The organism is Stenotrophomonas sp. SrG (genome assembly GCF_050031795.1).
GTDB lineage: Bacteria > Pseudomonadota > Gammaproteobacteria > Xanthomonadales > Xanthomonadaceae > Stenotrophomonas > Stenotrophomonas rhizophila_A.
The window spans coordinates 80,112-191,455 of sequence record NZ_JBNBBE010000004.1 but is presented as its reverse complement, the minus strand read 5'-3'; the positions used below and the strand labels follow the sequence as shown (position 1 = coordinate 191,455).

Annotated in this window: 105 protein-coding genes and 1 riboswitch (1 of these 106 only partly in view); of the genes, 37 read left to right on the top strand and 68 right to left on the bottom strand. The window is 66.4% G+C overall.

Annotated elements, in window-relative coordinates; translation table 11 throughout:
- From ACQG3P_RS05715 to ACQG3P_RS05675, 9 genes are all read right to left on the bottom strand, one after another.
- Positions 1-1,281, bottom strand: partial view of a hypothetical protein gene (locus tag ACQG3P_RS05715; protein ID WP_426804453.1) — the 5' portion only. Its footprint begins 1,044 nt before the window's first position; 1,281 of the gene's 2,325 nt are visible here — the first part of the coding sequence; its start codon is at positions 1,279-1,281; its stop codon lies off the left edge, out of view.
- An 8-nt stretch (positions 1,282-1,289) separates the two neighbouring features.
- Positions 1,290-3,128 carry a class I SAM-dependent methyltransferase gene (locus ACQG3P_RS05710; protein ID WP_426804452.1) on the bottom strand — a complete coding sequence of 613 codons (1,839 nt, stop codon included), beginning with the start codon at positions 3,126-3,128 and terminating at the stop codon, positions 1,290-1,292.
- The gene (locus tag ACQG3P_RS05705) at positions 3,125-4,543 is read right to left on the bottom strand and encodes an ABC transporter ATP-binding protein (protein ID WP_426804451.1); all 1,419 of its coding nucleotides are present in this window, start codon (positions 4,541-4,543) and stop codon (positions 3,125-3,127) included. Before ACQG3P_RS05705 ends, ACQG3P_RS05710 begins: the two co-directional genes overlap by 4 nt.
- Complete coding sequence (locus ACQG3P_RS05700; RefSeq protein ID WP_426804450.1) at positions 4,533-5,291, bottom strand: ABC transporter permease; 759 nt, start codon at positions 5,289-5,291, stop codon at positions 4,533-4,535. The genes ACQG3P_RS05705 and ACQG3P_RS05700 overlap by 11 nt, the downstream gene beginning before the upstream one ends.
- A gap of 20 nt (positions 5,292-5,311) precedes the next feature.
- Positions 5,312-6,505, bottom strand: a complete 1,194-nt coding sequence (locus ACQG3P_RS05695) for a cystathionine gamma-synthase (RefSeq protein ID WP_426804449.1) — start codon at positions 6,503-6,505, stop codon at positions 5,312-5,314.
- Between the two features lie 131 nt (positions 6,506-6,636).
- Positions 6,637-8,007 (bottom strand): pyridoxal-phosphate dependent enzyme, encoded by a 1,371-nt coding sequence (locus ACQG3P_RS05690; protein WP_068849030.1) that lies wholly within the window; start codon positions 8,005-8,007, stop codon positions 6,637-6,639.
- 210 nt (positions 8,008-8,217) lie between these two features.
- Entirely contained in the window at positions 8,218-8,442 is a 225-nt protein-coding gene (locus ACQG3P_RS05685; RefSeq protein WP_068849028.1) for a YdcH family protein, read from the bottom strand.
- Positions 8,443-8,978: 536 nt separating this feature from the next.
- Positions 8,979-9,875 (bottom strand): hypothetical protein, encoded by an 897-nt coding sequence (locus ACQG3P_RS05680; protein ID WP_307107491.1) that lies wholly within the window; start codon positions 9,873-9,875, stop codon positions 8,979-8,981.
- On the bottom strand, positions 9,872-10,273 hold the full coding sequence (locus ACQG3P_RS05675) for a DUF4398 domain-containing protein (protein ID WP_093532893.1): 402 nt from the start codon (positions 10,271-10,273) through the stop codon (positions 9,872-9,874). The genes ACQG3P_RS05680 and ACQG3P_RS05675 overlap by 4 nt, the downstream gene beginning before the upstream one ends.
- A 98-nt stretch (positions 10,274-10,371) precedes the next feature.
- Between ACQG3P_RS05675 and ACQG3P_RS05670 the strand changes: the two genes are divergently transcribed.
- On the top strand, positions 10,372-11,502 hold the full coding sequence (locus ACQG3P_RS05670; RefSeq protein ID WP_068849022.1) for a PilT/PilU family type 4a pilus ATPase: 1,131 nt from the start codon (positions 10,372-10,374) through the stop codon (positions 11,500-11,502).
- Positions 11,503-11,536: 34 nt separating this feature from the next.
- Here ACQG3P_RS05670 and maiA read toward each other — a convergent pair whose 3' ends face one another.
- Positions 11,537-12,205, bottom strand: coding sequence for a maleylacetoacetate isomerase (gene maiA, locus ACQG3P_RS05665; RefSeq protein ID WP_426804504.1), 669 nt, complete (start codon positions 12,203-12,205; stop codon positions 11,537-11,539).
- The gene (locus tag ACQG3P_RS05660; protein WP_426804448.1) at positions 12,202-13,191 is read right to left on the bottom strand and encodes a fumarylacetoacetate hydrolase family protein; all 990 of its coding nucleotides are present in this window, start codon (positions 13,189-13,191) and stop codon (positions 12,202-12,204) included. Before ACQG3P_RS05660 ends, maiA begins: the two co-directional genes overlap by 4 nt.
- 491 nt (positions 13,192-13,682) lie before the next feature.
- Between ACQG3P_RS05660 and ACQG3P_RS05655 the strand changes: the two genes are divergently transcribed.
- Positions 13,683-15,098: a DEAD/DEAH box helicase gene (locus ACQG3P_RS05655; RefSeq protein ID WP_426804447.1), complete on the top strand. Its 1,416-nt coding sequence runs from the start codon at positions 13,683-13,685 to the stop codon at positions 15,096-15,098.
- Between the two features lie 54 nt (positions 15,099-15,152).
- Here the strand turns inward: ACQG3P_RS05655 and ACQG3P_RS05650 are convergent, their stop codons facing one another.
- Positions 15,153-17,717, bottom strand: coding sequence for a M14 family zinc carboxypeptidase (locus ACQG3P_RS05650; protein ID WP_426804503.1), 2,565 nt, complete (start codon positions 17,715-17,717; stop codon positions 15,153-15,155).
- Positions 17,718-17,747: 30 nt separating this feature from the next.
- Positions 17,748-20,414 carry a TonB-dependent receptor gene (locus tag ACQG3P_RS05645; protein WP_426804446.1) on the bottom strand — a complete coding sequence of 889 codons (2,667 nt, stop codon included), beginning with the start codon at positions 20,412-20,414 and terminating at the stop codon, positions 17,748-17,750.
- Between the two features lie 152 nt (positions 20,415-20,566).
- Here ACQG3P_RS05645 and queD point away from each other — a divergent pair, with 152 nt between their 5' ends.
- The gene (gene queD / locus ACQG3P_RS05640; protein ID WP_068849013.1) at positions 20,567-20,920 is read left to right on the top strand and encodes a 6-carboxytetrahydropterin synthase QueD; all 354 of its coding nucleotides are present in this window, start codon (positions 20,567-20,569) and stop codon (positions 20,918-20,920) included.
- A gap of 478 nt (positions 20,921-21,398) precedes the next feature.
- Here queD and ACQG3P_RS05635 read toward each other — a convergent pair whose 3' ends face one another.
- From ACQG3P_RS05635 to ACQG3P_RS05625, 3 genes are all read right to left on the bottom strand, one after another.
- Positions 21,399-22,526 (bottom strand): alpha/beta fold hydrolase, encoded by a 1,128-nt coding sequence (locus ACQG3P_RS05635; RefSeq protein ID WP_426804445.1) that lies wholly within the window; start codon positions 22,524-22,526, stop codon positions 21,399-21,401.
- A gap of 93 nt (positions 22,527-22,619) precedes the next feature.
- Complete coding sequence (locus ACQG3P_RS05630) at positions 22,620-24,092, bottom strand: sensor histidine kinase (RefSeq protein WP_426804444.1); 1,473 nt, start codon at positions 24,090-24,092, stop codon at positions 22,620-22,622.
- Positions 24,089-24,811, bottom strand: coding sequence for a response regulator transcription factor (locus ACQG3P_RS05625; protein ID WP_093532899.1), 723 nt, complete (start codon positions 24,809-24,811; stop codon positions 24,089-24,091). The genes ACQG3P_RS05630 and ACQG3P_RS05625 overlap by 4 nt, the downstream gene beginning before the upstream one ends.
- 146 nt (positions 24,812-24,957) lie before the next feature.
- Between ACQG3P_RS05625 and msrB (ACQG3P_RS05620) the strand changes: the two genes are divergently transcribed.
- From msrB (ACQG3P_RS05620) to ACQG3P_RS05605, 4 genes are all read left to right on the top strand, one after another.
- Entirely contained in the window at positions 24,958-25,497 is a 540-nt protein-coding gene (gene msrB / locus ACQG3P_RS05620) for a peptide-methionine (R)-S-oxide reductase MsrB (protein WP_426804443.1), read from the top strand.
- Between the two features lie 53 nt (positions 25,498-25,550).
- Positions 25,551-27,329 carry a cytochrome c biogenesis protein DipZ gene (locus tag ACQG3P_RS05615; RefSeq protein ID WP_217537912.1) on the top strand — a complete coding sequence of 593 codons (1,779 nt, stop codon included), beginning with the start codon at positions 25,551-25,553 and terminating at the stop codon, positions 27,327-27,329.
- Between the two features lie 14 nt (positions 27,330-27,343).
- A complete protein-coding gene (msrA, locus tag ACQG3P_RS05610; RefSeq protein ID WP_095364671.1) occupies positions 27,344-28,081 on the top strand; it encodes a peptide-methionine (S)-S-oxide reductase MsrA in 738 nt (245 codons plus the stop codon).
- Positions 28,082-28,197: 116 nt separating this feature from the next.
- Positions 28,198-29,628, top strand: coding sequence for a PLP-dependent aminotransferase family protein (locus tag ACQG3P_RS05605; protein WP_426804442.1), 1,431 nt, complete (start codon positions 28,198-28,200; stop codon positions 29,626-29,628).
- Between the two features lie 3 nt (positions 29,629-29,631).
- On the opposite strand, the gene bioD is transcribed toward ACQG3P_RS05605, so the two are convergent.
- Complete coding sequence (gene bioD / locus ACQG3P_RS05600) at positions 29,632-30,315, bottom strand: dethiobiotin synthase (RefSeq protein ID WP_095364667.1); 684 nt, start codon at positions 30,313-30,315, stop codon at positions 29,632-29,634.
- Positions 30,316-30,402: 87 nt separating this feature from the next.
- Between bioD and ACQG3P_RS05595 the strand changes: the two genes are divergently transcribed.
- Both ACQG3P_RS05595 and ACQG3P_RS05590 read left to right on the top strand, forming a co-directional pair.
- The gene (locus ACQG3P_RS05595) at positions 30,403-30,885 is read left to right on the top strand and encodes a GAF domain-containing protein (protein WP_068848998.1); all 483 of its coding nucleotides are present in this window, start codon (positions 30,403-30,405) and stop codon (positions 30,883-30,885) included.
- Positions 30,882-31,247 carry a TfoX/Sxy family protein gene (locus ACQG3P_RS05590; RefSeq protein ID WP_426804441.1) on the top strand — a complete coding sequence of 122 codons (366 nt, stop codon included), beginning with the start codon at positions 30,882-30,884 and terminating at the stop codon, positions 31,245-31,247. The genes ACQG3P_RS05595 and ACQG3P_RS05590 overlap by 4 nt, the downstream gene beginning before the upstream one ends.
- Here the strand turns inward: ACQG3P_RS05590 and ACQG3P_RS05585 are convergent.
- Positions 31,244-31,828, bottom strand: a complete 585-nt coding sequence (locus ACQG3P_RS05585; RefSeq protein ID WP_426804440.1) for a histidine phosphatase family protein — start codon at positions 31,826-31,828, stop codon at positions 31,244-31,246. The genes ACQG3P_RS05590 and ACQG3P_RS05585 overlap by 4 nt on opposite strands.
- Positions 31,829-31,922: 94 nt before the next feature.
- A riboswitch (cobalamin riboswitch) is annotated at positions 31,923-32,146 on the top strand.
- Positions 32,147-32,267: 121 nt separating this feature from the next.
- Here ACQG3P_RS05585 and btuB point away from each other — a divergent pair.
- The gene (btuB, locus tag ACQG3P_RS05580; RefSeq protein WP_426804439.1) at positions 32,268-34,109 is read left to right on the top strand and encodes a TonB-dependent vitamin B12 receptor; all 1,842 of its coding nucleotides are present in this window, start codon (positions 32,268-32,270) and stop codon (positions 34,107-34,109) included.
- A gap of 224 nt (positions 34,110-34,333) precedes the next feature.
- Here the strand turns inward: btuB and gph are convergent, their stop codons facing one another.
- Positions 34,334-34,984, bottom strand: coding sequence for a phosphoglycolate phosphatase (gene gph / locus ACQG3P_RS05575; protein WP_426804438.1), 651 nt, complete (start codon positions 34,982-34,984; stop codon positions 34,334-34,336).
- Between the two features lie 83 nt (positions 34,985-35,067).
- Positions 35,068-35,970: a LysR family transcriptional regulator gene (locus ACQG3P_RS05570; protein ID WP_068848988.1), complete on the bottom strand. Its 903-nt coding sequence runs from the start codon at positions 35,968-35,970 to the stop codon at positions 35,068-35,070.
- A 97-nt stretch (positions 35,971-36,067) separates the two neighbouring features.
- Between ACQG3P_RS05570 and ACQG3P_RS05565 the strand changes: the two genes are divergently transcribed.
- Positions 36,068-36,706 (top strand): NAD(P)-dependent oxidoreductase, encoded by a 639-nt coding sequence (locus ACQG3P_RS05565; RefSeq protein ID WP_426804437.1) that lies wholly within the window; start codon positions 36,068-36,070, stop codon positions 36,704-36,706.
- Positions 36,707-37,200: 494 nt separating this feature from the next.
- Here ACQG3P_RS05565 and dinB read toward each other — a convergent pair whose 3' ends face one another.
- Positions 37,201-38,268 carry a DNA polymerase IV gene (gene dinB, locus ACQG3P_RS05560; RefSeq protein ID WP_093535584.1) on the bottom strand — a complete coding sequence of 356 codons (1,068 nt, stop codon included), beginning with the start codon at positions 38,266-38,268 and terminating at the stop codon, positions 37,201-37,203.
- Between the two features lie 219 nt (positions 38,269-38,487).
- Here dinB and fabA point away from each other — a divergent pair, with 219 nt between their 5' ends.
- Together fabA and fabB are read left to right on the top strand one after the other, a co-directional pair.
- Positions 38,488-39,003 (top strand): 3-hydroxyacyl-[acyl-carrier-protein] dehydratase FabA, encoded by a 516-nt coding sequence (gene fabA, locus ACQG3P_RS05555; RefSeq protein ID WP_093535600.1) that lies wholly within the window; start codon positions 38,488-38,490, stop codon positions 39,001-39,003.
- On the top strand, positions 39,003-40,211 hold the full coding sequence (fabB, locus tag ACQG3P_RS05550; protein ID WP_068848982.1) for a beta-ketoacyl-ACP synthase I: 1,209 nt from the start codon (positions 39,003-39,005) through the stop codon (positions 40,209-40,211). Before fabA ends, fabB begins: the two co-directional genes overlap by 1 nt.
- A 293-nt stretch (positions 40,212-40,504) precedes the next feature.
- Here the strand turns inward: fabB and ACQG3P_RS05545 are convergent, their stop codons facing one another.
- The 3 genes from ACQG3P_RS05545 to ACQG3P_RS05535 are packed head-to-tail and all read right to left on the bottom strand — an operon-like array spanning position 40,505 to position 43,022.
- Positions 40,505-41,191: an HAD family hydrolase gene (locus tag ACQG3P_RS05545; protein ID WP_426804436.1), complete on the bottom strand. Its 687-nt coding sequence runs from the start codon at positions 41,189-41,191 to the stop codon at positions 40,505-40,507.
- A complete protein-coding gene (locus ACQG3P_RS05540; protein ID WP_217537922.1) occupies positions 41,188-41,907 on the bottom strand; it encodes a pseudouridine synthase in 720 nt (239 codons plus the stop codon). The genes ACQG3P_RS05545 and ACQG3P_RS05540 overlap by 4 nt, the downstream gene beginning before the upstream one ends.
- Positions 41,904-43,022: a class I SAM-dependent methyltransferase gene (locus tag ACQG3P_RS05535; RefSeq protein WP_217537923.1), complete on the bottom strand. Its 1,119-nt coding sequence runs from the start codon at positions 43,020-43,022 to the stop codon at positions 41,904-41,906. The genes ACQG3P_RS05540 and ACQG3P_RS05535 overlap by 4 nt, the downstream gene beginning before the upstream one ends.
- Before the next feature lie 150 nt (positions 43,023-43,172).
- Here ACQG3P_RS05535 and ACQG3P_RS05530 point away from each other — a divergent pair, with 150 nt between their 5' ends.
- Positions 43,173-43,436, top strand: a complete 264-nt coding sequence (locus ACQG3P_RS05530; protein WP_068848976.1) for a hypothetical protein — start codon at positions 43,173-43,175, stop codon at positions 43,434-43,436.
- Between the two features lie 42 nt (positions 43,437-43,478).
- Here ACQG3P_RS05530 and ACQG3P_RS05525 read toward each other — a convergent pair whose 3' ends face one another.
- Positions 43,479-43,769 (bottom strand): DUF3247 family protein, encoded by a 291-nt coding sequence (locus ACQG3P_RS05525; RefSeq protein WP_426804435.1) that lies wholly within the window; start codon positions 43,767-43,769, stop codon positions 43,479-43,481.
- A gap of 14 nt (positions 43,770-43,783) precedes the next feature.
- Positions 43,784-45,793 carry a hybrid sensor histidine kinase/response regulator gene (locus ACQG3P_RS05520; RefSeq protein WP_426804502.1) on the bottom strand — a complete coding sequence of 670 codons (2,010 nt, stop codon included), beginning with the start codon at positions 45,791-45,793 and terminating at the stop codon, positions 43,784-43,786.
- Between the two features lie 209 nt (positions 45,794-46,002).
- On the opposite strand from ACQG3P_RS05520, the gene ACQG3P_RS05515 reads away from it, so the two are divergent.
- Positions 46,003-46,563: a DUF3016 domain-containing protein gene (locus tag ACQG3P_RS05515; protein WP_217537925.1), complete on the top strand. Its 561-nt coding sequence runs from the start codon at positions 46,003-46,005 to the stop codon at positions 46,561-46,563.
- Here ACQG3P_RS05515 and alr read toward each other — a convergent pair.
- Together alr and ACQG3P_RS05505 are read right to left on the bottom strand one after the other, a co-directional pair.
- Entirely contained in the window at positions 46,550-47,626 is a 1,077-nt protein-coding gene (gene alr / locus ACQG3P_RS05510) for an alanine racemase (protein WP_095364548.1), read from the bottom strand. The genes ACQG3P_RS05515 and alr overlap by 14 nt on opposite strands.
- Complete coding sequence (locus ACQG3P_RS05505; RefSeq protein WP_210132093.1) at positions 47,605-48,918, bottom strand: D-amino acid dehydrogenase; 1,314 nt, start codon at positions 48,916-48,918, stop codon at positions 47,605-47,607. The genes alr and ACQG3P_RS05505 overlap by 22 nt, the downstream gene beginning before the upstream one ends.
- Positions 48,919-49,066: 148 nt before the next feature.
- Between ACQG3P_RS05505 and ACQG3P_RS05500 the strand changes: the two genes are divergently transcribed.
- Positions 49,067-49,546 carry an Lrp/AsnC ligand binding domain-containing protein gene (locus ACQG3P_RS05500; RefSeq protein WP_068848966.1) on the top strand — a complete coding sequence of 160 codons (480 nt, stop codon included), beginning with the start codon at positions 49,067-49,069 and terminating at the stop codon, positions 49,544-49,546.
- 79 nt (positions 49,547-49,625) lie between these two features.
- Here the strand turns inward: ACQG3P_RS05500 and ACQG3P_RS05495 are convergent, their stop codons facing one another.
- Together ACQG3P_RS05495 and ACQG3P_RS05490 are read right to left on the bottom strand one after the other, a co-directional pair.
- A complete protein-coding gene (locus ACQG3P_RS05495; protein WP_068848964.1) occupies positions 49,626-49,790 on the bottom strand; it encodes a lana protein in 165 nt (54 codons plus the stop codon).
- Positions 49,791-49,934: 144 nt separating this feature from the next.
- Complete coding sequence (locus ACQG3P_RS05490) at positions 49,935-50,318, bottom strand: classical arabinogalactan protein 4 (protein ID WP_426804434.1); 384 nt, start codon at positions 50,316-50,318, stop codon at positions 49,935-49,937.
- A 129-nt stretch (positions 50,319-50,447) separates the two neighbouring features.
- On the opposite strand from ACQG3P_RS05490, the gene msrB (ACQG3P_RS05485) reads away from it, so the two are divergent.
- The 5 genes from msrB (ACQG3P_RS05485) to ACQG3P_RS05465 all read left to right on the top strand — a co-directional run bounded on the left by msrB (ACQG3P_RS05485) (position 50,448) and on the right by ACQG3P_RS05465 (position 53,894).
- Positions 50,448-50,915 (top strand): peptide-methionine (R)-S-oxide reductase MsrB, encoded by a 468-nt coding sequence (msrB, locus tag ACQG3P_RS05485; protein WP_320458158.1) that lies wholly within the window; start codon positions 50,448-50,450, stop codon positions 50,913-50,915.
- A gap of 219 nt (positions 50,916-51,134) precedes the next feature.
- Positions 51,135-51,989 (top strand): flagellar motor stator protein MotA, encoded by an 855-nt coding sequence (motA, locus tag ACQG3P_RS05480; protein WP_068848960.1) that lies wholly within the window; start codon positions 51,135-51,137, stop codon positions 51,987-51,989.
- 9 nt (positions 51,990-51,998) lie between these two features.
- Positions 51,999-52,976, top strand: coding sequence for a flagellar motor protein MotB (gene motB / locus ACQG3P_RS05475; RefSeq protein WP_426804433.1), 978 nt, complete (start codon positions 51,999-52,001; stop codon positions 52,974-52,976).
- A 130-nt stretch (positions 52,977-53,106) separates the two neighbouring features.
- Positions 53,107-53,604 (top strand): hypothetical protein, encoded by a 498-nt coding sequence (locus ACQG3P_RS05470; protein ID WP_217537929.1) that lies wholly within the window; start codon positions 53,107-53,109, stop codon positions 53,602-53,604.
- A 14-nt stretch (positions 53,605-53,618) separates the two neighbouring features.
- Entirely contained in the window at positions 53,619-53,894 is a 276-nt protein-coding gene (locus ACQG3P_RS05465; protein WP_068848955.1) for a DUF4031 domain-containing protein, read from the top strand.
- A gap of 37 nt (positions 53,895-53,931) precedes the next feature.
- Here ACQG3P_RS05465 and ACQG3P_RS05460 read toward each other — a convergent pair whose 3' ends face one another.
- Complete coding sequence (locus ACQG3P_RS05460) at positions 53,932-54,474, bottom strand: DUF6630 family protein (protein ID WP_426804432.1); 543 nt, start codon at positions 54,472-54,474, stop codon at positions 53,932-53,934.
- 101 nt (positions 54,475-54,575) lie between these two features.
- Between ACQG3P_RS05460 and ACQG3P_RS05455 the strand changes: the two genes are divergently transcribed.
- Positions 54,576-54,824 carry a DUF3297 family protein gene (locus tag ACQG3P_RS05455; protein ID WP_068854531.1) on the top strand — a complete coding sequence of 83 codons (249 nt, stop codon included), beginning with the start codon at positions 54,576-54,578 and terminating at the stop codon, positions 54,822-54,824.
- A 51-nt stretch (positions 54,825-54,875) separates the two neighbouring features.
- On the opposite strand, the gene ACQG3P_RS05450 is transcribed toward ACQG3P_RS05455, so the two are convergent.
- The 3 genes from ACQG3P_RS05450 to ACQG3P_RS05440 form a co-directional block, all read right to left on the bottom strand.
- The gene (locus tag ACQG3P_RS05450; protein ID WP_068848952.1) at positions 54,876-56,519 is read right to left on the bottom strand and encodes a Na+/H+ antiporter; all 1,644 of its coding nucleotides are present in this window, start codon (positions 56,517-56,519) and stop codon (positions 54,876-54,878) included.
- A 67-nt stretch (positions 56,520-56,586) separates the two neighbouring features.
- Entirely contained in the window at positions 56,587-57,381 is a 795-nt protein-coding gene (locus ACQG3P_RS05445) for a dioxygenase (RefSeq protein WP_426804431.1), read from the bottom strand.
- Positions 57,382-57,805: 424 nt separating this feature from the next.
- Positions 57,806-60,754, bottom strand: a complete 2,949-nt coding sequence (locus ACQG3P_RS05440) for a bifunctional diguanylate cyclase/phosphodiesterase (protein WP_426804430.1) — start codon at positions 60,752-60,754, stop codon at positions 57,806-57,808.
- Between the two features lie 294 nt (positions 60,755-61,048).
- Here ACQG3P_RS05440 and ACQG3P_RS05435 point away from each other — a divergent pair, with 294 nt between their 5' ends.
- Positions 61,049-63,169 carry a M13 family metallopeptidase gene (locus ACQG3P_RS05435; protein WP_426804429.1) on the top strand — a complete coding sequence of 707 codons (2,121 nt, stop codon included), beginning with the start codon at positions 61,049-61,051 and terminating at the stop codon, positions 63,167-63,169.
- A 207-nt stretch (positions 63,170-63,376) separates the two neighbouring features.
- On the opposite strand, the gene ACQG3P_RS05430 is transcribed toward ACQG3P_RS05435, so the two are convergent.
- On the bottom strand, positions 63,377-64,291 hold the full coding sequence (locus ACQG3P_RS05430) for an oxygenase MpaB family protein (protein ID WP_426804428.1): 915 nt from the start codon (positions 64,289-64,291) through the stop codon (positions 63,377-63,379).
- 323 nt (positions 64,292-64,614) lie between these two features.
- On the opposite strand from ACQG3P_RS05430, the gene ACQG3P_RS05425 reads away from it, so the two are divergent.
- Complete coding sequence (locus tag ACQG3P_RS05425; RefSeq protein ID WP_068854530.1) at positions 64,615-65,229, top strand: hypothetical protein; 615 nt, start codon at positions 64,615-64,617, stop codon at positions 65,227-65,229.
- A 60-nt stretch (positions 65,230-65,289) separates the two neighbouring features.
- Here the strand turns inward: ACQG3P_RS05425 and ACQG3P_RS05420 are convergent, their stop codons facing one another.
- From ACQG3P_RS05420 to ACQG3P_RS05370, 11 genes are all read right to left on the bottom strand, one after another.
- On the bottom strand, positions 65,290-66,063 hold the full coding sequence (locus tag ACQG3P_RS05420; protein WP_068848943.1) for a LytR/AlgR family response regulator transcription factor: 774 nt from the start codon (positions 66,061-66,063) through the stop codon (positions 65,290-65,292).
- Positions 66,053-67,312 (bottom strand): sensor histidine kinase, encoded by a 1,260-nt coding sequence (locus tag ACQG3P_RS05415; RefSeq protein ID WP_093533046.1) that lies wholly within the window; start codon positions 67,310-67,312, stop codon positions 66,053-66,055. Before ACQG3P_RS05415 ends, ACQG3P_RS05420 begins: the two co-directional genes overlap by 11 nt.
- 248 nt (positions 67,313-67,560) lie before the next feature.
- Complete coding sequence (locus tag ACQG3P_RS05410) at positions 67,561-69,210, bottom strand: M28 family metallopeptidase (protein ID WP_426804427.1); 1,650 nt, start codon at positions 69,208-69,210, stop codon at positions 67,561-67,563.
- Between the two features lie 252 nt (positions 69,211-69,462).
- On the bottom strand, positions 69,463-71,100 hold the full coding sequence (locus ACQG3P_RS05405) for a CsgG/HfaB family protein (RefSeq protein ID WP_426804426.1): 1,638 nt from the start codon (positions 71,098-71,100) through the stop codon (positions 69,463-69,465).
- Between the two features lie 18 nt (positions 71,101-71,118).
- Positions 71,119-71,784 carry a hypothetical protein gene (locus ACQG3P_RS05400; RefSeq protein ID WP_068848935.1) on the bottom strand — a complete coding sequence of 222 codons (666 nt, stop codon included), beginning with the start codon at positions 71,782-71,784 and terminating at the stop codon, positions 71,119-71,121.
- 65 nt (positions 71,785-71,849) lie between these two features.
- Positions 71,850-72,950, bottom strand: coding sequence for a hypothetical protein (locus ACQG3P_RS05395; RefSeq protein ID WP_320458166.1), 1,101 nt, complete (start codon positions 72,948-72,950; stop codon positions 71,850-71,852).
- Entirely contained in the window at positions 72,941-74,146 is a 1,206-nt protein-coding gene (locus ACQG3P_RS05390; RefSeq protein ID WP_237334311.1) for a hypothetical protein, read from the bottom strand. Before ACQG3P_RS05390 ends, ACQG3P_RS05395 begins: the two co-directional genes overlap by 10 nt.
- A gap of 102 nt (positions 74,147-74,248) precedes the next feature.
- Entirely contained in the window at positions 74,249-75,511 is a 1,263-nt protein-coding gene (locus tag ACQG3P_RS05385) for an RNA polymerase sigma factor (RefSeq protein ID WP_426804425.1), read from the bottom strand.
- Between the two features lie 57 nt (positions 75,512-75,568).
- Positions 75,569-75,976 carry a VOC family protein gene (locus tag ACQG3P_RS05380; protein WP_426804424.1) on the bottom strand — a complete coding sequence of 136 codons (408 nt, stop codon included), beginning with the start codon at positions 75,974-75,976 and terminating at the stop codon, positions 75,569-75,571.
- A gap of 16 nt (positions 75,977-75,992) precedes the next feature.
- A complete protein-coding gene (locus ACQG3P_RS05375) occupies positions 75,993-76,418 on the bottom strand; it encodes a VOC family protein (RefSeq protein WP_426804423.1) in 426 nt (141 codons plus the stop codon).
- Between the two features lie 29 nt (positions 76,419-76,447).
- Positions 76,448-76,867, bottom strand: a complete 420-nt coding sequence (locus ACQG3P_RS05370; RefSeq protein WP_095364561.1) for a YciI family protein — start codon at positions 76,865-76,867, stop codon at positions 76,448-76,450.
- Positions 76,868-77,078: 211 nt separating this feature from the next.
- Between ACQG3P_RS05370 and ACQG3P_RS05365 the strand changes: the two genes are divergently transcribed.
- Positions 77,079-77,453: a YciI family protein gene (locus ACQG3P_RS05365; protein WP_426804422.1), complete on the top strand. Its 375-nt coding sequence runs from the start codon at positions 77,079-77,081 to the stop codon at positions 77,451-77,453.
- Positions 77,454-77,466: 13 nt separating this feature from the next.
- Here ACQG3P_RS05365 and ACQG3P_RS05360 read toward each other — a convergent pair whose 3' ends face one another.
- Positions 77,467-79,551 (bottom strand): NHL repeat-containing protein, encoded by a 2,085-nt coding sequence (locus ACQG3P_RS05360; protein WP_426804421.1) that lies wholly within the window; start codon positions 79,549-79,551, stop codon positions 77,467-77,469.
- A 143-nt stretch (positions 79,552-79,694) separates the two neighbouring features.
- Here ACQG3P_RS05360 and ACQG3P_RS05355 point away from each other — a divergent pair, with 143 nt between their 5' ends.
- Positions 79,695-81,215, top strand: a complete 1,521-nt coding sequence (locus tag ACQG3P_RS05355) for a hypothetical protein (RefSeq protein WP_426804420.1) — start codon at positions 79,695-79,697, stop codon at positions 81,213-81,215.
- Positions 81,216-81,222: 7 nt separating this feature from the next.
- Here ACQG3P_RS05355 and ACQG3P_RS05350 read toward each other — a convergent pair whose 3' ends face one another.
- Entirely contained in the window at positions 81,223-81,996 is a 774-nt protein-coding gene (locus ACQG3P_RS05350; RefSeq protein ID WP_426804419.1) for a lytic transglycosylase domain-containing protein, read from the bottom strand.
- Between the two features lie 296 nt (positions 81,997-82,292).
- On the opposite strand from ACQG3P_RS05350, the gene ACQG3P_RS05345 reads away from it, so the two are divergent.
- The 3 genes from ACQG3P_RS05345 to ACQG3P_RS05335 all read left to right on the top strand — a co-directional run bounded on the left by ACQG3P_RS05345 (position 82,293) and on the right by ACQG3P_RS05335 (position 86,180).
- A complete protein-coding gene (locus ACQG3P_RS05345) occupies positions 82,293-83,894 on the top strand; it encodes an EAL domain-containing protein (protein WP_426804418.1) in 1,602 nt (533 codons plus the stop codon).
- Between the two features lie 166 nt (positions 83,895-84,060).
- Positions 84,061-85,671, top strand: a complete 1,611-nt coding sequence (locus ACQG3P_RS05340; RefSeq protein WP_426804417.1) for an ABC-F family ATP-binding cassette domain-containing protein — start codon at positions 84,061-84,063, stop codon at positions 85,669-85,671.
- Between the two features lie 137 nt (positions 85,672-85,808).
- Positions 85,809-86,180, top strand: a complete 372-nt coding sequence (locus tag ACQG3P_RS05335; RefSeq protein WP_210132108.1) for a MerC family mercury resistance protein — start codon at positions 85,809-85,811, stop codon at positions 86,178-86,180.
- Between the two features lie 31 nt (positions 86,181-86,211).
- Here ACQG3P_RS05335 and ACQG3P_RS05330 read toward each other — a convergent pair whose 3' ends face one another.
- Positions 86,212-86,547, bottom strand: coding sequence for a hypothetical protein (locus tag ACQG3P_RS05330; protein WP_426804416.1), 336 nt, complete (start codon positions 86,545-86,547; stop codon positions 86,212-86,214).
- Positions 86,548-86,657: 110 nt separating this feature from the next.
- Here ACQG3P_RS05330 and ACQG3P_RS05325 point away from each other — a divergent pair, with 110 nt between their 5' ends.
- On the top strand, positions 86,658-87,083 hold the full coding sequence (locus tag ACQG3P_RS05325) for a hypothetical protein (protein ID WP_093533034.1): 426 nt from the start codon (positions 86,658-86,660) through the stop codon (positions 87,081-87,083).
- Positions 87,084-87,389: 306 nt separating this feature from the next.
- On the opposite strand, the gene ACQG3P_RS05320 is transcribed toward ACQG3P_RS05325, so the two are convergent.
- Positions 87,390-87,875, bottom strand: coding sequence for an REP-associated tyrosine transposase (locus tag ACQG3P_RS05320; protein ID WP_426804415.1), 486 nt, complete (start codon positions 87,873-87,875; stop codon positions 87,390-87,392).
- Positions 87,876-87,956: 81 nt separating this feature from the next.
- On the bottom strand, positions 87,957-88,772 hold the full coding sequence (locus ACQG3P_RS05315; protein ID WP_426804414.1) for a hypothetical protein: 816 nt from the start codon (positions 88,770-88,772) through the stop codon (positions 87,957-87,959).
- A 109-nt stretch (positions 88,773-88,881) separates the two neighbouring features.
- On the opposite strand from ACQG3P_RS05315, the gene ACQG3P_RS05310 reads away from it, so the two are divergent.
- A complete protein-coding gene (locus ACQG3P_RS05310) occupies positions 88,882-89,724 on the top strand; it encodes a class I SAM-dependent methyltransferase (RefSeq protein WP_426804413.1) in 843 nt (280 codons plus the stop codon).
- Between the two features lie 109 nt (positions 89,725-89,833).
- Complete coding sequence (locus tag ACQG3P_RS05305) at positions 89,834-90,766, top strand: GAF domain-containing protein (protein WP_426804412.1); 933 nt, start codon at positions 89,834-89,836, stop codon at positions 90,764-90,766.
- Positions 90,767-91,117: 351 nt separating this feature from the next.
- Here ACQG3P_RS05305 and ACQG3P_RS05300 read toward each other — a convergent pair whose 3' ends face one another.
- Entirely contained in the window at positions 91,118-91,930 is an 813-nt protein-coding gene (locus tag ACQG3P_RS05300) for an alpha/beta fold hydrolase (RefSeq protein WP_419403542.1), read from the bottom strand.
- 185 nt (positions 91,931-92,115) lie between these two features.
- On the opposite strand from ACQG3P_RS05300, the gene ACQG3P_RS05295 reads away from it, so the two are divergent.
- Positions 92,116-92,514: a hypothetical protein gene (locus ACQG3P_RS05295; RefSeq protein WP_426804411.1), complete on the top strand. Its 399-nt coding sequence runs from the start codon at positions 92,116-92,118 to the stop codon at positions 92,512-92,514.
- A gap of 90 nt (positions 92,515-92,604) precedes the next feature.
- Here the strand turns inward: ACQG3P_RS05295 and ACQG3P_RS05290 are convergent, their stop codons facing one another.
- The 6 genes from ACQG3P_RS05290 to ACQG3P_RS05265 all read right to left on the bottom strand — a co-directional run bounded on the left by ACQG3P_RS05290 (position 92,605) and on the right by ACQG3P_RS05265 (position 96,598).
- Complete coding sequence (locus ACQG3P_RS05290; RefSeq protein ID WP_419403540.1) at positions 92,605-93,120, bottom strand: hypothetical protein; 516 nt, start codon at positions 93,118-93,120, stop codon at positions 92,605-92,607.
- Positions 93,121-93,264: 144 nt separating this feature from the next.
- On the bottom strand, positions 93,265-94,650 hold the full coding sequence (locus tag ACQG3P_RS05285) for an XVIPCD domain-containing protein (protein WP_426804410.1): 1,386 nt from the start codon (positions 94,648-94,650) through the stop codon (positions 93,265-93,267).
- A gap of 21 nt (positions 94,651-94,671) precedes the next feature.
- Entirely contained in the window at positions 94,672-95,058 is a 387-nt protein-coding gene (locus tag ACQG3P_RS05280; protein ID WP_426804409.1) for a hypothetical protein, read from the bottom strand.
- A 79-nt stretch (positions 95,059-95,137) separates the two neighbouring features.
- On the bottom strand, positions 95,138-95,434 hold the full coding sequence (locus ACQG3P_RS05275) for a winged helix-turn-helix transcriptional regulator (RefSeq protein WP_426804408.1): 297 nt from the start codon (positions 95,432-95,434) through the stop codon (positions 95,138-95,140).
- Between the two features lie 166 nt (positions 95,435-95,600).
- Positions 95,601-96,203, bottom strand: a complete 603-nt coding sequence (locus ACQG3P_RS05270) for a hypothetical protein (protein WP_426804407.1) — start codon at positions 96,201-96,203, stop codon at positions 95,601-95,603.
- 41 nt (positions 96,204-96,244) lie between these two features.
- The gene (locus tag ACQG3P_RS05265; RefSeq protein ID WP_184124462.1) at positions 96,245-96,598 is read right to left on the bottom strand and encodes a winged helix-turn-helix transcriptional regulator; all 354 of its coding nucleotides are present in this window, start codon (positions 96,596-96,598) and stop codon (positions 96,245-96,247) included.
- A 108-nt stretch (positions 96,599-96,706) separates the two neighbouring features.
- Between ACQG3P_RS05265 and ACQG3P_RS05260 the strand changes: the two genes are divergently transcribed.
- Positions 96,707-97,696, top strand: a complete 990-nt coding sequence (locus tag ACQG3P_RS05260; protein WP_426804406.1) for an MDR family oxidoreductase — start codon at positions 96,707-96,709, stop codon at positions 97,694-97,696.
- 103 nt (positions 97,697-97,799) lie between these two features.
- On the opposite strand, the gene ACQG3P_RS05255 is transcribed toward ACQG3P_RS05260, so the two are convergent.
- Complete coding sequence (locus tag ACQG3P_RS05255; protein WP_426804405.1) at positions 97,800-98,459, bottom strand: DUF6988 family protein; 660 nt, start codon at positions 98,457-98,459, stop codon at positions 97,800-97,802.
- Between the two features lie 145 nt (positions 98,460-98,604).
- Positions 98,605-99,747, bottom strand: a complete 1,143-nt coding sequence (locus ACQG3P_RS05250; protein WP_426804404.1) for a YncE family protein — start codon at positions 99,745-99,747, stop codon at positions 98,605-98,607.
- A gap of 198 nt (positions 99,748-99,945) precedes the next feature.
- Here ACQG3P_RS05250 and ACQG3P_RS05245 point away from each other — a divergent pair, with 198 nt between their 5' ends.
- Entirely contained in the window at positions 99,946-100,161 is a 216-nt protein-coding gene (locus ACQG3P_RS05245; protein WP_083214053.1) for a hypothetical protein, read from the top strand.
- A gap of 6 nt (positions 100,162-100,167) precedes the next feature.
- Here ACQG3P_RS05245 and ACQG3P_RS05240 read toward each other — a convergent pair whose 3' ends face one another.
- From ACQG3P_RS05240 to ACQG3P_RS05210, 7 genes are all read right to left on the bottom strand, one after another.
- Positions 100,168-103,803, bottom strand: coding sequence for a zeta toxin family protein (locus tag ACQG3P_RS05240; RefSeq protein WP_426804403.1), 3,636 nt, complete (start codon positions 103,801-103,803; stop codon positions 100,168-100,170).
- Positions 103,804-103,815: 12 nt separating this feature from the next.
- On the bottom strand, positions 103,816-104,142 hold the full coding sequence (locus ACQG3P_RS05235; protein WP_307107540.1) for a hypothetical protein: 327 nt from the start codon (positions 104,140-104,142) through the stop codon (positions 103,816-103,818).
- Between the two features lie 529 nt (positions 104,143-104,671).
- Entirely contained in the window at positions 104,672-105,172 is a 501-nt protein-coding gene (locus tag ACQG3P_RS05230; RefSeq protein ID WP_426804402.1) for a hypothetical protein, read from the bottom strand.
- Between the two features lie 300 nt (positions 105,173-105,472).
- Positions 105,473-105,832, bottom strand: coding sequence for a hypothetical protein (locus tag ACQG3P_RS05225; RefSeq protein WP_426804401.1), 360 nt, complete (start codon positions 105,830-105,832; stop codon positions 105,473-105,475).
- Entirely contained in the window at positions 105,813-106,313 is a 501-nt protein-coding gene (locus tag ACQG3P_RS05220) for a hypothetical protein (protein WP_068848874.1), read from the bottom strand. The genes ACQG3P_RS05225 and ACQG3P_RS05220 overlap by 20 nt, the downstream gene beginning before the upstream one ends.
- A gap of 315 nt (positions 106,314-106,628) precedes the next feature.
- Positions 106,629-107,006, bottom strand: coding sequence for a hypothetical protein (locus ACQG3P_RS05215; protein WP_426804400.1), 378 nt, complete (start codon positions 107,004-107,006; stop codon positions 106,629-106,631).
- A gap of 179 nt (positions 107,007-107,185) precedes the next feature.
- The gene (locus ACQG3P_RS05210) at positions 107,186-108,037 is read right to left on the bottom strand and encodes a hypothetical protein (protein ID WP_426804399.1); all 852 of its coding nucleotides are present in this window, start codon (positions 108,035-108,037) and stop codon (positions 107,186-107,188) included.
- 278 nt (positions 108,038-108,315) lie between these two features.
- Between ACQG3P_RS05210 and ACQG3P_RS05205 the strand changes: the two genes are divergently transcribed.
- Positions 108,316-109,071, top strand: a complete 756-nt coding sequence (locus tag ACQG3P_RS05205) for a hypothetical protein (RefSeq protein WP_426804398.1) — start codon at positions 108,316-108,318, stop codon at positions 109,069-109,071.
- Positions 109,072-109,097: 26 nt separating this feature from the next.
- The gene (locus ACQG3P_RS05200; protein WP_426804397.1) at positions 109,098-110,411 is read left to right on the top strand and encodes an XVIPCD domain-containing protein; all 1,314 of its coding nucleotides are present in this window, start codon (positions 109,098-109,100) and stop codon (positions 110,409-110,411) included.
- A 307-nt stretch (positions 110,412-110,718) separates the two neighbouring features.
- Here ACQG3P_RS05200 and ACQG3P_RS05195 read toward each other — a convergent pair whose 3' ends face one another.
- Positions 110,719-111,072, bottom strand: coding sequence for a SymE family type I addiction module toxin (locus ACQG3P_RS05195; RefSeq protein WP_210132125.1), 354 nt, complete (start codon positions 111,070-111,072; stop codon positions 110,719-110,721).
- Positions 111,073-111,344: the final 272 nt, after the last annotated feature.

The following is a 111,344-nucleotide window of genomic DNA, read 5'->3' as shown; positions in this document are numbered from 1 at the left end:
GTCAATGTAGCGCTGGGCGGCGGCCAGCAACTGCCCTCGGGCGCCGCCCGCAAGGGCCGCCGGGTCGTACAGCAGCACGCACAGCGCAGCGCCGTAGTCCGCGCTGTCCACCGGCGCGTCCCGCATCACCTGTCGTGCGATCATTCTGCGCGAAGCGGACGATTCCAGCCGCAGTCCGACCGAAACGATCAGACGAACCAGGCTGGCATCCAGGTAATCGCGCTGGAACGCAATCGCATTCGGTGCATCCAGCGTCGGATCCTGCGTGATGCCCGCGCCGTCGATCTTCACCGCCATCAGGACCAATGCGTCGGCCGAGGCAACACTGTCGGGGTCGATGGCCAGGTGGCCCGCCGGGTCAGGCGCAACTTCCACGAACTGTTCCGGTCCTGCGGGTCGATCAAAGCTCTGCCACCAAGCACGATCGATCACCATGCCCCGCTGCTCCAGCGTTGCCAGCAACCCGCGCAGCTCCGGATTGCGTCCCGATGGCAACGGTACCTCCACCACAAAGCGCCCGCTGCGCACCAGCACATCGTGGGCATGCTGCAACGTTTCCGCCCAATCGGAGGCGTCTTTCGACAAACGCGCAATGACCACGTCCACGGGTGGGCAGGTAGTGTGCCAGCGCGCCTTGTCCAGCCATTCCACGCCCGGCTGGATGGCGCCTGCAGACGCGCGGTCACCGATCACCCCCAGCCAGCGGCACCGCGACTGCTGCACCAGGACCCGCCATCGATCATCGCGAGCCGCGTCGGTGGCCAATACCGCGTCGCCTGGCCGTACGAGCGCCGCTGCCAGGCCGTAATAGCTGGCACGAGGCAGCGAATCAGCGTCGGCCGTGCTGACACCGGCGCGGGACAGCATATGTACTCGAACGTCCTGCGGTGCTCCCGGCAAGGTAAAGACAGCGGGATGCTGCTGCCAGCCCTTCCCGGCAGCCAGCCCAACCGCGATATTGAATCGCGCGTCGGGCCCAGCCGACCCGACCAGCACCAGCGTATTTACTTCGTGACCCAGGTCCACAAGCGCGGCGCGGGCATCCGCCGACGCCACCCAGGCGACGACCACGTCCCCCGCGACCGTCGAGCCCGCCAGCGTCCCGGCATGGTCAACCTCACATCCCGCTGCCCGCAGGAAGGCCGCCAGCGGGAACAGCTCGGCACCCACCAGGTGAACGCGGCATGGACCCACCGCGCGAAGGCAGTACTCGGCAAGGTCGGCAGCCACCAACGGGGTGAGCAAAGCAACCGGGGTGTCGGGCGGGGCCGTGGGGCTCATCGCTGCAGTCACGGCGTGCCGTCGGGGGAAGAAGCGGTCACGGCCGTCACTGCCTCGTTCAAGCGCTGCACCTCGGCGGTAAGGGCATGGTACTGCCCATCCAGCCACAGACGGGCCGCTTCAAGCTCGGCCGTGTAGCGCTCCAGTTCACTGATGCGCTGCATGTGCTCGTGGAACTTGCCGTCCAGCCACGCCTTGGCCTCCATCAACTGGCGCACGTCCCGCGCCCCGACATTGATCTGCTCGGCCCCGTCTACAGGGCCGGAGAGCACCGCACGGTCGTCGTTGTCGGAGACAAGCGCGATATCAGCGCCCATCAGGCTGGACATCGCCGTTGCATGCGACTGCCGCTGACGGTGCAGCGCGCCCGGCCGCGGTGGCTTGCCGCCCGCCAGCTCGACAGCGGCAAGATGCAACAGGCCCGCGGCGTCGGCGTCCGCAGAATCGACCGACAGTGCTTCGTGGGCGCTCGCACGTACGCTGTCCCAATGGCTCCGGGCGACATCAGCGTCACCGGCCGCAGCCAGAACCGAAGCCGCGAATGCCTGCGCGCGCGCGCGCAACAACGGGTCGGGAGCGTTGAACTCGGCGCTGACCTGCGCCAGCGCCGCGCTGCTTCGCCCTTCGGCCAGGAGCGCACGCGCACGCGACAGCGCATCCAGCATGCCCTGCTGCGGCGCACCGGCCTTCCGCGCCAGCACCAGCAGCCATTCTCCGTCGCAGCCGGGGCCAACAGCCGGATCGATTTCCAGCATCGAACGGGCCGTCAAATGCCGCTTCTGCCCGCCGCCCGCATCCTGCAGCCACGCCTTTTCGATGACGAAGCCATTGCGCTGGAACTGCGCCAGCAGGCGCGGCCAGTCGTAGACGTGGAAGTGGAACGGATTCGGATCCTCACCGGTTTCGTCAGACCAGTCGTTGGGCACACTCGCGTATACCCGACCCTGCGGGGACAGCACGCGATGCAGTTCGGCCAGCAGCCGATCCGGCTCGGGGAGGTGCTCCAGCGTCTCTACCGACACGGCGAAATCGGCCGATCCGTCCGCCATTCCGGACAGGTTCTGCGCGTCGCCGACGATGAAGTTCATGGGTGTCGGTGAAACCGAGGCGAAATTGATGTTCGCGTAATCGACCGCATAGTCGCTGGCATCCAGACCGGTGAAGAATGCGGCGGCGCTGTTGTGGGCCAGCTGGTAGGAACCATAGCCAAGGCCGCAGGCCACGTCGATGACACGGTCGCCGGCCCGGATGAACTGCGCCGCCTGGGCGTAACGGGTCATGTGCGCATCGGAGCGACGTCCCGGCTCGCGGGTCATGTCGGTATGCAGGTCGCGTTCTTCTTCCAGCGCCTTGAGCGGATACACCGCCAGGGCCTGCTCGGGGACGCGCTCAAAGGAGGTCATCAGGAGACCCGTGACGCGGTCCAGCTCACCGTAAGGGGCCACCCGCTCGTTGAGCGGATGCTTGCGCCACTCTGCCTTGATGACCGCGGCCTCCCAGAAAGCGCGACTGCCCGCGACGGCAGCGGCGCCCACCACCACCAGGCAGACCGGACCGGCCAGGCCTGCCAGCGCAGCGCTGAGGCGATCATCCGCCTGCGCGGCATCCACCTGCTCCACGACGAGGATGGCCGCCGCGGCAGGGCGCCCGTCAGCGCTGTCCTGGACCGCCACGCCGGCCTGGCGCAGGGCGCGCAGCAGGCCGGGCGTAGCGTCGCCGAGCACGGCTACGGGGCCGACAGGCAACCATGCAAGCAGGCGCGCCACGGCCACGCGGATCGCAGCCGGGGTGAGCGCGGAATGTGCATCGCTGAAGTTCATATCCATAGCAGGGCCTTCCTGATTCATTCGGCGTCGGCGACCACGGCACGCATGCGCAGGTCACTGACGCCACCAAAGGTGTATTCCTTCTGCCGCATGCCCACCTGGAAGAAGGCTGCTTCGTCGCGCCAGTGCAGCATGCGCTGGGCACCGCCGAAGCGTTCAAGCTCCTCGGACACCGAGACCTGGACTTCATAGAAGTTCACGCCGAGCGCACAGTCGAACTCGAAGCGAACCACGAACGGCTCGTCGGCGCGGAAGGTGGTTCCCCAGATGCCCGGGTGGTCCTTTCCTTCTTCAGACCACTCCGTCACGTCCTGATTGAGCGTCCCCCAGGAATAGAGCTTGACCCCTTCTTTGTTGCGCAGGCGTACGTTGATGTTGAGCTTGTCCATGTCACGGATTGGACGTGCGGTGACCTCGATCACCACCCGCTCGCGTGGAAGGAAATACGCGCATTCGTCACCCTGCCCGTCGAATACCCGTACCCGCTCGACGACACAGTCGTAGTCCCCGAAGGACAGCTTGTCGCTGCGCACACCAAGCACGGGTGAACCTTCATGCACGGGCACTTCCGCGGCATCCTCGACCACCGCCTGCGCTTCAACGATCTTCTGCGCATGCTGCAGGTGCTGCGCACTGATGGAAGCGTAGTAATCGCGTTCGTCATCATGCAGCTGCTTGCGGTACTCCAGCACGACTTCCGACGAAGGCCCGGCCGCGCGCACGGTACCGTCGCGCAGCAGGATGGCATGGTCGGTCAACGTGCGGATCGACTCCTGGTCGTGCGAAACCAGCAGCAGCGTGCAGCCATTGGCCCGCAGCGCTTCCATCTGCTGGAAGCAGCGCTTCTGGAACAGGGCATCGCCCACCGCCAGCGCCTCGTCGACGATGAGGATGTCCGGCTCGACCTGCGTCTGCACCGCAAAGGCCAGGCGCAGCATCATGCCGCTGGAATAGGTCCGCACCGGCTGGTCGATGAAATCGCCGATATCGGCGAACGCTGCAATGGCATCGAAACGCTGCATCACCTCGCGCTCGGTCAGGCCCAGGATCATGCCGTTCAACACGACGTTTTCCCGGCCGGTGAAGTCCGGATTGAAGCCACTGCCCAGTTCCAGCAGCGCCGCGATGCGCCCGTTCACCTGCGCCTTGCCAAGGGTGGGCGCCAGCGTGCCGGCGATGATCTGCAGCAGGGTGGATTTGCCCGAGCCGTTGCGGCCGATGATGCCAACGGCGTCGCCCCGCTTTACTTTCAGGCTGACGTCGCGCAGCGCCCAAAATTCACGCCCGCGCTGCCGCGACGACCACTCACCGCTTCCGGGCAGCATGCGCCCCAGCCGAGGCAACAGCATCTGCAGCAACCGGTCTGACGGCTTGTCGAAGATATTGAAGACCTTGCTGACATTCTCGATATCGATAACCAAATCTTCAGACGACATCGGCGAAAGCCCTCCGGGTCCGCTGGAACCACCAATAACCAAAGAAGAAGATGCCCACCGACCAGGCCACCGCCCAGCTGTACAGGCCCCAGTCCGGCAGCGTGCCGCTGACGATCAGCGCGCGCATCTGCTCGACGTACACGGCCAACGGACTGAGGCGCATCCACTTCCCTATGTACTCAGGGAAGATGATCGACGGGTAAAGAACCGGGGTGAGGTACTGAAGTACGCGCGCAAGCAGGCCGGCAATCTGATCCACGTCGCGGAAAAAGACGCCCAGGGACGCAAACAGGTACGTGACACCCATGGTCAAGGCCAGCATCGGCAGGACGAGGATCGGCAACAGCACGACCTGCCAATGCAGCCCGAAACTACTGAAAACAAGGAATGCCACCAACGCGATGGTTGCCACGCCCGCGTTGTAGAGCGAAGACAGAACCACCACCGGCGGCAGTACTTCCAGCGGAAACACCACTTTCTTGACCAGGTTAGGATTGCTGAGCACGGCGCTCGGCGCCCGCGTCAGCGATTCCGCGAAGAAGTTGTAGACGATCAGCCCGATGAACAGGAGGACCGCGTAGTCCACCTTTGTGTGTGTCTCGATACCTTTCCACTTGGCACTGAAAATAGTGGAAAAGATGACCGTATAGATGGCCAGCATGATGAGCGGCACGAGCACGCCCCACAGCGCACCGAGCAGAGAATCCTTGTACTTCTTCTTGATGTCCCGGCCGGTAAGGCTCAGCATCAATTCGATGCGTCGACCCATCATACGGCGGCAGCCTCCAGCGCGCGCTCAAGATCCAACTGCAGATCCCCCAGCTCTTCAACGCCCACACTCAAGCGAACGAGTGCATCGCTGATGCCCAACTGGTTGCGGCGCTCCACCGGAATGGACGCATGTGTCATCACCGCTGGATGGTTGACCAGGCTTTCCACCCCGCCAAGGGATTCGGCCAGGGTAAACAGCTCGGTCGCCTCGCAGAAGCGCTTGGCGGCCTTATACCCGCCCCTGAGCACAACCGAGACGATGCCGCCGTAGCCCTTCATCTGGCGCGTGGCCAACTCGTGCTGCGGGTGGGTTGGCAGTCCCGGGTAGATGACCGTCTCGACTGCAGGGTGGGTCTGCAGCCAGCGCGCCAGCGCCAGTGCATTGGCACAATGGGCCTTCATGCGCAGCGGCAGGGTCTTCAGACCACGCAGCGCGAGGAAGCTGTCAAATGGCCCCTGCACCGCGCCGATGGAGTTCTGCAGGAAGGCCATCTGCTCGGCCAGCGGGGCGTTGTCGCCGACCACCACCATGCCACCGACCATGTCCGAGTGGCCATTGAGGTACTTGGTGGCCGAGTGCAGCACGATATCCGCGCCCATCATCAGCGGGCGCTGCAGCATCGGCGAGGCGAACGTGTTGTCCACCACCACGATCAGGCCACGGCGCTTGGCGATGGCCGCGACCGCGGCGATGTCGACGATCTTCAGCATCGGGTTGGTCGGGGTTTCGATCCAGACCATCTTCGTCTGCGGCGTGATCGCCGCTTCGAAGGCGGCCAGGTCGGTCAGGTCGACGAAGCCGAACTGCAGCCCGGCGGTGCGCTTGCGCACACGTTCGAACAGCCGGAACGTGCCGCCGTAGATGTCGTCCATCGCCACCACGTGGCTGCCGGCATCCAGCAGCTCCATGACCGTGGAGGTGGCAGCCATGCCCGAGGCGAAGGCGTAGCCGCGGGTGCCACCTTCCAGCGAGGCCACGCAACGCTCGTAGGCGAAGCGGGTCGGGTTGTGGGTGCGCGAGTACTCGAAGCCCTGGTGTTCGCCGGGGCTGGACTGGGCGTAGGTGGAGGTGGCGTAGATCGGCGGCATCACCGCGCCGGTGCTCGGGTCGGGCGACTGCCCGCCATGGATGGCGAGCGTGGCGAGAGCGAGCTGGCGCTTGGAGTGCCCGGAGGCTGCAGGATCGGACATGGGATTCCCAGCGATTGTAGAGCCCCGAACGGGGCCCACACTAAATGGAGCGGAAGTCTATCAGCGCCGGCTTAATCAGCCGTTGACTCTAATAAACGCAGGTTCAGTGCCGAACGTCGGCCATCGCGCCCTTATTGGACGCGACGACGCAGGTAGTTCAGCAGGTCGATCCGGGTAATCAGCCCCAGGAAGCTGCCACCATCCATGATGATGGCCACCTGGCCGCGATCGAACACCGGCAGTAGGGCTTCGATCGGCGATTTCACGTCCAGCCGGTCCAGCTTGCTGACCATGGCGGTGGAGACCTTGTCGCGGAACCGCGACTCGTCCCCGTACACATGCAGCAGCACGTCGCTTTCGTCGACGATGCCGACCAGCTGGTCGCCATCCATCACCGGCAGCTGCGATACGTCATACAGCTTCATGCGCTGGTAGGCGGTGGTCAGCAGGTCGTTCGGGCCGATCACCACGGTGTCGCGCTGGCCGTACGGGCGCAGGATCAGGTCGCGCAGGTCGCCGGTCTGCGGGCGCTCCAGGAAGCCGTTGTCCAGCATCCAGTAGTCGTTGTACATCTTGGAGAGGTACTTGTTACCGGTGTCGCAGACCAGCACCAGCACCTTCTTCGGGGTGGTCTGCTCCTTGCAGTACTTCAGCGCCGCCGCCAGCAGGGTGCCGGTGGAGGAGCCACCGAGCACGCCTTCCTTGCCCAGCAGCTCGCGCGCGGTGTGGAAGCTTTCGGCGTCGGTGATGGCATAGGCCTTGGTGACCCGGCTGAAATCGGCGATCGAGGGCAGGAAGTCCTCGCCGATGCCTTCCACCAGCCAGCTGCCCGACTTGTCGTTGAGCACGCCATCATTGATGTATTCGGCCAGGATCGAGCCAACCGGGTCGGCCAGCACCAGCTCGGTCTTCGGCGACAGGGTGGAGAAGGCGCGGGACAGGCCGGTCATGGTGCCGGAGCTGCCGCAGCCGAACACGATGGCATCCAGGTCGCCGTCCATCTGTTCCAGGATTTCCGGGCCGGTGCCGAATTCGTGCGCGGCCGGGTTGTCCGGGTTGCCGAACTGGTTGATGAAGTACGCGCCGGGGGTTTCCTCGGCCACGCGCTTGGCCATGTCCTGGTAGTACTCGGGGTGGCCCTTGGCCACGTCCGAACGGGTCAGCCGGACTTCGGCGCCCATCGCCTTGAGGTTGAAGATCTTCTCGCGGCTCATCTTGTCCGGCACGACCAGGATGAGCTTGTACCCCTTCTGCTGGGCGACCAGGGCCAGGCCCAGGCCGGTATTGCCCGCCGTGCCTTCCACCAGCGTCGCACCCGGCTTGAGATCACCGCGCTGTTCCGCCGCTTCGATCATCGACAGGCCGATGCGGTCCTTGATGGATCCCCCGGGATTGGCGCTTTCGAGCTTCAGGTACAGCTCGCAGACACCGGTGTCCAGGCGCTGGGCCTTGACGATCGGGGTCTTGCCAATGAGGTCGAGTACGGAGGAGTGGATTGCCATCGGGTCACATCGATTCGCGCCGCAGGGCGGCCGGACCCCCGATTATCCGACAGAAGGTAGAGACACGCCATGCATCCCTGGCCCTGAAAGAGCGACGCGGACGGCGCCCGTCGACGAGGAGACGGACGCCGCCCGCGGCGTTTGGCGGTGCCGGCGCTGGGCCGGCAGGTTCAGCGGCAGGTGCCGGGCGTGGGCCGGCACGATCAGGCCTTAGTGCACGGGGGAGGAAGACTCGTACATGCGCAGCAGGCGCTGCTTGGTGAGAAGCTTCTCACGCTTCAACTGGCCCAGAGTGAGGTCGCCTACCGGATTCACGCCCAACGCGGCATCCATACACTTCTTGTTCAACTTCTGGTGCCGTTCGTAAAGCTCTTTGAATTCCGGATCGCTCTTGCGGCGTGCGTCGATTTCACTCTGGGGCTGACCTTCAAACATGATGAACCTCCTATCGCGTCTACAGCACAAACAAGAACGCCCCGGCCGGTAAGGCACGGGGCGTTGCTTCGGGAGGAGCGCCAGCATCCACCGCGATCAAGGCAGAACCCAGGCGCACGACCGGGGTTGCCCGGCCTGCAGACTGCTCTGGTTCGTGCCCTCGATGCATCGGCCCGGCCCTCCAATCGTCCGGGTCGCGGAAGGCCACCCGGACAATCGACCCTACGCCTGCCCAAGGGCCGGTTCAAGGGTTTCGTTTGAAATCGCCGGTGCGCGCCAGTCGGGGTTCAGGCTGAACACGCACTTCAACGAAATTTAAACAAAAACAGGAGGTTGCGTCATTCTGACGCGGTCACGACCAACGGTCGTGACCTACCAATAGATGCAACCCGGTAGGTCATGACCGTTGGTCATGACAGAGGCAACCGGGTAGGTCATGACCGTTGGTCATGACAGAGGCAACCAGGTAGGTCATGACCGTTGGTCATGACAGAGGCAACCAGGTAGGTCATGACCGTTGGTCATGACACCGGCGATCAAGGAGCGATGATGACCTCGGCCGAGCGCGCCTTGGTCGCCGCCGCCTTCTTGCCGCTGACCTGCAGGCGGCTGGCACTGACGCCGGCCCCCACCAGGGCATCGCGCAGGGCTTCGGCACGCTGCTGCCCCACCCCGGCGGCGGCATCGTAGGCTTCGATACGGACCCGGCCCTTCTTGCCGATGTTGAGGTACTCGGCCAGCGCCTTGGCCTGGCCCTTGGCCCCGCCCGAGAGCGCGCCCTTGCCACTGGCAAAGGCATCGCCGGCGAAGGTGAACACCTCGCCGCGGCTGTCGAACTTCGACCCCGGCAGCTTGTTGCCCGATACCAGCTCGGCCTCTTCGCGGGCCAGCTTGGCCGCGTTCTGCTGGGCCGCGCTCAGCCGCGCGGTCTGCTTGCCGGCCACGCTGGTCAGGGCGGTTTCGGCGTCCTGGCGGGCCAGCGCTTCGGTTTCGGCGGCCAGGCGCAGGCGTTCGGACTCCTCGGCCTGGATCTGGGCCTGCACGCGCAGCCGCTCGCTTTCCTGGCGGGCACGCTGGGCATCGCGGCGGCTGGCTTCGATCAGCAGGTCGCTGCGGGTGCGCTCGAGGGTGGCCACTTCGCGCTTGGCCAAGGCGGCTCGCACGCTGGTTTCGGCGATTTCGACCCGGCGGTCGGCCAGGTAGCGGGCCTGGTCGAGGTCGCGGCGCTTGGCATTGGCCAGCGCGGCGATGGCCTGCTGGGCCTGCAGGCGCTCGTAGGCAGCCAGCTCGGCGGCATCCGGGTTGGCCTGGATCGCCATCAGGCGCTGGGTGAGCTGGGCCACGGCCGGGTCTTCGGCGGCGCCGGCCAGCGGCGACAGGGCCAGGCCGATGGCCAGCAGCAGGGGCGGGATGCGCAGGGCAGCGGCCTTCATCGGCGGTCCTCCCCGGCGAGCTGGCGTTCGAGCTGGGTCACCTCGTTGCGGCGCAGCTGCAGCTGGGCCGTGGCGGTGGCCTCCTCGCTGCGGGCGCGGGCCAGGTCGGCATCGGCGGTGGCGCGCACGGCCAGGGCCGGGGCGTTCTTGCGCTCGCGGCGGTCGCCCGCTGCGGCCTGGGCCTGTTCCAGGCCCTGGCGGGCCACGGCGATCAGGTCCGGGGCGTACTGGTCGGCGTCGGCCTGGGTGGCCTTGTCCACGGCCTGGCGGGCCTGCATGAGCTCGAGCGCGCCGTCCTGGGCCAGGGCCGGCCCGGCCAGTGCGAATGCGCACGCCATCACGCAACTCGTCAAAACTACATACGGGGTACGCCGCATTTGTGCGAAGCTAGGATTCATTGGGGGTGCCGTTCGCCTGAAGTAGGTGCGCGGCCATTGTCGGAAGCCTGCGGCGTGCTTGCAATGGCATGTCGCCGATTGTTGGGGAAACATTTCGCATGGATATCGGCTATTTCCTGAAGCTGATGACCGAAAAGAACGCTTCGGACATGTTCTTGACCACCGGCGCCCCGGTGTACATCAAGATCGAAGGCAAGCTGTACCCGCTGGGCAATACCGGGCTGCCGCCCGGGATGGTCAAGAAAATCGCCTATTCGCTGATGGACGAGGGCCAGGTGCCCCAGTTCGAACGCGACCTTGAGCTCAACATGGCCATCGCCCTGCCGGATGCGGGACGCTTCCGCGTCAACGTGTTCAAGCAGCGCGGCGAGGTCGGCATGGTGATCCGTGCCATCCGCAGCAAGATTCCCAGCATCGAAGAGCTCAACCTGCCCCAGGTCCTCAAGGACGTCATCATGACCCCGCGCGGGCTGGTGCTGGTGGTGGGCTCGACCGGCTCGGGCAAGTCGACCTCGCTGGCGTCGATGATCGACCACCGCAACAGCACCACGACCGGGCACATCCTCACCATCGAGGACCCGATCGAGTACCTGCACAAGCACAAGATGTCGATCGTCAACCAGCGCGAGGTCGGGCTGGATACCCATGCCTTCCACAACGCGCTGAAGAACGCGATGCGTGAAGCGCCGGACGTGATCCTGATCGGCGAAATCCTCGATTCGGAAACGATGGAGGCGGCCATCGCCTTCGCCGAAACCGGTCACCTGTGCCTGGCCACGCTGCACTCCAACAACGCCGACCAGACCATCGAGCGCATCCTCAACTTCTTCCCCGAGAGCGCGCACCGCAACGTGCTGATGAACCTCTCGCTGAACCTGCGCGCGGTGATTTCCCAGCGCCTGGTCAAGGGCCAGGATGGGCGCCGCCTGCCGGCCACCGAGGTGTTGATCAACACACCGATGATCCGCGACCTGCTGCGCCGCGGCCAGGTGCACGAGATCAAGCCGGCGATGGAAGCCTCGCTGGAAGAAGGCATGGAGAGTTTCGACCAGTGCCTGTTCCGCATGGCCAAGGGCGGCATCATCGAGCAGGAAGAAGCGCTGCGTGCAGCCGATTCGCGCGATGGCCTGGCCCTGAAGTTCCGCCTGTCCGAAGGCGGCAGCGGCGAGCATGACCCGTACGCGGATTATTCGGCGGCGACCCCGGCGGCGATCACGCACGGGTTCTGACCGGCAGGTACCGACCGTGGGTCGGTACCCGGTTTCAGGGTGACGCGTCGGCCTGGACTTCCGGCCTTGCCGCATCGAATGCCGGCAAGGCCAGGCACGCCTCGTCGATCCGCACCAGGGTCGGGTACGGGCCCAGATCCACGTTGAAGCGGCGGGCGTTGAACAGCTGCGGCACCAGGCAGCAATCGGCCAGGGTCGGTGTGTCGCCGTGGCAGAAGCGCCCGGTGTCCACCGACTCGACCAGCAGCCGTTCCATCGCATCGAAGCCGACCGTCATCCAGTGCCGGGTCCAGTCCTCACGCTCGGTCTGCGGCACGTTCCAGGTATCGCTGAAGAACTGCATCACGCGCAGGTTGTTGAGCGGGTGCAGGTCGCATGCCACCAGCTGTGCCAGCGCACGCACGCGGGCGCGGCCCGGGGCATCGTCGGGCAGCAGCGGCGGTTCCGGAAACACCTCGTCGAGGTATTCCAGGATCGCCATCGACTGGTGCAGCACCAGGTCCCCATGCACCAGGGTGGGCACCAGCTCCTGCGGGTTGAGCGCGGCATACCCTTCGCTGTGCTGCTGGCCGCCGTCGCGGACCAGGTGCACCGGGGTGATCTGGTGTTCCAGGCCCTTGAGGTTCAGACCGATGCGCACGCGGTAGGCCGCGCTGGAGCGCCAGTAGCTGAACAGCTCGATGCGGTCGGCCGGGGTGTTCAGGGCCGTGCTGCCTGTTCGATGCGCTGTTCGATGGCGCCGAAGATGCTCTCGCCGGCGGCGTTGAACATTTCAATGCGGACCACGTCGCCGAACGACATGAACGGCGTGCTCGGCTTGCCGTCGCGCAGGGTTTCCACGGTGCGCTGCTCGGCAAAGCAGGATGCGCCCTTGCTGGTGTCCTCGTTGGCGATGGTGCCCGAGCCGACGATGGCACCGGCGCCCAGCGGGCGGGTCTTGGCCGCGTGCGCGACCAGCTGGGCGAAGTTGAACTGCATGTCCACGCCGGCTTCGGGCGCGCCGAACCAGGCGCCGTTGACGTGGGTGACCAGCGGCAGGTGCACCTTGCTGTCCTGCCAGGCCTCGCCCAGCTCGTCGGGGGTGACGAACACCGGCGACAGCGCCGAGCGCGGCTTGGACTGCAGGAAGCCGAAGCCCTTGGCCAGCTCGCCCGGGATCAGGTTGCGCAGCGAGACGTCGTTGACCAGGCCGACCAGCTGGATATGACCGGCGGCCTGCTCGGCGGTGACCGCCATCGGCACGTCATCGGTGATGACCACCAGTTCGGCTTCCAGGTCGATGCCGTACTCCTCGCTGATCACCTTCACGGCATCGCGCGGGCCATGGAACCCGGCGCTGGTGGCCTGGTACATCAGCGGGTCGGTGTAGAAGCTTTCCGGCACTTCGGCGCCACGGGCGCGGCGCACGCGCTCTACGTGCGGCAGGTAGGCGCTGCCATCGACGAATTCATAGGCGCGCGGCAGCGGCGCGGCCAGTGCCTGCAGGTCGATGTCGAACACGCCATCGGCGCTGCCGTCATTGAGCGACTCGTACAGGGCGTTCAGGCGCGGCGCCAGGTGGCTCCAGTCTTCCAGGGCCTGCTGCAGCGTGGCGGCGATCCCGGTGGCGCGGACGCCATGGCGCAGGTCGCGCGAGACCACGATCAGGGTGCCGTCGCGGCCGCCTTCCTTCAAAGAACCAAGCTTCATGGGGGGGGAATATCCGGGGATCGCAGGAAATAGGTTTCGAGTGTAACCAAATGCGTGGTCATGCCAAGTCGCAGTGCCGCAGAACGAACATAAACCATCCGAATGATGCTGGCGTGGTCGCTCGCCAAGGTCGTCCGGCTGGGGCCGGCCGCTACGAATTGCTACGGGCGCCGGGGAGGCATGGATACGTCGGGAGTCGCTTGTTCAACCTGAACGGGGGATTTGGCCTTGTTCGCGCGGTTCCGCTACACTGTCGGGGTCTGCAGCGGCCGTCCGTTTCCCTTCGGGATCGCCGGCGATCGGGATTTCCGTCCCTCGCCCGCCCCCACTCCGACGCCATTCGTCATGCATTCCAGTCTGCGCACCGCGCCGGCTGCACCCAATTCTCGCAGCGCGGTTCACGGGAACGCTCCGAGTCAGCCGATCAACTCGATCTGCCTTGCGTCCGGCCATTCGGCCTGGCGTTACTTCGTCTTTGGAGCTTCCACCCGATGTCTTTTGAAAACCTGGGCCTTGCCCCGTTCCTGCTGCGCGCGTTGTCCGAGCAGGGCTATGAAAACCCCACCCCGATCCAGGAGCAGGCGATCCCGCTGGCCCTGGAAGGCCGCGACCTGCTGGCCGGCGCGCAGACCGGCACCGGCAAGACCGCCGCGTTCGGCCTGCCGCTGCTGCAGCACCTGGGCACCAATCCGCAGGCCGTGAACGGCCCGCGCAAGCCGCGTGCGCTGGTGCTGGCCCCGACCCGCGAACTGGCTACCCAGGTGCATGACAGCCTGCGCGGCTACAGCAAGTACCTGCGCATTCCCAGCGCCTGCATCTACGGCGGCGTCGGCATGGGCAACCAGTTCGACGTGCTGCGCCGTGGCGTGGACCTGCTGGTGGCCTGCCCGGGCCGCCTGATCGACCACCTGGAGCGTCGCAGCGTCGACCTGTCGGGCATCGAGATCCTGGTGCTGGACGAAGCCGACCGCATGCTGGACATGGGCTTCCTGCCGTCGATCAAGAAGATCCTGGCCAAGCTGCCGCGCCAGAACCGCCAGACCCTGCTGTTCTCGGCGACCTTCGAAGAGAGCATCAAGCAGCTGGCCCTGGAGTTCATGCGCGATCCGGCGCAGATCCAGGTCACGCCGAAGAACACGGTCGCCGAATCCATCAAGCACTGCGTGCACCCGGTTGACGGCCCGCGCAAGCGTGACCTGCTGCTGCACCTGCTGGCCCAGGACAGCCGCGAGCAGACCCTGGTGTTCGGCCGTACCAAGCACGGCTGCGACAAGCTGGCCACGTTCCTGGAGAAGTCGGGCATCAAAACCGCGGCGATCCACGGCAACAAGAGCCAGGGCCAGCGCCTGCGTGCGCTGGGCGACTTCAAGGCCGGCCGCGTGACCGTGCTGGTGGCCACCGACATCGCCGCGCGCGGTATCGACATCAACGAGCTGCCGAAGGTCATCAACTACGACCTGCCGATGGTGCCGGAAGACTACGTGCACCGTATCGGCCGTACCGGCCGCAACGGCTCGACCGGCCAGGCGATCTCGCTGGTGGCCCAGGACGAAGCCAAGCTGCTGCGCCAGATCGTGCGCCTGCTGGACAAGGACATGGACATCCGCGACGTGCCCGGCTTCGAGCCGCAGACCCCGATCCGCTGGGGCAACAGCGCGCCGGGCAAGGCCGAAGTGCCGGGTGGCGATCGTGCGCCGCGCCGCGGCGCGCACGCACGTCGTCCGCATGGCGAGGCCCCGCGCCACGCCCATGCCGGTGCCAAGACCGGCGGCGGCCAGCGTGACGGTGCCGGTCGCGGTGCAAGCCGTGGTGCCGGCAACGGTGCGCCGCGCGGTGGTGCGCCGTCGGGCCAGCGCCGTGGCGGTGGTGGTCGCGGCCAGGGCGGCGGCGGCGCGCGCGCCAGCTGATTGACCGGTTGCGATACCCGATGAAAAGGGCGACGCATTGCGTCGCCCTTTTTTTTACCCGCGTGGCTTGGTCGGGTTGAGCAGGTTGCCGAAGAACACCGCGTTCAACAGCAGCCGCTCGGTGCCGTGCCAGTACTTGCGATGCGCCGGGTCATCGGCGAACAGCACCACGTTGCCCTGCCCCTGCGGCGACACCAGCAGCCAGGCGCTGCCGGCCACGCGGCTGCGGTTGGCCTCGGACAGGTAGCCGTTCACCCGCGGCGACTCGTCAATGCGCACCACGGTCGAGAACGCATTGCGGCTCGGCTTGAAGCTGATCCCGTTTTCCTTGTTGATCGCCAGCTGGGTGCGCGGCAGGCCGAAGCCGAGCGGGTGGCTGGTATCCACGTCGGCGCTGAGGATGTTGCCGCTCACCCGCTCGATGGCGGCGATGTCGCGCTGGTCGCCGAACGCGCGGCGCGCACCTTCGGGCTCCTTCTCTTCGGCACCCAGCACTTCATCGCTGAGCTTCTGCTCGATCGCCCACTTGGCCGCGCTGCCGTAGGTCACCAGCGAACCGCCGGCGTTGATCCAGCGCTTGAGCGCGGCCACCGCCGTGGCATCCACGCCGCTGTAGGTACCGCCGGACAGCACGATGGTGGTGTAGCGGTCCAGGTTGACCTTGCCCAGCTGCGCCGGGTCCAGCTTGCTGGCCGGCAGCTGCACCTGCTGGTCGAGCAGGAACCACGCCGAGCCGATCTCGGTGGCGCTCACGCCCTCGCCCATCACCAGCGCCACCGCCGGCCTGCGCAGCGATTTGACGCTGTCGCTGCCCAGGTCGATGCCGCTGCGGCTCTGCCCACTGGCCAGGGCGTGCACCTGCACGCCGCTGCTGCGCGCCGCTTCATCCACGGCAGCGAGCAGTGCGTCGCCCGCCAGCGTCTGCCCGGCCACCGGCACCACCACGCTGCCGCGCGCGAAGGCCTGCTCACCCGACGCGGTGGCGGCGGTGAACGGCTGGAACGCGGCGCGGGTCAGCACACCCTTGGCCTGCAGCGCGTACAGCGCGCGGCTGGCGTTGTAATCGCGCCAGTCGAACACGTAGGCATAGCCGGCCTGGCCACCGCTCACCCCACCACGGGCGGACGGCAGGCTAGTGATGCGCTCGCCGCCATCGACACGGCTGCGGCTGCCGGCGAACGCCACGCCGTAGGCCGGCGCGATCGCGTAGGAGGTGCTGCCGTAGAACACATCGCCCTTGATCGGCGGGGTCTCGGCGAAGATCGAATGCACCAGGCGGAACTGCGGCTGCGCGGTGGGCACCACGTAGGCACTGCCCGGCTCGAAGCGCTGTCCGTCCACGGTGACCGCCGTGCTCAACGCCTGCACGGTGATCTGGTGCTGCAGCAGCAGGTCGAGCAGGCGCCGGGTCAGGCCCGGGTCGTTGGCGTCGCCGAACACGAACGCCTTGACCGGCTGCTGGTTGGCCTGCTTCACGGCGGACTGGAAGAATTCCTTCTGCAGCTTCAGCAGCCCGTCGCGCTCGGTCACCGCACCGCGCACGGTGCCCAGGCCGGTGGCGACCTGGTTGCGGATGGTGAACGGGAAGGTCAGCAGGCCGTTGACCGATTCCTGCACGCGGCCACGCGAGCTGGCCTGTTCCACCGTGACACCGACCGCACCATGGAAGTCCGGATAGGTCGAGCCGTACACCGGCGAGAAGTTGTCGAAATTCTCACCGGTGTAGTACAGCGAGCCGAGCGCATCCAGTGCCTGCGCGTGGTACTTGGCCAGGGTCTTGTTGAACGCGTACGACGACGCCGGCAACAGCGGGCTGTGCATGCTCGCCGGCGACGGTTCGAAGTAGTAGGTGCTGTCCTTGCCCATCTCGTGGAAATCGATCTGGACGTTGGGGTACCACTGGTGGAAGTAGGCGATCTTGGGCCGCGTGTCCTGCTGGGTCAGTGCCAGCCAGTCGCGGTTTAGGTCGGTGAAGTAGTGGTTGGTGCGTCCCTGCGGGAAGGGCTCCACGTGCTCCTTGTCGGCCGGATCGGCCGATGCCGGCGACGAGGCATAGGCGTTGTGCCAGCTGGCCGCACGGTCGCGGCCGTCCGGGTTCTGCGCCGGGTCGAACAGCACCACCGCCTGCTGCAGCCACCTGGCCGTATCGGCACTGCGGTTGGCCACCAGGTAGTACGCGGTGAGCAGCGCGGCTTCGCCACTGGAGGTTTCATTGCCGTGCACGCTGTAGCCCAGCCACACCACCACCGGGCTGTTGCCGGCGGCCGACAGCGGCTGCGCCGGGTCGGCCAGGGTCACGTGCTGGCGGCGCAGGGTTTCCAGCTGCTGCTGGTTCTGCGCCGAGGTGACGGTGGCGATCAGCAACGGGCGGCCTTCGTAGCTGCTGCCGATCTGCTCGACCTTGATCTTGTCGGAGTGTCTGGCCAGCTCGTTGAAGTAGGCCACCAGCTGGTCGTGCCGGGTGTAGCGGCTGCCGATCTCGTAGCCCAGGAACTGCTGCGGGGTGGGAATGGCCGGATCGAAATCGCCGTCCTGCGGGAAGAAATAGGCGCTCTGTGCGAACGCCGGCGCGGCCAGCAGCCACAGCGCCCCCACCACCCAGGTGATGGGGCGCGACAAACCATGGAACAAGGACACAGCAAACCCCTCTTAGAAGCGGTAATCGAACCCGACGGTGAAGTAGCGGCCGCGCAGGTCGTACTGGCTGAAGTCGTACGGCGCGCGGATGCCCGGGAACGAGGCGTCGTACGGCGGTTCCTCATCAGCCAGGTTCTGGATCTTGGCGTACAGGGTCAGCTTCTCCAGCCCGGTGTAGGCCAGGTACAGATCGAACTGGCTGTACGAATCCACCCGGTCCTGCACGGCCGTGGCCGCGGCACTGGCCTTCTGGTCGTAGCCGCTGGTGTAGTACCAGGTCAGCGCGGTGCGGAAATCGGCGTAGCTCCAGTCCAGCGTGGTGGTGGCCTTGTTCTTGGGCAGGGTGGCGCCGAGGTTGCTGCCGGCGTAATCCACCAGCGGGCCGCCGACCACGGTGGGGCGGCTGTAGTCGCGCACGTGGGTGAACGCGGTGGACAGCGAGAAGTCACCGGCCGCTTCGGTCGGGAAGCGCTGGCGCAGTTCCACGTCGAAGCCGGAGGTCTTGAGCTCGCTCAGGTTCTGGTAGCGGTTGAACACCGCCAGCAGCTTGCCGCGCTCATCGCGGGTGACCGCGCCGGGTACATCGTTGGTGACCAGGGTCTGGGTGTTGTTGGTGCCGACCAGGTTTTCCAGTTCGATGCGGTAATAGTCAACGCTCAGGCTGGTGTTGGACCACGGCGACAGCACCAGGCCCAGGTTGTAGCTCTTGGTCCGCTCCGGCTTCAGGTCGCTGTTGCCGACGGTGAAGAAGGTCGGGTTCTGGCGCGAGCCGGGCACGTCCGGGTCGCGCGGATCGATCACGCTGCCGTAGGCGATGCTGGTGCTGTTGGAGTTCTCCGACAGCGACGGCGCGCGGAAGCCCTTGGATGCCGCGGCACGCACCAGCAGGATGTCGAACGGCTGCCAGCGCAGGCTCAGCTTGGGCGAGAACGCATCGCCGAAATCGCTGTAGTGGTCGGCACGCGCAGCGGCCTGCAGCTCCAGGCGCTCGGCCAGCGGCACGTTCACTTCGGCATAGGCGGCGGTGACCTTGCGCTCGCCGTGCACTTCGGCGATGGCCGGGCGGATCTGCAGGCCCGCGTCGATCTGCCACGGGTTTTCCGAATCCAGCTTCTCGCGGCGCCATTCCAGGCCGGCGGCGAAGCCGATCGGGCCGGCCCAGGTGCTGCCCAGCCCGCCGGAGATCTTGGCGTCCACGCCCTGCAGCACGGACTCGGCCGGGCGCAGGGTGCTCAGGTTGATGCCATCGATCACCGACTGCGGGGTAGCCGACGGATCGAGCAGGTTGTAGCTGCCGGTGGCCAGCGCATCGGCCAGGGTCCGGCGGTTGGCAAAGCCGCCGGAGACGGTCTCGCGCTCGCTGCTGCGCGCCCCGAACGCGCCCACTTCCCAGTCCCAGTCCTGCAGGCTGCCGCGCAGGCCGAACACGCCGCGGTAAGCGGTGGAGCGGTTGGTCTTGATGGTCGGGCCGAGGTTGAAGAAGGTGTACTCGATCGGAATCGCGCGGCCGTACGGGTTGAACGGGCTGCTGGCCGGCAGGTTGGACGACACCGGCTCGGCCAGGCCGGTATCGGCGTTGAGCGCGAAGCGGCCGCTTTCCAGGGTGAAGAACGGGCTGCTGCCGAACCACGACACGCCCTTGATCTCGCTGTAGATCACTTCACCGAACGCTTCCACGTTGTCGTTCACCTTGAAGGTGCCGTTGACGTAGGCCTGGTAGCGCTTGGTCGAGGGAATCAGCGTGGTGTACGGGGCGAGGTTGTAGCCGCAGGTGTTGCCGGGCAGGCCGTCGATCGGCGCGCTGGGCACCAGCGTGGTGTTGTCCGGGCACTGCCCGTTGGCGTCGAGCATGGGCACCGAGGTGCCGTTGACCAGGAAGCGCGCGCCCTTGGCCGACCAGCCGTTCCAGCGGCCACCGGGCTTGTCGGTGTAGATGCCGGACTTGGTGAGGTCGCGCTGGTCCTGGTCCAGGCGCTCGCGGTTGTAGCCTTCCAGGCTGACCAGGATGTTGTAGCCATCGGCGTCGAGGTCACCGATGCCACCGATGAACTTCAGGTTCTGCTCGTCCAGGCCGCCCTGGTCGGCGGTGCCGACGCTGCCGCCCAGTTCGGCACCCTGGAAGTTCTGCCGGGTGATGATGTTGACCACGCCGGCCACGGCGTCGGAGCCGTACACGGCCGAGGCGCCGTCCTTGAGCACTTCGATGCGCTCCACGGCGACCATCGGCAGCGCATTGAGGTTGACGAAGGTGTCGGAAAGGCCGCCGGCGGGGAAGCCGTAGTTGGCCAGGCGGCGGCCGTTGAGCAGCACCAGCGTGTTCTTCTGCGACAGGCCGCGCAGGCCGATGCCGGCCGAACCCGAGGCCCAGCCGTTGTTGGTGGTTTCGTTGTTGGCGTTGCCGGTGTTGGCCGAGATCGAGCGCAGCAGGTCGGCAACGGTGGCCTTGCCGGTGGCTTCGATTTCCTGGCGGCCGATCACCTGCACCGGGTTGGCGGTCTCGGTGTCGGTGCGCTTGATGTTGGAGCCGGTGACGCGCACCGCGGCCAGGGTGGTGCTTTCGCCGCTGGCGGAGGCGTCGGGGCTGGCATCGGGGCCAGCGGCGGCGTCGAGGGCAAACGCGGACAAAGGCGTAGCCAGGGCGGCGGAAAGGGCCGCCACAAGAAGGGTGTGCTTGGGCATGAACTCTATGGGGGTGGTGGACGACGAGTTCCGCAGTAGTCCATGCCAAGGGCTTAACGGGCCAATAACATCGCTTCATGCGGATATAACGAAAAGTAACATCTCTTCATCCGGATGGATATGTTTTTGTTGGATGGCCGTACAATGGGCCAATGGAAATCTTCAAAGTCTTTACCCTCGAAGCGGCCCACCACCTGCCCAACGTGCCGGCGGGCCACAAGTGCGCGCGCCTGCACGGCCACTCGTTCCGGGTGGAGCTGAAGGTCGAGGGCGAGCCGGGCGAACACACCGGCTGGATCATGGATTTCGGCGACGTCAAAGCGGCCTTTCAGCCGATCTACGACCGCCTGGACCACCATTACCTCAACGACATCCCCGGCCTGGAAAACCCGACCAGCGAACGCCTGGCGATCTGGATCTGGAACGAGCTCAAGCCCGCCCTGCCGGCGCTGAGCGAGGTGACGGTGCATGAGACCTGCACCTCCGGCTGCCGCTACCGCGGCTGAGCCCCAGACCCAACCGGTTGTTTCTGAACGGATTCAACCTAATCCGGACCACTTCGGCAATGGATTGTTGCAATGCACCACGATCGGTGTATGCTGCATTGCATCAAACGGAATTTGCGTGGGTCCCTCCCCCCACGCAATCCCAAGACCCGACAGAACCCTCCCTCTGTCGGGTCTTTTTTTTGTCCCCGCTAAAGAGCGGTTCTGATGATTTCCATGCGTTACCGCGCGTGAGTAACCTCCGTGCAGTCGTTTGGGAACCGACCCTACGGCCATGCACTTCGCTCTTTCCATGGTCACCTGCCATGCGTCGAAGGCTGGCGGCGGTGGGTTTGCGGGAGCGTAGAGCGCCATGGATGGCGCGAACGAGCTCCCATGGATGGGTTCACGGCGTCTCCCGCAAACCCACCGGCGCCAGCCAAACCATGGACACCCACAGACCACGGCTTTGGCTTTGGCTTTGGCTTTGGCTTGAGGGTCAATCCGGACGCGCGAGCGGGCGCACGATCTGCACCAGGCTCAACAGCGTCTTGCCCGGCTCTTCCCACGGCACCATGTGTGCCGAATGTTCGAACCACACGGCCTGCTTGTAGGGCGCCCGCACGGTGTTCAACCAGCGCTCGGTCGGCGCGGTGGGCGTGGTGTAGTCGTGGCGGCCCATGAACATCACCACCGGGATCGGGAAGCGGGTGATCGGGTTGAAATCCACCTTCAGCATCTGCGGCAGCAACGGCCCCAGCGACAGCACGCTGCCCTTGTCGATGTTGCAGCGGTCGGCGTCCGTGTAATCGGGCGAGAGCCTGGCCGCGCCGAAGTAATACTTCGAGTCATCGCGGTAGGCCGTCAGCCCCCCGTAGTACTGCGGCCACGTGCGCGCGGTAATGATCCGCTCGCGCGTGATCGGCGTGTTGCCCGGGTACGGCGCGATCGCCTCCAGTTCGGCCACCGCCTTGGCGTTGCCGTGTACCTTCGCCTGCGCCAGCCCGTAATCGAAACTGATCTTCTCGTTCTCCACCTGGTTGATGATCTGCCCGATCCCCACGTACGCGTGGAACAGGTCCGGCCGCTTCAACGCCGCCTGCATCGCCACGATCGTGCCCCAGCTGTGCGCCATCAAGATCACCTTGCGCTGGCCCAGGTGCGTGCGCAGGTGCTCGGCCACCTCGATGGCATCATCCACGTAGCGTTCAATGGTCAGCGTCGGCGCGATCGCGTCCGGCGACGCCTCCGCGTAGGTCTTGCCTGCACCGCGCTGGTCCCAGTCCACCACCGTGAAGTACTCCTCCAGTGGTCGCTGGAACTGCCACACGCTCGGCGTCACCGGGCTGGCCGGGCCACCGTGCACGAACAGGATCACCGGGTTGGCCCGGTCCTCGCCGCGGATGGTGAGCCACTGCTTCACCCCGCCGATCGGCGTGGCGTACTGTTCCTGGATCCCGTTCGGCGTGGTGATCCGCTGCAGGTCGCGTACCACCGCGCGCGCCGGTTCCAGCGCCGAGGTGTCCGGGCATTCATTGGCGGCCGATGCAGTGCCTGCGATGCCAGACATGAGCAGCAGCGCCATCAGGGCAAACCGGCTGCGGCGGGGATCCTGTGCGTTGGACATTCGCTCACTCCTGGCGGGCGTTGACGGCATTGCATCCTGCCAGCAACGGACGCCCCAGTGCCGGTGGTCGCCGTGACCTTGGGCAGGGGCGGCTCAGACCACCCGCGCCGCCGGCAGCGAGAAGACGAACAACGCGCCCTCGCGGCTGTCCAGCAGCTGGATCTGACGCTGGTGCAGCTGCAGGATGCGGTGCACGATCAGCAGGCCCAGCCCGCCGCTGTCCGGCCGCTGGCTCCCGAATGCCGGGGGCGTGTGGAACAGGTCCTCGCGCCGCGCCGCCGGAATGCCCGGGCCGGTGTCGGCCACGCTGACCTGCACCTCGCCCTGTGCCGCCTGCAGGGTCACCGTGATCCGGCCGCCTTCGGGCGTGTGCCGGATCGCATTGTCCAGCAGGTTGGTCAGCACCCGCTCGATCAGCGCCAGGTCCGCGTCCACCGCCGGCAGGCCAGGCGGGATGTCCGCCGCCAGCGTCTGCCGGCGCGCCTGCGCGGCCAGCTCGAATTTCTGGAAGACGTCCTGCACCAGGTCCGGCAGCGAGAACGCCTGGCGGTCCAGCACCACCCCGCCGTGTTCCAGCCGCGCCAGCTCGAACAGCGCCTGGGCCAGCCGACCCACCTTGTGGCTCTGCGACAGCGCGATGCCCAGGTAGCGCTGCCGCTCTTCGGCGCTGAGCGTGGCGTCCTTCAACGCCAGTGTTTCCAGGTAGCCGTGCAGCGACGACAACGGCGTGCGCAGGTCGTGCGAGATGTTGGCTACCAGCTCGCGCCGCTGCAGGTCCTGCTGGCGCAGCTGCTGCCACTGCTCGCCCAGGCGCTGGCCCATGTGCCCGAAGCTGTGCTGCAGGATCGCCAGCTCATCGCGCTCACCCGCGCGCAGCGGCGTGGGCGGCAACGCCTGCGCCGGCGCCGCCGCATCCACGTCGAACGACTGCACGCGTCGCGTGAGCTGGCGCAGCGGCCGGGTCACCCAGCGGAACGCCACCGCACCGGCCAGCAGCCCGATGCCGGCCACGATCGCCAGCGACCACAGCGTGGTGCGCAGCGTGGCATTGGCCGCGATGTTGGCCGCCAGCGCCTCGCGCTGTTCGCCCACCAGCACCACGTAGATGTAGCCGGCCTGGCGCCCCTGCACGAACAGCGGGGCGGCGTTGAACACCTTGCGCCCGCGCGCGCTGCGCGGGTCATCGCCGAGGATCGGCAGCGGATCATCGCGCAGCAGCGCCTGCACCGGCGCCAGGTCCACGCGGTCGCGCTTGAGGTGGCCGGTGGGCGCATCGTGGCCGAGGATGCGGCCCTGGTCGTCCAGCAGGTACACCTCCACGCTGGGGTTGACCGCCATCAGCTTGCCGAACAGCGCGCGCACCTCGCCGGTGCGCATGCCGCCACCGTCCATCAGCTCGCCGCTGCGCGCGATGTGCTCGGCCAGCCCGCGCGACAGCCGCTGTACGGTTTCCTGCTCGTGCAGGCTGGTGCTGCGCATCTGGATCGCCATCAGCGCGCCACAGCACACCAGCAGCAGCGCGAAGAACGCCACCGACAACCGCTGCGACAACGACAACCGGATCATGCCGCTGCACCCTCGTTGCCATCGACCAGCTTGTAGCCACGGCCCCACACCGTCTGGATGCGCTGCGGCGACGCCGGGTCGCGTTCGATCTTGTTGCGCAGCCGGTTGATGTGGGTGTTGACGGTGTGCTCGTAGCCATCGTGCTGGTAGCCCCACACCTGGTTGAGCAGGTCCATGCGCGAATACACCTGGCCGGGGTGGCGGGCGAAGAAGTACAGCAGGTCGAACTCGCGCGGGGTCAGCTCCAGCGCGCGCCCTTCCACCTGCGCGGTGCGCGCCACCGGGTCGATGCGCAGCCCGGCCACCGCCAGTTCACCGGCATCGATGCGCGCGTTCTGCGCCATCGCTTCCACCCGGCGCAGCAGCGCCTTGACCCGCGCCACCAGTTCCAGCATCGAAAAGGGCTTGGCCAGGTAATCGTCCGCGCCCAGTTCCAGGCCCAGGATGCGGTGCACTTCGCTGGCGCGTGCGCTGGTGATGATGATCGGGGTGTAGCGCGCCATGCCGCGCGCGCGCCGGCAGATTTCCAGGCCATCCACGCCGGGCAGCATCAGGTCCAGGACCAGCGCCGACCACGGCTGCGCCTCCAGCAGGGCCAGGCCCTCATCGCCGGTAGCGGCATGGGTGACCTCATAGCCCTCGTCGCGCAGGTGCATGCGCAGCAGGTTGGCGATGTGGACATCGTCTTCGACGATCAGGACGCGCTTGGCACTGCTCATTGGCACGGTGACGGGCAGCAGGAAGGTGAACGCATTGTGGCCAGATCCGGACCTGAATGTGTCACGGAAAATTTAACCCTGCGTGAGGATTCGTTGACCGGCCCGGGCGCAGCATGGCCCCATCGTTTCCAGACCGGGAGATCGCCATGCGTTGTACCCGTCGCAGACTGCTCGGCATGGGCGCCATCGGCGCCGCGGCCGGCCTGTTCGGTTTGACCGCCTGCAGTGGCTCGGCCCCCGCTGCACCCGCACCCGCGCGCCGCTTCGAGGTGATGCGTACCGATGCGCAGTGGCGCGAACAGCTCAACCCGGCGCAGTACGCCGTGCTGCGCCGGCAAAGCACCGAGCGCCCCTTCAGCAGCCCACTCAACAAGGAACACCGGCGCGGCACCTTCACCTGTGCCGGGTGCGCACTGCCGTTGTTCTCCTCGTCCACCAAGTTCGACAGCGGCACCGGCTGGCCCAGCTTCTGGGCGCCGCTGCACGATGCCGTTGGCGAGGACCGCGACACCACGTTGGGCATGCTGCGCGTGGAAGCGCATTGCCGGCGCTGTGGTGGCCACCTGGGCCATGTGTTCGATGACGGCCCGCGCCCGACCGGGCTGCGTTACTGCATGAACGGCGTGGCGATGAACTTCGTCGCCGCTGACGAAGAGACACGCGTGCGGATACCCAACCGCACGTAACGCCGATGAAGCCGCCGGGCCGGGCCCGGCGCTACCCCGATAAGGAACGTTCGATGATTCTGCTTGTACTTGCCTACCTGGGCGGTGTGTTGACCATTCTCAGCCCGTGCATCCTGCCGGTGCTGCCGTTCGTGTTTGCCCGTTCGGACCGTCCGTTCCTGCGCAGCGGCCTGCCGCTGCTGATCGGCATGGCGCTGATGTTCGCGGTGGTGGCCAGCCTGGCGGCGGTGGGCAGCCAGTGGGTGGCGCAGGCCAACCAGATCGGGCGCTGGATCGCGCTGGTGGTGATGGCGCTGTTCGCGCTCGCGCTGCTGTGGCCGGCCCTGGCCGACCGCCTGCTGTCGCCGTTCCAGCGGCTGGGCGCACGGCTCAGTGCGTCAGCAGACAAGGCCACCGACGCCGGGCGCGGCGGGGTGGGCACCTCGCTGCTGATCGGCGTGGCCACCGGCCTGCTGTGGGCGCCGTGCGCCGGCCCGATCCTTGGGCTGATCCTCACCGGCGCTGCCCTGCAGGGTGCCAGCGTGGGCACCAGCGGGTTGCTGCTGGCGTATGCCCTGGGCGCGGCCACCTCGCTGGCACTGGCGATCTGGATTGGCGGGCGCGTGTTCACCGCGCTGAAGCGGCGGCTGGGCGCGGGCGAGTGGATCCGCCGCGCGTTGGGCGTGGCCGCACTGCTGGCAGTGGTGGCCATTGCGATGGGCTGGGACACCGGCGTGCTCACCCGGTTGTCGTCGGTCAGCACCGCGCGGCTGGAACAGGGCCTGCTCGATACGCTGCCCGGCCAGGCGCCTGACGCCGGTCCCGCGATGATGATGCGCGCCGCCGATGCAACGGCCGGTGCCGAGCTCCCGGTGGAAGGCACCCTGCCTTCGCTGGACGGTGCCACCGGCTGGCTCAACAGCCCGCCGCTGACCGCCGAAGGCCTGCGCGGCAAGGTGGTGCTGGTCGATTTCTGGACGTACTCCTGCATCAACTGCCTGCGCGCCCTGCCCTACGTGCGGGAGTGGGAACAGCGTTACCGCGACCAGGGCCTGGTGGTGATCGGCGTGCATGCCCCGGAGTTCGCCTTCGAGCGCAACCTGGGCAACGTGCAGCGTGCGGTGAAGGAACTGAAGATCGACTACCCGGTGGCGATCGACAATGAGTTCGCGATCTGGCGCGGCTTCAACAACCGCTATTGGCCGGCGCACTACTTCATCGACGCGCAGGGCCGCATCCGTGCGCACCACTTCGGTGAAGGCAACTACGCGCAGTCCGAACGGATCATCCGCCAACTGCTGCGCGAAGCCGGTGCCAAGCTGCCCGAGGAGCCCGCACAGGCCATGGCGATGGCCGCCAGTGCACCGCGCGCGGGCGTGGAACTGCAGGCCGACATGTCCAACCTCAAATCGCCGGAGACGTACCTCGGGTACTCGCGCGCGGAAAACTTCGCCTCGCCGGACGGCCAGCGCCGCGACGCACCCGCCGATTACACGCTGCCGTCGACGTTCGCGTTGAACCAGTGGGCCTTGTCCGGGCGCTGGACGGTGGGTAACGAAGACGCGCAGCTGCAACGCGCCGGCGGTCGTATCGCGTTCCGCTTCCACGCCCGCGACCTGCACCTGGTGCTGGCACCGGGTGCGGACGGCAAGCCGGTGCGGTTCCGGGTGCGCATCGACGGCCAGCCGCCCGGCGCCTCGGCCGGTGGCGATGTCGGCGCCGACGGCAGCGGCACGGTCAACGAGCACCGCCTGTACCAGCTGGTCCGCCAGTCCGGCGACGTTGGCGAACGCACGTTCGAGATCGAGTTCCTCGATCCGGGTGTGCACGCCTATGCCTTCACCTTCGGTTGAACCAGGAGAACCCCATGCGCGTTTCCTTCGACAAACTGGTGGCCGGCGGCATTGCCGCCGCCGTTGCCGCGCTGACCATCAGTGCAGTGGTCAGCCTGGACCGCCCCGCATATGCCGCGCCGGCCGAAGCGGTGGTGGCGGTGCCGGCGCCGGCGGGTGCGGCCGATCCGAAGCTGCCCGGCAAGCGCGCGCAGGTGGTGTTCGCCGGCGGCTGCTTCTGGGGCGTGCAGGGCGTGTTCCAGCACATCAAGGGCGTGGACAATGCGGTCTCCGGCTACATCGGCGGGCGCCCGGCCGACGCGAACTATTCGCGCGTCAGTAGCGGTGGCACCGACCATGCCGAAGCGGTGCAGGTCACCTACGATCCCAGCCAGGTCAGCTACGGCCAGTTGATGCAGGTGTTCTTCTCGGTGGCGCACGATCCCACCCAGCTCAATCGCCAAGGCCCGGACCGCGGCACGCAGTACCGTTCGGCGGTGTTCGCCGACGATGCCGCGCAGCGCGATGCCACCCGCGCCTACATCGCGCAGCTGCAGAAGGCACGCGCGTATGCGGCGCCGGTGGTGACCACCGTGGACGGCGGCAAGCCGTTCGTTGCGGCCGAGGGCTACCACCAGAACTACCTGACGCTGCATCCGGAGTCGTTGTACATCCGCATCAATGATCAGCCGAAGGTGGCGGCGCTGCAGCGGATGTACCCGCAGCTGTACCGCGAGAAGCCGAGGCTGGTCTCGACCTTGTCAGCGAGGTAACCGATGCGACGGCGGTAGCGGCCGACCGTTGGTCGGTCTTCGCCGCGGGGACGCCAGGTTGCAAGGCATCCAGGGTACAGCGCACCATGCTGGCGACCCTCATGGTTACAGATTCCATGGCCGCCAACCTCTACCAATCCCTGGCCGACGAACTGGCCGACGCCATCCACAGCGGCCGCCTGCCGGCCGGTGCGCGCCTGCCGTCCCTGCGCGGCCTGGCCGCGCAGCGCCAGCTCAGCTTGAACACGGTCATTGCCGCCTACCGGCAGTTGGAGGACGCCGGGCTGGTGATGCCGCGACCCAAGGCCGGGTTCGTGGTCAGCGCGCGCCTGCCCGAACCGACCCGCTCGCTGCGCCAGGCCCCGGCGCTGGCCACCACCCAGGCCCAGCAGCTGATGATGGCGCGCGTGCTGGAGGCGCAGCGGCAGCCGGGCATCGTCGACCTGGCCTTCGCCGGTCCGCGCGGCGAGCGCTTCTACCCCGCCGCACGGCTGGCCCGTGCCACCGCACAGGTACTGCGGCGCACCCCGGCGATGGTGCGCACCTACGCGCGCCCCAACGGGGCCAGGCGGCTGTTGGAGCAGATCGTGCGGCGCGGCCCCCGGCTGGGCCTGCACACCACGGTGGAGCGGCTGGTGCTCACCCATGGCGCGATGGAAGCGCTGCAGCTGGCTCTTCGTGCGGTGACCCGGCCGGGCGATGCGGTCGGCATCGAAGCCCCCTCCTATTTCAACCTGTACCCGTTGCTGGCCAACCTGGGCCTGAAGGCGATCGAGCTGCCCACCGACCCGCGCGAGGGACTGGACGTGGATGCGGTGGAAGCGCAGCTGCAGGAAGGCGCACTCGCCGCCATTGTCGCCATGCCCAGCGTGCACAATCCGCTCGGCTGCACCCTGCCGGTAGCGGCCAAGCAGCGCCTGGCGGCGCTGGTGAACCAGTACCAGGTACCGCTGATCGAAGATGCGGTCTATGCCGAACTGCAGTACCAGGAGCCGCTGGCGCCGTTGTTGAAGGCGTTCGACGAGGACGGTTGGGTGATCGTGGTCAACGGTTTTTCCAAGACGCTCGCCCCGGATTACCGGATCGGCTGGCTCGATGGCGGGCGCTTCGCCGCCGACATCCAGCTGCTGAAGTTCCAGTCCACCGGCGCCGAATCGCAGCTGCTGGGCGAGGCGGTTGCCGCGTTCCTGGAAGCGGGCAGCTACGAACACCACCTGCGCGGGCTGCGCCGGCTGTACCGCGAGCAGGTCGGGCGCGTGCGTGCGCTGGTGGCCCAGCACTTCCCGCCCGGTACCCTGGCCACCCAGCCCAGCGGCGGTTTCCTGCTGTGGATCGAACTGCCGGCGGGCGTGGACAGCAGCGTGCTGTTCGAACAGGCGCTGGCCGAGGGCGTGGTGTTCATGCCCGGCCAGGTGTATTCGCGCGGCGCCCGCTACCGGCACTGCCTGCGGCTGTCGTGCTGCCAGGACCTGGACGCGCGGTACGTGGGCGCCATTGCCAGCGTCGGCCGGCTGGCCACTGCCCTGCTGGCGCAGGCGCGCGGCTGACCCTCAGCCGAGCAGGTGGCGGGCCAGCTGCGCCGGATCGGCACCCGGTGCATACGGCAGCCGGCCCCAGAACGGCATCGGCAGGCGCGCGCGCAGCAGCGCCACGTTGTCGTCGATGCGCTCCATCTGCGGGTCTACCTCGTTGGCGATCCAGCCGATGCAGGTTGCGCCGCTGGCGCTGATCGCCTGCGCGGTCAGCCGCGCGTGGTTGAGACAGCCCAGCCGCAGGCCCACCACCATCACCACCGGCAGCTGCAGCGCCTGCACCAGGTGCGACTGGTCCAGCGTGGCCGACAGCGGTGCCAGCCAGCCGCCCACGCCTTCCACCACCACGGTGTCGGCCTGCGCGCGCAGCCGGGCGAACGCCGCCTCGATCGGATCCAGTGACAGCGTCACCCCGGCCGCCTCGGCGGCCAGTTCCGGGGCCAGCGGCAGCGGCAGTGCGTAGGGGTTGAGGTCGGCATAGGCCGGGGCCGGGTCGCTGGCGGCCAGCAGCGCGGTGGCATCCTCGTTGCGCAGGCCGTCGGCGGTCTGCTCGCAGCCGCTGGCCACCGGCTTCATGCCCACCGCGCGGTGCCCGCGTTGGCGCAGCGCGTGCAGCAGGGCGCAGCTGCTGAAGGTCTTGCCGATGCCGGTATCGGTACCGGTGACGTAGAACGCGGCGGGCGGGGCAGAAAGCGATGACATGGCCGGACCGATGAACAGGGGGGGGCCATTATCAGCGTTCCGCCGCCGGTGGGTCCGGCCGCCGGCCGCGCTTGCTAGACTGCGGCCATGTTCGATACTTCCACGCTCACCGGCAGCAAGCCGGAACAGTACGGCCAGCTGCTGGCCCAGGCCCGTGCCCTGGTGCACGGTGAACGCGACCGCATTGCCAATGCCGCCAACCTGTCAGCGCTGGTCTACCACGCGCTGCCGCAGCTGAACTGGGTGGGTTTCTACCTGTTTGATGGCACTGAACTGGTGGTCGGCCCGTTCCAGGGCCTGCCGGCCTGCGTGCGCATTCCGCTGGACAAGGGTGTGTGCGGCGCGGCCGCCTCGCAGCGGGTAACCCAACGCATCGAGGACGTGGACGCCTTCCCCGGCCACATCGCCTGCGATTCGGCCTCGCGCTCGGAACTGGTGGTACCGCTGGTCCACGGCGACACCCTGATCGGCGTGTTCGACCTGGACAGCCCGGTGCTGGCCCGTTTCGATGCGGACGACCAGGCCGGGCTGGAAGCCATTGCCGCAGTGTTCGTCGAGGCCCTGGGATGAGCACCAAGCTGCGCAACATCGGCCCCAAGAGCGCGGCCTGGCTGCGCCAGGTCGGTCTGCGCACTGCCGAAGACCTGGCCGCGGCCGGGTCGGTGGGCGCGTTCGTGAAGGTACGCCGCGCCGGCTTCAAACCGAGCCTCAACCTGCTCTACTCGCTCGAAGGCGCGCTGCAGGACTGCCACTGGCAGGAACTGCCCGAAGCGCGCCGCGCCGAGCTGGTGGCCGAATACGACGCGATCATCGCCGACAAGCCGCTGAAGAAGGCACCGCCGGCCTCGGGCCCGGTGTATGACCGCACCGTGGCCAACGATGACGATGCCGACGGCGGCGACGCCCCGTTCGACACCGACGACGACCGCTAGGGCGACGCCTGCTGCAACTCCAGTAGTTCCCCCCACAGCTCCCCGTCGTCCCGCTCCACCCGCAGCTGCAGCCGCGTACCGTGGTCGATGCGCAGCGCCCAGCACATCGCCATCGGCAGCCCGCACACCTGCGACAGCACCATCCGCAACGGGCCGCCATGGCTGACCACCAGCGTTGGCACCGGCTCGGGCTCATCCAGCAGCCGATGCAATGCGCGCGCGATGCGGCGCTCGAAATGCCCCCAGCTTTCGCCATGCGGCGGCGGGTTCGCATGCGGGTCCAGGTGGAATGCCTGCAGCGCCTGCATCGGCAGCGCCTGCAGCGGCTGGCCGTCCCAGTCGCCGAAATCCAGCTCCTCCCACTCCTCGTCCGCGATCACCTCCAGCCCGTGCGGCAGCGCCAACGCAGCGGCGGTGTCCAGCGCACGCTGGCGCGGTGAACTCAGCACGCGCTGCCACTGCAGGTCGGCATGGCGTGCGCAGATCAGATCGATGCCCTGCACGTCCAGCGGCGGATCGGTACGCCCATCCAGGTGGTCGTCGCGGCCAGTGGCCGCGTGCCGGATCAGGTCCAGGATCATAGGGACTGCAACCACGTCAAAAGGCGAGGCGCATTCTAACCGCTGGCGTCGCACCGCCCGTGCCGGCATTGCGCCGGCCGCCGGGCTTTGCTCTACACTGCGCCCACTTTCAGGTGACCTGCGGTGCAAGCCGGCAGGTTGAAACGGGAAGCCGGTGACGCAACAGGTCCTGCCTGCTGCCATTCCGGCGCTGCCCCCGCAACGGTAAGCGTGGAAGCCAGGCAACATGCCACTGTGCGCAAGCATGGGAAGGCGCCTGGCGCGATGGTCCGCCATCGGCCCGCGAGCCCGGAGACCGGCCTGGAAGACGACTGGTTGCGATGCGGCGGGCATGGCGGCGGCAAGCGGCGCCGTACCTGCGCCCGCCCACCGTCCCTGCCCCCGTTGACCGCCTCCCACAACCTTGCCGCGCGGGCGTGCGCGGTGTTTGGAGTCAACGATGAAGCTGCAGATCCGCCTTCTTTCCCTGGCCGTACTCTCGGCACTGCCCGGTGTGGCCGCCGCACAGGACGATGCCACCGCACTGGACCAGGTGCTGGTGACCGCCACGCGCACCCCGATTGCCCTGCAGGACAGCATCTCGCCGGCGCAGGTGATCGACCGCGCCGAGATCGAGCGCAGCCAGGCGCCGTCGCTGCAGGACCTGCTGCGCGGCCGCGCCGGCATCAACCTCAACAACAGCGGCGGGCTGGGCAAGCAGAGCTCGCTGTTCCTGCGCGGCACCAATTCGGCCCACACCCTGGTGCTGGTCGATGGCGTGCGCATCAACACCGGCGACCTTGGCCTGGCCATGCTGCAGGACCTGCCGCTGGCGCAGATCGAACGCGTGGAAATCGTGCGCGGCCCGCAGTCCAGCCTGTACGGTGCGGATGCGATCGGGGGCGTGATCCAGATCTTCACCCGCCGCAATGCCGGCGACTTCGCCCCCCACCTGCAACTGGGCGGCGGCAGCAACGGCCTGCGCGAAGCCAGCGGCGGGTTCGGCGGCACCGGCGCGCGCGGCTGGTTCGGCACCGACATCGCCTACCAGCACACCGACGGCATCAACTCCTGCAACGGTGATCCAGTCACCTTCGCCGGCTGCGGCGCCAACGAACCCGACCGCGACGGCTACCGCAACCTGTCGATGAGCCTGCGCGGCGGCTACACGCTGACCGACAGCCTGAGCGTGGAAGGCACCGCGCTGCGCGCCGAAGGCGAGAACCACTACGACGGCTACTACAACTACTCCGAAACCCTGCAGCAGGTGCTGGGCGGCAAGGTCCGCTACACGCCGAGCGAGCGCTTCACCCTGACCGCCAACGTCGGCCGTGCCGACAACGAGTCGGACAACTACAACGACGACACCTGGCTGGGCGCCGCGCAGACCCACCGCGACAGCGCCTCCGTGCAGGCCGACGTGGGCATCGCCGACGGCCAGCTGCTCAGCGCCGGCGTGGACTGGAGCCAGGACAACCTGGACGGCAGCAGCGCCGGCTATCTGGTCGACAGCCGCGACAACACCGGCGTGTTCGTGCAGTACCAGGGCCGCTTCGGCGCGCACCACCTGCAGGCCAGCGTGCGCAACGACGACAACGAACAGTTCGGCAACCACACCACCGGCAGCCTGGGCTGGGGCATTGAACTGGGCGGCGGCTTCCGCCTCAATGCCAGCTACGGCACCGCGTTCAAGGCGCCGACCTTCAGTGACCTGTATGACCCGTGGAGCGGCGTGCCCGGGCTGGACCCCGAGAAATCCAAGAGCGCCAACCTTGGCATCGCCCAGCAGGGCGACAGCTGGCGCTGGGGCCTGGATGTGTATGAAACCCGCATCGATGACCTGATCACCTACGACGCCACTACTTTCATGATGTCGCAGGTGGAGAAGGCGCGGATCCGCGGTGCCGAGCTGACCGGCTCGCTGACTCTGGCCGGCTTTGACCTCAGCGCACAGCTGAGCCACACCGACCCGCGCAACCGCACCGACGGCAGCGCCCAGTTCGACAACTGGCTGGCCCGCCGCGCGCAGGACACCGCACGCCTGGACATCGACCGCCGCTTCGGTGGCTTCCGCGCAGGCGTCACCGCCTTCGGTGCCGGCAAGCGCTACGACAACGCGGACAACAGCGTGCGCCTGGCCGGGTATGGCACCGTGGACCTGCGCCTGGAATACGCGCTCAGCCGCGATTGGTCGGTGCTGGGCCGGGTCACCAATGTGTTCGACCGCGATTACGAAACGGTGGCCTGGTACAACCAGCCCGGCCGCGAGTACCGCCTGAGCGTGCGTTACCAGCCGAAATGATCCGGGGTTGGCCGGCATCGCGAGGTGCCGACCAACGGCCGGCGCTACCGGGTGCACGAGCACGGCTCGGCGTCACTGCCGCTCCACGAGCACGGTGCGGCGTCACCGCCGCTCCACGAGCACGGTACGGCGTCACGGTCGCTCCACGAGCACGGCTCGGCGTCACGACCGCTCGACGAGCACGGTAGGTGCCGACCGTTGGTCGGCACGACGCCACGACCGCGCTACAACCCGGGCAACGCCCGCAGGTCGTCCACCACCGCCACCGCGTCCACCGTCGCCAGGTCCAACCCGCGCGGATACCCGTAACGCACCAGCGCCACCGGCATGCCTGCATCCACCGCAGCGCGATAGTCGGTGATCGAATCCCCCACCATCAAGGCGGCCGTGGGGGCCACCCCGAACGCAGCGGCGATATGCCGCAGCGGCACGCCACTGGGCTTGCGCTCAGGCAACGAATCGCCGCCCAGTACCATCGCGAAGAAGCCCTGCACGCCCAGGTGGGCGAGCAGCGGCGCGACCATGGCCGACGGCTTGTTGGTGCAGATCGCCAGGGTCACGTTAAGCGCGCGCAACGCTTCCAGCGCCGGCACCACGCCGTCGTACAGCCGCGGGCTGCGCAGCAGGCACGCTTCATAGTGGCGCATGAAACCGGGCATCACCCGATCCAGATCGATGTCGCTGCGGGCCGCAGTGAAGGCCTGCTCGACAAGGCGGCGCACGCCATCACCGATCCAGGTCAGCACGGTAGCTTCGGGGACGCGCGGCAGCTGCCAGTCTTCCAGCGTGCGGTTGAGCGCCTCGGCGATATCGGCCGCGCTGTCGACCAGCGTGCCGTCCAGATCAAAAATCACCAGCGGGTAGGGATAGGACAAAGGAAAAATCGCCTTCACGTCGTGGGGTGAATGATTGTAGCGACACCCCATGCGTGTCCCACGCGAAGCCGGACCGAGCTGCGTCAGATCCGCGCCAGGAACTCCTCCCCCGCAAACCGTTCCACCAGGAAATCCAGGAAGCTGCGCATCACCGCCGGCAACTGCCGCCGCGACGCATATACCGCATGGATGCCCATCTCCTCCACCTGGTACTCCGGCAACACCTCCACCAGCGCACCCGAACGCAGCAACGGCGCGATCTGGTACGTCGGCAACATCGCAATCCCCGCCCCCGCCCGCACCGCCTCCAGCAACAGCGACGCCTCGTTGGCGCTGATGTTGCCGCCCACCGCCACCGAAATCGCACGCCCCTGCCGCTGCAACTGCCACACGCTTTTACCCACGTAGTGATGGGTAAGACAGTTATGCCCCGCCAACCCATCGGCACTTACCGGCGTGCCCCGCTCGGCCAGATACGAAGGCGCCGCGCACAACACCGACCGGCACGGCGCCAGCCACCGCGCGATCAGGCTCGGATCAATCGCCCGCGAAATCCGCACCGCCACATCCACCCGCTCCTCCACCAGGTTCACCACCCGGTCCACCAGCAACAGCTCCACCCGCGTCAACGGATGCCGCCGCACGAACTCCGCCACCGCCGCCGCCAGGTGCAGCTGCCCGAACGACACACTCGCCGTCACCCGCAACACCCCATGCGGCTCCGGGTTGTCGCTGGCCACCTCGCCCTGCAGCTCATCGCCGATGGCCAGCATCTGCCGGAACCGCAGCAGCGCCGCCTCCCCCGGCCCGGTCAGGCTGATCCGCCGCGTGGTCCGGTGCAGCAGCCGCGCCCCCAGCCACGTTTCCACCTCCGCCAGGTATCGCGTCACCATCGCCCGCGACATATCCAGCGCCTCCGCCGCCGCCGTCAGGCTGCCGCGCTCGGCCACCTCCACGAACACCTGCATTGCCGTAAGCCGGTCCATTTGATCGATCCGAGCAACAAATTAGGCCGTTATACGCGGTTTTTCGTCCGCTTTCAGGCGCATATGCTGGCCTTCCTCCCACAACGGACCCGCCCCCATGAAGATCGCCCTCGTCGGTGCCACCGGCAACATCGGCCGTGAAATCACCCGCCAGGCCCTGGCCCGTGGCCACCAGGTCACCGCCATCGTCCGCCGCGACAGCGGTCTGCCCGCCGAACTCGACGGCGCCCAGCTCGCCGTCGCCGCCCTCGACGACACCGACGCCCTGGCCGCCGTCATCGCCGGCCACGACGTCCTCGCCAGCGCCTTCGGCCCGCGCCCCGGCGATGACCCGTCCACCGTCACCACCGTCACCGCAGAACTGGTCAAGGCCGCCCGCCAGGCCGGCGTCCCGCGCTTCCTGATGGTCGGCGGCGCCGGCACCCTCGAAGTCGCCCCCGGCGTACAGCTGGTCGATACCGAAGGCTTCCCCGATGCCTACAAGCCGGTCGCCCTCGCCGCCCGCCAAGCGTTCAACCTGCTGCAGAACGTGGATGACCTCGACTGGACGTTCTATTCGCCGGCGGCTGAAATCGGCCCGGGACCGCAGAAGGGTGGTATCCGCACCCAAGCCAAGCAGTTCCTCGTCGGCGCCGATGGGCACAGCAGGATCAGCTACGCCGATTATGCCGATGCGTTCGTGAGTGAAATCGAGAAGCCGCAGTACGTGCGGACGATTGCGACCGTGGCGTATTGATCGAGAGTGGTGATGCGCGGCGTGTGGTGATTTTCATGCCCCACCGCGCGTTGCATTGCCATCGGTGGTCGATTGGGATGCGACCCTACCGTGATCGCACAAGCCGCGATCCCATGCCGGCATTCAAGTGCCGCCCGCAATCAATCGCGATGCGCAGTTGCCATCCGCTTTTTCGCAGTTGCCATCCGCTTTTTCGCAGTTGCCATCCGCTGTTTCGTTGAGTGCCAGCCCAGCTTGGGCGGGCCGGCGGGGGCGGGTTGGCGGGACTGTAGAAAACATGGAGGTTTTCTACAAGCCCCCATGGGTGAAGGCGCACTGCTTGCGAGGCACTGCCTCGCGTGCGACTGAACGCACAACCGCTGGCGGTTGGGCCGGGGCCCGGAGGGCGGTTCACGGCGTGTCCCGCCAACCCGCACCCGCCGGCCCGCTACCCGGAGCAGTGAAGCGTCGCAGTTGCTGTTGCTGTTGCTGTTGCTGTTGCTGTTGCCGTTGCTTCAGTCAAACAACCCCATCTGGCTCACTGGTTCGCGTTCGCGGAACCCGCCCAACCCAACGCCCACCAACCGATAACGCGTCTCGGCCGGCAGATCCACGCGCGCGCGCAACGCAAGCGCGATATCGCGCAGCTCCTCCAGTGTTTCCGGCGGCGATTCCGGCGTGAAACTGCGCGTAATGATCCGGAACTGCGACGTCTTCAACTTCAACACCACCGTGTGCCCCACCCGGTCCGTCTTCCGCGTTGCGTTCCACGTCTTGCCCGCCAGCTCCACGATAGCCGGTTCCAGCGCCTCCAGCGGCAGATCCTCCGCGAACGTGTCCTCCGACGAAATTGACTGCACCGGCTGGTCCGGTTCCACCGGACGCTCATCGATACCACGCGCACGCCGGTACAGACTCGCGCCGAAACTGCCGAAGCGCCCTTCCAGCTCCTCCAGCCGCAACCCACGCAGATCGCCCACCGTCACGATCCCGAGCTCCGACAGCTTGCCCTCCATCACCTTGCCCACCCCCGGCACCCGCTTCACCGGCAGCGGCATCAGGAACTGATCGATCCGGTGCGGCGGCACCACGAACTGCCCGTCCGGCTTGCGCCAATCCGACGCGATTTTCGCCAGGAACTTGTTCGGCGCGATTCCCGCCGACGCCGTCAACTGCGTCTCCTCCCGGATCTGCGTGCGGATCAGCGCCGCGATCTCCGTCGCCACCGTCATCCCGCCCTTGTGCACCGTCACATCCAGGTACGCCTCATCCAGCGACAACGGCTCCACCAGATCCGTATGCCGCAGGAAAATCTCCCGCACCTGCCGCGACACCGCCTTGTAGCGCACGAAATCCGGCGGCACGAACACCGCATCCGGGCACAACCGCTCCGCCCGCATCGCCGGCATCGCCGAACGGATCCCGAACACCCGCGCCTCGTACGACGCCGCGCACACCACCGAACGCGCCCCCTTCCACGCCACCACCACCGGCAGCCCCCGCAGCGACGGATTGTCGCGCTGCTCCACCGACGCGTAAAACGCGTCCATGTCGACGTGGATGATCTTGCGTTGTGCGGACACGGCGGAAGCTCAAGGGCCCAAGTGGCGGGAATAGATGAACAAGATTACAGCCACACGCCTGAGTATGGTCTTTTCATAACAACAACATGCGTTTTTCAAGCTGAAAACACTACGCCGGCGTACGGTTAAAACGTTTGATTGAATGGAAATTACTCTGCACTCTTGGGTGCTTTCAACGGCAACAAACCGCCGCCCTCCATCTTCAGGATTGCGTTTTCCATGACTCGTCTCAACGCGTTCTCGCGCGAACAGCTGCTGGCCAGTGCCCGTGGCGAACTGTTCGGGCCGGGCAGCGGTCGCCTGCCCAATGACCCGATGCTGATGTTCGATCGCATCACCGACATCCGCGATGACGGCGGTCCACACGGCAAAGGCTACGTGCGCGCGGAACTGGATATCCGCCCCGACCTGTGGTTCTTCGGCTGCCATTTCATCGGCGACCCGGTGATGCCCGGTTGCCTCGGCCTGGACGCAATGTGGCAGCTCACCGGCTTCTACCTCACCTGGCTGGGCGCGCCCGGCCGTGGCCGCGCACTCGGCTGCGGTGAAGTGAAGTTCACCGGCCAGGTGCTGCCCGACGCAAAGCTTGTCACCTACGAAATCGACATCACCCGCGTCATCAACCGCAAGCTGGTCATGGCGCAGTCCGATGCCCGCATGCTGGTCGACGGCCGCGAAATCTATACCGCCAAAGACCTCCGCGTAGGTCTGTTCACTTCCACCGAGAACTTCTGATGCGTCGCGTCGTCATTACCGGAATGGGCATCACCTCGTGCCTGGGCAACGATCTGGACACCGTGTCCACCGCACTGCGTGAAGGCCGCGCCGGCATCCGCAACCTTCCCGACCACGCCGACGCCGGCCTGCGCAGCCACGTGGGCGGCAACATCGAACTGGACCTGGACGCGCAGATCGACCGCAAGCTCAAGCGCTTCATGAGCGATGCCTCGGCCTACGCCTACATCGCCATGCGCGACGCCATCGCCGATGCCGGCCTCGACGAAGCGCAGGTGGTCAACCCGCGCACCGGCCTGATTGCAGGCTCCGGCGGCGGCTCCAGCCAGTGGCAGGTCGAATCGGCCGACATCCTGCGCGCGCGTGGCGTGCGCAAGGTCGGCCCGTACATGGTGCCGCGCACGATGTGCTCCACCGTGTCGGCCTGCCTGGCCACCGCCTTCCAGATCAAGGGCCTGAGCTACTCGCTGTCCGCTGCCTGCGCCACCTCCGCGCACTGCATCGGCGCCGCCGCCGACCTGATCCGGCATGGCGCGCAGGACGTGATGTTCGCCGGTGGCGGTGAAGACCTGCACTGGTCGATGAGCGTCATGTTCGATGCGATGGGCGCGCTGTCCACCCGCTTCAACGACACCCCGGCCACCGCATCGCGCCCGTACGACAAGGACCGCGACGGCTTCGTCATCGCCGGTGGCGGCGGCATGCTGGTGCTGGAAGATTACGACCACGCCGTGGCACGCGGTGCACGCATCTATGCCGAACTGGTGGGCTACGGCGTCACCTCCGATGGTGCCGACATGGTCGCCCCGTCCGGTGAAGGCGCGGTGCGTTGCATGAACATGGCCATGCAGAACCTCAGCGGCCCGATCGACTACCTCAACACGCACGGCACCTCGACCCCGCTGGGTGACGTGACCGAGCTGAAGGCGGTGCGCGAAGTGTTCGGCGAATCGATTCCGCCGCTGTCGTCGACCAAGGCGCTGTCGGGCCATTCGCTGGGTGCGGCCAGCGTGCACGAAGCGATCTACTGCCTGCTGATGATGCGCGATGGCTTCATCGCCGGTTCGGCCAACATCGGCGAACTGGACCCGGCCGTGGAAGGTTTCCCGATCGTGCGCGAGAGCCAGGACAAGCAGTTGAACACGGTGATGTCCAACAGCTTCGGCTTCGGCGGCACCAACGCAGCGCTGGTGTTCGGGCGGGTGTGATTCCGCGCGGCACCGACATGAAAAACCCGGCCACGTGCCGGGTTTTTTGTTGGTTTACGAGCGGAATAATGCGGGAATCCGCATGGAATGCCGGATGGAATTCCGCGTGGAATGCCGGATGGGATGACGGGTGGAATGCCGGATGGGATGACGGATGGGATGACGGGTGGAATTCCCGGTAGAGCCGACTGTTAGTCGGCTGCCTTTGGCGGGGCAATGATCGCGCTTCGCGCTTAGCCGACTAACAGTCGGCTCTACCCTTCGGCTCTACCCTTCGGCTCTACCCTTCGGCTCTACCGTCCGCTTTGCAGCAGCGGCAGCAGCAGTGCGTGGGCGTCGGTGAGCGATTCCACGATGCGATGGCCGAGCGCGCGCAGGTCGGCATCCGGATGCACCAGGTCCGGCACCTGGATCGCGGTCATGCCGGCGCTTACCGCCGCGCGGATGCCGGCCGGCGAGTCTTCCAGCGCCAGGCAGCGCGCGGGATCCTTGCCCAGTTTCCGCGCCGCCAGCAGGTAGATGTCCGGCGCGGGCTTCGGGTGGGCCACGTCGCTGCTGGTGACCACGTGGTCGAAGTAACCCAGCAACCCCGCCGCCGCCAGTTTGCGCGACGCGCGCGGCTCGCGCGTGGACGTCGCCACCGCTCGCGGCAGGGCGTGTGCCTGCAGCAGCTGCAGCAGCGCCAGTATGCCGGGACGCAGCGGCAGCCCCTGCTGGGTGCGCGCTTCATACAGGTCGTGGCAGCGCGCATACAGCGCGGCTACCTGCCCGGCATCGATGTGGCGCAGCAGCCGCTGTTCGCAGTCGCGGTCGCCCAACCCGACCATTCCCAGCCAGAAGTCATCGGCGAACGGCAGCTGCAGTTCCCGTGCAGCCTGCGACCAGCACGCAATGGACACCCGCTCGCTGTCGATCATCAGGCCATCCATGTCGAAGATGACCGCTTCAGGCAGGAACGGCAGGGCGGCGATGGCGGTCATGACGCGTCGGTGAGGTGCCCGGTGAACAGCATTTCCAGATCCGCCGCATCGAGCATGCGCCACTCGCCCTCGGGCAGGTCGCCCAGCGACAGCCCGCCGATGCGGCTGCGGTGCAGTGCCTGCACGTGGTTGCCCACCGCCGCGAACATGCGGCGGGCCTGGTGGTAGCGGCCCTCGTGCAGCACCAGTTCGGCCTCGCGCGCCGAGCGCACGTGCAGTTCGGCCGGCAGCAGCGGCTTGTCGTCCGCTTCCAGCATCAGCGCGCCACTGGCGAAACGTGCCACCTCGTCACCGCGCAGGTCTTCGGCCACGGTGACCTGGTAGGCCTTGTCCAGCCGCGACTTGGGCGACACGATCCGGTGCAGCAGGGCGCCGTCGTCGGTCATCAGCAGCAGGCCACTGGTGTCGCGGTCCAGCCGGCCCACCGACGACAGCACCGGCGAACGCTCGCGGAAGCGCGGCGGCAACAGGTCGTAGATCAGCCGGCCTTTGTCCTTGGTCGAACAGGTGTAGTCACGCGGCTTGTGCAGCATCAGGGTCAGCCCCTGCGGCGGATCCAGCGGCTCCCCCTCGACCCGGATCGCATCGTGGGCGACCTGGTCATCGGCGTACAGCACCTCGCCGTCCGCATCGGTGATGAGCCCCTCGCGGAACATGCCCTGCACCTGCTTGCGGCTGCCATAACCCAGGTTGGCCAGCAGTTTCACCAGCTTCATGCGCGGCCCCCGCGGCCCCACTTCGGCTCGTCGCTGCGCGGGGCCCTGGCGGGGGTGGGGCTCTTGCTGGCCTTGGTCGCCTCGATCAGCTTGAAGCCGTCGCGTTCTGCAGCCACGCGCACCTGGCCGAAGCTTTCGTTGAGGATCTGCTCGTACGGCAGGTGGCGGTTGGCCACCAGCCACATCCGCCCGCCCGGGCGCAGCGCCTGCGCGGCCACGGCGATGAAGCGCTGGCCGATGTCCGGGCGGTCGGCACGCGAGGGAGTGTGGAACGGCGGGTTGGTGACGATGAAGTCGTACTGCGCCTCGATGCCGGCGGTCACGTCCTGCCAGTGGAAGCCCAGCTTGGCCGGCTTGCCCAGTGCCTCCAGATTGACCCTGGCCAGCGCCAGCGCGCGGCCTTCGGCCTCGAACAGGTCCAGCGCGCTCACCTGCGGGCAGCGCTGCAGCACTTCGCTGGACAGGTAGCCGAAGCCGGCGCCCAGGTCCGCGCCGCGGCCGGCCAGGTCGGCCGGCAGCTGTTCCACCAGCAGCGCCGAGGCCGGGTCGATGCGGTCCCAGGCGAAGATGCCCGGGCGGCTCTGGAAGCGCCCGCCCAGGATCGCGCGCGGCGCGTCCAGCGCGGCCCAGCGCTGGGCCAGGGCCGCGTCATGCTGGCCGTCCAACGGCGCGGTCCAGTACACCCGGCAGTGGTTCTTGGTCATCTTGCCGCCCAGCCCGGCCAGCTGCTGCAGGTCGCCTTCGCCGGAGCGGGCGCCTTCGTTGTTGTGCTGGCAGGCCACCACGATGCCGCCCGGGGCGGCCAGTGCCAGCGCGCGGGCAAACAGCGCGCGGGCTTCTTCACGCTGGCGCGGCGGCAGCACCAGCACCAGCGCGTAGCGGGTGCTGTCGTCGGCCAGCTGCTGCTCGTCGCGCACGGTCCAGCCACTGGCTTCCAGCGCATCGGCGAACGGGCGGAAGCTCTGCTCGCAGACCAGCTGGCCCGGCTGGGCGTGCTCGCGCAGCGGCCAGCCATCGCGGGCACGCAGGAACAGCACCGGCCCGGACGGCCAGGTCAGCGCGCCGCCGAACGGCAGGAACAGGGTTTCCAGGGGGGCGTCGTGCTGGGCAGCCATGGGGGCACATCTTGAAAAGAGACCGCCATTCTACCGTTTCGGCCGATCGGCCCCGTTCGGCGGCCGATTTGCGTTTATTCAACGCTGCCTTGATGCCATCGCAACAGGCTGTCGGTCAGGGTGAAGGCTCATTCGCAACGGAGGTAGCTCATGCGCGCATTGTTCGTCGGTGGCGTGGTCGACAACAGCGAAATGGATCTGGAGGGCGCACAGCCGCCGGTGCACTACCCCGAGGACACCGGTGGTGGGCATTCGAGGTACCGGTTGCACCAGGTGGGCAAGCAGGCCGATGGCGCCGTGGCCTATGCGGTGTACGGCGCGCCCGACATGGCCGATGACGAAGTCGCCCGGATTGCGGATGAGCGCGCCTACGCGCGCCGCTTCGAAGCTGAGCCGGAAGTCTTCACGCATTGAGGAAAGGCGCGTGCCGGGCAAGGCCCGGCACGGCCCGGAGCGTCATTCCACCGGGGGCAGCTGGCGGATCGCGCTGATCTCATCCAGCCACAGCACATGCTGCTGCACCGGGGCATCCAGGTCATCCAGACGCAGCTGGCCGTTGCTGCCTTCGTTCTCTTCCGCATCGCGGTACTGCTGCACGGTGGGCTGTACCGCCACGGTGCCGAGCAGGCGGCGGCCATCTTTCATGGTGACTTCGACCTGGGTCTGGCCTTTGAGCTGGGGCAGCAGGGCCTCGAGCTGGGCGATGTCGGCCGGGTTCGTGTGAATGCGGGGGGCGATGCGGGACATGCGGTTCCTTTGATTCAATTCCGTCCGGCCAGGACGCTGCGTACTGCGGTGACCAGCTGGGCGACCGAATAGGGTTTGGCCACGTGTTCCTGGAAGCCCGAGGCCAGCGCGCGCTTGCGGTCGTCGGCACGGGCCAACGCGGTCACCGCCACGATCGGCAATGCGTTGGCATCGAGGCCGAAGTCCTGGCGCAGCGCACTCACCAGCCCATACCCGTCCATGCCCGGCATGCCGATGTCGGTCAGCAGCACATCCACCGCCTCATGGCCGCCGGCATCCAGCAGTGCCAATGCTTCGCCGGCCGAAGCCGCCGCGGTGACCTGTGCGCCCTGCTCTTCCAGCAGCCGGCGCAGGTATTCCAGCACTTCGGGTTGGTCTTCCACCGCCAGCAGGCGCAGGCCCTTGAGCGGGTACGGCTCGATCAGCTGTTCGCGGATCGGGCCACTGAACACTTCGCGCAGCGGCCGGCCATCGGCCTGGGGCTGGTAGCGCGGCAGCTGCACGGTGAATTCCGCACCCTGGCCTTGGCCTTCGCTGTTGGCCGTGACCGTGCCGCCATGCAGTTCCACCAGCTGCTGCACGATCGCCAGGCCCAGGCCCAGCCCGCCATGGCGGCGGGTGGTGGTGCCATCGGCTTGGCGGAAGCGGCTGAACAGATGGCGCAGGAACTCCGGCGCAATGCCGTCGCCCGAATCGGCCACGGTCACTGTCCAGTGATCACCGTCGGTGGCCAGGGTGACCGTGACCGAGCCGGCGGCGGGGGTGAACTTGATGGCGTTGCTGAGCAGGTTCCACAGCACCTGCTGCAGGCGCGTGGCATCGCCCAGCACCAGCGCCGGTTCGTCAGGCATGACCAGCCGGGTTTCCAGCGCCTTGCCTTCGGCTACCAGTTCCTGGGCGCGCATGGCCTCGGTGAGCTGGGCGCGCAGATCCAGCACTTCCACTTCCAGCTGCACCTTGCCCAGCAGCATGCTGCTCAGGTCCAGCATGTCCGAGATCAGCCGCTTCTGCGCCATGGCGCTGTTGGCGATCACGCCCAGCCCCTTGAACAGCGGGCTGGTGCTGTCCACGCGCTGCAGCAGCAGCTCGCTCCAGCCCAGGATGGTGGTCAGCGGCGTGCGCAGCTCGTGCGAGAGCGTGGCCAGGAATTCGTCCTTCAGCCGCGCCATGCTTTCAGCGGCATTGCGCGCGGCACGCTCGGACTGCAGCAGCTCTTCGCGCGCCATTTCTATTTCGCGGCGGTCGGTAACGTCGGTGCTGCTGCCAGCCAGGCCGATGAACCGGCCCATGCGCGAGAAGCGTGGCTGGGCGCTCATTTCCAGCCAGCGCCACTGGCCATCGGCGCGCAGCCCGCGCACCAGCACCTGCATGGAGCGCTGCGCCTTGATCGCGGCCTGCAGCTCGTAATCGAACACGGACACATCGTCGGGGTGGACCAGGCCGCGCCAGACATCTTCCGGCACGCGCTGTTCGTCACCGCCGAAGAATTCGCTGAAGGCGCTGTTGACGAAGCGCGCGTGCGCGCGTTCGTCCAGCACCCACACGGGCATGGGCAGCCCATCGGCCAGCGCGCTGAAACGCGCCTCGCTTTCGGCCAGCTCCACTTCGATCTGCTTGCGGTTGGTGATGTCGAAGAAGAGCACAGCGACGCGATGTTCGTGCGGCTCGCCTACCCGCATCGCCTCGACCGCATACCAGCGGCCCAGCGCGCGTGCTTCCAGCTCGAACTGCTGGGAACGCCCGGTCAGGGCGATCTGGCCGTACACCCGGTACCACTCCGGCTCGTGGGTCGGCTGCAGTTCGCTCATCAGCCGGCCCGAGGCCTGGTTCAAGCCGGTGTTGCGCTCGAAGGCATCGTTGACTTCCAGGAACCGGTAGTCGACCCCCACGCCGTCTTCGATCATCACCTCGATGATGCAGAAGCCAGCGCTGAGGCCTTCCAGCACGCTGCGGTGCAAGGAAGGATCGGACGCCGAAGGCACGTACGGGGCGCGTTCCAGGGTTGAGGCGGGCAGGCTGGGCAAGGGCGTCAAGAGGGGCAACTGGTGGAACGGAGGGAGACAGCATCTTCCAGAGCGCGTATTCGTAGCGTCAAGCGCCCCCTGCCGGTTTGACGTAAGTGAATTGCCGGCTACCAGGGATCCTGCCTGCCGTTTCCGGCAATTGTCCCGCTGGCGGATCAGGATCACACTCAGTACCGACCTTCTTCCGCCGCTCCTACCGAGGCAACGCCATGAACCGCAAACCCTTGCTGGCTGGTGCTCTGGGCTGTCTGCTGCTGCTTGTCGGCAGCGCGTCGGCCGCCCCGCGCACCGTCACCGACCCCAAGGCGCCCCGCGCGCTCACTGGCGAAAGCCCGGTCCAGGTGAAGTGGACGGACCCGGCCCAGTTCACTGAAATCCGCAGCAGCACCAACCGGTTCGAGGCCCAAAGCGGCAACTGGGTGCAGCAGCTTGCCGATTACCTGCGCAGCAGCGCCAGCAAGCGCCTGCCCCCGGGCCAGACCCTGGACGTGGAGATCACCGACATCAAGCGGGCCGGCGAGTTCGAGCCGCAGAACGGCCCGCGCGGCAATGACGTGCGGATCATGCGCAACATCTATCCGCCGCGGATGACCCTGACCTTCACCCTGCGCGACGCCACCGGTGGGGTGGTCCGCCAAGGCGAGGAGAAGCTGATCGACATGAACTACCTGGGCAACACCGGCCTGCTCAGCAACAACGACCCGCTGCGCTATGAGAAGCGGATGATCGACGACTGGCTGCGGCGCCTGCTGCCGCCTACGCGCCGCTGAGCACCCGCGCCACGCGTTTGACCGCACACGGCAGCTGGTAGGCGCTGACCTTGCACAGCGGGGCCAGCACGTCCAGGCGCGGGGCATCGCCCCACAGCGTCACGGTGCTGCCCACCCCGGCCTGCGGCAGGTCGGTCAGGTCCACGGTGAGCATGTCCATCGAGACCCGGCCGATCAGGTGGCCGGGCTGGCCATCGATCTGGACCGGGGTGCCGTTCGGCGCGAACTGCGGGTAGCCATCGGCATACCCCAGCGCCACCACGCCCACGCGGGTGGGGCGTTCGGCCACGAAGCGGGCGCCGTAGCCGACCGGTTCGCCCGAAGCGATCTCACGGACCGCGAAGATCTTCGACTGCATGGTCATCACCGGGCGCAGGCGCTCGGTGAAGGCATTGTGCTTCTGCAACGGATTGGCCCCGTACAGCATCAGGCCCGGGCGCACCCAATCGCTGCGCACGTCCGGCCAGCCCAGCAGCGCCGGTGAATTGCACAGGCTGGTTTCGCCGGCCAGGCCGTCGATGGTGGCGGCGAACAGGTCGGCCTGTTCGCGCGTGCGCGGGCTGTCCAGTTCGTCGGCCCGGGCCATGTGGCTCATCAGCACCATCGGTGCCACCTGCGGCAGCGCCGACAGCCGCGCGTGCGCGGCGCGGAAATCTTCGGGCGACAGGCCCAGGCGGTGCATGCCGCTGTCCAGCTTCAACCAGATCTGCAGCGTTGCGTCGGTCTGGAACGCTTCCACCGCGTCCACCTGCCACGGCGCGGCCACCGCGAACCACAGGCTGTGCTGCACGATCAGCGGCAGCTCGTCGGCATCGAAGAACCCTTCCAGCAGCAGGATCGGCGAGGTGATGCCGGCCGCGCGCAGTTCCAGCGCCTCTTCAATGCAGGCAACGCCGAACGCATCGGCTTCGCCGTCCAGCGCGCGCGCGCAGGCCACCGCGCCGTGGCCGTAGGCATCGGCTTTTACCGCGGCCAGGGTCTTGCGGCCGCCGCCCAGTTCACGGGCCAGGCGGAAGTTGGAGCGCAACGCCTCCAGGTCAATCAACGCGCGGGCTGGGCGCATGCATTCGGTTCACTGTGTTGGACGGACGCGGCGTGGTGGCCGCCATAACGGAAGATATCCAGGCCTTCGGTGCTGATCTGCGGCTGGCGCGCGCTCATCAGGTCGGCCAGGTAGCGGCCCGAGCCGCAGGCCATGGTCCAGCCCAGCGTGCCGTGGCCGGTGTTGAGGAACAGGTTGCGGTACGGGGTGGCGCCGATCACCGGCGTGCCATCCGGGGTGGCCGGGCGCAGCCCGGTCCAGAATTCGGCGCGCGACAGGTCGCCGCCCTCCGGGTACAGGTCGCCCACCACCTTTTCCAGGGTGGCGCGGCGGCGCGGCGACAGCGACAGGTCGAACCCGCCCACTTCGGCCATGCCGCCCACGCGGATGCGGTCGTCGAAACGGGTCACCGCCACCTTGTAGCTCTCGTCCAGGATGGTCGAGGTCGGCGCCATCGCCGCATTGGTGATCGGCAGGGTCAGCGAGTAGCCCTTCAGCGGGTACACCGGCAGGTGCATGCCCAGCGGGGCCACCAGCGACGGCGAATAGCTGCCCAGCGCCACCACGTAGCGGTCGGCGGTTTCGACCTTGCCGTCGATGCGCACGCCGGTGATGCGGTCGCCGTCGGTTTCCAGCCCGGCGATGTCCTGGTCGAAGCGGAATTCCACCCCGGCATCCATCGCCATCTGCGCCAGGCGGCGGGTGAACAGCTGGCAGTCGCCGGTCTGGTCGCGCGGAAGCCACAGCGCGCCCACCAGCTTGTCGGCCACGCTGGCCAGCGCCGGTTCGTGGGCGATGATGCCGGCGCGGTCCAGCACTTCATACGGCACGCCGTACTGGGCCAGCACTTCGATGTCCTGCGCCGAGGCATCCAGCTGCTGCTGGGTGCGGAACAGCTGGGTGGTGCCCAGGTCGCGGCCTTCAAACGCAATGCCGGTCTGCGCACGCAGCTCGTTGAGGCAGTCGCGGCTGTATTCGGACATGCGCACCATGCGCGCCTTGTTGATGGCGTAGCGCTCGTGCGTGCAGTTACGCAGCATCTGCGCCAGCCAGCGGTACTGGTTCAGGTCCAGACCGGGGCGGATCGCCAGCGGCGCATGTTCGGAGAACAGCCACTTCACCGCCTTCAGCGGCACGCCCGGGGCGGCCCACGGCGAGGTATAGCCGAACGACAGCTGGCCGGCGTTGGCGAAGCTGGTTTCCAGCGCCGGGCCGGGCTGGCGGTCCACCACCGTGACTTCAAACCCGGCCTGCCGCAGGTACCAGGCACTGGTCGTGCCGATTACCCCACTGCCTAGGACTAGAACGCGCATGAGACCTCTCCAACCCGATCATTCCCTGCACTGGAGCGTGCCGGGACCATAATTGAGGAAGTATATTCCGGCCAAACCAAGCAATTTTGCTGTTTTTGGCGTCTCAGGCAGGATATTGTCCCGCCAACACCACTGAGAGGCTGACGCCATGGCCGCCCGTGCCCGCGAGCTGGACAAGATCGACCGCAAGATCCTGCGCATCCTGCAGGAGGAGGGGCGCATTTCCTTCACCGAACTGGGCGAGCGCGTCGGGCTGTCCACCACCCCCTGCACCGAGCGGGTGCGCCGGCTGGAGCGCGATGGCGCCATCACCGGCTATTACGCACGGCTGGACCCGCAGTACCTCAAGGCCAGCCTGCTGGTGTTCGTGGAGATCAGCTTGGCCTACAAATCCGGCGACATCTTCGAGGAGTTCCGCCGCGCAGCGCTGAAGCTGCCCAACGTACTGGAATGCCACCTGGTCTCGGGCGATTTCGATTACCTGCTCAAGGCGCGCATCAGCGAAATGGCCTCCTACCGCAAGCTGCTGGGCAGCACCCTGTTGACCCTGCCGCACGTGCGCGAATCCAAGAGCTACATCGTGATGGAAGAGGTCAAGGAAACGCTGACCCTCCCGATTCCGGACTGAGCCGCCCAGGACCGCCCCTCGCAAACGCAAAAGGCGGCGCGCTTGCGCGCACCGCCTGTGTAGCTGCCGACCAGAGGCATCAACGCTGCTGTTTCTGGTCCTGGTGGCGCTGGTCCTGCTGTTTGCCACCCTTCTGGTTCTGCTGATCCCATTGCTGCTGGTTCTGCTGGCCGGATTTCTGGTTCTGCTGGCCCTGCTGTTCCTGCGGCATCTTGCCGGGATTGCCCTTCTGCTGATTAGCCATAACTGCACCTTCTGAGCTTGGGGATGCGCGTTGTTGCGGCGCACGTACAGACTCGGCGAAAGGCGGTTAATCGCAGGCGAAATTGCAGTGAGCTGCGGCGTTGACACCGATGACTGCGGGCATTGGTTGTGAAACGTTCATGCATCAGGGCTTGATGCGTTGGCCATCACCGGTGGGCACCGCGTCGTAATAGCGGCCGGTGCGCGTATCCATCACGCGGTTGGGGCCAGCCTGTTTCATGCCCGGCACGATGCGGCCGTGTCGGTCATACACCTTGGGTGGCGCGGTGGTGGCCGGCGGCGCAGGCGGCACCACCCGGGCCGGCCCCTGGCTCTGGATCGGGTGGGTGCGCAGCTGCTGGGTCGTCTGCGCCGGGGTGTTCACCGGCGCGGGCAACGGCGCCTGCGCGGGCAACACGGGGGTGGGCGGGCGGGTATCGGTGGGTTTGCGTGGCGCGGCCATCTGCGCCGCCGCGACCAGCGGCAGCAGCACGACCAGCGACACGACACCCCGGAAGAAGCGTTTCATGGCGGCGGACTCACGACGGGACATGCATTCACCCTGCGCCAGCGCGCGTGTCAGCACCATGAATGCCATCGGCGCTTGCCCCCGGGCGCCGCCGCCCCCATTTTCCTGCCATCCCCACGAGGACCACCCATGACCGCATTCGATCTCTCCCCACCCAGCGACGCCCAGCGCGACACGCTGGTGGCCGGGCTCAGCGCCGACGAGCGCCGCGTCCTGCTCCAGCACGGCACCGAAGCCCCGTTCTGTGGGGTGTTCCTGGACAACAAGCAGGACGGCGTCTACGGCTGCCGCCTGTGCGGCCTGCCGCTGTTCCGTTCCAGCACCAAGTTCGACTCCGGCACCGGCTGGCCGAGCTTCTTCGCCCCGTTCGACCCGGACCATGTGCGCGAAATCCGTGATGTCAGTCATGGCATGGTGCGAACTGAAATCGTTTGCGCCCGCTGTGACAGCCATCTCGGTCACGTGTTCCCGGATGGCCCGGCGCCGACGTTCGAGCGGCATTGCCTGAATTCGGTTTCGCTGCAGTTCACCGCCAACGGTCAGCCCTACCCGGATCCGCTGCAACGCGGGGGAGCCGAGGCCCAGCCAGCCGGTTGAGCGCCCCGGCAATGCGTGCCCACCAACGGTGGGCACCTACCACGGGGGCGGCACCCTCCGGACGAGGCGGGTCGGCATCCTCCGGGCGACGTACCCGGTAGGTACCCACCGTTGGTGGGTACGACGTGCCGGCCAAAACTGTGACGTCCGACCAAGCCCCCCCTTCAGAATGCGCGCGCCAGGCCGACATGGTGATATCCCCACCGCCGCGCCCGCCCCATGCTCATCATTGTTGGCTTCCTCATCGTCATCCTCAGCGTGCTCGGCGGCTATGTCGGCGCGCACGGCAAGCTCGGCGCGCTGTGGCAGCCCTATGAGCTGGTCATCATCGGTGGCGCGGCGCTGGGCGCGTTCCTGGTCGGCACCCCGCTCAAGACCGTCAAGCAGACCCTGCAGGCCACGGTGGGCGTGTTCAAGGGCCCGCGCTACAAGCAGCAGGACTACATCGATGTCCTGAGCCTGCTCTACGAACTGCTCAACAAGGCCCGCCGCGAAGGTTTCATGGCGCTGGAAGACCATGTCGAGCGCCCGGCCGACAGCGCTATCTTCGCCAACTATCCGAAGGTGCAGGCCGACCACCACCTGGTCGACTTCATGACCGACTGCCTGCGCCTGATGATCGGCAGCAACATCGAACCGCACGAGCTGGAACCGCTGCTGGAAATGGAGCTGGAAAAGCACCACGCCGAAGCCATGCAGCCCTCGGCCGTGCTCAACAAGGTCTCCGACGGCCTGCCCGGCTTCGGCATCGTGGCGGCGGTGCTGGGCATCGTGATCACCATGGGCTCGATCGGTGGCGAAATCACCGAAGTGGGCGCGCACGTGGCCGGCGCTCTGGTGGGTACCTTCCTGGGCATCCTGCTGGCCTACGGCTTCGTCAGCCCGCTGGCGGCGGCCGTGGAAGCGCGCGCCGAGCAGGACAGCCGCATCTATGAGTCGGTCAAGACCGCCCTGCTGGCCTGCCTGCGCGGCTACAACCCGAAGATCGCGCTGGAATTCGCGCGCAAGACCCTGCCGTCCAACGTGCGTCCGGGCTTCAGCGAATTCGAACAGCACCTCAAGACGGTCAAGTAAGGCACCGCCATGGCCGAGAACAAACCCACCGTCATCGTCCGCCGGGTCAAGAAAGGCGGCCACGCCGCGCACCATGGCGGCGCCTGGAAGGTGGCTTACGCCGACTTCGTCACGGCCATGATGGCGTTCTTCCTGGTGCTGTGGCTGATGGCGGCCACCACCAAGCCCGAACGCGCGTCCATTTCCGAATACTTCCGCAACCCCAGCCCGCTCACCGGGCAGAGCCCCACGCCCGCCCCGGGCATGGCGGGCCCGGGCGGCGCCAGCACGTCGATGATCAAGCTGGGCGGCGCCACCGATGTGTCGCGCGGCAACAGCAACGACCCCTTCCAGAACCACCAGGCCGAGCGCCCGGTGCCGCAGGAAGACGAGCGCGAGCGTGAGAAGAAGCAGCTGGAAGTGCTCAAGCAGGAACTGGAAGAAGCGATCAGCAAGAGCCAGGCGCTGGAGCCGTTCAAGGACCAGCTGCTGCTGGACCTGACCCCGGAAGGCCTGCGCATCCAGATCGTGGACAAGCAGAACCGGCCGATGTTCGACATGGGCAGTGCCGCGCTGAAGACCTACACGCGCGACATCCTTCGCGAGCTCTCGCAGTTCATCAACCACGTGCCGAACCGGATCAGCATCACCGGCCATACCGACATCACCGCGTACAACGCCGCCCACGGCTACAGCAACTGGGAGCTCAGCGCCGACCGCGCCAATGCCGCCCGGCGTGCGCTGCTGGATGGCGGCATGGCCGACGACAAGGTGACCCGCGTGGTCGGCCTGTCCTCCTCGGTGCTGTTCGACAAGACCCAGCCGGACAACCCGATCAACCGCCGCATCAGCATCGTGGTGATGACCAAGGCCGCCGAAGCCGCCGCGCTGGCCGGTTCGGGCCAGGAAGTGGCGCTGTCGCCGACCGTCCAGGACGCCGACATCCAGGCGGCCCAGGGCGCGCCGACACCGGCCCCGGCCGCTGCCCCCGTCTCCGCTTCGCCCTGAGCCCTTCGGGCGTAACGACCAACGGTCGTTACCTACCGGGGGTTGTGCATGGCCATGAGCCGCTCGTCCCAGCATCCCCGCGCAACCCCCACTACAATGGCGGTCTTTCCCGTACCGATAGACCGATTCCATGTCCAAGCAGTCCAAGGCCAAGCGCGACAAGCGCAAGAAGCTCCAGCCCAAGCGCCCGATCAACCGCCTCAACGCCCAGCAGCCGGTCCAGAACCATGCCGTGCTGACCAACGAAGAAGGCCAGGTGGTCGCTGCGATCGGCCTGCAGGGCACCGAATGGCTGCTGGCCATCGGCGGCCAGACCATGGGCAACGCCGACAACCCGGTGCCGATGCTGGCCATGCTCAAGCACCTCTCCAATGTCCAGGAGAAGGAAGGCCGCAAGGTCACCCTGGAATACTCGACCCAGCTGCAGCAGCTGATCGACGACCTGGCCGCCGATGAAGGCAAGACCGCCGACGAGTACCTGAGCCAGCTGGTCTCCGAGTTCGAAGGCGTGGAAGGCGAAGAAGGCGACGACGCTGACACCGCTGCCGAAGACGCCCCGGCCGCCGAACCGGCTGCCGAGGACGCCGAAGCCACCCCGGCCGCCAGCGACGACAAGCCGCAGGCCTGAGCCACGGCCACCCGGTGACGGTCTATATCGACGATGCGGTACACCCCTGGCGCGGCGAGCGCTGGGCGCATCTGATGGCCGACACCCTGCCCGAGCTGCACGCCATGGCGGCGCAGCTCGGGATTCCCCGGCGGGCCTTCCAGAACCGCCGCAGCGGCGCCCATTACGACGTCCCCGCGCCCCTGCGCCTGCAGGCCATCGCGCTGGGTGCGACCGCCATTTCCAGGCACACCGACCGGGCGCTGGTCAAAGCCGTCATCGCCAACGCCAGATCGCAATACACGGCCTGATCCGCCGGTAGCACCCGACCGTGGGTCGGGTGACCTGTCAGAACGGATCCGAGCCCGGCCGCACTTCCACCCCCAGCAGCGAACACAGCGCCAGCATGGCGTCATCATCACGCTGCAGCGCCATCCAGCCGGCCAAGCCACCGTTGCCGGTATCCACGCTCCACAGCGAGTAATTGTGCTCGCGCAGGCGGTCGTAGGCGGTGCCCATCAGCCGCGGCGCGTCGATGTGGGCGGCAAAATCCTCGTCATCCAGGTCGCCACCCCAGTCCAGCTGCAGGTTCCAGCGCGCGGACAGCTCGTTCACCGCCGACACCAGCGCATCGGTGTCTTCACGCTCCACCTCGAAGCCGGACTGCCAGGCAATGGCAGCCATCAGCGGCGGCAGCCAGTCGGCCTCCTCGTCGATCTCCTCACCGTTCTCCAGCAGCGCCTCGCGCCAGCGGTTGAACTGCTGCAGGCCCAGTTCCTCGTCGCCCGGGTTGATCAGCACGAACAGGTTCCAGATACGGGCCTCGAAGTCGTCTTCGTCGAAATCGCGTTCGTCTTCTTCGAAGTCGAAATATTCGCTGTTGTCGGGCATGGCCGGTATTCCTGGAGACAGGCAGGCATTCTGCCACGGCCACCCTACGGTTATCCTGTGCGCCTGAAGATGGCCGTGGTGGCTGTCAGCATCCAATGACCATGAGCGATACCCCTCCCGATCACCTGGCGATCAACCCCACCAGCCCCTTCCACGATGCCGCAGCGCTGGAGCGCGGCGTGGGCATCCGCTTCAACGATGTCGAGCGCGACAACGTCGAGGAATACTCGGTCAGCGAAGGCTGGATCCGGGTGCAGGCCGGCAAGGCCCGCGACCGCCGGGGCAACCCGATGACCATCAAGGTCAAGGGCACCGTGGTGGCGTATTACCTGGATCAGAAGCCGGAATAATCGGTCGCCCGACCCACGGTCGGTTGCTGCCCGGGATTGACGGCTGCGCCGTCAATCCTTTTGCCGGGTTTCCAGCAGGTCCAGGTTGCGGATCAGCTTGCGCGAAATCTCGTCGGAAATCCGCCCGCGCCGGGTCAACCGGAACAGTTCTTCGCGTTCGGCGGTCAACCCGGCACTGCGCAGCTGCCGGTAGCCCTGCTCCATGCGCCGCACCTTTTCCGGGTCCGCATCCGGGCCCTGGTCTTTTTCCAGGTTGCGCTGGTACAGCAGGCTCACCCGTGAGGCCGCATCGTTGTACAGCTGCACGTTGTCGGTGGTCTGGTTCTGCACCAGTTGCTGGCGCATGCGCTCGACCCCGGCCAGCGCGGCCTTCGAGGCCAGCCGCCGCGCCAGGTCTTCCTCCTTGCGCTCGCCCGAATCCGCCGGCAGTTCCAGCCCCTTGAGCAGGCGCGGCAGCGCCACGCTGGCACCGACCAGCGACACCAGGATCACCGCCGCGGCCAGGAAGATCACCAGGTCGCGCGCCGGGAAGGCGCTGCCATCGGGCAGGAACAGCGGCAGGGTCAACACACCGGCCAGCGTGATCGCACCGCGTACGCCGGCCACCGAGGTGGCCACCACGATGCGCCACGAGGTGCCTGGCCGCGCCTCACCGCGATGCTTCGCACGCAGCACGCTCCAGCGCAGCGACAGCCATACCCAGGCCAGGCGCAGCAGCACCAGGGCCAGGTTGATCACCACCACGTACACCAGCAGCCACCACGCACTCTGGTGCCCGCTTTCGCTCACCGTGGTCATGGCGCGGTCCACGATGCCCGGCAGCTGCTCGCCCAGCAGCACGAACATGATGCCGTTGAAGGAGAACTGCAGCATGTTCCACACCGCCATGCGCTGCACGCGCATGCTGCCCGACACGCGGCCGGTAAGCTCCACGTAGCTCATGGTGATACCGGCGGCCACCGCCGAGAGAATGCCCGAGGCGTTGGCCTCTTCGGCCAGCAGGTACGCCGCGAACGGAATCAGCAGGTTGACCAGCAGCGCCGCGCCCGGCTCTTCGCCGAAGCGCCGCCACAGCCAGCGCTGGAAGGTGGACACGCCGAGCGTCACCGCCACGCCGATCGCCAGGCCGGCCACCGCCACCCACAGGAAGGTCACCGAGGCCGTTGCCAGCGAGAAGGTACCAGTCATCACCGCGGCCACCGCGAAGCGGAAGCAGACCAGGCCGGAGGCATCGTTCAACAGCGATTCGCCCTCCAGGATGTGCATCAGCCGCTTGGGAATCGGCGCGCGCGACGCGATCGAACTGACCGCCACCGGGTCGGTCGGCGAAATGATCGCCGCCAATGCGAACGCCACCGCCAACGGCATCACCGGAATCATCCAGTGGATCAGCAGGCCCGCGCCGATCACGGTAAACACCACCAGCCCGAAGGCCAGCTCCAGGATCACGCCCTTGTCGCGGAACAGGCCCTGTTTGGGAATGCGCCAGCCGTCCAGGAACAGCAGCGGCGGCAGGAACAACAGGAAGAACATCTCCGGTTCCAGCGCGTGGCCACGGTTGAACACCCCCGCAATCACCGCACCCAGGCCGATCTGCACCAGCGGCAGCGGCAGCGACAACGGCAGTACGCGGACCAGGTAGCCGCTGGCGACCACCGCCACCAGCATCGCCAGGACGACTTCAATCGTATGCATGCATTTTCCAGAGAGCCTGGAAAAAAATTACCACACCCACCCCGAACCGCGTCCTACAACGGCGAACTCAGGCCGCCTGCCCGTCGAAGCGGTAGATGTCCATCGCCAGCATGCCCGCATCGATGCCGGCATCGATGCGCTGCGCGCCCAGCACCTCACTGCCGGCGGCACCAAGCGCGAAATGCAGCGGTTGGAAGTGCTCGTCGGTGGGGTGCGCGCGTTCGGCATACGGCGCCTGCCGGCGGTAATCGAGCAGCGCGGCGCTGTCGTTGGCCTGCAGGCGCTGCTCCACCCATTCGATGAAGGGGCGCACATAGGGCGCTTCGCCGCCGCGCTGGTAGTCGCGGAAGTCGTGCAGGTTGTGGGTGATGCTGCCCGAACCGACCAGCAGCACGCCCTGTTCGCGCAGTGGCGCCAGCGCGCGGCCCAGCGCGAACTGGTGGGCCGGGCCCTGCAGCGGCTGCAGCGCCAGCGGCACCACCGGAATGTCAGCCTGCGGGTAGAGCAGGCGCAGCGGCACCCACGCGCCGTGGTCGAGGCCACGGGTCGGGTCCACGCCGGTGGGCAGCCCGGCGGCCACCAGCCGCTGCGCGACCTCCTCGGCCAAGGCCGGGTCGCCCGGCGCCGGGTAGTGCAGGTCGAACAACGCCTGCGGGAAGCCACCGAAATCATGGATGGTCGGTGGCTGCGGGTGCGCGCCAACCACCGGCTGGCGGGTCAGCCAGTGCGCCGAGGCCATCACGATCGCGCGCGGGCGCGGCAGCTGCGCGGCCAGCTCGGCCAGGCGCACCCCGACCAGCCCGGGCGTCAGGGCGGTCATCGGCGAACCATGGGAGATGTACAGCGACGGCAGGCGGGTCATGGGGGCTCCAGCAGGCGAATGCACCGAGAACGATGCCGACCCAGCTTATTGCTTTCACCGATGATGATAAACGCCAAAACCAGTGCGCATTGTTCCACTGATGGCGCACCATGGGTGACATCTACTGGGTGACATCTACTGGGTGACATCTACTGGGTGACATCTACTGGGTGCCATCTACTGGTGACATCTACCGGGTGACATCTACTGGGTGGCATCTACTGGGTGACATCTACTGGTGACATCTACTGGGTGACATCTACTGGTGACATCTACTGGGTGCCATCTGCTGGGTGGCATCTACTGGTAGCGCCGACTGTTAGTCGGCTGCTCTTCGCCACAGCATATGGCTGCCCGTAGCCCTGCGCCTGATGATGCAGCCGACTAACAGTCGGCGCTACCGTTCGGCATCCCGGCCGCCGTTTTACGCGGCGGCGGTTTCCAGCCGTTCTATCACTTCGGCCAGCGGTGCCGGGCGGCCCAGCAGGAAGCCCTGCACCTGGTCGCAGCCGTGCGCGGCCAGCCATTCGTGCTGGCCCGGGGTTTCCACGCCTTCGGCGATCACCGTCAGGCCCATGCTGTGGCCCAGCGACAACAGCGCGCGGCAGATCGAGGCGTTGCGCGGGTTGGTTTCCACATCGGCCACGAAGCTGCGGTCGATCTTCAGGATGTCCAGCGGCAGGTGCTGCAGGTAGGACATGTTCGAATAACCGGTGCCGAAGTCGTCCAGCGAAATATGGATGCCCTGTTCGTGCATGCGCTGCATGGTCTGCTTGGCCTGGCCCGGCTTGCGCATCAGGCTGCTCTCGGTCAGCTCCACGTGCAGCGCGCCGCGCGCCAGCCCGAACTCTTGGCTGGCGCGGCTGAACTCGGCCACCAGGTCGCTGTTGAAGAACTGCACCGCCGAGACGTTCACCGCGATCGGAAGGTCCCAGCCGGCATCCACCAGCTGGCGCTGCGCACGCGCTGCTTCACGGATCACCCAGCGGCCCAGCGCCAGGATCAACCCGGTGTCTTCGCACAGCTGGATGAACTCACCCGGCGGAATGAAGCTGCCATCGGCCTGCGGCCAGCGCAGCAGCGCCTCCAGCGCCGCCGGGCTGCCATCGCTGGCGTGGCAGATCGGCTGGAAGTAGAGCGCGAATTCGGCATCGATCGCGCTGTGGATGCGCCCGGCCAGCCGCAGCCGGTCGGCCAGCCGCGAACTCACCGCGCTGTCGAACCAGGCAATCACGCTGCCTTCGTCGCGCGCGGCATGCGCGGCCTGCGCGGCCATGCCGATCACCTGTTCGGCACTGACCACATCGCCGTCGAACTTCACCGCCACGCCAATGCGCGGCTCGAACTGGTGCAGCCAGTCCTGTCCGCGCACGGGTTCGGAGACGGTCTGCACCAGCGTATCCAGCGCGGTCTGGCGCTCGTGGTCGTCGCGGATGGCGAAGATGAAATCCTCGGCCGGCTGGAACGCCAGCAACCCATAGCGCACGCCCAGCCCCCCCAGGCGCTTGGCCATGGCCTGCAGCACCACGTCGCCCACTTCGCGGCCCAGCGTATCGGCCACCAGCTGCAGGCCACGGAACTGCACGTAGGCGATGGTGTAGCTGCCGCCTTCCTCATCCAGCTGCGCGGCCAGCGCGCGCGTGTTGAGCAGCCCGGTGGCCGGGTTGTGGGTGGCGTGGTAGGCCAGGTCGCGCTCATAGGCCATGCGGTCGCTGATGTCCTCGGCCAGCACCAGGCAGGCCTCGCGCCCGTCGAAGTCCAACCGCGCCAGGTGCGCGCGCACTTCGAATACGGTGCCGTCCTTGCGCCGGTGCAGGCGCACCTTGGCATCCTGCAGGTCGCCGCTGGTGGCGTTAGCAATCGCGCCGCGGATTTCCTCCCAGCCTTCGCGTGGGCGGATGTCCAGGATGCTCATCGCCAGGAATTCGTCGCGGCTGTAGCCGTACTGGCGCACCGCCGCTTCGTTCACTTCCAGGAACCGCAGAGTGTCCGGATCGAACACCCAGAACGGTGCCGGGTTGCGGTCGAACAGCAGGCGGAACTGGCGCTCGGCCTGCTGCGCGCGTGCCAGCGCCTGGACCCGCTCGCTCACGTCGGTGAGCGCGCCGATCATGCGCCGCTCGCGGTCGCTGCCACCCACCTGCTGGCCACGCGCCGATACCCAGTGCGTGGCACCACCGGGCAGCACGATGCGGAACATCTCATCCAGCACGCCATTGCCGGCAAACGCATCGTCGAACGCCGCCTGCAACCGCTGTGCATCCTCGTGGTGCACCCGGTTGAAGAAATCGGCCACCGGCAGGGAATCGAGCGGGATGCCGAATATTTCCCGCGCCAGTGGCGACCAGCGCAGCACCGAGGCGTCCTCGTCCACCGTCCAGGTGCAGATCTTGCCGACCTGGTGGGCCATGCGCAGCTCGGCATGGCCGGTGCGCAGCTCCTCGCTCATCGCATCCTGGCGGCGGGTGGCACGGCGCAGGCTGGTGTAGACCAGCGCGAACGCCCCCCAGTACAGCAGGTACAGGCCGATCGAGGCCTGCACGTAGGGCCACCACGGCGCCAGCACATCCTGCCGGCCCAGCCCGGCGTACACCGCCAACGGGTACTCGGCCAGCGTGGTGAGGGTGGTGATGCGCTCGACCTTGTCGATGGGACTGTGTTCGACGCCCAGCGGCAGCACCGTATCGCTGCCCAGCAGGTCGCGCCGCTGCAGTTTGAACTGCTGTCCGGTCAAGCCGTCGTTGTCGGGGCTGCGCGCCAGCAGATGGCCGGTGACATCACTGATGGAGAGCACGCCGTGGAGGCCGATATCCAGCCCGCTGATGATCGACTGCAGCTCGCTGGTATGCAGCCGGCTGAGCAGCCACCGGTCCTCGCCCATGCGCAGCGCCAGCGGCAGCACCCAGCGGCGCATGTCCAGGTCCTGCGGCGGGCCCAGATACAGCTGGCTGTCCTGGCCACGATGCGCCTCCACCGCCCACAGCGGCAGGGTCAGGTCACCGCCGCCGCTGGTCAGGGCACGGCCGAACTGGTCCACCACCACGATGCTTTCCAGCTCCGCATGCCGCTGCAGCACCCCATCGATCGCATCGTCCAGCAGGTCCGGTGCCTGCGCCGGCACGTGCTCGAACAGCTGCGCGCCGTCGGCGGCGATGCCGCGCATGGCGCGTTCCAGGTTGCGCAGTTCCAGTCGCAGCAGGCGCTGCGAACCAGTGGCCAGCGCCGTGCTCTGCCGTTGGGCGGCCTCCAGCCGGCGCTGGTAATCATTGGCCAGCATCACCACCAGGCCCGCACCGAGCAGCAGGCCCAGGCCGATCCCCAGCCACACGATGGTGCGCAGCGGCCGCGCCATGGGCTGGCTCAGCGCGGGCATCGCGTACCTCTACCTCGGTGACGGCCTGACTTCATGTAAACGCTTCCTGGTTTCCCCAAACCTGAGCGGCCGACGTCGCAATTTCTTGACGTCTCTCTTGCCCGTTCCCAACGGGCAAGGCCTTGGCCCAGCGCCTTGCCCCCAGCATGCACCAGCCCGCCCGGCTCGGGAAGGGGTGCGACAGCCGTCACACCTTGACGCAGCCCAATGCGGCCACAACTCCCGCCAGATCCCGCCGGTTCGCGGGCCGGGCGGCGGATTAGACTTGGGGTTTCCCCGTTGCCTGAGAAGTCCATGTCCAAGCTGCGCCGCCCCACCCTGATGCTTGCCATTGCCGCCAGCCTGTCGCTGGGCCTGGCCGCCTGCGACCGCGATGCGGCCGCGCCGACCGCCGCCCCGCCGGCCGATACCGCCGCCCCGCCCGCCGCGCCCAAGCCGCAGCTGGGCAGCTTCGGCTTCGATGCCGCCGGCATGGACCGCAGCGTCGCCGCCGGCGATGACTTCTTCGGCTTCGCCAATGGCAGCTGGGTCAAGAACACCGAAATTCCGGCCGACCGCTCCAGCTACGGCAGCTTCAACGTCATTTCCGAGAAGACGCTGGCCGACACCCGCGCCATCCTCGAAGGCGCCGCCGCTGATACCAAGGCCAGCGGCGAAACCAAGCTGATCGGCGATTACTACGCCGCCTTCATGGACGAGGCCGGAATCGAATCGCGCGGCATGGGCGCGATCAAGCCCGAGCTGGATGCCATCGGCGGCATCGGCGACAAGGCCGCGCTGGCCACCGCCCTGGGCGGCACCCTGCGCGCCGATGTGGACCTGCTCAACGCCACCAACTTCTACACCGACCGCCTGTTCGGCACCTGGGTGTCGGTGGACCTGCTGCAGCCGGACCGCAATGCGCCCTACCTGGTGCAGGGTGGCCTGGGCCTGCCTGACCGCGACTTCTACCTGCAGGGCGGCCGCATGGCCGAGATCCGCAAGCAGTACCAGGCCTATATCGCCCAGGTGCTGCAGCTGGCCGGCGTGGCCGACCCGGCCGCCAAGGCGCAGCGCATCCTGGCGCTGGAAACCCGCATCGCGCAGGCGCACGCCACCCAGGAAGAAACCAACGACGTGGCCAAGGGTGCCAATGCGTGGAAGCAGGCCGACCTGAGCGCGAAGGCGCCGGGCATGGACTGGGCCGCGTTCCTGGCCGCCGCCGGCCTGGACAAGCAGGACGACTTCATCGTGTGGCAGCCCAAGGCCGTGGCCGGCATTTCGCGCCTGGTCGCCACCGAACCGCTGGATGTGTGGAAGGACTACCTGACCTTCCACGCCCTGGACCGCGCCGCGCCGTACCTGCCCAAGGCACTGGCCGATGCGCGCTTCGCCTTCCACGGCACCACCCTCAACGGTACCCCGCAGCAGAGCGAGCGCTGGAAGCGTGCGGTGGATGAGAGCAACAACGCCGTGGGCGAAGCGATCGGCAAGCTGTATGTCGAAAAGCACTTCGACCCGGCCACCAAGGCGCGCGCCGATGAAATGGCAAAGAACATCATCGCCGCCTTCGCCAAGCGCATCGATGCGCTGGAATGGATGTCGCCGGAAACCAAGGCGCACGCCAAGGCCAAGGTCGAAGGCCTCACCGTGGGCATGGGCTACCCGGACAAGTGGCGCGATTACACCGGCCTTGAAGTGAAGCGCGACGATGCACTGGGCAACGCCGAGCGCGCCAGCCAGTTCGAGTACCGCCGCAACCTGGCCAAGCTGGGCCAGCCGGTGGACCACAGCGAATGGGCGATGCTGCCGCAGACCATCAACGCCATGAACGTACCGCTGGAAAACCGCCTGGTGTTCCCGGCCGCGATCCTGCAGCCGCCGTTCTTCGACGGTGCCGCCGATGATGCGGTGAACTACGGCGCGATCGGCGCGGTGATCGGCCATGAGATCAGCCATGGCTTCGACAACGCCGGTGCGCTGTTCGATGAAACCGGCAAGCTGCACAACTGGTGGACGGCCGAGGACCTGAAGAAGTTCAATGCCGCCGGCGATGCGCTGGCTGCGCAGTTCAGCAGCTACCAGCCGTTCCCGGGCGTGTCGGTCAACGGCCGCCTCACGCTGGGCGAGAACATCGCCGACGTGGCGGGCCTGGCCACGGCCTACGACGCCTACCAGCTGTCGCTGCAGGGCAAGCCGGGCCAGACCCTGGAAGGCTTCACGCCTGACCAGCGCTTCTTCCTGGGCTTCGCCCAGGCGTGGCGCAGCAAGGCCCGCGAACAGGCACTGCGCAATTCGCTGCTGACCAACGTGCACGCCCCCGGCCAGTTCCGCGCGCTCACCGTGCGCAACCTGGACGCGTGGTACCCCGCCTTCGAGGTGAAGGACGGCCAGAAGCTGTACCTGGCCCCGGAAAAGCGGGTCAAGGTGTGGTGACAAAAACGGGCGCTTCGGCGCCCGTTTTTTTGAGGGGCATGGGCCCGCTGGTAGAGTCGGTTCCCAAACGACTGCCGATAGCGATGATCGGCACGGGGACGCATGACGTTGAAGGAGAGACGCCTTCGTTTCAGGTCATGCGTAAATGAAATCGCACACGTTATCGGCAGTCGTTTGGGAACCGACCCTACCGATCCGTCATCCGGTTCACCAATGGGCGAGCGTGCTTGTTGGCACGCCTACACGCGCGCAGGCGCGCGCCGCTACGCCGTCCTGCAGCGCGCGGCGGAACAAGGGCGACATGCCCTGCAGCAATCGCGCGGAAACCCGTGCCTGGGTGCGCTGCAACGGCGTTCGTTCGAGCATCGTCGTGGCCCACTCTGGAAGCAGCGCAGCACCGGCGCCGAGGAACAGTTCGCGCGAAAGCCCCGCCATCGGTACCGGCAGCCGGATGCTGGACAACACCGCCAGCACTTCACGTGAGCGCGCATCGAACCGCAGCAGCGTCTGCTGCCGCGCGAAATACGCTTCCACCTCCGCTTCCGAAGCCGGCACATCGGTGGCACCCAACGCTTCGGCCACGCGCCGGTACTCGTCGTAGTACCGGTCGGCGATGGGCTCCGGCACCTCGCGGCAGTAACGCCGGTAGCCCTGCAGGAAGCCGTATGCCTCGGTGACATGCACCCAGGTCAGCAACGCCGGATCATCGGCCGAATACGCCTGCCCATCCTGCGTCTGCCCGCGCACGTGTGCGTGGATGCGCTTCACCTTCCCGACCAGCGCCTCCACTTCGCCCGACGCCGCGTAGCTGGTACATGCCACGAACGCCGTGGTGCGGCGCAGCCGCCCCACCAGGTCATCGCGGAAGTTGGAATGGTCGTACACCCCGGCCAGCGCGAGCGGGTGCAGGGTCTGCAGCATCAGCGCGCACAGCCCACCTGCCAGCATCCCGGGAAACTCGGCATGCACCCGCCAGGTCACGCTGTCCGGGCCGAACCAACCCGGGTCGCCCAGCGGGTGGTCGTAATCGATGCCGCTCTGCCCGCGCGGGAACGCACCCAGCACCCAGCGCCGGATCGGTACGGTGGCGGGGGCGGTGAGACGGTGCAGCAGTGACGACATCGGGGGCCTTCCAGGGGGTCGAGAGGACCGCGATCCTGCGCGGTTGCGTCAATTCTGCGTGATCTGCGACGCCCGGGCCACGCTGTGGCGCTGCCCCGTCCGCGAATTGTGCGAGTGCAGCAGAAAACCCGGCCGATTTTTCGGTTTTTCGAGCACTTTTCGATGCCGCACCGCGCAAAAAAATCCGCGTCTTGCGTATTCAGTTATCTCCCCTGCGGCGTTTTGTCGCACTGCCCATTGCCAAGCGAAATGAAAGTGCTAGAACTGAACCCGCCTCACCGTCCGTCCAAATGCGCCGCTGCACGTTCCCGAAGGAGCCCGTGATGATCGCTTTGTTCAAAGGTTTAGGTTTACTGCTCCAGGACAACGAGCTCTACGGCAGCCCGTTCGAAAAGCAGGTCGCGCATTGGCGCAACAAGAGTGAGCAGCAGATCCGCGAAGAAGTGGCCACCCTGGCCAAGGCCAAGGGCCAGTGGCTGATGGCGTCCATCGTCGGCTGGCAGGCGGCCTCGCTGCTGATCCTCGGGCTGATCGCCAACTACCTGTGGAAGGACGACTTCCATATCACCTTCACCCGCGTGGTGATCGTGTTCGGCTCGTGGGTCTCGATCCTGTTCGTGATCTGGTTCATGGCCAACATGTTCGACCACACCGCCGGCTTCGAGCGCTGGATGAAGGCGTTCAACAGCCGGGCGCGGATCACCTCCGATGCCGACACCGTGGAATGCGTGGCCGAAGCGCTGGACATGGCCCAGCTCTACCCGGAAGTGCTCGATTACAAGCAGGCGGTCACCGCCAGGCGTGAGCTGCGCCACGAAGACATCCGCATCATGCGGGAGATCGGGCGCATGAAGCAGCATTCGGAACTGGTCGGCCAGCTCAACCACGTCGGCGAACCCGACCCCGGCCAGAACCTGCACCTGCAACCGGCCTTCTGACCCCACCAGGTCCAGGGGGATCCCAATGCCACCGTGCGCGAACACGGTGGCATTGTTTCTTTACATGCCGCGGAACAGGCTCATGAACGGCTGGCTCACGTTGAGCACTTCGGGCCGCTGCTTCAGGCGCAGCTGGCCACGGCCGGTGTCATCACGGCTCACCGCCGCCACCGCTTTCATGTTGACGATCGTGGAGCGGTGGATCTGGCGGAAGCGCTGCGGGTCCAGCACTTCCAGCAGCTCGCGCAGCGGCGTGCGCAGCAGGCTTTCGCCGGCCTCGGTCACCACCGTGGTGTACTTGCTGTCGGCGCGGAAGTAGACCACGTCTTCGAGCATGATCAGCTGCGTATCGCGGCCATTGCTGGCGGTGATCCACGCCAGCGGCGGCGCGTTCGAGTGCGCCCCGGGCTGCTGGCCCAGGCGCTGCAGCAGCTGCTCCAGCATCGCGTTGTCCGGCCGGCCCATCTGCATGCGCGCCAGGATGCGCTCGCGCGTGGCCAGCAGCCGCTCGTCGCTGACCGGCTTGAGCAGGTAATCCATCGCGCCCTGCTCGAAGGCATCGATCGCGTACTGGTCATAGGCGGTCACGAACACCACCTGCGTGCGCGGGCTGATTTCCGGCAGCGCGCGCGCGACCTCGATGCCGCTTATGCCAGGCATGCGGATGTCGAGCAGGGCCAGGTCCGGTTTCAGTTCGGCCAGCCGCTCCAACGCGCTGGCGCCGTCTTCGCATTCGGCCACCAGCCGCAGTTCCGGCCACAACCGCTGCAGCTGGGCCACCAGCGACTGGCGCAGCAGGTCTTCGTCTTCGGCAATGAGAGCATCAAGCAGCATGGATCGCCTCGCGTGCGTCGCGCGGCAAGGTGATCGTTGCCGCCACGCCGCTGGGGAAGTTGGACACGATGGCCACGCCGGCGCGTTCACCGCAGGTCAGGCGCAGCCGTTCGCGCAGGTTCTTCAGGCCGATGCCGGTGCCGCTGCTGCCCTGCCCGAAGCCCAGGCCGTCGTCGGCCACGGTCAGGGTGACGTGGTCATCGAAGGCGCGCGCGATGATCCACACCGTGCCGCCACCGGGCTTGGGCTCCAGCCCGTGCTTGATCGCGTTCTCGACCAGCGTCTGCAGCGCCATCGACGGCAGCGGTACGGTTTCCAGCGCCGGCGGCACATCCACCTGCAGTGCCAGCCGCGCGCCCATGCGGATCTTGAGGATTTCCAGGTAGGCCTTGGTGCGCTCCAGCTCCACGCCCAGGGTGGACATCGATTCGTCCACGCTCGGCAGCGAACTGCGCAGGTACTGGATCAGGTGCCCCAGCATCTGGTCGGCGCGCGGCGGGTCGGTGCGGGTCAGTACCTGCGCGTTGGCCAGCGTGTTGTACAGGAAGTGCGGTTCCACCTGTGCGTGCAGCAGGTTCAGCCGCGCCACCGACAGTTCCTTTTCCGTGGCGGTCTGTTCGGCCGCTGCCTGCTCGTCGCGGCGCTGTTCAGACACGCGGCGGGTGATGGCGCGGCTGACCGCTTCGGCGTTCTCGTAGTTGCTGCCTTCGTCCACCGCCAGCAGGTCGGCCCACACCCCGGCATCGGGTTCGAAGACCAGGGTCACGCTGCTGGTGCCCTGCCCCGGGGTGACCGTGGCCAGCACGCTGTTGCGCTTGATCGCCCAGCGCGCCGGCAGGTTCCAGCGCGACGGCGGGCGGCCGTTGTAGGGGTCCACGCGGCGCACATAGGCGCGCACCTGCAGGCTGCCGGCGGCGCTTTCGATGTCTTCCACGCGCGGCAGTTCCTTGATCGCCTGTTCAACCAGGCTGAAGGCCTCGCCGGCGTCCATCGGCAGTTCGATCTGGCGCCGCTGGCGGCTGGACAGGGTGGCCGCATCCAGCCGCCCTGCCAGGGTCGAGACGCGGCGCAGGTGGGTGATGCAGCTGCCCAGCGCGGTGATCATCAGGAACAGCGCCAGCAGTCCGAACACCCAGCCCGGGCCTTCATCCATGCCGTGGAAGAAGCCGCTCCACACGAACCCGGCCACGACGATCGCCGCGGCCCAGGCCACCAGAATACGGAGAATCAGGGAAAGGCTGGCAAACACGGCGGCGTCTTCACGATGGGATGGTGTGAGGATAGCCGTGCCCGTGGAGGGCACAAGCGCCATGCGATGGAAGCCGGGAAAGCAGGGATGAAACGGTGCCGGCGTGGCGCCGGGGTGCCAGGCACCGCGTGGACACGCATGGCGTGTCCCTACGGCCGGTCCGGGGGCGTAGCGACACGCCATGCGTGTCCCACGTACAGCAGGCCGAAGACCATACCCCGCCGGCAGGTGCCGGCGGGGCGTGGTGCTTACTTGCGCTCGGCGGCGCTGGCGTCGCGCGGTGCGCGGAACTGCGAGTCATCGCTCCAGTTCGGCCAGGCGCGGCTGTTGGCCAGCTGGTTGCCCAGCGTGTACAGCACTTCCAGATCGCGGGCAGCGCCGGCGAACTTCCAGTCCGGCTGCCACTCGTCGCCCTGCTGGTGGTAGCGCTTGGCGGTGTAATCGTCCGAGGCCGCCTTGCCTGCGGCCACGCCGCCGTCCACCCAGTCCTGGCCAGCCGAGTAGGACACCGCCGGCACGCCACGCTTGGCGAACGGGAAGTGATCGGAACGGAAGAACAGGCCGGCTTCCGGCTTCGGGTCCGGGGTGTAGCGGATATCCCAGCCCTTTGCCACGTCCTTCAGCTGGTCCAGCAGTTCCAGCTTGGCCGAGCCATAGATGCCGAAATCACGCGACGGGCCGAACGGCGCCATGCCATCCATGTTGATCACCGCCACGGTCTTGGCCAGCGGGTACAGCGGGTGGCTGGCGTAGAACTCCGAACCCAGCAGGCCCTTCTCTTCGGCGGTCACGGCCAGGAACAGCACCGAACGCTCCGGGCGCTTGCCCTTGGCAAAGCCACGCGCCAGTTCCACCAGCGAAGCGGTGCCGCTGGCGTTGTCCAGCGCGCCGTTGAAGATGGTGTCGCCGTTCGCATCCGGCTTGCCCACGCCGATATGGTCCCAGTGCGCGCTGTACACCACCGTTTCATCCGGGTGCTTGCTGCCTTCCAGGCGCGCGGCCACATTGTGCGAGGTGATCACCTCGGTCTTCACCGCGTACTTGGCCGACAGGGTTTCGCCCTTCAGCTCCACCGGCTTGAAATCGCGGCGCTGGGCCTGCTTCTTCAGCGCCTCGAAGTCCTGTCCGGCACGCTTGAACAGGTCCACCGCCAGGTCGCGCTGGATCCAGCCTTCCAGCAGCGGGTGCGCTTCGGCCGGGTTGTCGCGGACCACGTCGAACATGGTGTTGGTGTTGGAGCCGGCCACCGTGGCCCAGCCGTAGGAGGCCGGCGCGGTTTCGTGGACGATCAGCACGCCCAGCGCACCCTGGCGGGCGGCCTCTTCGTACTTGTAGGTCCAGCGGCCGTAATAGGTCATGCCCTTGCCGTCGAAATCGCCTTCGCCGGTTTCAAAATCCGGGTCGTTGATCAGCACCACGGCGATCTTGCCCTTCAGGTCCACGTCCTTGAAGTCGTTCCAATTGCGCTCCGGCGCGTTCACGCCGTAGCCCAGGAACACCAGCGGGGCGTTCTGGATATCCACTTCGGACGCGCCGTTCATGGCCGCGCGCACCGCGATTTCCTGGCCCTGGGTAAGCGACTGCGGCTTGCCCTTGCTGGACAGCGCCAGCCTCGGCGTGCCGACGATATCGCCCTTGAGCAGCGGCACGGCCTGGGTCCACAGGCGCTTGCCATCTTTCAGGTCGCCGCCCGGCTGCAGGCCGGCGTCCGCGAACTGCTTGCTGAGGAAAGCGATGGTTTTCGCTTCGCCGGCCGTGGCGGGCGAGCGGCCCTCATAGGCGTCGGAGGCCAGTTCCTTGACGTCGGCGGAGATCCGCGCGCCATCGAATTTCGGCGTCGCCGCCATCAGGGCGCTGGACACCGACAGTGCCAGCACGCTCAAAACCACTCGCTTCATCGTTTTCTCCGGGACAGGGGCATCATCCTCTGATCATACCCATTCCCGGCGTTTCCGCCTTCCGCGCGCAACCGCCCGGCGCTGCGCGCCGCCGCACGACCAACGGTCGTGCGCTACCCCGGCAGGCACCGACCGTTGGTCGGTGCGCCATTCAACGACCGTTACGCCCCGGTAGGTACCGACCGTTGGTCGGTACGCCTTTCAACAACCCTTACGCCCCGGTAGGTACCGACCGTTGGTCGGTACGCTGTTTCACCCGTTCGGATCTTCCACCGGCGCCGCCGCCAACGGGGCCGCCGCACGCGCGGGCTTCGGCTTCGCGCTGCCGCTGGATACCGTCGCCGCCGACGCGGCCGGCTTCACCGCACCGGCCTGCGAACGCAGCTCGATCGAACCGGGCTTGAAGCTCGCCCCCCCCAGGTCCGCGCCGCCTTCGATGGTGCCGTAGGAGGTCTGCGATGCCACGCGGTCCACCCGGATCGTGCAGCACGGGGTTTCATTGCGGCCCAGCGAACGCCCGGTCTGCGGGTCCTTCAGTTCCTCGCCCAGCATCACCGCCTGCCAGCGCTGGCCGGCCTTGAGCGATTCACCGCCCTGGCTCAGCACCACCTGGTCGCCGGTCATGGCCACCACCGAAACCGGGAAGATCTCGGTGATGATCGCCGTGCCGATCTGCCCGGACAGCGAATCCATCATCGCCGCCGCCATGCCCTTGCCATCCACCACGCGCGGCAGGGTGCTCGGGCCGGTCGAGGCCAGCTGGTGGTCGAAGCTGTCGGACATCACCACCTCACCGGTGGTCGCGTTGATCAGGCGCAGGGTGATGCGCCCGCCACCCGAATACGAGGTCACCTGGCGGTCGGACATGCGCAGGTTGCGCACGCTGCGCGGGTACTCGAAGCGTTCGATGGTCGGAATCAGGATCAGGTCGGTGGCCAGCTGCTGGCCCAGCCGCGCGGTGTCCTGCAGGCGCACGTTGCCGCTGTTGATGTGGTCGATCTCGGCCTGCATCTCCTCGCCGAACTCACGGTCCAGCACGATGAAGCGCTTGGTCTGGGTCAGCGTGTCGTTCAGGCGCGCGCGAATGGCCGCGGCCACTTCATCGCTGGCCACCCGGCCATCGCCGACGGCATAGGTGCCGCTGCGCACGTGTGGCTGGGCCACCACGATCTTCGGCCGGCCCTGTTCGTCCGGGGCGCGGTATTTGGCGATATCGGCGCGCACGCGCACCTTCCAGTAGCTGCGCATCGTGCGGCGGCTGACATCGGATTCGAACGACTGCGCGCCGCGCTTGGCATCCACGCTGGCCTGTTCCTTGTAGCTTTCCTTGATGCTGGCCGATGCGGAACTCCCGCCACCGGCAGCCTCTGCCTGCGCCTGCGCCGAGCCACTGGCCGAGGCAGACGCCGAATAACTGTAGCCGGCGTCGCTGGCGCGCACGCGGGCAATCACTTCCTCATCGAGTTGGCTGACTTCTTCCTGCGAGAGGATCTCGTAACCCAGCACCGCCCCTTGGGAAGCGGCAATCATCTGCTGGGAAAACGCGTCGGCGCGGATATCGCCGACGTGTTCCCCGTCCACGTCCACATGCAGGCCCGCACGCAGGCTCTGCATCTGGCTGGCGACACGCACGCCGTTGACCTGCGCCACCGCCGACTGCAGCGCGGCCAGCACCGCCAGCTCCGGCGTGCTGCCAATGCCATCGGCTTCGCGCGCCACCTGGGTGGTGCCGCCGAAATCCGGGGACCCGCGCAGCGGCTTTTCAGCCGGTGCGTCCAGCTTGGATTCGGCCTTCGGCGCCGCGGTCTCCACCGGTGCCTCCTGCTTGCCGCAGGCGGCAAGCAGGGCAGCGGTGAGGGCCAGGCTCAACAGTCGGTATGAGGTCTGCATGCGTGGCGTTCCTTTCGATTACAGGCTGTCGAGCATCGACTCGGCGTTGCCCGGCACCTTGATCTTGGCGGCGCGGGCGAAGGTCAGCGCGGCCTTCGACGAGGAGTACAGGCCCTTCAGGTAGCCCGGCGATTCCTTGGCCACCCACGCACCGGCGGCCAGCTTGCGGCCCACGGTGACCAGCTGGGTGCCGCTCAGGCTCTTCATGCCGTTGGCGAAGTTGCTGGCTTCACCGCTCAGCTTCTGGCCTTCGGCAGCGGAGGCGACCAGGGCGACCAGCCCGGTGGTGTAGTGCTGCTTGGATTCGGCACTCAGCTCCGGCTGCGCGGCCACGCGCTCGTCGATCGCAGCCTGGGCTGCTTCGCTGACCGACACCGACTTCTTCATCTGGTCCACGTTGACCGAACCGGACGACAGCGCCATGCGCTCGGCTTCCAGCAGCTTGACCTGCTCGGCCAGGCCGAAGGCCTTGGCGAAGGAGGTCTGGGCGTCGATCGAGTGCGACTGCGAGGACACGAAACGACGCACCAGCGCTTCCTGCGCGGCTTCGTCCGGGGCGCCGGCCGAGGCGGCCGCGGCGCTGTTGCCGCCGCCAGCCAGGTCCTTCAGCTTGCCGAACTGCGCGTGCGCCGGGGCGGCGAAGGTGGTGGCGATGGCCAGGGCGATGAGGGTCTTGCGGATCATTGGGTAATTCCTTGTTGGAAAATGTTGGCGCGAACCGGTGGGTACCGACCGTTGGTCGGTACGCCTTAACGCACGGCCTTGACGTTCAATTCGTTGATCATCTGCTGCGCACCCTTCTCGGCGGCGATCTGCAGCGCATTGGTGCGGGCCACGGTCTCGTTCGGACCGGTGCCGGAGAACTGCACCGGACCCACCGACGACACGGTCTTCGGGAAGCGGCCGCTCACGTCCAGCACCTTGCCGGTGACGGTGACGAACACGCGGGTGTTGCCGCTGACCGGATCGCGGTCACGCATGCCCACGTCCAGCGTGCCGACCGCCAGGTACGGGATGTTGGCCGCCTTGATGCCATTGGCGGTATCGCGCAGGGTGGCGGCCGACAGGTCGTTGCCGGTGCTGAAGTCCTTGCGGATGCGCTCGATGCTCAGCAGGCCACGCGATTCGCCTTCCACGTATTCCGCTTCCACCACTTCATAGCCGGCTGCGCTGAACGCGCCGGTCATCGCGGTGTTGATCTCGTTGGCGTTGGCCACCTTCCAGGCGATGTTGTCGCTGCGCGCGGTGGTGCTGCCACCGGCGGTGATCGACACCGACGCGTTCTGGTTGATGCTGCCGTTGGTGCTCACCGAGTTGCCACGGAAGCTGTCGCCTTCGCGGGTCTTCTCGTCGTAGCTCTGGCTGGCGTCGACCCGGCGGTATTCCTTGTCCTGGAACGACTGCACGGTGTCCTGCGAGCGCGCCATGAACAGGAAGGTCAGCATCGACCGCTCGTTGCTGCGTGCACCGGCGGTGGCCGAGCCGGCATCCAGCTTGGTCTGCAGCAGGGTGGTGTTGATTTCGGCGCGGACGCTGACGGTGTAGGTCTTGGCCTTCTTGTCTTCGGTGTCCGACAGCGGCACCGCCGACAGCACGTAGCGGTCGATTTCACCGATGAACTCGGCGCGGCGGTCTTCGAACAGGCGCAGCTTGGCCGCGCCGGATTCGGCGATGTACGCCTCCAGTGCATTGACCTTGGCCTTGTTCAGGGCCTGCGCGCGGGTATCGGCACTCAGGCGCAGGCCATAGCTGGCCGAACCGGTACCACGGGAACTGGCGGTCTGCGCCGAAACCGGCGCGGCAACCAGCAGTGCAATGAGAATCAGCAGTACGGCACGAATCAACGGCATGAGGTGATCAACTCCTGGAGGGCTTGGGTCTGTTGCTGCAGCGGCTTGCCGCCGGGCTTCTGTTCGTCCAGCCACGCTTTCGAATCCGCGCGCTTGGCGGCGGCGCCGGCGAAGGCGTCCAGGCCGGCCAGCGTGGTTTCGTAGCTGGCCGACCACTGGTCAACGTGCCACTGGGTCGACGGCACCACCTTGGTGGCGCCCTTGCGCAGCGGCTGGTCGAAGAACACCTTGCCCGAGAACGGCTCCACCACCGTGGCCTGGAAGAACGCGCCGAACAGCATCGTCTTCATCGCCGGGGTTTCATTGATCACGCCGTTCTTCAGCGCATCCAGGCGCAGCTTCACCACGTAATCCGGCTCGGGGATCTTCAGCTGGTACACCTTGCCGTCGGCAAAGCGCGCGGCCATCGCACCGCCGATCGCCTGGCCGGTGGCCGGCGGCAGCAGCCCGATGCCGGTGTTGGATGACAGGGTCTTGGACAGTTCATGGGCCAGCGTGGCGCGCAGCACCTGCTCATCCACCGCATCGGGCAGCTTGGCGCGCACCGCATCGGAAAGGGTTACCTCGCCCACCTGCAGGCGGCGCGTCGACGCGGCCGGCAGCTTTGCCTTGGCCAGCGTATCGGCCAGCACCTGCGGCAGGCCGGTGGCGGCCTTGCCGTACAGCAGGTCGGCCACGATCGCGTCGATGTCGTCCTCGTCCGGCAGGAACTCCATCACGTCGATGCGCTGCAGCGTGATCGGGTAGGACGCCACCACCTGGCGTTCGCGGAAATCGAAGAACAGCGCCTGCAGCGCCACTTCCACCAGCACCTTGTACTGGCCACCGATCGGTTCGATCGACACCAGCTCGCGGTCCAGCGCGGTGGCCAGTACCGTGGCACTGGTGGTGCCATCAAGCATCGCCAGCGGCTGGTCGATCAGTTCCAGGCTGGCCGGGCGCTGCGCCTGCAGCCGGGCCCACAGGGCCTGGTTGAGCGGGGCCAGGCCACGCGCCTTGAGCACCGCAGCCGCACGCGGGGTGCTGGCTTCAACGGCGCTCTGGTCGGCGGTGTAGGCAAAACCGGCCCAATAGGCCTGCTGCGATTTGTCGGCAGCCTGCGCGGCGCTGGCGAAGGTGGCAGTGCCAACCAATACGAACCCGCACAACAGCAGCCACGCGCTACGCGCGCGCGTACGCTTCTTCCCTGAAACCATCGTCCCGCAATCCTTCTCGAACGGACCCGGCAAGGCGCCCGGTCACTTTTGTGAGGCGCCACCATAGTGCCTGTTCAGGTTTCGGGCAAGAGGAGAATTGTGTCAGTCCGGCTGCAGCTGCGCCGCCCGCGCCTGCAGCAGCGCGCGTTCGCGCGCGTTGGGAGTAAGCCGCGCCGCCCGCGCAAAGGCATCGGCCGCCTCTGCGTGCCGGCCCATCTGCGACAAAAGGTCACCCTGCACCGCCGCCATCGGCGCGTAGTCCCGCAACCGTGGATCGCCGGCCAACCGCTCCACCAGCGGCCATGCCGCTGCCGCCCCTTCCGCGCGCGATACCGCCACCGCGCGGTTGAGTTCCACCACCGGTGAGGGCTGCACTTCCGCCAACCGCGCATACAGCGCGGCCATGCGCGCCCAGTCGGTCGCATCGGCGTGGTGCGCGCGCGCGTGGCAGTCGGCGATGGCCGCCTGCAGCACGTAGCCATCATCGGCCCCACCCAGCGCCACGGCCTGCTGCAGCGCCGCCTGCCCGCGCGCCACCTGCAGGTGGTCCCAGCGGCTGCGGTCCTGGTCGGGCAGCAGGATCGGGTTGCCGTGCACATCCACGCGCGCGGCCGCGCGTGAGGCCTGCAGTTCCATCAGCGCCAGCAGGCCGTGCACCTGCGGCCAGGTCGGCAGGCGCTGCTGCAGCACCCGCCCCAGCCGCAGCGCCTCCTCGCACAGCGCCGGGCGCATCCAGTCATCGCCGCTGCTGGCCGCATAGCCTTCGTTGAAAATCAGGTACACCACCGCCAGCACCGAGCCCAGCCGCTCCGGCAATGCCGCCTGGCGCGGCACTTCGAACGGCACCTGCTTGTCGGCCAGCGTGCGCTTGGCGCGCACGATGCGCTGGGCAATGGTCGGCTCCGGCTGCAGGAACGCGCGCGCGATCTCATCGGTGGTCAGGCCGCCCAGCAGACGCAGGGTCAGCGCCACCCGTGCATCGGCCGACAGCACCGGGTGGCAGGCCACGAACATCAGCCGCAGCAGGTCATCCCCGATGTCGTCCTGCAGGGCGTCGCTGTCGTCGGGCAGCGGCAAGGGCTGCGGCTCCAGCTCGCTGCCCCATTGCGCATGCTGGCCGGCCACGCGCTGGTGCTGGCGCAGCACGTCGATGGCGCGATTGCGTGCAGTAGTCATCAGCCACGCTCCCGGATTATCCGGAACGCCCTGGGTGGGCCAGCGCTCCAGCGCGGCCAGCCAGGTGTCCTGGGCCAGTTCTTCGGCACGCCCGATATCGCCGCCCAGCATCCGCGCCAGGCGTGCGATCAGCGCCGGCGACTCCATGCGCCAGAGGGTATCCAGTCGTTGTGTCAGCGCAGCTTCCATGCGGCGAATGAGAGCATCCGTCACCGCGCCGCACAAGGTGCGGCGCGGCACTTGGCATCAGCCGGGTTCGCCATCCATGTGCGCCACTTCCCACAGGTGGCCATCCAGGTCCTCGAAGCTGCGCTGGTACATGAAGCCGTAATCGCGCGGCGGCGTCGGTTCGCTACCACCGGCCTTGAGCACCTTCTCCAGGGTTTCATCCACCGCCGGGCGGCTGGGCGAAGACAACGCAAGAATCACCTGCGCCTGCTTGCGCGCATCGGCGATGGGCCGGTTGATGAAGGTGGCGAAGAACGGCTCCAGCAGCAGCATCAGCATGATGGTGTCGCTGATGTTGAACGAGGCCGCCTTGTCATCGGTGTAGGTCAGGTTGGGCGTGAAACCCAGCGCGCTGAAGAACGCCTTGCTCCTGTCCAGGTCGCGGACGGGCAGGTTCACGAAGATCATCTGGGGCGTGTCGGTCATGATGGGTTTCCCGTGATCAGTAGGGTTTCATGCAGTTGACCATCCACGGCTTGCCGTAGCGGTCTTCCAGCATGCCCCAGCGCTTGGCCCAGAACGTTTCGCCGATCGGGAACGTCACCTTGCCGCCCTCGGACAGCGCCTTGAACACGCGCTCGGCTTCCTCCTCGGTTTCCACTTCGATGTTGATCGTGGTGGTGCCTTGGCCCGAAGAGGACGGGCCATCGGCCGCCATCAGGATCGCGCTGCCCACTTCCAGCTGGCTGTGCGCGATCAGGTTCGGATCGGACGGGCCGGGGTTGTCGCCACAGCCGTCCATGTTGTCGCTGGGCGGCATGTCGCTGTACTTCATTTCCGAGGTGACCTTGCCGCCCAGCACCTGGGCATAGAACGCCATGGCTTCGTGGGTCTGGCCATTGAAGCCAAGAAACGGAATAAGTTTCATGGGAATCTCCTGAAAAGCACGGGGGTGGGTCAGTCGGCCTGGCCGATCTGCTCGCGCAGACGCTGTTCCTGCGCACGTAATTCCGGGGTGAAAACCTCGCCAAAATCTTCTTCGGTATAGAACGGGCGGATCTCCACCACGTCGCCGGGCAGGAACGGGGCGCGCTTGAGCCATTCGGTGGCTTCGTCCACCGAACGCACCTGCCACAGCCAGAACCCGGCCACCAGCTCGCGGGTTTCGGCGAACGGGCCGTCGATCACCTGCGGTGCCGTGCCTGTGTAGGCGACCCGGCGGCCGTGGCTGCTGGGGCGCAGGCCATCGCCGGCCAGCATGATCCCGGCCTTGACCAGCTCCTCGTTGAAGGCGCCCATGTCCCGGAACTGCGCTTCGGTGGGCAGCACCCCGGCCTCGGTGGCCTCGGTCGCCTTCACGATCACCATGACTTTCATCGGCTTTCCTCGTTGTCGGCCCGGTTGGCGGGCCCTTCATGAGATACGACGCCCCAGTGGAACGGAAATCGACATGCCTGCCAAAAAATATTCCGATGCCGGCAGCTGTTGACGGTCACGGCCCTGAACGGGCCGGCAGCGCTGCACTGCAACAGGACCGCAGCGCAGGCTGGGGCATCATGGGCATCCCCTGCCCAGCGGTGCGCCGGCCATGCAATTTCTGCTGCTGATCTATATCGACGAATCCCTGATCCAGGACGTGCCCGCCGAGGAATACGACGCCATGATGCGCGGCTGCATCCAGCATGCTGACAAGCTGAAGGCCGAAGGCACGCTGGTCGCCTCGCAGCAGCTCGAGCCGGTCGCCCAGGCGCGCACCCTGCGCACGCGCCAGGCGCAGGCGCGCATCACCGACGGCCCATTCGCCGAAACCCGCGAACTGCTCGCCGGCTTCAACCTCATCAACGCCAGCGACCACGATGAAGCCCTGCGCATCGCCCAAGGGTTCCCGTGGTCGCGCTACGGCAGCATCGAAGTCCGCCCGGTAGCCGACTTCGAAGCAGAACGCCGCCGGGTCGGCGCCTGAGGTTGCCTGGAAATCACGGCAACACCGTGACCTTCAACTCGCGCTCTCCGATCGCCTCGTTCCCGCTGTAATCCCGCGCGCTCCCACGAATGATGTAGTCCCCCGCCGGCAATGCCTCCGGCTGCCAGCGCCCGGTCTCCACCAGGCCATCGCGCACCGTATTGGTCACCAGGTAGCGGAACCGCGTCACCGCACTGCCGTGCACGGTAATCCCGCTGTCCGGCGCATACGCCACCACCGTGGCACTGTCCTCGCGCGGCATCCGGTTGAACACGATGTTGAAGCGCGGCTGCTCGTACCCCGCCAGCGGCGTGCCAGCCGCGTCCAGGATCTGGTACCCCACCTGATATGCCCCCAACCGACGCCGCGGCAGGTTGTTGTCCACCTGGTCCCACGCCTCCACCACGATCTGCACGCCCGGCCCAACGCGCGAAATCGGCACGCGCCCGTTCGCCCCGGCCTTGATCGGCTGGTCCAGGTCATCCAGCACCGCGACGTCCGTAATGCGCGGCGCGAAGCTGTCGGCGTAGCCCACGAAGCCCAGCGCCACCGCATTGCGCTGGAAGCCACCGGCGCCGACGCTCAGGTGCACGTGCGCCATGCGGTTGATGCTGCCCAGCGGCTCACCGGCCTTGAAGCGCGTGCCCCGGCGAACGCGTACCCGCTCCAGCTTGCCGTCCAGGTCGCGCAGCTGCGGCCAGCGCGCGTCGAACGCGCGGTCACGCGCATCGCGGCCCACCTTCATGTGGATGTAGCGCAGACGGTCCAGCGACAACCCTTCGGCCTGCCCGCCCACCGACCAGCTCGGGAAGGGACTGCTCACCTTCGCATCGGCCATCGCCAGCACCGTCTGCCCGACATCGCCACGGATATCAAAGCCATCGTGCAGGTGGTGGCGGCTCTCACCACTGAAGTTGCCGCGCACCTCACCCAGCGTGCCCACCACCTCATGCCAGCCGAGCTGCGGAGCCAGCGGCCAGCGCCCACCGGTGTCCGGCAGCGCCGCATCGGCGGCCGGACCGATCAATGACGGCGCCGGCGTGGCGCCGGCCGCCAGCGCACGCAGGCGATGCACCCGGTATGACGCCGCATCGGACACATACAGCCCGCCATCGGCATCCAGCGCCAGCCCGCCCGGCCGCGAAAAGCGTGGCTGCGCCGACGCGCCGGTGAGGTCCACCACATGGCCCAGTGCCGACAACTGCACTACCTTGCCGTCGAAATCGCTCGCATACACCACGTCATCGTGGGTCACCGCCAGCGCCAGCGGCCCGTTGAGAAGGCTGCCGCGGGCCAGCAGCGTATCCAGCGTGCCGTCCGGCGCCAGCCGGCGGATCGCGGCGTTGAGCAGGTCGGCGATCAGCAGATTGCCGTGCGAATCCAGCGCCAACGCAACGGGCGTATCCAGCCGCGCGCCCACCCCTGCCCCATCCACGTTGCCCGGCGCATCACCGCCGGCCAGCGTGCGCACCTGGCCATCGGGCTCGATCACGCGGATGCGGTCGTTCCAGGTATCGGCCACGAACACACGGCCACCGGCATCCACCGCCACGCCCATCGGCCCATCAAAGCGCGCCTGTGCGGCCGGGCCATCGGCGTAACCGGCGGTGCCATCACCGGCAATCGTGCTGACCACACCATCGGTGCCGATCCGTCGGATCACGTGGTTGCCGGTATCGGCGACGAACACATTGCCGGCGCCATCCAGTGCAATGCCTGACGGCGTATTGAACTGCGCCTGCAGCGCCGGGCCATCGCGCCAGCCCTCGCCCTGCCCGGCCAGCGTGTCCACCCGCCCATCGGCAAACACCCGGCGGATGCGATTGTTGTCGCCCGCATCGGCCACATACAGCACGCCGTGCGCATCCAATGCGAGGCCGTAGGGGTCGGCAAACCGGGCCTGCGCCGCCGCGCCATCGCGCAGCCCGCCCACGCCGTCACCGGCCAGCAGGCTGACCTGCGGGGTCCAGCCCAGCACCGTGGCCACCGGGCCCGGCGGCGGGGCCGGCGCGGCCGGTTCGCGCAGGAAGGTCCACGTCAGTGCAGCTGCCACCGCCACGCCTACCAGCGCCACCATTGCCCATCGTGCGCGCGTCATCGCTGTCCTTGCCTGCTACCCGTTCGGGACACGACCTTAGCCGCTCGCCGCGTGCCTGCAAACCCTGCGTGCGTCCGCAGCGACTTGTGTGGATGCCGCGTTCCGGTTTCAATCGTGGCTCAGACCAAGGAAGGAAGCACCGCATGACCTGCCATACCGGCACTGCCCTCGTCCTGCTGCTCTCGCTGTGCGGGGTGCCGGCCGCAGGCGCGACCGCCGCTGCCAGTGGCGCTACCCTGGATGCTTCCACTGTTGAGGCATCGCCCGCCAACGCCGCGTTCCTGGCCGAAGTAGGCGCCGCCCTGCAGCAGTCCGACGCGGGTGACAGCCTGGGCGCGGCCATTACCCTGGATCGCCTGCTGGTCGATCCGCGCATGGCGCAGCTGGAGGTGGCCCAGCGCAGCGACGTATGGGCATCGGCGGCCATGGTGTCCGGTGCACAGAAGCAGGACGACATCGCCCTGCAGCGCCTGCAGCAGGCGCTGGCGATCAATCCACGCAACGCCTACGCGCGGCTGCGGCTGGCGTGGACGCAGATGGTCGATGGCTCGCCGGAGAACGCCGCCGACAACGTCATTCTCGCGCTGGCCGATGGCGAAGGGCAGCCGGACATGTCCGCCGAGATGGTGTGGCAGCTGGACACGGACCTGAAGCACCTGCCGGCCAAACGCCTGGCTGTGCTGCAGGGTCTGTTCGACCGCGAGTGGAAGATCGACGGCATCGAACCGGTTGAACTGTGGTCCATCCTGGCCATCCTCCAGGTCGAGGCCGGCCAGACCGACAAGGTCGCTGCCACGCTGGAACGCATCGATGCACCGATCCCGCTGGTGCGTCTGCGCGCCGACAAGCGCTTTGACCGCTTCCTGCGCCGCGATGATCCCCGCTACGACCCGGTGGCCGCCGCACGTCGCCATATCGACCGGCTTCGCGTGGACACCATGCTGTCACCGGGCGTGAATGAAACCGCCGTTGAACTGACCTCGGCGCTCATGGTGGCCGGCGAGCTGCAGGAAGTGGTGGGCATGACCGCACCCATCGCCGAGGCTGCCGCAGCCGCCCGTTCGGCGCCGCCGGAGATGGCGCGCCACATTGCGTGGATGCTCGACACCCGCAGCCGCGCCTACCGGCGCCTGGGCAAGGCCGACGACGCGGTAGGCGCGCAGCTGCTGGCGATCCGCATGGCCGACTCTGAGGGCGATACGGTCAGCCAGCGCCTCAACCTGGCCAACCTGTATGCCGCCCTGCACCGTCCGTCGATGGCACGCGAAACGATGCAGGGCCTGGACAACATGAGCACCTACGGCCGCAGCACGAAGGCGGTGATCGAACTGCAGGCCGCCCTGCAGCTCGACGATGCCGCCGCAGCGTCGCGCGCGCGCGAGCAGCTGTTCACCAGCCGCGTTGAAACCCCCGGCCACTACCGTGAGGCGCTGTTGCTGGAGAATCGGATGGACGAAGCCGCGGCCGGCCTGATCGTCCAGCTGCAGGACCCGATGGACCGCAGCGATGCCCTGCTTGAGCTGCAGGACACGCGCGATGCGCCACCGCTGCCGGAGGAAGTCCTGCTTACGGCGCGTTGGAAGCAGCTCAAGCAACGTGCCGATGTGCAGGCTGCGGTGCGTCGTGTCGGCCGCATCGAGTCCTACCCGCTGTTCGCCTTCTGAGCGCAGGTCAGCGCGCCGGGGTTTCCGCCTTGAACCCCATCGCCTCGCGGTAGCGCGCGTACAGCGCGCCCACTTTCTCCACGTAGGCCAGCGTTTCGGCATACGGCGGCACGCCTTTGTAGCGGGTCACCGCACCGATGCCCGCGTTGTAGGCGGCCGCCGCCAGCGTGCGGTCGCCCTTGTAGCGCGCCAGCAGCGCCTTCAGGTACCGCGCGCCGCCATTGATCGACTGCTCGGCGGAAAGCGGATCGGACACGCCCAGTTCGGTGGCGGTATCGGGCATCAGCTGCATCACCCCCTGCGCGCCCTTGGGCGACACTGCGCCGGCATCGAAGCCACTTTCGGCATGGGCAATCGCGCGCAGCCAGGCATCGTCCACGCCCGTGGCCCGCGCCGCCGCCTTGAACTGTTTCGCATGCCGGTTGAGCTGCGGCGCGCCGACCTTGCCCAGCCCTTCGTGCGCGGGTTCGCCCGGTGGCGTGGCGACGGTGAATTTCAGGAACACCCGCGAACCGGGCAGGTTGCGGGTGGAGTACACCAGCTGCCCATCCTGCTCGCGCTCATACAAGGTGCCGCTGAACACCCCCATGTTGCCCCACAGGTTGGGCGCCTGCACCGCGTTGTCGTCGATCTGCTGCGCCTTGCACTTCGAACCCGGCTCCGGCGCCGTGGCCAGGCTGACGGTGTTGTTCTGTACGCAGCGGTACACCGTGCGCGCGGCCGCCGTGCCGGGCAACAGCAACGGCAACAGGGCCAGCACGGCAGGCAGCAGGGGCTTCATGGCTCCGGGGCCGCCCGGGGGCGGCCAGATCGAGGGGTGGCGCGATCATCGGGCGGGCAGTGCGAACCGCAGGTGAAGCCTATGCGGGGGGCTGAGAAAATGCCGCTGTTGGCCGACGGGGTGGGCGAAGCAAGCACAAGCCATGGCTGCCGGGGTGACGGCTTCACCTTCCCCATGCGACCTGATGCCGACACTGGGGAAATACCGACAGGAATCTACGTGAAGCCCTGTTCCAAACCGACGTTCCAGATGGTCATATAGGGCTCAATCCACGCCCGCCGGGCAGAGAGGTCCGCTTGAAGCGCGCCAGCACCATCGCCGCCATCGCGCTTGCCGCCCTTCTGGGGGCCATCCTGCCTGTGGCCGCGCTGGTCTACATCAGCTGGAGCCGCGCCCAGGTCGCCGAGACCGACCGCCTCGAGAGCACCGCCGAACGCACCCTTCAACGTGCCCACCGCGCCTACGAGGCCGGCCTGCTGGCGCTGCGCAAGCTCAACCAGGCGCAACTGCCCGGCTGCTCGCCCGAGCACCTCAAGTTGATGCGCAGCCTCACGCTGAGCACCACCTCCGCCGAACAGGTGGGGTATTTCGAGGAAGGCCGGCTGCGCTGCACCTCCTGGGGCATGGTCGAGGACCTGGTGCCCGAACCCACCCCAGACCACATCACCGCCGACGGCGCCTCCATCACCCTTGGCGTGCGGCCGGTGGCCGGCGATGGTGCCGCCTCGCTGCTCTCCCTGCAGCTCGGCCGCCACGACATCCTGATGGACCCCTCCCGGTTCGTGGATGTCATCGCCGAACCCAACGTGCGGCTGGCGGTGGCCACCCCCGATGGCCGCCTGATCGCCCAGCAGCCCATGGCCGACCCGGAACTGCTGCAGCGGCTGCTGCGCGAACCGCATAACGGGCATACCCCACGCACGCTGTTTGCCAGCGCGCAGGACCAGGAATGGCTGGCCATTGCCATCGCCCCACGGGTCGGGCTGCTGGCCGCCTTCCAGCAGCAGCTGTGGCAGCTGGTGCCGCTGGGCCTGGTCGGCGCGGTGCTGGCCAGCGTCGCCGGCGTCTGGCTCTCGCGCCGCCGCCTGTCGCTGCGCAACGAACTGGCCAGCGCGGTGCGCCGCCGTGAGTTCCGCATGGACTACCAGCCCATCATCGAACTGGACACCGGCATCTGCGTGGGCGCCGAAGCGCTGGTGCGCTGGTCGCGCGCCGACGGCACCCAGGTGCGGCCGGATCTGTTCATTCCGGTCGCCGAAGAAACCGGCCTGATCGAAGCGCTCACCGACCACGTGATGGACCTGGTGATCAGCGACATGCGTGAGCTGCTCATCCATGATCGCAGCGCGCATATCGCCATCAACCTGTCCGCCGGCGATGTCAGCAGCGGGCGGGCATTGAAGGTGCTGTCCGGCAAGCTGGTCGGCAGCGGCATCCACCCGCAGCAGATCTGGCTGGAAGCCACCGAACGTGGCTTCCTCGATATCCAGGGCGCGCGTACGTCGCTTGCCGCCGCGCGGCGTGCCGGGCACTGCGTGGCCATCGATGATTTCGGCGTTGGCTATTCCAGCCTGCAGTACCTGCAGCAGCTGCCGCTGGATGCGTTGAAGATCGACAAGTCGTTCATTGATTCCATCGGCACCCACAGCGTGACCAGCCCGGTCACCTCGCACATCATCGACATGGCCAAGACGCTGGGCCTGTTCACCGTGGCCGAGGGCATCGAAACCTCGGCCCAGCTCGCCTACCTGCAGTCGCGCCAAGTGGAGTTCGGCCAGGGTTGGCTGTTCTCGCGGCCGCTGCCAGCCCCGGAGTTCGTGGCCTTCCATGAGCAGCGGCGCATGCAGTATGGGAAGGCGCCGGAAGACATGCAGAACCCCAACTCGATCACCGAATAGCAGGTTCATCGGCCGGTTGGAATGCAGCCCTATAATGGGCACGCGGCATCCAGCCGCCCCCGTCATGAGGTGTGCCTGCATGCGCCAGTAATGCCGCCGTCGTTGGACGGCCAGTCTCCTTCCCGCCCTGTTCGCAGGGGGAGTCCTTGGCATTGCTGGAGGTCGCATGACCGCATTCACCCTCACGCTCGACCGCGTGACATTCACCCTGCCCGATGGCCGGGTGCTGTTCCCTGAGCTTTCTGCTTCCTTCGATACCACCCCCATCGGCCTGGTGGGTCGCAACGGCGTGGGCAAGAGCGTGCTCGGCCGCCTGCTGGCTGGGCAGCTGCTGCCCAGCAGTGGGCACATCCAACGGCAAGGCCACGTTCACCTGCTTGCCCAGCACAGTGGCGTGCTGCCCGGCCGCATCGCCGACCTGGCGGGCGTCGCCCCGCAGTTGGATGCACTGGACAGGATCGAAGCCGGCAGCGTGGACCCGCACGACTTCGCCGTGGTGGGCGAACGCTGGACCCTGCGCGAGCAGTTGCAGGCGCAATGGCAGCGGCTTGGCCTGCCCGAACTGGATCCCGCGCAACCGGCCGCCACGCTCAGCGGCGGCCAGGCCATGCAGGTCGCGTTGGCCGGTGCACTGCTCTCAGACGCGGATGCCCTGGTGCTGGACGAGCCCAGCAACCACCTCGACAGCGCACATCGCACCCGGCTGATCGATGCGCTGGCGCAGTGGCGTGGCAGCCTGATCGTCATCAGCCACGACCGCGCGTTGCTGCGGGAGATGCGGCGCGTTGTCGAACTCACGCCCAGCGGGTTGCGCAGCTACGGCGGCAACTACGACCTGTATGCCGCGCAGAAGCAGGCCGAACAGACCAGCGCCGAAGCCGAGCTTGCCCTGCGCAAGCGCGAGCGCCGACAGGAGCAGGCCGCACTGCGCGAACAGCGTGAGCGGCAGGAACACCGCCAGTCACGCGCCCAGCGCGATGCCCGCACCGCCAACCAGGCACCCATCCTGCTGGGCGGCATGAAGAACCGCGCCGAGAACAGCGCCGGCCGGCTGCAGGCGCAGCAGCTTGAACGGCGCGCAGCGGCCGACAACCGGGTACGGGAGGCGGCAGCGGGGGTTGATGAGGCCGCCCAGATTGCAATGCTCGGGCCCAGCCTGGCTGCGCCCGGTCCGCAACAGGTCGCCACGCTTGCCAACGTGCACCTGCCATGGGTGGAGGCGCCTTGGCAGCACATCACCCTGCACCTCCAGCGCGGCGACCGCATCGGCGTGCGTGGCCGCAACGGCAGTGGCAAATCCACCCTGCTGCGGGTGCTGGCCGGTGAGGTGGCGCCGCTCAGTGGCGAGGTCAGGCGCGGGGCTGACATCGCCCTGCTTGACCAGACGTTGTCCGCGCTCCCCGCGCAGGATTCCGCGCTGCAGCTGTTGCAGCGCGCGAACCCGAAGGCCAGCGAGGGCACCTTGCGCACCCGGCTGGCCCTGCTCGGCCTGGATGCCGAGCGCAGCCTGCGTCCGTTGGCCAGCCTGAGCGGTGGCGAACGGGTCAAGGCCGCGCTGGCCGCCGTGCTGTATGCGGACGTCCCGCCGCAACTGCTGCTGCTCGACGAGCCGGGTAACCATCTGGACCTGGCCTCGCTGGCCGCGCTGGAGCAGATGCTCAACCAGTACTGCGGCAGCGTGGTGATCGTCTCGCACGACCAGGCACTGCTGGATGCGGTGCAGCTGACCCATCATCTGGATGCCGGCGAGGAGGGGTGGCAGTTAAAGCTGCTGTAGTCGCGTACCTCAAGCACGCGCCCAGGTGACCCGCAGGCGGGAGTCGAAAGGGATGGCAGAGGCAGTCATGGTGGCGAAAGCTTAAAGTTGGATTGAAATGTTACTATATAACACCATTCGTTCCAGACCCTTCCCCCATGAAGACCACCAACGCCCTGCTCGACGCCGGCGCCATCGCCCTTTCCAGCCTGTGCCTGCTGCACTGCCTGGCCCTGCCGCTGCTCGCCGCCGCCCTGCCGCTGATGGGGGTGTGGGCCGAAGCAGAGTGGGTGCACATCGTGTTCGTGGCCATCGCCGCCCCGACCACCGGTTTCGCGCTATGGCGCGCCCACCGCAAGCAACCGCTGCCGGCCGCGGCGATCGTCAGTGCAACCGCCGGTCTGCTTTTGCTTCTGGCGGGCGCAGCCGGGTGGCCGAGCCACGAAGCGGAGACGCCGATGACGGTAACCGGCAGCCTGCTCCTCGCCAGCACCCACATCTGGAACGCCTGGCGCCGCCACCGTCATTGAACCCGCATGGCTCTACGCCGCATGCTTGGTGTTACAGGCGGAGCAACATTCCCGCCAGGAACAGCAGCAGCGGCAAGGCGCTGATGATCGCGCCCACAATGCCCACCCATGGCCAGCGCTCGCGGCGTACGCGCGAGCCGATGGTCAGCAGCAGGCCCAGTACCGACGACGCCAGTACGCCCACCGATACTCCGGCACTTCCGACCAGCAGGCGCCCCATTTCAGGTGATGCCTGTGCCACTGCATAGGCCGCCGCCAGGATCACCGGGGCCACCAGCCAACTGGCGGTGCCGAGCAGCGGCCAGCGCTGGCCAGCGGCGCGGGAATCGACACGGGTGTGCAGCGGCTGGGAAGTCGGTTGCGGCATGTACGTGCTCCGTAGGTCTCTCCCACCGTACACCCAACGCAACGCGTACACACCGCCTGCGCAGGTAAAGGCTCACGATGCCCGCAAACCTGTCCCTGGGGGGATCCGCCATGCGCACATTACCGTTCATGCTTCTGCTGCCCGGCCTGCTGCTGCTCTCAGCCTGCGGCGACCGCGACAATGCCGCCGGGATGTTCTCTTCCGACCCGCTGCTGGGCTGCTTTGCCACCCACCCCCGCAAGCCGGCGGAGTTCCGCATCGAACAGCAGCAGGGACAGTACTTCGTCTCCTTCAACCGCGACGAGCAATGGCAGCGTGACGCCACGCCGCTGCAGCTCTCCTCGCGCGCCGATATCGCCCGCTTCTTCAACGATGATGCCGACCAGATCGACAAGGCGCTGGTGCGCCCCACGGGCGGCTTCGGCATCTTTCACTTCAATCCCGGCGCCACCCTCAAGGGCAAGGACAAGGACAGCGACTACATGGCGCTGGTGCTGATCGGTGCCGGCCCGGTGTTCCAGGTGACCTGCCCTTGAGCGCCTCACCCAAGGCGCCGCCCTGCGGCGAACCGCGGATATGCAGTTGCCGCCGGGGTTTCCTCGTCGGCGCGGATCCCCACCGCACCAAACCCCGGTGTGACTTCCGCACGTAGCGGCGCATGTGCCGCCGTGCTCCCGCTCCCCTGTACGGCCGACCCGCCCAACGCCACGTACGCCCCCGTTGCACGGCCACCCCCGGTAGTGGCGTACGGCAGCGCGAGTCCCTACGCACGGGACGCGCCAGCCATCCGAGTCGCCCGCCCACCATCCAGCGCACGCCGCGCGGCACGGTCCGCCCGTACTTCAGCATGGCCCGCCCTCCCTGGCACAACGGCGGTGGATGGAACTGTAGGGCCACTCGCAGGCCTCCCGCACGAACCCGTGCTGCACGGGATAGCTGTGCACGTAGGCGATGTGGCGCTGCACGTCATCGGCATCGACCAACCGTCGCTCACGGAAGTCGGTGTGCCATAGCGGCCGCACTGTGCGGTCACGGCGCACCATCGCACGCGGTGGATGACCCGGCAGCTGGCGGTCGAACACGGCCTGGATCAGCAGCCATCGCCGGTGGCCCTCTTCGTCCCCATCCGGCAGCGTCCACACGCCGTGCAGATGATCGGGCAGCACCACGATGGCATTGATCCGGAACGGCCGCGCCTGCTGCGCTATCCGGAATGCCAGTCGCAGTAACTGCGCGTGCTCCACCAGCAGGCGGCTATAGCGATCACGAAGATGCGCGCTGAAGAAGTACGCGCTGCCGGGTTGCCAGGAGGGGTTTTCAGTAGCCATGGGCGCAGTGTGCAAATCTGCGCGAGCGCGAACGATCGGGGCAGGCCGCACGCAGGCGTCAGTGCGCCGCCCGGCCCGCGGTCAGGATGCGGCGCGTGGCGGTCCCAGTTCGCTTTCACATGCCTGTTGAGCTGCGTGCCTGATCTGCTCGCCCAGCATCAGGGCGTTCTCTTCGCCCAAGCGCTTCGCCGCCAGCGAAGCAGGCGGCAGCAGACGCCGCAGGGCATCGCTGACCGGCACCGACCAACTGCGCGGCGTGGAGGGTACATCCACTTCCGGCAGGTCACCCAAGGTCCACGGCAGCATCTGCAGCTTCTGCGATCGCGACGAAATGACCTGATCGGGCGCGTCGCGGAAACGGATGACCACGCGCATCATGGGGTAGTCGTCGGTCCATTCCATCTGCGTGTAGTACGTATCCAGCTGCGCTCGCAACGCGCTCCCCTTCATGAGGTCGAACATCCGATTGCGGATGTTTTCGGCGGTACACGCAGGTACGTTGCGGCTCGCGCTGGGCGCTGCGCTTTCCAGCATCCCGAGCGGGCGCACCCGCCGCGCCATCACCTGCATACCCCGCTCGCGCGGCCAGGGTGGTGCCGACAGCGCCCACACCAGCTCGCCCACCCGCTGCGCCGGCACCGTGGCCTGCGTGGTTTCAACGCCCTCGGCCGTTTCCACCTTCGAGGTACGGGTAAACGCACGTTGGCCACCGCTGCGCTGCAGTCTATGGACTTCATCCGCGTGGCTCCAGCCGCTGTACTGGTACTGGATCTCCACCGAGCGCACGTTGTCTATTGCAGCCGGCGGCGGCCCGCTGCCCGGTACCGTGCACGCCACCAGCAGCAACACGGGAATGCCGGCAAACAGGCGCAACGTGGTAAGGATCGAAGGAGTCATGGCGGCATTCTAGACCTGCGTGAACCAGCCCGGCGGCCATCTCGGTTACGATGCCCACCCCTTCCTGCCTGTCGGCCGGCTGCGCTGCAGCACGGTCCGCCCTGATCCCGTGACGCACTACACCGGCCCCCTGCTCACCCGCCCCCTCGCCGAAGCCCTGGTCCGCGCCCGCGACGCCGGTGCGACCGAGTGGACCGGCTCGCTCGATCTGGCACGCTCCAGCGGTACCGCCACGCTGGGGGCCGAGAGCTGGCAGTGGAAGGGTGAAACCTACGCCTACCCGGGCAAGACCAAGGACCGCACCCTGTACTACTGGGATGGCGAGGAATTCCTGGCGGTATCCCGGTTCGGCTCGGCGCTGATCAAGCTGGTGCCCACCGAGTGGGACGCGCCCACCTTCGAGATCGACGGCATCAAGATGCTGCCCAGCGCGCAGGTTTCGCCCTACGAGGATGCGCGCCGCAAGGTGGCGCTGGTGGCCCCGGCAGGCAAGACCGTGCTCGATACCTGTGGCGGGCTGGGTTACTTCGCTGCCTGCTGCCTGGAAGCCGGGGTCACCCGCATCCAGTCGTTCGAGAAGAACCCCGATGTGCTGTGGCTGCGCACGCTCAACCCGTGGTCGCCCGACCCGGATGCGCCCAGCAGCGGTGGCCGGCTCTCGCTCACCCAGGGCGATGTATCGCAGGCGATTGAAGCGCTGGAAAGCAGCTCGGTGGACGCCATCCTGCATGACCCACCGCGCTTCGGCATCGCCGGCGAGCTGTACTCGCAGGTGTTCTACGACCAGCTGGCGCGGGTGATCCGTAAGGGCGGGCGCATGTTCCATTACACCGGCGCGCCCAACAAGCTGACCAGCGGCCGCGATGTGCCGCGTGAGGTCGCCAAACGCCTGGAAAAGGCCGGCTTCAAGGCTGAACTGGCGCTCGACGGGGTGCTGGCGGTCAAGCGCTGATCCCGGCCGACGCGCAGGTGAACCGGCGGCCACGCCTCTACCCGCGCTTAACCCCGGCGCGGGTCCGCTGACCTACGCTACGGTTTCGTTCCACGTCCCAGGTACCTGCATGACCCCGAGCACTCCTGTCGCCTTCGATGAAACCGAACGCCAGCGCGCCCTGGATGCGCTGCACATCGTGGGCAGCCTGCCCGAACCGGCGTACGACGATATCGTCAAAGTCGCTGCCGCCGTCTGCGGTACCCCGATGGCACTGGTCACCCTGATCGACCGTGACCGCCAGTGGTTCAAGGCCCGCACCGGCTTGGAAGGCGTGCAGACCGAACGCAACGTGGCCGTGTGCGACCACGCCATCCGCCAGCCGACCCAGTTGATGGAAGTAGGCGACCTCAACCAGGACGCGCGCTTCGCCGACAACCCCGTCCTGAAGGACCTGGGCGCCCGCTTTTACGCAGGCATGCCGCTGGTCACCGAAGATGGCGCCGCCGTGGGCAGCGTGTGCGTGGTGGACGTCAACCCACGCGAGCTCAACACGACCCAGCGCGAAGCCCTGCAGGCATTGGCCCGACTGACCATGACCCTGATGGAAAGCCGCGGCCGCGAACGCGAGCAGCAGGTGGCCGCCATCCTGGACCAGGGCGTGGCCGAAGAAACCGCCGTTGCCCCGGACGCTGCCGGCGCCTACACCGTGGTGATCCTGGAGCTGCAGGACCTGTCCGAGCTGGCCCAGCGCCTCGGCGAGCGCACCCTGGACCGCCAGCTGCAGCAGTTGGACCAGGCGCTGGAACACTGCCTGCAGCCAGACCGTGGGGACAGCATCAACCGCGTGACCGGCAGCGGTGAGTTCATCGCCGTGCTCGGCAGCGACCATGTGGACGACACCGTGGAAAAACTGCAGCGGGTGGCTCGTGAAACGAGCCAGAGCCTGGGCAGCCCGCTGCTGCTGGGCGCCGCGTCCACCAGCACTGGCGAAGCCACTACCGCTGTTTTCCTTCGGGCTGACCAGGCATTGAGCGCCGCTAAAGACGCGCTACGCGCCTGAGGAAAGACCACGGTCGTAGAGCCAGGCCCTGCCTGGCTTCGCGGTGCCGGAACGGAAAGCTGGCACGCATGGCGTGTCACTACGCGGTTTCGTCCCCGCATGACGTGGTTCAGTCCCCAGAGGCCGCATTTCAGTCTTCGGGTGGCGTGTTTTAGTCGCCGCGTGGGAGCTTCTTGGCCCACATGTTGTCGACCAGATTCGGGTACGCCCGCCCGTTCTCCTCAGCTCGCTGCCGCGCCGCCGCCTTCTGCGACGGCGACAGCGGCTGCCCCTTCTTCCCCTTGGGATTGGGCTTCTCCCAAGGCGCTGTAACGGTCTTCCGCATTCAATCACCCCTTTGCCCGGCCTACCTCACCGCGCCAGGAACGCAACCAACGCTGCGTTGAACTGCTCGGCATGGCTGGCATTACACCCATGCGGAGCATCCTTCAGCAGCACCACCTCGCTGCCGCGAATCGCCTCATGCGTACGGCGGCCCGAGCCTTCATACGGCACGGTGCCGTCGCTGTCACCATGCAGCACCAGCGTAGGCACCGTAACCTTCTTCAGGTCCTCGCGGAAATCGGTGGTGCCAAACGCCTTCATGCAGCCCAGCGCGGCCGTCTGGTCAGACTGCTTGCACAGTTCGATCGCTTCCTGGCGCTGCTTTTCAGTCACCTTCAATTCGCCCTTGGCGCTGAAGAAGTCCTTGGTGAACCCGTCGAAGAACTCGTCACGGTGGTTCTCCAGCCCCATCCGCATCTGCTCGGCCTTTTCTTCGGTCAGCGGACCGTCCGGGTTGTCGGCGGTCTTGAGCATGTACGGCGGCACCGCCGCAGCAAACACCACGCTGCGGAGGCGCTGCTCGCCATGGCGTGCGATGTAGCGCGCCACTTCGCCGCCGCCCATCGAGAAGCCCACCAGCGTCGCGTCCTGCAGGTCCAGCTGTTCCAGCACCCCGGCAAGGTCGTCGGCCAGCGTGTCGTACTCATAGCCATCGGCCGGCTTTTCCGAACGGCCGAAGCCACGGCGGTCATAGGCCACCACCCGGTAGCCAGCGGCCTTCAGTACCGGCACCTGAGCGCGCCAGGATTCGGCCGACAGCGGCCAGCCGTGGATCAGCACAACCGGGCGACCGGTGCCGCCGGAATCTTCAACATGCAGGCGAACGCGGGGTGCAGTCATTGGGGAACTCCGTAAACCAATCATGGAGGCACCAATGCTAGGAATTCGCACAGACGGATGCCGTGAACGTTTCAGCGACGCCGCTGACGTGGTCTGCACACTTCCACAGCCTTGACCGCCTGGACCCGTCGAGACATCAGCCTGCGTGTGCTCTACCATGCGCAGGCCGCTTCGGGAGACGGACAATGCGTTCGGTAGAAGGCTTCTTTGATGAAATTCATTTCACCGAGTGCAATCTTCTGGCACCCACCATTGCCGGCGACACGCTGTCGATTTCTGCCAGTGGCCTCTATGTCTTTCCCGAGCACCCTCTTGCGCAGAGCGGGCCGGGTCCCCATGAGGGAACCCTCGTATTCGATGGTGTGTCCAGCTCCCGCCGGGTCATCATTGAATACATTGGCGATTCAATGAATCCGGAGGGGTTCAAGGACCCGCGCACTGTGATCGATGCCTTCCCGGCAAATCGAGACCCGGGTGAGAGCTCCGGAATCGCACACGTGTTTGAAGGTTATCTTGCCGAGCCGTCTTCATGGGTGGACCATTGGGAAGTGACGGCGAGATCCTTCAAGATCGTCCTGCGTTGAGGGAAAGCGGCAGCACGACCGGCCTCAGCCCATCTGCCGGGCGGTGACATCGCGCTGCTGGGACTGTGCGTGCTCGTTCGGCATCATGAGCTACTTCCCGCGCTTGAGGTAGGCAACCAACAACTCGGCCTTCTGGCCCTGAAACTCCGGGTGGTCATCCATCAGCTCAACCGTCAGCCGGTAGTGACCCGGCTCGATCTGGTTCGCAGCCGCAAACTTGAAGTAAGTCTGGAAGTCCGTCGAGTCCAGCAAGCCCGCCTCCTCAAGCAGGGGCATATCGACACTGGTCACAGTGACACCCGGCACCGCCCCATCAGGCGGGAGCGCAATCCATTCACCCGGCTCACCAGTAGGCCGGCTGAGAGGGACAGTGGCTATGGAGCCTTCGGTCACCCGGAGAAGGCGCACCTTTGCCGGAAAGTCTGCTTGAAGCAGTTGGCTCGTCACCGCGACGCCTGCCTCCGCATCAGGGCTTTCGGTGCGGAACCCAATCATCAGCGTCGGCGCCGCATTAGGACCCGGAGGTGGGAGCTCAAACTGCAGATCCACAATCTGCCCTGCCCTGTCCAGATCGAGGGGGCGGATAAGTGGAACCTCAAACCGCATCGCAGCCTCCTCTTTCGTGACTTTTGGAGTTGGCTGCCGGCTCTTCGACTCCTGGTCACATCCACCAAGGCCCGTCATGCACAACACCATCGCGCATGCGAGGAGCGCTCTACGGCTTTTGAGCATCTGGGTATCCAACTGCGCTCAGCCCATGACCCTGGGACGTTGCTGTTCCTGCTGGGCAAGTTGCTCTACCTGCTCCTGATGCTGGTTGCGGACTACCGCGCCGGGCCCATCTTCCTGCAGCCTGCGAATGGACTCCTCAGCAGGCACGGCCAAAGCCTCCGCCGTACCCATGTGCGCACGTCGATGTGCCGGATCACCGGGTTCACCCTGGACTACGAACACATTCTCCCCTTGCCGGGTACTAGCTGTCGCTTGGCTGAGCATCACGTGGTCGATGCGACTGAACCCGCTTTCTTTTGCCAGGCAAGCAGCGCTCGCTGCCATGCATTCGCTGTTGCCGTCGTATTCGCGGCCAAGGCCGGACTCCAGCCGCCGCATTGCGTCGCGTGCCTGGGCAAGTAACGGATCTTCCGCGCTTCGGGGCGTTGACTCGCCGGACTGCCCGAAGGGCTGAACATAAGGCGGCAGCTCACCCGGGCTCTCCGGATTCACCACGGGCGGCAGCAGCGGCGGTGCAATGGTGCGGACAGTTGTCGGGTCAAGATCGCCAGTGGCAGGCAGACCATTCGCGTTCTGATAATTGATGACTGCACGCTGCATTGAGAGCCGGTAGATGCCATCCTCGGCCAGCGGCTGGTTATCGGCACCGGTATACCCTTCCGCATTCAGGCGTTGCTGGATCGCACGGACCACATCCGCGGATTCGCCGATGCGGATGATCCCGTCATCGACCACGGGCCTTGCCTCAATCCCTGCGTTGCGGCGCTCAGGATCCATGGCCAAGCGCCCACTTGCCAGGTCTTCTACGTAGTTCTCGTACTGCTGGTAATAGCGCGTGTCCACCTCCATGTGGACATGCTTGCCTGCAGTAGGCAACCCTTGGTTGCTCTGCGTCCCCAAGGCTTGTCCGTACTCGATCGTGTCTCCTGCCGACACATGCACAGGATCCATGTGCAGGACCCGCGCCATCAGCTCGCCGCCCTCCCGGTCGTAAATGTCCACAGTGCCCAGTACTGGCGATACACGCTGTACATAGCCAGCGAACGGCGAGGGAACATCCACCTCGCGAACGCCGCGCGCGCCGACCGGAATTCTGCTGTCCTCCAGCATGAAGTCCTTAGTGAGCAAGACCTGGTGTTCACGCAACGCGCTGGCAGGGCCGCCATCGGTGCGGCGGGTTTCCAGCTCCTGGATCTCGCCGCCAACGACACCGTAAGAGCGGGTCCGCGGATTCTCAACACCCACCGGCACCCCGTCATCAACCCGCGCACGAGCATTGGACCCTGGGTGGTGCGTCACCAGCCCCTCGAGATCCGCAACAGGTTGATTGCCCCTCTGTGGGCTGTGCAACTGGGTAACGCGGTAGTGTGGCAGTGCCTGCTGGGTCTGTTCGTCCTGTGACATGCGGCCTTCCTTGTCTGCGCCTCAGCGGCAACGGCGGTAGCTTCTGGCCGTCTCGCCAGTAGTGATCGTCAGATAGTCATCCACCAGCACGAACACCTCGTCCTGCACCATGCCTGGCGCGATGTTCGACTCCGACGAAATCACCCACACGCTGGGCTTCTTCGAAACACGGGTGATCCGCTTGGGGGAATCGATGTTCTCATAGCCGGCCAACCGGCCAGCCTCGATGCGGATGGGCGTATCCGAATCAGCATTGACCGGAAGCTTGCAGGAGGACGGACCCAAGTCCCACGTGCCCTGAAGCTCCTTCGGAAATCGGGGTGCAGGCGTCGCGCCCATGATGAGCACCAGCGACGCTCCAATCACAACTCTGACTGCAACCTTGGTCAGCAACGATGAAAGCCTCATTCCGTGCTTCTCCTCGCCTATCAATCCGATGGCTTGCGTAGTCTGGGGGAAGTGGCGGGTGCAAGGAATAGGAGAACTCCTACTCCCTGTTCATCCTCTTGTACGCCGTCCCCCAATCCCGCATCGCCAGCAAAACCGGCACCAGCGTCTGCCCCAGCTCCGAAAGCCGGTACTCCACCTTCGGCGGCACCTCCGGGTACACATGCCGCACCACCACGCCATCGGCCTCCAGCTCGCGGAGCTGGCTGGTCAACATCGATTGGGTGGCATTGGGGATGAGCCGGGTCAGCTCCATGAATCGCCGGGTGCGTGACACCAGGTAGAACAGGATCACCGGCTTCCACGTGCCGCCGATGACCGACAGCGTGGCTTCCACGCTGCAGCCGGTTTGCCATATACGCGCCGCGCCATGACGGGATACTCCTGAAAAGCATAGTACCTAGATACATGTGGCCCGCTGCCGACGTGCCACCGTTCTTCAGCGGTGTTCCTGGTGCTGCTACATAGACCGTTACGGTGTACGGCGCATCCTTGGCCATTCGTTACTTCCCCTTGCCCATGTATGCAATGAGCAGCTGGACCGGCTCCGAACCCAGCTCTGGATGGTCCTGCTGCAACTCAACAGTCAGCCGGTAGTGGCCAGGCTTGGCGTCTTTTGCGCCTGCGAGCAAAAGAACATCGTAGAACTTTGAGGGATCAACCAACCCAGCGCTCTCCAGCTGAGTGCGCTCGACGTCCGACGCTGTAACTCCCGGCACCAAACCATCATCGCCAACCACAATGCGGTCCTGCAGATCCGGACTGTTACGGAACAGCGCCACTTGAGTAATGGAGGTTTCCTCCACTCGAAGCAGCCGAACACGGGCGGACAGCTGAGCACGGATGATTCCATCGGATTGCCTGATTCCGGTCGGAGCATCTGGCGCGACCACGCGGAGGCCCACGACGAGCGCAGACGAGGCGTTCTCAATCGGCGGCGGCAACTCAAACTCGAGGCTCACCACCTCTCCGGCCCTATCCAAAGAGACTGGCCGGACAAGGGGAGCTTCATTACGCATGAGTGCATCCTCGTTGGAGACGGGCTGAATCTGGTGGCTGCCCTGCGCACCTTGCCCACATGCCGCGAGGCCCGCCAGGGCAAGCATGGCGAGTGCTCTCAGCAGATTTGATACGCACCTACGCCTTCTCATTGCTCACCCTCGCCCGCCTGCCCCGAGTTCTGGGCCTTGTACGAATCCCCCCAATCCCGCATCGCCAACAACACCGGCACCAGCGTCCGGCCCAGCTCCGAAAGCCGGTACTCCACCTTCGGCGGTACCTCCGGATACACATGCCGCACCACCACGCCATCGGCCTCCAGCTCGCGGAGCTGGCTGGTCAACATCGATTGGGTGGCATTGGGGATGAGCCGGGTCAGCTCCATGAATCGCCGGGTGCGTGACACCAGGTAGAACAGGATCACCGGCTTCCAGGTGCCGCCGATGACCGACAGCGTGGCTTCCACGCTGCAGCCGGTTTTGCCATATACGCGCCGCGCCATTACGGGATACTCCTGAAAACCATAGTACCTACGGGAAAGCATAGTTCTTGTGGCAACCACGGTGCGACCATAGCATGCAGGTCATGTCCCCCGAGGTGATCGATGCCCATGAAATTCAATGCCCTGCTGGCCACGAAAGAAGACGGCCAGGTCTCCACCCAGCTGGTGGCCTTTGACGAAGCCGACCTGCACGAAGGCGATGTGCTGGTGCAGGTGGACTACTCCACCCTGAACTACAAAGACTCGCTGGCGATGACCAACGCCTCGCCGGTGATCCGTACGTTCCCGCTCATTCCCGGCATCGACCTGGCCGGCACCGTGCTGGAATCGGGCAATGCCGGCTTCCGCCAGGGCGACCGCGTCGTGCTCAACGGTTACGGCCTCAGCCAGACCCACCACGGTGGGCTGGCGCAGCGCGCGCGCGTTCCCGGGGAGTGGCTGGTGAAGCTGCCGGACAGCATCAGCAGCAAAGACGCCATGGCGATCGGCACGGCCGGCTACACCGCCATGCTGTGCGTGCTGGCGCTGGAACACGGCGGGGTGAAGCCCGAGCACGGCGACATCCTGGTGACGGGTGCCAACGGCGGCGTAGGCTCCATCGCCTTGGCCATCCTCTCCAAGCTGGGCTACCGCACGGTGGCGTCCACCGGCCGACCCGAACATGCGCAGTACCTCAAGGACCTGGGCGCCGACGAGATCATCGACCGCGCCACGCTGGCCGAGCCGCGCACCCGCCCGCTGGATGCCGAGCGCTGGGCCGGCGTGGTGGATGTCGCCGGCAGCCACACGCTGGCCAACGCACTGGCGCAGACGAAATACCGCGGCGTGGTGGCGGCCGCCGGACTGGCGCAGGGTACCGACCTGCCTACGTCGGTGCTGCCCTTCATCCTGCGCAACGTGACCCTCGCCGGTATCGATTCGGTGCAGGCGCCGCACGCCGTGCGTGCCGAGGCGTGGAAGCGGCTCGCGACCGACCTGGACCTGGGCAAGCTGGCCAGCACCGTTGAAGTGATCGGGCTGGAAAAGGTGCTGGAGGTATTCCCGGCGTTCCTTGAAGGCAAGGTGCGTGGGCGGTTGGTGGTGGATGTGAACGCCTGAGCACATCGTTTCTGTGCCAGCCGCTGAGAAGGCAATGAGTCTTTAGCCTCCGTAACGTGAGAATGAACCGTAACTTCAGGCAATGTTACGGTTCATATCAGTGTTACGGAACGCTCGTCGGCGTGGCGCTCGGGTTGGCCTCTGGTTGCATAGGCAGGCATTCTCTGAAGCGATCATTGAGTTTCAGAAGTTCCTTCTGGAGTCCGTTCACGCCGGTCAGAATGGCGAGTTGCATTGCAGCCATGAACGCCAGCCCGTTGCTTTGTTGTAGAAGCTGGCAGGAGAGCTCTGGCGGATAGCCAGTGACCTGTCTCCAGAGGGGGTGATCCCCTGAATGGACATAGGAGTTCAGAGGCTTCCACGAGTACGTCTGGAACTCGCGGAGGGTCGCTACTGCGGCTGCAACTAGTGGCACTGCATCCAGCTCATTCAGCATTCCTGACGCAGTTGGCATGGAAGCATTAGCTTGATCAGGCCCTGTGAGCAATGAGGTCTCGAGCTTCTCCAAGGTCTCGCCCGACGAGCAGTAGAACACCCACATTGCACGCAGCAGCGATTCGAATTGGCACCTAAGTAGAACCGGCGCACTGGACATTATGCCCGCCTCCAAAAGACATCTTACCGCCGCCGCATGCTCCAAACTGAGTATCACGTACTCAGCGGACAGTCCTATGCGAGCGCTGTGGTCGTAGAGAGGATGATGAAGAACCTCCTGGATGTTCTGCATCAATAAATCAGACCGGAGCAGTAGCTGTTCGAGCATCGGAACCGCCTCACATTGGGTTCCCGCAGTTTATGGGCGCAACCCTAACCCTCTGCAAGGGGCCATGCATCGGATGGCGGCCTCCCATAAAACGCCTGCCCGGTATCCCAGCCGGGATACCGGGAATCGCCCTTGAAATCAGCCCTTACAGCGCTATCCGCGCAACCGACTCCTCACTTCCCTTCTCGTCCTTGTCCCCATTCTTGATGGTCACGTACAGGACGTTCTTCTTCGCATCCAGCGCCAGGCTGTTCGGGTGGGTCGGCACGTCATAAGTGCCCACCTGCTTGTAGCTCTCGCTGTCATACGCGGTCACCGTTCCCGCTTCGCGGTTGGTCACGTACAGGCGCTTGCGCGGTCCATCCAGCAGCAGGCCCAGCGGGCCGGCGTCGGTGGCGATGCTGGCCAGTTCCTTGCCGGTGGTCGGGTCCAGCACCAGCACGCGCTGGCCCGGGTGCTTGGACACGAAGCCCGGAATGCTGCTGCCCTGGTACTTGCGAATCATCTCCAGGCCCTGGTCGGTCACGAACAGGCGCTTGCCGCTCGGGTCCAGCGCCAGGTTCATCGGCTGCTCGGCGCTGACCTTGAAGCGCTGCTCCACCTTGCCGGTGTCGGTGCCCACGGTGACCACTTCGCCCAGCAGGTTGGAGGTGAGCACGCGCTTGTTGGCCGCATCCAAGGTCAAGCCCGGCGCCTTGGCGTTGCCCAGGCCCGGAATGGTGTTGATGAGCTTCAGCGACTGGGTATCCACCACGAACAGCACGCTGCCCTCGCCGGAGTGGCCGGTGACGTACAGGCGGTTGTTCGGGGAATCCACCACCAGCTCGCGCAGGTCGTGGGTGTAGCCGGCCTTGCCGTCCTTGCCGACCTTCTTCTCCATAAGCTGCACGATGCCTACAGCCTTGTTCGACGCGGTATCCACCACGGTCACCGAGGTATCTACGGTGTTGCCCACGTACAGGCGGTTGTGGGCGTCGTCGAGCACCACGCCGAAGGCTTTGCGCTCCAGCGGGATCTTCGCCTCAACGGCCAGCGAATCCGGATTCAGGCGCAGCACCTGGGCCGGGCCGGCGGCATCGCCGAAGCCGCCGGAGGAGGCCACGAACAGCGCGTTCTGGGTGGGGCTGAAGGCCAGCTCGTACAGGCCTTGGGCCACGGCGGCGCGCTGCACGGAGGAAGCGGCGGCGGTGGTGGCGGCCTTTTCGGCGGCAAAGGCAGACGGGGCGCCAAGCGTCAGGCTGACGGCCAGCGCCAGGGCGGCCGAACGGAACAGGGAACGAGGGTGCATGCGAGCGTCCTTGTGAGAGGCAGAGGAAGGATCCTGGCTCGCGTGGCCGCTGGGAGGAGCGGCCAACCACACGGTCGAATGACGTGGGAAGGCTGGCTGGCCCGGACATCTTAACAGGCGTGGCCAGCGGCTGGATTCTTCCGTCCCACGCCATGAGACGCCCCTGCGCGATCCTGCGATCTGCTTCGGAGGATCAACATGAACAAGATCGACCTTGATTGGCTGGAAGAGTTCGACCAGGCCATGCTCGGGCTGTATGCCATCAACCACAGCGACGCCGGGATGGATGAGCAGCTGCTGGTGAGCTACTACGACCTGGAGCCGCGTGAGGCGGCGCTGGCGTTCGGCAATGACTACGATCTGGACCGGATGAACCCGCTGTGGCCGCCGATGGGGCTGGCGCTGAACAGCTGAGCGCAGTCAGTACCCCATGCTTGCCGCCGCAACCTGCATCTCCTGCTGCACGCGCTGATCTTCTTCCTGCTGCTGCGTTGCCAATTGCGCGGCGCGCTGTTCCTGCTCGAACGCCGCAACGTCAAACTGCTCAAGAGACTCCTCGAACGGGGTCTTCACTGCCTGCGCCGTTGGCATGCCGGCGCGTTGGTGACCGGGGTTGTCCAGCTCGCCCTGGACCACGAAGACGTTCTGGCCGCCGGGTTGGCTTTCCGTGGGTTGGCTGAGCACTACGTGGTCCACGCTGTCCAGGCCGTTGCTCTTGGCCAACACCATCAGGCTGCCGGTGAGGCGCTCGCTGGTCTGGTCGTAGCTGCGGCCGTGGGCCTCATCCAGCTTCTCTACGCCCTCGCGGATCTGCTGGTAGAGGGCGTGGTCGGGGTGCTCGGGGTTCAGGGGTGTCCAAGGTTCCTGCTCATCAGCGGGCTGCGCCACCCGCTCCATGGCAGGCTCTGGTTCTGGCTCCGGCTGTTGCTCCAGCACAGCCTGATTCGCGATGACGTCGTTCGCGGGTTCTTTCAACGGAACGGCATCCGGTTCCTCGGCCACCACCACCCGCTCAACCACGTCTCTCGGCGGTGCCTCTGTAACAGGCTCGTCGACCGAAACTTCATCCCTCAGTGGGTGCTGCGTTGACGCCGCATCATCCATGCCCGGTCGCTCGGACGTCTCAGCCTGCACCGCGACCTCCAGCTGGCTGGCGTCCACGCGGATGACAGTCTCCGGCACCGCTTCGGGGGTTACCGGGTGCTCGACCTTCGCTTCTGATGCAGCGACGGTCGCAGCGAGGTCAGGGACTTCCACCGGTGGCCGTTCGACAGGTTCGGCCTCAGGCAGTGGCCGTATCGGTGTCGAGGCGATGTCGGGTGAAGTGGGCGCCGTGTGAGCTTGTGCCTCCGCCACGGACGCTTCGCGCCGAGCCTCCTCTTCCTCGGCAGTACGAGCGAGCGCCTCCTGGGTACGCTGCTCTTCGACGTGCTCACGTGCGCCCTGCTCAGCCCCCTGAGCTGTCTGGGGCTCTCGCTGGGCCGTGGACTGCTCCTCGACCGCGGAGCGCTCGACAGAAGCCGCTATCGCTGCTGCAGCCAGATGAGGGGATGGCTGCGAGGGAGGTGGCTCATTGGTAGTGCTTGGCTCGTTCTCAAGCAGCTCCGGTACGCGCGCTTCAGCGACGTCCCTGCCATCCGCCCGCATCGCCGCCAATGCAGCCAGCTGTGCGGCCACATCGGTGGAGGCCCCTTGCCGGTTGGCCTCCCGCAGCGCCTGCTGATATGCGTCACGCTCGTCCGCCGATAGCGCGTCGATTCGCAGCTCTGGCGTGTCCTGGAGCGTAGGCTTTTCCTGCCTCTCCTGGAGATCACGGTGCGCTTGGCGAATATCCTCCGCGCTGGTTACGGCAACACGGTGCGCCACACCGTCCGGACCGGCTTGGTAGTGGGCGACAGCGCTTTCAGCACTGTACGGCGAATTCCCATCGCGCTGGAGTTCCTGGAGCGTGCGGCCCGTGAGACCAATGGCCTCGCGAGTACGCTGTGTCGCAAGCTCGATCGCCGGAACCCACTCTTCGGGTACTCGCACGTTGTAATTCTGATACCGGTGGAGCAATTCGCTTCGGTCAACCTCCGCGTTCGAGGGCGCTGGACGCGCACTTGTCTCAGCAAGTCGCGCGTTGAACTGCTCAAGCGACGGCTGACGGATCTGTCTCGTGAGGTTCAACTCGAGCGCAAGGTTGCCTTGGGCCACACTACCCCCGTGCATCCACTGCCCGTCTTCGTTCAAGCGGTACAGGTGACCGTCTGACGCGAACACGGAGTCGGCCTTTGCCCTTGCGTACTCCACCGCTGGCGGAATCTCTACAAAATCTCCAGATCGAAGCGCGGCATGGCCTTCAAGGTATGCAGCAGCAACAGCTTCCTTCCCATTGGCGATGTTGCCCTCGACGCGCGCCATGGCTTCACGGTCCAGCGCTTCAGCGCGCTCCGGGCTGGCAATCTGTTGGGCGTAGGTTCCACGGTCATTAACGCTGGTTACACCGGTCTTGACCTGTCGCACCCACTGCTCGGACTGTGCATCACGCCGCCAATTCGGGTTGTCGAGTCCGTATTGATCATCGGCTCGAGCAGGAATGTTGAATGGGTCCTGCGGCGCCGGCACTCTTCCCAGCTCAAGTTCCACGGCCCTGGCGCTTGCCAGCGCATTAAGCTCGCGTGCCTTCTCGTAGTTGGCACTCACGTCCTGCTTGATGGGGTTATCTATTCCATCCTGCGTACGGTCAAGCGCAACTTCCCGCACCCAACTGTAGCCGTTGTACTCCCACTCCGTGCCTGCCTTGTCCTTCTGTTGATAGATGGCATGGCTGTCCCGCAGGGTGGCCGCCTTCTCGAATGCCTTGGAGAAAAGGTAGGCATCTGCAGCGACCAGCGCCACCGGTCCTGCACCGCTGGTCCCCACAATGCCAGCCGCCAACGTCCCACCAGCCCAGCCGCCGATCCCGCGTGCAGCAAAGTGGGTAAGCTCGGATTGCGCCGCTGGCAGATTCTGCTGTTGCAGCAGGGCGCCGACGCGTTCCCCGGTTTCATGGGCGTCGTAGGCGCTTGCGGCCAACCCAACGACGGTTGCCCCCACGCCAACGCCAGTTCGAAGAACGTTGGGGGCACGGGGCTCCCGAATGACCAACGCCGGCGCAGCGCCAGGACGAAACACCTCGTCAACCGTCGCACCAACGTGAGCTTGAAGCCTCGCGCCATCGACCAGCCCTTGCGACGCCTGCTCCTGGAGCAATCTGGCATGAGTGTCGGGATCCATCCCGGGGATGGCGTCGGCGCGTACAGGCAATCCTTCGTGCCACTCCACCTGCTTGCCCCAAGAGGCCCTCAGGTACTGCGTTACAGCTGGATCTCGGAGCCGCTTGCTGCGTTCCTCTTCAAGTGCGGTGCCCGCCGGGCGATTGTCCGTTTGACTATCGAACAGCCGTTGCCCCTCCCGACTGTAGATGATGATGGGAACGTCCGTCGCTTCCTGCACGGTACGAAGGCTGCGTGGGATGTTGTTGTAGATTTCCTCTCGGGCGCCCTCGGGTACATGGCGCCCATGACCAAGCCTATCGACGCTTTGGGTGAAACGGCCGTCCACCCCGAGCTCGCTTTCAAGTTTGTGCGCCGCAACTACGCGAACCTCAACGGAGTAGCCCTTCTGCTGCAGACCCCGGATCAGCTCTACCGCTCGCTCGCCATTCCCAAGGGTCTTGTCCAGAATTAGGTTCTTTCTGGCTGCAGAAGCAACATCAAGAATCTCATCGGCCCAAGCACTCGCATCAATATGCGTGCGGCCCGACCAGATAACAGGGTTTTGTCTACGGAATTCAACGACGTCTGGATGGAATCTGCGAAGCGCATCCGGATCGATCACGGCGGCATCGTGAAACAGCTCACCCTTCGCCACTTCGCTCAACCCGCCTTTACCGGCACCGGGTTGGCCGGCCAAGATGATCGCCGTTGGCCGAACATGAGACTGCAACGACTCGAGATCACTTGCGGGAAGTATCTTGTCCCTCAGTATCCGCGCGTGCTCGTCGCTGCTCAGCTGGTCACTTGCAGCGCTCATTCGACACCCACGCTACTTCCCAAAAAAGATTGAGAAGTCCTTGTCACCAAACCAAGGCTTCTGAAGGACAAGCTTCGCCATGAGCGCCTCCTCCGCTTCAAGTTTAGAGGCGAGCTCGGAGTCACCCTCCTTCTTTGCCACAGCAAGCTGCTGCCTTGCCTCCTCGAAGAAAGCGCCCACCAAATCTTCCAGTACCCAGATGGCCAGCTCGAAGCGTGGCGCCACCTGAGGCTCTTTCGCCACGGAAGCCAATGCGTCATGGATTCTGGCCAGGTGACCCGGGTATTCCTTCAGCATCTCGCAAAGTCTCTGAGGAATTGGAGGCAGCGAAGCGGTCATTTGCAGTATCCATTGTGTCTCGTGACGGTCATTCCAATCAGGCTGCGGACCCCAAAGCGCTGACATCACGCTGTTGGAAGCGCGCGCGGAGGGTAGCCGCGTGCCCAACGAGCTGGCGGACGCTGCCGGTCCCGGACCTCAGGATGCCATAACGACTGGCGATGAAACCATAGGAAAACCCTTATACCTTCACGCCCGCACAAGCGACATCTTTAAGCATCGCCAGTGGCTTTATCTTGGCCCTCATCCCGCTCCAGGAGATCAAGGAGACCCCTGCCAATCCATTGCTGCTTCAATGCCGTACGACGCATGAGCGTTTGCCCCGCTTCGGCGTGGTGAATGCCATCGGCATTGGCCTTGGCACTAGTACCGTGGTCAGGGGTCTATGGTCACCAAGAGCCGCTACTGGGCATGTCTGCCGACTCAACCTGAGCATTCGAGACGGGACTCTGGTCACCAATATTGGTGGTGGCAGAGAGGGTAGTCCGAGCAAAATCGTCAAACACAGAACTGGGCATGGTGCCTCACGTCAGGCAACACGCGCAGGAGCAAACAACTCAGCGAGGATGATGCTGCCATCAGGCAGCTCCAGGTAGCCGGCAGGTGCAGGCGCACCAACGCGCGCCAGGTCTTCGGCGCTAGCGACGACCAGATAGCGCCTGCTCTCGGGATTGGTAGTTTTGCCCGCGAAAACAATCACCAAGCCCTGTGCCAGGAATCGGACAAAATCAAAGTCGTCGCTTGTGTCGTCCAGGAACCTCTTGAACTTCAACATATCCATGAGTACTTCAGCAGGGCGAAGATCGAGTGTGTAGATCAAGCCGCGCTGCCCCTCCAACTCGGCAGCGACTTCGGTTCCGAAAAACCCCATGGCACCCACCCGCTGCCCGCCTCGGCGGAACGTGTATTGGTACTCGAGGCTGGCAACACCATTCAGCGGCGCATCTAGGAGAATTCGAGGATGCGAGATGGTGACGCCACTGCCCTCATCAAATGAGGTGTTTTCGATGGGCTTGAAGTGGATCGACATCGCTCTTCCTTAGTCTGTTTCGGTTCTGGCGTCGCCTGCCCTTCCTCCGCTCCAAAGCAGCGGGGCCGGCGCAGTTGGAGGAAGGGAGCTCTGCAGGAGCTCACCGACGCTTTCGACGCATCTACTATATCCATCTGCCGCTTAGCTCTGCGCACCATCTCCGCACAGAGTACGACAGACACGATCGTCACAGCTTCCCTGCTTGGGGCTATCGGGGAACTCCGAATCCCATATTGGGCAGATGCGCGCCCCGCCTGACGTCCTCCAGGTGGAAACGCGAAACTGCTCACCGTTCCGCCCTCAGCCCCGGTGCGCGGGGACATGGACTTCGGCAAGAACGACAGTCCCTTGTGCCATGACGCGCACGCTTGCAGGCACGGGAAGGCCCAAGGCCGAGAGCGCTTCAACCGAGTTAAATGGGACGTAAGACAGGTTATCGGTATTGTCATCCTGCCCTGCAAACACATTCACAAGACCTCTTGCGAGCGCTGTTATGAAGTTGATGTCGTCATCCGTGCTCCCGATGCTCTCTTTGGAGCGAAGCATTGAGCGCAAGGTCGACTCGGAGCTCAAATTGATGGTAAATGCCCATTCGCGCTGCCCAGACGCCTCTATAACGTCCTCCGTCCCGAAAACCCCCTCATCCAGCGTGTTTGGCAATGCGTACTTCGGCGAGGACGATGGGGCCCTGCGGCTTCATCGCCGTTTCCACCGAAGCAGGTACACCCGCTCCAACCAGTGCAACCGGGGTTGTAGTAGCTATGTATCGCAGATTCTCTTCATTGTCAGTTTGGCCCGCGTACGCCAACACCAACCCTTGCGCGAGTCCACGCAGAAACGTGAAGGCATCATCCTGATTCTCGATGATTTCCTTGAACTCCAGCATGGACTTGATCAGCCAATCGTGGCCAAGATCGAAGATAAACACCCTCTCCGCCATCCCGTCGACTTCAACGGACATATCGGGGCCATTGAAGCCCAAGCCGCCGATACGTGCATCGCCCCGATAGAACGCGTACTGATACTCCGTGACTGCGCTGCCGTCCGGGAGCTTTCCAGGAAGGATGCGAGGCTCCGGTATGGTGACACCGCTGAAGGGATCAAATGAGGAATTCGATTTAGCTTCGAAGTGGAGAGGCATGAGTCATCTCTGAATGTAGATCCCTACACGGCAGCCTGTTCGATCTGGAGTGGGCCCAAGCAGCTCCTTCCAGGCAGCCCCCATTGAATTGGTGAAGAGTGCCACGCCAACGGGCTGGGTGGCCATCGGAGAAGTCCTACCGTTTGCCTGGAGCGACTTTGGTCCGCGGGCGCCTGCGGGATTGGTGTGAGCAGCTGCGCGGGGCTACCCCTTAATCGACCTCAGTATCTCCGTCGCCCTACGCTCCAGCTCCCTTCGCTCAAGCCCTGCCTTACACCGCGCGGGCGGGGACGAACAGCTCTGCCAGGATGCGCATCACTTTTCCTTTAATTGCCTCTGCCTGCGATTCGGCACGGGGTCTTCCTCCCGCTCCAGATAATCAAGCAAGCCCTTATCGCCGATCCATTGCTGCTTCAATGCCGCACGAAGCATCAGCATTTCCTTTGCTTCGGCGTGGCAAATGCCATCGGCACTGCCTTTGGCCTTAGCAGCATCAAGTTCGACACGAGCCGACGCCACGAAACCTTCAAGACAGTCTTCCAACGCCCAAACAACGTACTCAATCCGAGGTGCACTGGCACCGGATTCGGAGGCTGCCTTATCCATGGCCAACTGCAGCCGCTCGATATGTTCGGGATATGCGCTCAGAAGCTCACGGAGTTTGCCTGGCACGGGTGGCGGCGAGAGGTTCATGTTAAGTGTTTCCGTTCATCGACCCGGGTTGGACCCAAACAACGGCGTTCAGGTGGGTCCATCGGGTAAAGAGTGCCATGCCAGCGGTCTGATCGGCCATCGGAGAATTCCTACCACTTGCTCGGCGTTTCGTTGGCTCGCTTGCTCCTGCGGGAATGGTGTAGACAGCGGCGGGAGGGCTACCCCTCAATCAACCGCAATATCTCCGTCACCCTACGCTCCAAGTCCCTTCGCTCCGCTTCATTCATCATCGCCCGCTTGAGGTAGGCCTCGAAGTCCTCACCCGTACAAGCGTTCTGCATCAGGCACAGCGTTCCCATCAGTTTGCCCGAGGGCCCGCAGTCGTACCCCATGCGGCAGCCAGCCACCATCCATGCCTCGCCGGCGTGCTCGCCGGTCATCAAGCCCGCCGCTGGGCCGCCTGCGCTGGCGGGGTAGTTGCTGTGCAACGTGCTGCCCATGGCAAACACGGCCGCCGGATCATTGGAGCCCAATACTTCTTCAAGCTGCTCGGCAGCTTCAGCGGTATCCAGCCTCTTCTGCTTGAACGCGTTTTCCATCAACCGGGAGGCCAGGTCGCCGTTTTCGGCAGCCTGCGCGTACCAGCCCGTGACCAGCTGCATCGGCACGATGGCGCCACCGTCCACTGCCCCGCATTGGGCGAAACGTTCGGCCGCCACCTGCTCCAGCACGGAGAGCTGGGCAGGCGCCCTGATCATCTGCCTATAGAAATCGAGGCTGTCCATGAAGTGCTCGCGGTCAATATTGACGAAGTAGCAGCCTTCATAGGTGTCGGCCAACAGGCGCTGGGCCACGGCATCGCCCGCCTTGGCCCTCTGTTTCAGGTCCTCGAAGGTCTTTACCCGGTCTATTTCAGCAGGCCCGCCTCGGCTGGTGCGGCTTTCCGTTGCATTGGCGCGCACCGTGGCCGCAACGGCCGACGGCGCCACCTGGGCTTTCCCGCCCGGCGCGTCACCCTGCGTCGCTGGCGCATTCCACCACAGCGCAATGCACACCACTGCGGCGACCAAGCCAACCGCCAGCCAACCTCTGGTTCTTCCAACCACAGCGCCAACTCCCTTTGCCATCGCGGCTACAGCCGTTGAATACCATGGAAGGGCAGCAGCAAGCACCCATTCCTATCCCGTTGACACCACATTCCCTATAGTTGACCCCAACCAATGCAATGGAATGGCCCATGAGCGTGATGTCATCCGGCCGGTGCCTGTCAGTTGCACTCGCCGTCGCCCTGAGCGCCAGCGCCTGTGCCAAGGCCCCACCCACGGAAAAGGGAAACAAGGAACCTGCCATGTCTGAAGACGCCAGCCAGAGCCGCACGGTGGATGGCTACACCTACACCACCGCGCCGGTAGTGGCACAGCTCGGCCCCCACCGCTACGCGTTCCCGGCCAACCTCTACGACGACCAGATCGGCCCGGCCATTGGCGGCGGCGTTGGCCTGACCCTGATGTGGCCCGAGCTCAAGGCAGCCGCTCCTGGCACGCGCGGCACCCGCTCCATGGCCGACCATCACCGCGCGATGTCCATGTCGGTGGACTACATCGACGGCGTGCCGATCACGGATCTGCTGGGCCGCATGACCAGCACCGACGCCACCAGCGAGGAAGGCTCGGCCTACCGCATGGATCCGCGCCGCCGGCTGGACATGCGCACCCCCGGCGCCGAACAGTTCGGGCTGACGCCCTATGCCATTGATGAAGCGCGGATGGTCGAATTCGCCCAGGCGTACGAAAAGCAGACCGGCATGCCGGCCAAGCGCAACGCCAACGTGGAAAGCGACTGGTACATCGCCCGCACCCCGGGCGGCGAGCTGGCAACCTTCATCAAGTGCGACAAGCTCCAGGATGGGCGGGACTCACTCACGCTGAAGGGCGACCAGGTTGAGATCGACGAAAGTGTCCCGGTCTCCGGCTGCACCCATAACTTCGTGGATGCCGACAACGACCTTTCGGTGACCCTCTCCTATCCCCGGGTGTTCCTGAAGGACTGGAAGGCCATCGAAGCCGCCGCGCGCGGCGTGCTGAGCGCATACAAGGTTGAGTGACCCAGGATGTTCAGGAGGAACAACGCGTGAGCGGATTGAATCAAAAGGATCTCGACATCCTGCGGGCGTATGCCGACGACGGCAACCGCGAGCGGTATTGGAACTACCTTGCCCAGAAGCAGGGCAATGATGGCTACGGCCTGCTGGCGCTGGGCGTGGTGCGCAACGACAACCTGCCCGGCCAGGTGGCCAATGCCTATGCCCAGCTCGAAGCGGCCGATCAGCACGACCGCAACCCAAAGCTGCAGAACCGCACCCTGACAGAGCGCCAGTGGGAGGCGTTCGGCCAGACCCTGCTGCACCGCGATCTGGAGCGCCGCGAGGCCTGGCTGGAAGCCGGCAACCCCACCCTGGCGCTCAACCTTCCCGGCCGCGATGTGCAGAAGGCGCACGATCTGGCCTTCGAGCGCCACAACCTGGACCCGAACTGCTGGACCCCGCGCATCCTGCTGGAAGCCACCCGCAAGAACCTGAGCGAAGACGCTGCCGAGAACGTCTGGAAGGAAATGCTCAACAACGATTACCGGGGCACCGCGCGGGCATGGAACACCGCCGGCCATGCCTACGACGCCATGCCGTGGGGCCAGGCCACCGCCTACGTGACCAAGCTGGGCGTGTATGAGCTGAGCATGGCCGACCAGTCGCTGCCCACCAGCAACCCCAACGTCATCGGCATACGCAGCTCCTACCACGTGTATGACCCGAAGGCCGGCACCTGGTCGCACCACACCGAAAGCGGCTTCCCCATGCAGGAGCGCAATCCACGCGTACTGGAAGGCCTGAACGACACCCGCGAGGTCCGCCTGGAGCGCGAGGAGAAAGCAACCCACTTCCACCCAGACGACCCGTACCGGCAGCGCATCGAAACCCCGAAGGTGGTGCTCAACGACCTGCCCGGCCAGGACCCGAACACTCGGCTGGCGGCACTGCGCCCCGGCGATGCCCATTACCCGCTCTACCTGCAGATACGCGAACACGTGGCCGCGCTGGACGCCAAACACGGGCGCAGCTTCGATGAAACCAGCGAACGGCTGACCGCCAGCCTCACCGCGCTGGCCGTGGAGAACAAGCTGGACCGGGCTGACCACGTGGTACTGAGCCAAGCCACCGCAGAGGGTGCGGCCGGCCGCAACGTGTTCGTGGTGCAGGGCAACCTGCATGACCCGGCACAGCAGCGCGCCGCCATGGCCACTGAAATAGCCGTACAGACGCCGGTGGAGCAATCGCTGCAGCGGCTGGGTGAAGCAGGCCAGGAACGGCAAGCCTTGGCCACGCAGACCGAACAGCGCACGCAGCAGAACCAGCAGGAGCTGGAAGCCCGCAGCATGCGAATGGGGTGAGGCAAACATCCCTCCGGAAGCCACGTGCACATGGCTTCGCGGAATTACCCATCAGGGCCGGTGGCGCAGGCCGGCCCGGCACGCCCTCAGCGGGGGCTGCCCTGCCCCTTCGGTACCTCGCTCCCCACCGGGAACGAATCCCCCCAAACGTAGAGATCAACGCCTTGGGCGCTCCGATCCAGGTTCACGCAGTCCTGGATCAACGACCGCAGCACGTTCGTAGGCGAACGCTCGCTACGCCACGCCGACAGCTGAAAGGCGCGGCGTAGATCGGGGTCTACCTTCACCCTCATGTACACCTGCTTCTTCATTGGATGACGTCCTCGGGGACGAACTGCCCCGACTCCGAATTGATCTCACCGTGGTAGATCGTGCGCTCCACGAAACGGGGCACCCGTGGGTCTTCCACCGCTGGCGGGCCGAGCAGCTTGATGGTGATCACCCCTGCGCAGGCCTCGATCTGCAGCTTGCGGCCCACATTGAAGCCCATCTGCCGCAGCCAGCGGCCGCGGATCTTCAGGTAGGGCACCTTCAGCTCCTCCTGGAACTCCGGGGGCGGTGAGCACGCTGCAGGCTTAGCGGTGCCGGCCAGATGCGCCTGGCGAGCGCGCCGGCGTGAGGGCAGTTCATCGAAGGACGTGTCGTCCCAGTGCGTTTGCATGTTGGACCTCCTGTAAGGATCGCCCCTCGCCGGGATGGCGAGGGGGGTCGGGAGGTTAGAAACCGACTGGCGAGGCACACTGAGCGCATTTCCACAGGAGTGTTGTAGTAGCCACCCTCCTGACAAAGACACGTCCAAAATTGTCTCGCCAGAAGAGTTTCTACGCTCCGTGACACAACATGCACTGGTGCGCATGAGATAGCCAATCGTTTGTTACTCATGATTCTAGGACTTCAATAGGTAGGACCTACCAAATGACGCCTTTGGCTACT

What these genes read in the sequence shown, in the direction of transcription:
- ACQG3P_RS05385 (WP_426804425.1), bottom strand. Translation starts at nt 75,511, where the DNA reads ATGGAAGCTGCGCTGACACAACGACTGGATACCCTCTGGCGCATGGAG.
- fabA (WP_093535600.1), top strand. Translation starts at nt 38,488, where the DNA reads ATGACTCGTCTCAACGCGTTCTCGCGCGAACAGCTGCTGGCCAGTGCC.
- ACQG3P_RS05605 (WP_426804442.1), top strand. Translation starts at nt 28,198, where the DNA reads ATGGCCGCCAACCTCTACCAATCCCTGGCCGACGAACTGGCCGACGCC.
- alr (WP_095364548.1), bottom strand. Translation starts at nt 47,626, where the DNA reads ATGCGCCCAGCCCGCGCGTTGATTGACCTGGAGGCGTTGCGCTCCAAC.
- ACQG3P_RS05690 (WP_068849030.1), bottom strand. Translation starts at nt 8,007, where the DNA reads ATGGCAATCCACTCCTCCGTACTCGACCTCATTGGCAAGACCCCGATC.
- ACQG3P_RS05565 (WP_426804437.1), top strand. Translation starts at nt 36,068, where the DNA reads ATGAAGATCGCCCTCGTCGGTGCCACCGGCAACATCGGCCGTGAAATC.
- ACQG3P_RS05205 (WP_426804398.1), top strand. Translation starts at nt 108,316, where the DNA reads ATGTCTGAAGACGCCAGCCAGAGCCGCACGGTGGATGGCTACACCTAC.
- ACQG3P_RS05695 (WP_426804449.1), bottom strand. Translation starts at nt 6,505, where the DNA reads ATGTCCGATCCTGCAGCCTCCGGGCACTCCAAGCGCCAGCTCGCTCTC.
- ACQG3P_RS05380 (WP_426804424.1), bottom strand. Translation starts at nt 75,976, where the DNA reads ATGACCGACACGCCCCAGATGATCTTCGTGAACCTGCCCGTCCGCGAC.
- ACQG3P_RS05515 (WP_217537925.1), top strand. Translation starts at nt 46,003, where the DNA reads ATGAACCGCAAACCCTTGCTGGCTGGTGCTCTGGGCTGTCTGCTGCTG.
- ACQG3P_RS05540 (WP_217537922.1), bottom strand. Translation starts at nt 41,907, where the DNA reads ATGAAGCTGGTGAAACTGCTGGCCAACCTGGGTTATGGCAGCCGCAAG.
- ACQG3P_RS05455 (WP_068854531.1), top strand. Translation starts at nt 54,576, where the DNA reads ATGAGCGATACCCCTCCCGATCACCTGGCGATCAACCCCACCAGCCCC.
- ACQG3P_RS05295 (WP_426804411.1), top strand. Translation starts at nt 92,116, where the DNA reads ATGCGTTCGGTAGAAGGCTTCTTTGATGAAATTCATTTCACCGAGTGC.
- ACQG3P_RS05685 (WP_068849028.1), bottom strand. Translation starts at nt 8,442, where the DNA reads ATGTTTGAAGGTCAGCCCCAGAGTGAAATCGACGCACGCCGCAAGAGC.
- ACQG3P_RS05255 (WP_426804405.1), bottom strand. Translation starts at nt 98,459, where the DNA reads ATGCTCGAACAGCTACTGCTCCGGTCTGATTTATTGATGCAGAACATC.
- ACQG3P_RS05460 (WP_426804432.1), bottom strand. Translation starts at nt 54,474, where the DNA reads ATGCCCGACAACAGCGAATATTTCGACTTCGAAGAAGACGAACGCGAT.
- ACQG3P_RS05450 (WP_068848952.1), bottom strand. Translation starts at nt 56,519, where the DNA reads ATGCATACGATTGAAGTCGTCCTGGCGATGCTGGTGGCGGTGGTCGCC.
- ACQG3P_RS05660 (WP_426804448.1), bottom strand. Translation starts at nt 13,191, where the DNA reads ATGAAGCTTGGTTCTTTGAAGGAAGGCGGCCGCGACGGCACCCTGATC.
- ACQG3P_RS05300 (WP_419403542.1), bottom strand. Translation starts at nt 91,930, where the DNA reads ATGACTGCACCCCGCGTTCGCCTGCATGTTGAAGATTCCGGCGGCACC.
- ACQG3P_RS05215 (WP_426804400.1), bottom strand. Translation starts at nt 107,006, where the DNA reads ATGAACCTCTCGCCGCCACCCGTGCCAGGCAAACTCCGTGAGCTTCTG.
- ACQG3P_RS05645 (WP_426804446.1), bottom strand. Translation starts at nt 20,414, where the DNA reads ATGCCCAAGCACACCCTTCTTGTGGCGGCCCTTTCCGCCGCCCTGGCT.
- ACQG3P_RS05525 (WP_426804435.1), bottom strand. Translation starts at nt 43,769, where the DNA reads ATGTCCCGCATCGCCCCCCGCATTCACACGAACCCGGCCGACATCGCC.
- ACQG3P_RS05265 (WP_184124462.1), bottom strand. Translation starts at nt 96,598, where the DNA reads ATGGCGCGGCGCGTATATGGCAAAACCGGCTGCAGCGTGGAAGCCACG.
- ACQG3P_RS05245 (WP_083214053.1), top strand. Translation starts at nt 99,946, where the DNA reads ATGAACAAGATCGACCTTGATTGGCTGGAAGAGTTCGACCAGGCCATG.
- ACQG3P_RS05220 (WP_068848874.1), bottom strand. Translation starts at nt 106,313, where the DNA reads ATGCCTCTCCACTTCGAAGCTAAATCGAATTCCTCATTTGATCCCTTC.
- ACQG3P_RS05340 (WP_426804417.1), top strand. Translation starts at nt 84,061, where the DNA reads ATGACCGCATTCACCCTCACGCTCGACCGCGTGACATTCACCCTGCCC.
- ACQG3P_RS05435 (WP_426804429.1), top strand. Translation starts at nt 61,049, where the DNA reads ATGTCCAAGCTGCGCCGCCCCACCCTGATGCTTGCCATTGCCGCCAGC.
- ACQG3P_RS05615 (WP_217537912.1), top strand. Translation starts at nt 25,551, where the DNA reads ATGATTCTGCTTGTACTTGCCTACCTGGGCGGTGTGTTGACCATTCTC.
- ACQG3P_RS05395 (WP_320458166.1), bottom strand. Translation starts at nt 72,950, where the DNA reads ATGCCGTTGATTCGTGCCGTACTGCTGATTCTCATTGCACTGCTGGTT.
- ACQG3P_RS05570 (WP_068848988.1), bottom strand. Translation starts at nt 35,970, where the DNA reads ATGGACCGGCTTACGGCAATGCAGGTGTTCGTGGAGGTGGCCGAGCGC.
- ACQG3P_RS05270 (WP_426804407.1), bottom strand. Translation starts at nt 96,203, where the DNA reads ATGCTTGCCCTGGCGGGCCTCGCGGCATGTGGGCAAGGTGCGCAGGGC.
- ACQG3P_RS05705 (WP_426804451.1), bottom strand. Translation starts at nt 4,543, where the DNA reads ATGTCGTCTGAAGATTTGGTTATCGATATCGAGAATGTCAGCAAGGTC.
- ACQG3P_RS05325 (WP_093533034.1), top strand. Translation starts at nt 86,658, where the DNA reads ATGCGCACATTACCGTTCATGCTTCTGCTGCCCGGCCTGCTGCTGCTC.
- ACQG3P_RS05710 (WP_426804452.1), bottom strand. Translation starts at nt 3,128, where the DNA reads ATGAATCAGGAAGGCCCTGCTATGGATATGAACTTCAGCGATGCACAT.
- ACQG3P_RS05440 (WP_426804430.1), bottom strand. Translation starts at nt 60,754, where the DNA reads ATGCCCGCGCTGAGCCAGCCCATGGCGCGGCCGCTGCGCACCATCGTG.
- ACQG3P_RS05305 (WP_426804412.1), top strand. Translation starts at nt 89,834, where the DNA reads ATGACCCCGAGCACTCCTGTCGCCTTCGATGAAACCGAACGCCAGCGC.
- ACQG3P_RS05535 (WP_217537923.1), bottom strand. Translation starts at nt 43,022, where the DNA reads ATGGCTGCCCAGCACGACGCCCCCCTGGAAACCCTGTTCCTGCCGTTC.
- ACQG3P_RS05585 (WP_426804440.1), bottom strand. Translation starts at nt 31,828, where the DNA reads ATGATCCTGGACCTGATCCGGCACGCGGCCACTGGCCGCGACGACCAC.
- ACQG3P_RS05365 (WP_426804422.1), top strand. Translation starts at nt 77,079, where the DNA reads ATGCAATTTCTGCTGCTGATCTATATCGACGAATCCCTGATCCAGGAC.
- ACQG3P_RS05590 (WP_426804441.1), top strand. Translation starts at nt 30,882, where the DNA reads ATGAGCACCAAGCTGCGCAACATCGGCCCCAAGAGCGCGGCCTGGCTG.
- ACQG3P_RS05280 (WP_426804409.1), bottom strand. Translation starts at nt 95,058, where the DNA reads ATGAGGCTTTCATCGTTGCTGACCAAGGTTGCAGTCAGAGTTGTGATT.
- ACQG3P_RS05430 (WP_426804428.1), bottom strand. Translation starts at nt 64,291, where the DNA reads ATGTCGTCACTGCTGCACCGTCTCACCGCCCCCGCCACCGTACCGATC.
- ACQG3P_RS05445 (WP_426804431.1), bottom strand. Translation starts at nt 57,381, where the DNA reads ATGACCCGCCTGCCGTCGCTGTACATCTCCCATGGTTCGCCGATGACC.
- ACQG3P_RS05495 (WP_068848964.1), bottom strand. Translation starts at nt 49,790, where the DNA reads ATGGCTAATCAGCAGAAGGGCAATCCCGGCAAGATGCCGCAGGAACAG.
- msrB (WP_426804443.1), top strand. Translation starts at nt 24,958, where the DNA reads ATGCGTTGTACCCGTCGCAGACTGCTCGGCATGGGCGCCATCGGCGCC.
- ACQG3P_RS05375 (WP_426804423.1), bottom strand. Translation starts at nt 76,418, where the DNA reads ATGAAACTTATTCCGTTTCTTGGCTTCAATGGCCAGACCCACGAAGCC.
- ACQG3P_RS05425 (WP_068854530.1), top strand. Translation starts at nt 64,615, where the DNA reads ATGATCGCTTTGTTCAAAGGTTTAGGTTTACTGCTCCAGGACAACGAG.
- ACQG3P_RS05400 (WP_068848935.1), bottom strand. Translation starts at nt 71,784, where the DNA reads ATGATCCGCAAGACCCTCATCGCCCTGGCCATCGCCACCACCTTCGCC.
- btuB (WP_426804439.1), top strand. Translation starts at nt 32,268, where the DNA reads ATGAAGCTGCAGATCCGCCTTCTTTCCCTGGCCGTACTCTCGGCACTG.
- ACQG3P_RS05260 (WP_426804406.1), top strand. Translation starts at nt 96,707, where the DNA reads ATGAAATTCAATGCCCTGCTGGCCACGAAAGAAGACGGCCAGGTCTCC.
- ACQG3P_RS05390 (WP_237334311.1), bottom strand. Translation starts at nt 74,146, where the DNA reads ATGGTTTCAGGGAAGAAGCGTACGCGCGCGCGTAGCGCGTGGCTGCTG.
- ACQG3P_RS05335 (WP_210132108.1), top strand. Translation starts at nt 85,809, where the DNA reads ATGAAGACCACCAACGCCCTGCTCGACGCCGGCGCCATCGCCCTTTCC.
- ACQG3P_RS05320 (WP_426804415.1), bottom strand. Translation starts at nt 87,875, where the DNA reads ATGGCTACTGAAAACCCCTCCTGGCAACCCGGCAGCGCGTACTTCTTC.
- ACQG3P_RS05545 (WP_426804436.1), bottom strand. Translation starts at nt 41,191, where the DNA reads ATGACCGCCATCGCCGCCCTGCCGTTCCTGCCTGAAGCGGTCATCTTC.
- ACQG3P_RS05290 (WP_419403540.1), bottom strand. Translation starts at nt 93,120, where the DNA reads ATGCGGTTTGAGGTTCCACTTATCCGCCCCCTCGATCTGGACAGGGCA.
- bioD (WP_095364667.1), bottom strand. Translation starts at nt 30,315, where the DNA reads ATGTCATCGCTTTCTGCCCCGCCCGCCGCGTTCTACGTCACCGGTACC.
- ACQG3P_RS05670 (WP_068849022.1), top strand. Translation starts at nt 10,372, where the DNA reads ATGGATATCGGCTATTTCCTGAAGCTGATGACCGAAAAGAACGCTTCG.
- ACQG3P_RS05370 (WP_095364561.1), bottom strand. Translation starts at nt 76,867, where the DNA reads ATGAAAGTCATGGTGATCGTGAAGGCGACCGAGGCCACCGAGGCCGGG.
- msrB (WP_320458158.1), top strand. Translation starts at nt 50,448, where the DNA reads ATGACCGCATTCGATCTCTCCCCACCCAGCGACGCCCAGCGCGACACG.
- ACQG3P_RS05285 (WP_426804410.1), bottom strand. Translation starts at nt 94,650, where the DNA reads ATGTCACAGGACGAACAGACCCAGCAGGCACTGCCACACTACCGCGTT.
- ACQG3P_RS05195 (WP_210132125.1), bottom strand. Translation starts at nt 111,072, where the DNA reads ATGCAAACGCACTGGGACGACACGTCCTTCGATGAACTGCCCTCACGC.
- ACQG3P_RS05625 (WP_093532899.1), bottom strand. Translation starts at nt 24,811, where the DNA reads ATGAGCAGTGCCAAGCGCGTCCTGATCGTCGAAGACGATGTCCACATC.
- ACQG3P_RS05235 (WP_307107540.1), bottom strand. Translation starts at nt 104,142, where the DNA reads ATGACCGCTTCGCTGCCTCCAATTCCTCAGAGACTTTGCGAGATGCTG.
- ACQG3P_RS05505 (WP_210132093.1), bottom strand. Translation starts at nt 48,918, where the DNA reads ATGCGCGTTCTAGTCCTAGGCAGTGGGGTAATCGGCACGACCAGTGCC.
- ACQG3P_RS05655 (WP_426804447.1), top strand. Translation starts at nt 13,683, where the DNA reads ATGTCTTTTGAAAACCTGGGCCTTGCCCCGTTCCTGCTGCGCGCGTTG.
- ACQG3P_RS05405 (WP_426804426.1), bottom strand. Translation starts at nt 71,100, where the DNA reads ATGCAGACCTCATACCGACTGTTGAGCCTGGCCCTCACCGCTGCCCTG.
- ACQG3P_RS05230 (WP_426804402.1), bottom strand. Translation starts at nt 105,172, where the DNA reads ATGTCGATCCACTTCAAGCCCATCGAAAACACCTCATTTGATGAGGGC.
- ACQG3P_RS05680 (WP_307107491.1), bottom strand. Translation starts at nt 9,875, where the DNA reads ATGAAGGCCGCTGCCCTGCGCATCCCGCCCCTGCTGCTGGCCATCGGC.
- ACQG3P_RS05240 (WP_426804403.1), bottom strand. Translation starts at nt 103,803, where the DNA reads ATGAGCGCTGCAAGTGACCAGCTGAGCAGCGACGAGCACGCGCGGATA.
- ACQG3P_RS05470 (WP_217537929.1), top strand. Translation starts at nt 53,107, where the DNA reads ATGTCCAAGCAGTCCAAGGCCAAGCGCGACAAGCGCAAGAAGCTCCAG.
- ACQG3P_RS05675 (WP_093532893.1), bottom strand. Translation starts at nt 10,273, where the DNA reads ATGAATCCTAGCTTCGCACAAATGCGGCGTACCCCGTATGTAGTTTTG.
- ACQG3P_RS05630 (WP_426804444.1), bottom strand. Translation starts at nt 24,092, where the DNA reads ATGATCCGGTTGTCGTTGTCGCAGCGGTTGTCGGTGGCGTTCTTCGCG.
- ACQG3P_RS05355 (WP_426804420.1), top strand. Translation starts at nt 79,695, where the DNA reads ATGACCTGCCATACCGGCACTGCCCTCGTCCTGCTGCTCTCGCTGTGC.
- ACQG3P_RS05595 (WP_068848998.1), top strand. Translation starts at nt 30,403, where the DNA reads ATGTTCGATACTTCCACGCTCACCGGCAGCAAGCCGGAACAGTACGGC.
- msrA (WP_095364671.1), top strand. Translation starts at nt 27,344, where the DNA reads ATGCGCGTTTCCTTCGACAAACTGGTGGCCGGCGGCATTGCCGCCGCC.
- queD (WP_068849013.1), top strand. Translation starts at nt 20,567, where the DNA reads ATGGAAATCTTCAAAGTCTTTACCCTCGAAGCGGCCCACCACCTGCCC.
- ACQG3P_RS05490 (WP_426804434.1), bottom strand. Translation starts at nt 50,318, where the DNA reads ATGAAACGCTTCTTCCGGGGTGTCGTGTCGCTGGTCGTGCTGCTGCCG.
- ACQG3P_RS05360 (WP_426804421.1), bottom strand. Translation starts at nt 79,551, where the DNA reads ATGACGCGCGCACGATGGGCAATGGTGGCGCTGGTAGGCGTGGCGGTG.
- ACQG3P_RS05500 (WP_068848966.1), top strand. Translation starts at nt 49,067, where the DNA reads ATGGCCGCCCGTGCCCGCGAGCTGGACAAGATCGACCGCAAGATCCTG.
- ACQG3P_RS05635 (WP_426804445.1), bottom strand. Translation starts at nt 22,526, where the DNA reads ATGTCCAACGCACAGGATCCCCGCCGCAGCCGGTTTGCCCTGATGGCG.
- ACQG3P_RS05330 (WP_426804416.1), bottom strand. Translation starts at nt 86,547, where the DNA reads ATGCCGCAACCGACTTCCCAGCCGCTGCACACCCGTGTCGATTCCCGC.
- ACQG3P_RS05315 (WP_426804414.1), bottom strand. Translation starts at nt 88,772, where the DNA reads ATGACTCCTTCGATCCTTACCACGTTGCGCCTGTTTGCCGGCATTCCC.
- ACQG3P_RS05350 (WP_426804419.1), bottom strand. Translation starts at nt 81,996, where the DNA reads ATGAAGCCCCTGCTGCCTGCCGTGCTGGCCCTGTTGCCGTTGCTGTTG.
- ACQG3P_RS05700 (WP_426804450.1), bottom strand. Translation starts at nt 5,291, where the DNA reads ATGCTGAGCCTTACCGGCCGGGACATCAAGAAGAAGTACAAGGATTCT.
- fabB (WP_068848982.1), top strand. Translation starts at nt 39,003, where the DNA reads ATGCGTCGCGTCGTCATTACCGGAATGGGCATCACCTCGTGCCTGGGC.
- ACQG3P_RS05250 (WP_426804404.1), bottom strand. Translation starts at nt 99,747, where the DNA reads ATGCACCCTCGTTCCCTGTTCCGTTCGGCCGCCCTGGCGCTGGCCGTC.
- ACQG3P_RS05530 (WP_068848976.1), top strand. Translation starts at nt 43,173, where the DNA reads ATGCGCGCATTGTTCGTCGGTGGCGTGGTCGACAACAGCGAAATGGAT.
- motB (WP_426804433.1), top strand. Translation starts at nt 51,999, where the DNA reads ATGGCCGAGAACAAACCCACCGTCATCGTCCGCCGGGTCAAGAAAGGC.
- motA (WP_068848960.1), top strand. Translation starts at nt 51,135, where the DNA reads ATGCTCATCATTGTTGGCTTCCTCATCGTCATCCTCAGCGTGCTCGGC.
- ACQG3P_RS05420 (WP_068848943.1), bottom strand. Translation starts at nt 66,063, where the DNA reads ATGCTGCTTGATGCTCTCATTGCCGAAGACGAAGACCTGCTGCGCCAG.
- ACQG3P_RS05410 (WP_426804427.1), bottom strand. Translation starts at nt 69,210, where the DNA reads ATGAAGCGAGTGGTTTTGAGCGTGCTGGCACTGTCGGTGTCCAGCGCC.